The organism is Bacillus cereus group sp. MYBKT111-2 (genome assembly GCF_051915205.1).
Classification (GTDB): domain Bacteria; phylum Bacillota; class Bacilli; order Bacillales; family Bacillaceae_G; genus Bacillus_A; species Bacillus_A paranthracis.
In genome coordinates, this window is the sequence record NZ_JBQAEG010000003.1 from 57,672 (window position 1) to 173,014 (window position 115,343).

Below are 115,343 nucleotides of genomic sequence, written 5' to 3' on the forward strand. Positions count from 1 at the left end.
CCTATTTAATTGGCGATCTTTTCATTTTACCTAAATACGGAAATATGATTGCTACAATGGCAGATTTTGGCTTAACCTTCTTCGGAATTTGGCTTTTAACATCTTTATTTACTAATTTAGATACTACTCGTAATATTGGATTTTCTTCATTTATAGCCACATTAATTATTGGCGGAATAGAGATTTTCTTCCACATTTATATGAAGAGGTTAGTACTGCGTAACAACGATGAATTAAGAAATCACAATCATATTCACCATGATAAATACGCTATGGAAATGTCAGATGAATATATGGATTCTTCCACAATAAATAAATCCAAGCTTGAGGATACATCAAAAAAATAAAAAAGTGGCCAACGCCACTTTTTTATTTTTGTTTATTAAGCTTGATCTGAATTTCTTACATGTAACGGAGGTGGAACTACCCACCCTTTTTTCTTACTTAAACGTAGCAACGTTACACCTGCCTGCGCTTTTTTCATATGAAATTGTCCAAATAACATACCTACATCTTCTCGAAGGCATTTTCCCATTACTTGACTACATGTGACAAGTCCAGCTGCTAATCCTGTAGAAACAGCAGCAGCAATTTCTGCATCATTAATACGTGCTCCAGGAGGAATGTCTTCGATAGATGCAACTGGTCGTTCTGGAGGAGCAGGCGGTAAAGCAACCCCATTAACTTTTAAAAGCGCCTTTAATTCTTCTATTTCCGAATTCATATCATTTTCAATTAAGCCTTCTAAAAACTTCTTCAAATCTTCATCACCTGTATGATTCATAAACACTTGATGACTTGCAATCGCACCCTGTGCAGCAAGAAGATAACTCCAAATATCAAATACTTCTCCGTAATGTAACGGTTCATTTTGAGGATTTCCACTTAATATACCCATTTTTAAATTCCTCCCTTTCGAAAAGATAATAATAAATATTGATTTCAATATTAAAATCAAATTTTTAAGTATGCTTTTTCCTGCAAAAGCTTTTCTACTATGCATGGAAAACACCTTTCCAACACTGCGTGTTTATTGTTTAGGAAAGTAGTTTACAAATAAAATACCCAAAGATTATGAAAGAAGATTATCAATAATCTTTGAGTGAGAATTCATTTACTATAAGGGTTTGTTTTTTATACATATACAAAAGAAATTGATTTACATATCTACTATATTTTATGTCAATTCACTTAACGGTTAGTTCTACCACCAAGTTGTTGTTCAGCCATTGCTACTAAACGTTTTGTAATTTCACCACCAACAGATCCATTTGAACGAGCTGTTGTATCTGCACCAAGTTGCACACCAAACTCTTGTGCAATTTCATATTTCATTTGATCAAGAGCTTGTTCAGCGCCTCGAACTAATAATTCATTACGACTTCCACTGTTATTGTTTGCCATATCGTTTCACCTCCGATGTTTTTAATATGCTACGGATTATGAAAAAATAGTTATCCTTTTTATGGGAATTAGATCATGTATAAATATTGAGTTTCTTCTTAAAATAGGGCAAAAGACATAAGAGCTACTATAACGTACTTTCATAACGACAGTATGTATAGCTTTCTCTCTACTAATTTTTTTTGTCAAGAGATACTTATAAATTATGAAAAATGATTCCTAAGGAGATATGAGATGAAAGCCGTAACCTATCAAGGGCCAAACAAAGTACAGGTTAAACAAGTGGATGATGCAAAGTTAGAAAAAAAAGATGATATTATTGTAAAAATTACTTCAACTGCTATTTGCGGTTCTGATTTACATTTATATCAAGGCAACATGCCTTTACCTCCAGGGTACATTATTGGTCATGAACCAATGGGAATTGTTGAAGAAGTTGGTCCAGATGTTACGAAAGTAAAAAAAGGAGACCGTGTTGTGATCCCCTTTAACGTTGCTTGTGGACATTGTTTCTATTGCCAACATGAAATGGAAAGTCAATGTGATAACTCCAATCCTCATTATGATTCTGGTGGATACTTTGGTTACACAGAGAAATTTGGTAACCATCCAGGTGGACAAGCAGAATATTTAAAAGTTCCTTTTGGAAATTTCACTCCATTTGTTATACCGGAATCATGCGAACTTGAAGATGAATCCCTACTATTTTTATCAGATGTTTTACCAACAGCCTATTGGAGTGTAATAAACGCAGGTGTTAAGCGAGGTGATACTGTTATCGTCCTTGGTTGTGGACCTGTTGGATTAATGACACAAAAATTTGCTTGGATGCAAGGTGCTAAACGTGTAATTGCAGTGGATTACTTAGATTATCGGATGAATTATGCAAAAAAGATTAACAATGTTGAGGTATTTGAGTTTACAAAATTCCCAGATATGGGAGAACATTTAAAGGAAATTACACATGGGGGTGCCGATGTAGTTATTGATTGCGTGGGGATGGATGGAAAAAAATCGCCTTTAGAATTTCTGGAACAAAAATTAAAATTACAAGGCGGAACTCTCGGCCCTATTCAAATCGCTACGAAAGCCGTAAGAAAATATGGAACAGTTCAAATGACCGGCGTTTATGGTGGCAATTATAATGCATTTCCACTCGGGGCATTTTGGGTTAGAAATATTAACCTTAAAATGGGACAAGCACCTGTCATTCATTTTATGCCGGAACTATTTGAAAAAATAACAAATAAAGAATTTGATCCAAAAGAGATTATTACGCACAAAATCCCCCTTGAAGAAGCGAGCTACGGTTATCAAATTTTCAATAATCGTGAAGATAATTGTATAAAAGTCATTTTAAAGCCTTGAAAATATAATTCATTATTCTTAATGAAAAGATAAGATTACATTTCGTAATCTTATCTTTTTTATTAAAACACTAAGTATCTCCCCCATTTTCATCTCACATCGAAAATAGTTATTTTCAAAAACTTTGTATTTCGAGATAGTAATCAAATGCAGTTCCTACCAATAAAGATACAGCATTACTATAAATAGTACGCCTTTATTTCAGGGCCACCGTACTATTAATTTATATTAAAGAATAAATTTATGAAAATTAGACTCTCTTCGGCCACTATAGATAACTTAACAAAAAAAGCCGCTAATTCCTGAAGTACCCCCAAAATGAAAATTTCTTTTTCTACAGTTAGTTATTTGGAGAAGTTAGCTCTTTTTTCGTTTTGGGGGTGTTTCCTTTTCTTAAGTTGATGGGCATGGGATAAGGCCAGAAATCAGGCTTTTTCATTGCTCCATTAAAGCGCCATTTCCTTGAATCATTACAAATTCTATTTGCCGTTATTTATTGATGTTCTTTAAATCTCCCTTAACTTAAATATTAATATCTAAGATCTTTTATCAACATAGCAGAAGGGATTAATGGCTTATAAGCAATAGGTGAAGAAAGTGAAATTAATGTTGTAGAGTTACCAAATTTCATACTTTCGTTTTCAAATAGTTCCAATTCCTTTGTCGATTCTACTACTACTTTAATCAAGTAATTATATTCGCCACTTATACGATGACACTCTACCACTTGCGGCATATTCTCGCAATAATCCACAAAATTTAGGCATTGAGTAGTTCTAAATAAAATGAAAGCTACTGTTGACTTTCCGATTTTATCCTTTGCTACAATTGTCCTGTAATTAGATATGATACCTTGTTCCTCGAGTCTTTTTACTCTTTCTGTTACCGCAGGTTGTGACAAACCTACAAGCTTACCTATAGAAGTCATTGACAATCGTGCGTCTTTTTGCAAATGCATTAATATTTCTTGATCCACACTATCCATAACTAATCCCCCTTATAATGTATAAACACTTATTAAAAAATCTCTAAATAATAAAGTTAAAATCCCAATTTTATATAGTTTATCATCAAATTATTGATAACTACATTATAAAGAATGATTTTTAAAACCTAAATTATAAAACATAAATAAAATAGCATAAAATCATTTAATTTATAACTAAAATAAGAAATATTGCGATGGTTTTTTATGTAAAATAATATTTTATTGTTTTAAAATTAATTTATCTTATAAAAAACAAGAGGAGTGATATTTCATGTTAACAAGAGATAAGGATATTGCTGGTTTGAGTAAACGAGTTCATGAAGTTATAAACAAAGCAATCGAAAACAACAAAATCATAGGTACTGTCACCTTAATTTGCAAGGATGGCAACCTCATCTATAAAAATGTTGCAGGTTATGCTGATCGAGAAGAAAAAACAAAAATGGAGCTGGACTCGATATTTCGCCTTGCATCTGTTACAAAACCAATCGTTTCTGCAGCAGCTTTAGTTTTGGTCTCAAAAAAATAATTGGTTTGGATGATCCAATTACTAAGTGGCTTCCGGATTTTCAACCTAGGTTAATGAACGGTGATAAACCTTCTATTGATGTTATAGATAAACAAAAAATAGTTACACAATATCTAAGTTGTTCCCCTATTCCTAAAAGAATGGGTGATTTTCCACTAAAAAAGTCTGGCTTTGAGAAGTATAAATTATAGGCACCTTCCTAAAAAAGAGCTGCCTACTTATATTTTCTTTTATATATATTGAATTTATTTTATGAATCAAAGGATTTGTTGATTAAATAAAAACTAATATGATGAGGTGCTATTCATATGGATCAAAATGTAAGCTTATCCACCCAAAGAAGCGCTACCACTTCCCCTTTACCAGAACGCCTTCCGTGGAATGGTTTAATTGCTCTGGCGCTGGCTGGATTTATCTGTATACTAACAGAAACTATACCTGCTGGGTTATTAATAGAGATTGGTCATGGACTAGGAGTTACTGAATCTCTTGCTGGTCAACTTATTACTTCATATGCTCTTGGATCATTATTAGCTGCTATTCCTTTAACTACAGCAACTCAAGCATGGAGAAGGAAGCCTTTGTTACTTCTATGTATCGTCGGATTCCTTTTATTTAATACTATTACAGCTTTTTCTTTTAACTATACTTTAACGTTAATAGCTCGCTTCTTAGCTGGTGTAACTGCAGGTATTCTTTGGGGGATGACTGCTGGATATGCCCGTCTAATGGCACCAGAATCACTTAGAGGGAAGGCTATGGCCGTAGCTATGGCTGGGACCCCTCTTGCTCTTGCATTTGGAGTTCCTCTTGGAACATTTCTTGGGTCATTTTTGGGATGGCGCTCTGTCTTCGGAATCATATCACTTTTATCTTTAATATTAGTAATTTGGGTTCTATCGAAGGTTCCAGACTTTCCTGGACAATCTAAGGAAAAACGCATATCTCTATTGAAGGTTTTGGTCACTCCAGGGGTAAGATCAGTACTGTTTGTTGTATTAGCTTGGATACTTTCACATAACATACTTTATACTTATATTGCACCTTATCTTGACTATATTGGGCTAGCACCAAAGATTGACATGATATTACTTATATTTGGCATATCAGCATTAGTTGGTATTTGGATCATTGGAATATTAATTGACAGTAAGTTACGGTTGTTAGTTTTACTTAGTATTGCTGGATTCGGTATGGCATCTGTAATATTAGGCATTGGATTGAACCAAACTATTGTCATCTATTTTGCAGTTACATTATGGGGGCTTACATTCGGCGGGGCAGCAACACTTCTGCAAACTGCGATTGCAAATGCTGGTAGAGATAGTGTAGATATCGCCCAATCAATGCTCGTGACAACTTGGAACTTGGCAATTGGAGGCGGAAGTGTGGTTGGAGCATTCCTTTTGGAAACCGTTGGAGTTTATTCTTTTCCATGGGTAATGTTCTGCATATTGCTAGTTGCATATATTATTGTATGGAGAGCTAAAACATCTGGCTTTACACAAAAACAGAAATAGTACAATTGGATAGTTATTTGTATAGTGGAAAAGGATTTAAAGATTACAAGGAGGATTACTTATTTTTATGTGATTAAATGCTTTTCAACCCAAGGTTTTTGCTATGATACTTATGGTTATTGACCATTTGTATACTTATATTCCAGATATGCCTTTATGGATACATCATCCTGGACGCATAGTTGCACCTATTTTCTTCTAGCATGTTACTTTTGTAGCCTTTCTTTTATTATTTGTATATTTATCATCATAATTAGAGTTATATTATTTTGAAGGTGCCAAACCCTTATTGTCAAAACATAATTTATATAAATTGACCTTTTTTATCTTGGCCAAAGATGTAGTTTTAACTGTTTGGATCATCTGATTTTAATGTTCCATAGGGGCCAAATTTCCCGTTACTATTAATCGGTCACAGTAAGACGTTATTTCAAACCCAAAAAATAGATTACCTGTACACTAAAAAGTATAGGTAATCTATTTTTTGAGATTAATAAAAACCTAATTTATTTTTTGAATTCTTCCATCAATAATAGACTGAATTGGTTCTTTTGATTTTTTTATGTAATCTACTAATGCTTCAAAATCAGTTGGTCCTGTTTCAGCATCTTTACCGTTTTTAAAGGATACAAATCCATCTCCACCTGAAGCTAGAAATGCGTTCGCAACGACGCTATAAGTTTTTGAAGGGATAATTTCTTCTCCATTTGTTAGGCGCATACTTGTTACTTTTTCTCCATTAGGTTTGTTTGCATCCCAAGTGTATTGGATCCCTGAAATTTGAAGCATTCTTGTTATATCTTTTTGCCATTGTTGATTTAAAATATCACGAATATCTTGACCCGTTAAATTTACTTTTATTAATTGATTTCCGAATGGTTGAATACCATATATCTCTCCCCATGTAATATCACCAGCATCTAAGTCATTACGAATACCACCAGGATTCATAAGTGCAATTTGAGATTGCATTGTTGCACGCTGGGCATCAGCAACTAAATTTCCAAGAGTAGATTCACCAGCCGTATTTAGTTTGCGATCTAGTGGAGCAATAGACTTACCTACAACTTCATTGACAAGAGGTGCAATTTTTGCTTGATATTTCTCCATCTTCCTCTTTATTTTTTTATCAGGCTCCATGCCTTCATGGTAAGTTGTAACAATTTCTGCTTTTTTCTCAACAATATCTTGTGTTTTACGATCAATCTTTACATCAACATCAGCAAAAGCCATACCGTAAGAATTTGCTTGTACGACAAGTTTATTATTAACAGTTCCATTTACATAAGTGTGGCTATGCCCCCCAAAAATAACATCGACTTCTGGATCAGTCTCATTTGCTAATCGGACGATATCACCATTTGTTACGCCATTCCCATCTGTTGTCCCCCCGTTATGTGCAAGAACAACGATAGATTTAACGCCTAGTTTTTTTAATTGCTTTACGGATTTGTTAATAGCTTTAACTTCATCTGTAATTTCTACATTCTTTAGCATAGTAGGCATAACAAGGTTAGGCACATCCGTTGTTACGACTCCGATAAATCCAACAGGAACTCCTTGTACCTTTTTTATAGTGAATGGTGGTAAAAATAAACGACCAGTGGATTTATTATAGAAATTTGCGGCAACATATGGGAATTTTGCTCCTTTAAATTTCCCTGTTTTCTCATGGTATCCACCATAAATAAGGCGGTTCATTTCTTCAACACCTTCATCAAATTCATGATTTCCTATTGTTCCAACATCGAATTTCAAATCATTTAGAAATTCAATGGTAGGTTCGTCTTGTAATAATGCTGAAACAGGAGTACTTGCTCCAACAACATCGCCAGCATGTACTTTTAATGTATTCGGATTTTGTTTTTCACGATCGCGTAAATAAGCCCCTAAGTACTCGATTCCCCCTGCATCTTTATTGTTAATTTTTTTTACTGTGTCTAGTTGCCCATGAAAATCGTTAATCCCGAGCATTTGCACATCTATGTAGCGGTTTGATTCTGTACTTGCTTGGGCTGAAGGCACAGCGAATACACTAGTAAAAGTAACTGTACTTAATGCTAAAGCAACTAGAATGATTTTTTTCAACATAAAATTTCTCTCCCCTAATAATTAAAATCTTACATAATACGATGTTATTTTAATATATTAAGAGGATTATTTCTATAAAAATTCTACTAATTATAAAAATTAATAAGATTTTATCGTTTTCTGACAAAAACATTTCTTTGTTTTGAGGATTATTCAAAATATTATCTTGATAGTAATATAGCAATCCACCTAAGAGACAAAAAAACTCTAATCCATAAATTTTAGCCGTTAAGAAAAATATTCAACTCGAAACTAATAGAGATTTATCAACCTAACATTTCAATATCAATATTTAAAAATGAGCAAAAATTTCGTTATAGAAGATTTCGATTCTTTAAATTGATTACAGTGGTGCACTACGCCGCATTCAAAAAGGTGCTCCTGGATTTATCCAAGAGCATCTTTTATAAAGCTTTATTTTTTACTTGTTTATCAATTATCTTATGATATTTAATACCCCTCATATTTTTAAACAAAACTACTTAGTAATCGTATGAAAGGCTGCCCAACCATTTTTACGGCACCTCTAAGTATATCCTATTGTGCTTATGTCTAATTAATAAGGATCTGATTCATGGCTTTTCTTTACTGCATCTTTTGTTGCTTCGTTTGCAGCTAATGAACCTTGGCCATATTTTGATTTACTTACTTCGCGGCCTGGAAGTTTGTTTTCCGTTTTAGCTTCTTTCATTTTCTTTTCAATACCTTCTTTAACACGACGGCCATACTCTTCATCAGCTTGTGTGAAGTGTGCAATCATCGCATTCTGAATTCTTTTGTCACATACTGCAAGTGCTTCAGATAGATTTTTAACCAACTCATTTCGTTCCCACTCCTCAAAACTACGATACGTGTGACCTGCTTGACCATAATTATTAGGACGATCGATTGGTGCACTCATAGCAGCCGCATTGTAAGTTGGTTGGTGTGGATGGTGCTTTTCTTGTTTTGCATCTTTATAACCACCCAGCATAGATGGCTCATAGTTAATATGCGGATTTTCTCCAGACTCTTTCGGATTACGCATATCCATTTGACCACGATGTTGATTTGTACGAACAGGTGCTTTAGGTGCATTTACAGGTAATTGCAGATAGTTTGCACCAACGCGATAACGTTGCGTATCTGAATAAGAGAAAGTACGACCTTGTAGCATTTTATCGTCTGAGAAGTCCATGCCATCAACAAGTACTCCTGTACCAAAAGCAGCTTGTTCAATGTCTGAATGGTAATCAACTGGATTACGATCAAGAACCATACGTCCTACTGGTAACCAGGGGAACTGCTCCTCTGGCCAAAGCTTCGTATCATCAAGAGGATCAAAATCGAGTTCTGGATGATAATCATCCTCCATAATTTGTACAAATAGCTCCCACTCTGGATAATCTTTGCGCTCAATTGCTTCATATAAATCTTGTGTTGCATGACTAACATTCATTGCTTGAATACTGTTTGCATCTTCTTGTGTTAAATTTCGAATTCCCTGCTTCGGCTCCCAGTGATATTTCACCAATACCGCTTCGCCTTTTTCATTTACCCATTTATAAGTGTTTACACCAGATCCCTGCATATGGCGATATGTTGCTGGAATACCCCATGGAGAAAATAAAAATGTAATCATATGCGTTGCCTCCGGGGTACGAGAAACAAAATCAAACATCCGCTCAGGATTCGCCACATTCGAAACCGGATCAACCTTAAACGCATGAATCATATCTGGGAACTTCATCGCATCACGAATAAAGAAAATTTTTAAATTATTCCCTACTAAATCCCAGTTACCATCTTCCGTATACATTTTCACTGCAAAGCCTCGTGGATCCCTTGCTGTTTCTGATGAGTCCTTAGCTCCAGCTACTGTAGAAAAACGAACCATTAACGGTGTTTTTTTGCCAGCCCCCGAAAACACTTTCGCACGAGTATATTTTTCTACCGGCTCATCTCCAACTTTTCCATACGTTTCAAAATACCCAAATGCTCCAGCTCCTCGCGCATGTACTACACGTTCTGGAACCTCTTCTCGATCAAAATGAGAAATTTTTTCGATGAAATGATAATTTTCAAGTGTTGCTGGACCACGATTCCCAATTGTTCGGATATTTTGATTATCCTTCACAGGGTGCCCCTGTCGTGTTGTCAATGTCTCACGTTTCACGTCTTGTTCATCTAGAGAATTCATGTCCTGGTTTTCTTCCATAATTGAAAACCTCCTCAAAATTATTCACCTTTAGGTATTTCCATTTATTAGAAAAAATATGATAGAATTGCAAATTATTTATCATGTATCAATTAACAATGATATAGTTGTAATCAGTCCTTTAAGAATAATAGGAGTGCTTCATGTGTTAATTTCCCACTATATTCAAATGGTACAGTTGCATCTGAATCACCATGAATAACAAGGGTAGGTATATTAATCTTGGCTAAATCGCCTCTGAAGTCTGTTTTGCTGAAAGCAGCGATATCTCTATTGTAAAATCGAAATGATACTATCCCAATTAATAAATATTACTAACCATATATCTATCATATATTTTATAAACAAGATTAATTAGATTTAAAAAAAGATTTCTTTTTCTTTACTCGTAATAAGTCACCTGTCCATCCTTTCACTCTCATATACAAATACATACCACCTGTTGTAAAAATGATAAATAAGAGAGCGATTAAATAGCTATATTTCCATTCTAGTTCAGGCATATATTTAAAATTCATCCCCCACAATGCTCCTAAGGCCGTCAAAGGCGTACTTACAGCAGTTAATACAGTAAGAGCTTTCATAATCTCATTCCCACGATGTGAAGAAACAACTTCTTGTAAATGAATCATCGTGTCCAATTCTTCTTGGTACTCTTTAACAAGTTGTAATCCACGCTCTAATTTTACGTTTGTTTGCTTATAACAAAGAGTGTTTGTTAAGTTTTCTAACCAAGCTTCTTTCAGGCCTTGTAACACTTCTTGTATTAAGCGAAACACATGTGTGTTCATAAATAGTTCATGACGAATATGATAAATTCTTTCTAAAACTGCTATGTTATTATGATGATAAAAATCCCATAATACATTCCTAAAATTGTTTTCGAAATAGTCAACCTTTCGCAAGTAGTGAGATATAAACATTGATAAGATAGCACATAATCCTTCAGCGGAACTATTACAATTTTTTGCACTAAAAGAGGCCTTATGTATTAATTTCTGAAAGTCCCCTTCCTCTTTTTCCTGAACCGTTATGAGTATTCCATGAGCTACGAAATAATGAAGAAATTTTTGAATTTTGGCGTCCTTTTTATCTTGATCATATAAAAACGAACCATATACACAAGTTTGACTTGATGATAACGTATAAACATATAATCCATTTTCACAAGGAGAACTTATTTTCTTTACAAATTGAGAGAAATAAGATGTTACATCACGAGGAATTATAGAAGAAAGTTTTTCAAGCTCACTAGTTTTCACATGATACCAACTCCATTTCGGCATTTTTATGCATTCCATATTATTCTTCCTTTCTAAATAGTTTTATGTTTGATCGAATCATATCCGTAATATGAAATTTGTATGTAGGTATTCATGTCTTGGAGGAAAAGTTTTTAGATCAACTAAATTACAAAATAAAGTGAAACTTTAATCAGTGGGGGTTTTCTTCATCCCCCACTGATTATTAGCCCTCACCAATCGGACTTTTATGGGCAGCCCGACCCCCACCTAAATTCTTTGCTTTCGCAGAATTTTGAGGTGGGGGTCTTACTGCCCATTAAAGTGGGACAAATGGCATAGGAGGTCTTATTCTATTAAAAGGAAGACCCCCTATATATTAGCTATTTTTATTCTCAAATTTAAACATTTCCTCTATACAAGCACTTTTTATCTTTTCTTATAAAGCATTTTTTATATCTGGAAAAGAAGCTACATAATTTGGCACGTCTATTCAACGAACTCCATTTTGGTCGTTATTATAATTTAGATTCATATACAGATTGATTGGTGATGTCGTCAAATACTTGACTTCCAATCATGTAGTATCCATGAAGTGCAGCCTCTTTCGAAGCGTCTACCATACGGAAAGAAGAAATTTCACCTTGCATTTTTTCAATTCGTTTTTTGTGGAGATCTACTATTCCTCCTGTCCAAATAATAGTGTCATACTGGTCTAACTTAAATTGTTCTTGTAATACACGCATAACGTCTTGGAAGTGTGCATCCAACTCTTTTTGAATCAAAGTATAAACCTGACTTGTCTGAGGATCTTCTTCTCGACCTCCATATCCTTTTTCTAATATGTTTGGCATATCGTTAATATGCAATTGATTACTTTCACCCGCATGATTCTGCACGATATTCTTAATATTTTTCAAAGGCTTGCTACATCCTAGTTCCGTCTCATAATGATTTAAAATGACATTCTGTTTCATATCTGTCATTTCTAATGTACGAAATCCACCATCAATAATTAAGATACGATCTTGTTCCTGAATAATTCCCTCTTTTAAGAAATAGGCATGTAAAGCGACCGGTTGCTGAAGAATTAAAGCATTTTCCACCGTAATAGTAATAAATTTCCCATCAATTTGCACAGAAGTTTCTTTTTTTAGTGCACGTTGTAATTGCTCATGCTGACTACCAAAATAAGTGACAGGAAGCCCGGTAACAACTAAAGGTAACACGACATTTTCTTTATAATCCTTTGCAATACAACCAAATATTTGTTGTTTAAACCGTTCGCTTTCATAATAATTTTCTATTTCTTCGTCAAATGGAGGAAGCAATGAAGCGTCAGATTGATGCGCTTCATTTCCCATGTAGTATGCAAAGTCTAAATCTATAAAACTTACCTTTGTTAAATCTTCACTTTCATCATGATTAGGTACAGGGGCTAGTGTGGAAGCTTCACTCTTAATCGTCACCTCAGAATCTACATCCTGTCGATATGCCCGCTTAGTAAAACCAATTCCTACATCAATTGCATACAGAGATTTCATACCTTTTTCCTCACTTTCTCTTTTTAGAATTAAATCTAAGCACTCTCTTCTTTCATATATTTCTTTTCATTTTTCGTTTTTTCTCCGTCTATGTCCTTACTGTTTTGATTTATTTCGTTATCCTTTTCATCTGTTTTCTTTTTGTTCGTTTCGTTTTCTGTTAAGTCTTTAATGGTAGAAATGACAACTGGTGTGGCTGTAAGCAGTTGTGGTAATGTTTGTTTTGCAACATTAGCTGCAGTTACAGAGAATTGTTTACTTGTTTCGGTTACCTTCTCCAATGTTTCCTTTATGTTTCCTTCTTGCAATTTTTCTTTTACGCTTTTTCCTTTTGTTTGTATCGCTTTCCGATTTTCCTTTTTTAATAAGGAGACTATAACTCCAGTCGTAATCCCAATCATAGCGTATTTAAATATTGTATGTTTCATTTTTTCTCACCCTTCTCCACTTTTATTTTCTTCCATGCTACAAGCTAAAATAATTACCTTACCTATTGCAATCTATTAGAGAGAATGATAGTTTTGCGGTTGCCTATCACTCGCCGTTAGTGTTTCATCTGTTACTAGGAGTAAAATTCTCCCTTGATCTAGTTTTTCTTCATATAAGTTAGCTTCCTCCTTCGACAATCCCATTTCTTCCATTTGATTTCGGAGCTCGTCCCCTTTTTTGGAGAAAAAGTTGATAATACTTGTGCCCAATCCTTGTTCTTTTACTCCAATCGTATTTATGTTTGTATCATCCGCAATCTTTTTTGTTATATGTTTTTCATGTGTTAAGACGTAAATGTCATCTTGGTGAATCCCTTGCAATTCTAGCTCTTTTACTTTCATAACTACTTCCTGTTCATTATCATATTCATGAACCACCAGTTTTCTTTCATTCTTATGCATCGTATTTTTCCTCCTTTAGATTTTTTATTTAGTTGTTATGTAATATGTAATACACCTATTTTAAAGATGTTAAACCTAAATTTTCAAAAAATTTCACACGATAGATTATTAATGTTTTTGAATATTAAAGAGATGTCACGAGCACTTTCCTTTGATAGCAGTGTTACAAATAACGATTTGTGTAAAAGGCATGTCCCTTATTTTATAGAAAATTTCTATTTAGAAAAATAAAAAACACTCCTTTTCAAAGAGTGTTTTTAAAAAATATAACCTAATAGTAATGTTTCTATTTTAATCGCAGAAAGAAAGTCTTTATTAAAACATATGGTTGCTAATTTAATTGCAATCTTCCTTGCACCCAAGCAGCAATATCATTTATAACATACTCGGGGATATTAGCAGGACATAATATTCATCTGGTTTACTTATTTCCCCATCACCCTCTGTAAAAAAATGATTTAACTTTGGATATAGTCGATAATCAACGTTACCTCGTTCTTTTAGTTGTTCTTTCCAAAGAGGGATTTCGATTTTCGATTGAACTTGATAGTCTCGTTCTCCTTGAATAATAAAAAGCGGTATCTTTTGTTCTTTTGACATTTCCACTGCTTTCATTTTACGTATAGAATCCTTACTTCACAGGATTTTTTTGCTGTTTTCATTATATCCTTACTATACAAATGAAAATATACAAACTTTGTATAAAAAAATGATTTTATAGTATCTTTTTAATATCCATGTCCACCTTGCCAGCCACCGTGTCCGCCCGGCCAACCACTATGTCCGCCTTGCCAACCACCGTGTCCACCTTGCCAACCACCGTGTCCGCCCGGCCAACCACCATGCCCGCCTTGCCAACCACCGTGTCCGCCTTGCCAACCACCGTGTCCACCTTGCCAACCACCGTGCCCGCCTTGCCAACCACCGTGTCCACCTTGCCAACCACCGTGCCCGCCTTGCCAACCACCGTGCCCGCCTTGCCAACCGCCGTGTCCACCCGGCCAACCACCGTGTCCGCCTTGCCACCAGCCTGCATAGCCTTGTCTCTGTGAGTTCATTCCTTCGCATCCCTTCTTATTAAAAGTTCAAATACTGTAACTGGGTATTCTCTAAATATAATTATGTATCCCAAAAATAAATGTATCCGCAAACATCCCGATTCTTGGTAAAGTAATTATCTAATGAAAAAAACATTTTCGCGGGATAAAAAATAATACGATTTGCATGAAAGAATAACCATACACTGTTATCCCTCCTTTAAACACCTATTTAAGAAAAACTTAAGAAATTCACTTCTAAATTCATAAGAATTTTTTCCTATACTTAAAATAAGTAATTTAACAAGAGGAGAAACGATCATGAAAAAATTTGTAATTTGCATAATAGGAATAGGTCTTCCTATATACTTACTACCTTTCATATTACGCGGGGATTTAGACAGATTTAATCCGATTGCTGAAGAAAAAAATGTATATGCGGTTGCAAAAGGATATGGTGTTCCGGATTATCATCATAAAGGACGAGCTATGTACGCCCTAAAAGGTGTTGATGAGTTAAACAATGAAAAAGAATATAAAGTTGGAACGAACACCCCTAATGATTTTATTAGAAAAACTTTCTTAAAGATTCATGTAAAAGGAAAATATGTTTATTCTTACGATATTATTGCAGAAAAGGATATTCCGGAGAAAATAAGAGAGCAATTGAAGATAGTAAACAAATAAAAAATAAGCTGATTTTTAATCAGCTTATTTTTTTCATTCCTTTATCTTCTCCAGTCCAAAGAGTCGTCTTTGTTTCAGCATCAGCGATAAGATATTTTACTCGGAATTTTTTTTCTGTTTCTGTCCATGATGCTATTAAGTAAATTTGTCTATTCGGATTAATTTTAGGATTTTCTTGTGTACCCGCTGTCTTACTTATCCACGGTCCTATTTCGGATTTCATAGTCGATTGTAAATCTTTATATAGAACTGTTTTCTGTATATGATTTTCAGCGTCATGAAAAGGGACATAGAAAGAACGATACGTATGATTTTTAACCTTACTATAAAAAACTTTTGGATTTTCAAAGATTTTACTTGCATTGTTTTCTGTATAGGAAATCTCTTTTGAAGAATCCTCTGCATTTGCCATCCCTTGTACACTTAGTAAAAGAAAGCTACAAGTAAACAAAACCGCTATCATTTTTTTCATATTAAACTCCTTCCATTTTTTAATATTTATACCCAAATAAGGTTATTTCATGCGAATTGATCCATTCAAGATCTGGATATACATCAAAAATGCTAGCAATTACTAAAAAAAAGACTCTTACATAGTAAGAATCTTTTTTATATAATCTCCATCGATTTATTAAACTGATTATCATTGTTTCAATAGCCATTCTTCCATTACTTTCACTGTTTCATCTCGTTGTGCTTTTGACGTAATTAAACTCGCATTATCACCCTTTTGCTCACCATACATGCCAAAATGAGCATGGTTTCCGCCTTTTATCATGTGCATAGTTGTATTCTTTGACATAAACTTTTTATTGTCCTCTATTTTTTCTACAGTTGCTAACGCATCTACTTCTCCATAAATTGATAACATCGGGATCGATTTCGTAGAAAAGTCATCTGCAGGATACGAACCTAAGAAAATAATCCCGTCTACCTTTTCTTCATGTTGAAAGGCATACTTAGAAATCATAGCTCCGCCCATTGAATGCCCCGCAACATACCATTTTTGAACTTCCGGATACTTTTCAATTACACTATCTACCTCATTGATTCCAAGTATCGCTAAGTTTAATGGTAATTTAGGCATTACTACAAAATGTCCATCTTTCGCAAGAGCTTCTCCTAAATAACTATAAGCCTCGGCTTCTACTTTCGCTCCTTGATAAAAAATAACACCTATTTTCGCATCTTTCTCTCCAAAAACTATATAATCTTCATCTTTTTTATCATCCACTAACGACAAAGCCTCTTTCGTCGGTTTATAACTAAACTGAGACCAAACAAAAAAACTAATACTTCCTATAAGTAAAATACCAAGTAAAGAGTACAGCGTAATTTTTATCCATTTCTTCACACATATGGCCTCCCTAAGATGTATATATTCTATACTTTAGATTATCATTAATAAGCATAAAAACTCGAGCATTTTTATTATGCTCAAGTTTTTTATTTACGTTTTTAATTTATGCATTCAGCTACTTTATTAGCTGAAACTTTAACAACTGTTTCTTTTCCACCTGTTTTATCAATCATGAACCCCTGAACTTTAACATTAGAAGGCACTAATGGATGATGACGAATCATATCTATACTCTTCTCAATATTTTCACTAACATTTCCTTTTCCACTTAGCCATTCCTCAAGGCTACCACTTGAAAATTCAGGCATACAATTTTCAAAGAGATAGTCTAGTTCCTTGTTATTTTTTATAGAATCACGTTGAATTTGTAAATTAACTACATCTGTTTTTTTATCCTCTATTCCGACAACAAAAATTTCTTCCACATTTTCTTCATAAATAGCAATAATAATAGATCTCATTATATCTCCAAAAGGATGTACAATTACGGAATCGTAGCTGTGTATAGTCAACATGTTTTCTTGTTGAATGTTAGTTACTTGTTGGATAATAGGCTCTATTCCTTGTTCCATCTCTGTTAACAATAGAACCTTTTTATGCTTTGAACTCATATATAGCACTCCTTCTTCATGATTGTATTGATGAAACTTTTAAACTAGTAACAATAGTTGATATGCATTACATGATTGCTACCAGTTTTTCCAGCGTCCCTCTGGATCAACACTTGCAAGTCTGACCCATCCATTTTGAACTTTTTCTCGAAATGTGAAATCATTATTTAGCAAACGTTCTATATATTTAGTAGGCGCTTGAATTACAATGAGTAAACGAAGTGGTGAGTGATACGTTTCACTATCTGACTGCATAACGGATTGCCAAGGTAAGCCTGATAACAAATCACTTGCATTTCCTTGCATAACACCGAGACCTGCCGTAACGGTTTGTGTTGTTTTGTTTCCACTACCATAATAATGAGGAGCTACAGTTGAAGCGTAATATTGTAGATTGATCCACTGCGCTACTGTTCCTGGTCCCGCTATGATGCTAGCTAATATATCGCCATTTTCATCCTGTTTCCAATCATAATTATGAAGGAAATCCCTACCTTCTAAGTCACAATCCTGAGTCAATTCACGCTGCCCGATAATAAAAGATGCATTACGAGCTAATCCCCATTCCGGACGTATTTCACTCCAATCTTCTGCAAATCGATGTGCCTCTTTACTCGGATTTTTTATTTCCGTTTTAAAATGAGGTAATTTCATTAAACGCTCTTTATTTGCCTCTTGGCTCACATTTGGCATAATCGACTCAATACAATCAAATGCTTCTTGCGCAGTTTCCGAAAGTTTTGGGACGTAAATCCATTCCAATTCATCCACTGTTGTTTTATGTTCAGCTGCTGCAAAAATGGTGTCCTCAGGAATGTTAATGCCTTCAGCAGACAACGCCTCTCTTACTTCTGGAAGATTACATAAAGTAGCGAAAACTTTTGCATTAAACCCTCCCGCTGCTCCGCCACAAGCACCACACTCAAGCGCTGCGGCATAAGGATTGTTCGTACTTTGACTACTGTGTCCACACATTACAACTAACGGCGCAAATTTTTCTGTCAGTCCTACCATTTTTAAAGCTTGACGCACATAGTTCACTTTTTCTTCTTTCGTAAAACCGATAGGTATCTCACATTTTGTATCATGGACATGATTAAGTGAGAATGTTGTATTAGGTTTTTGTAACATATTTTTACGAAGGTTACGAATGAAGCCACCTACTCTTCTTGGCACAAAACTCCTTGTTATCATTTGTAAACCAAGTAAAGGGCCACTTACCTCAGGTAATAGCATACTTGTCAGTACATTTTTTTTCATCGTCTTAAACGTATAACTTACTGAGCTGTCTATCTTCTTACGTTGCTCATAAGATTTATATTCATTTTCATCCGCGAGTTCTTTTATTTGATGTTTCGGTTTTAATATAACTGGCAAAGAAGGATGGCTGTTATTACTGCCTAGTTCAGTAGTCGCAATTGGTAACCCAAAGAAACCAGCTATTCCAAACGTTTCAAACGGACCTAATTTTTCAAGGTGGCGGCGAAACGGTTCTGAACGTACATCAATACAAAATGCTAATTGAGCTACTACATGCTTTTTATCATTCGTTGCACGTTGTTTAGAAGCAATCTTCTCCCTTAATTGCTCTGCATGCGTCTGTTCCCAAGCTTCTAGCCAAAGTTTCTTGCGAGTATTTTCATCAAAGCGATAAGCGAATGCTAATAATTCACTTTGTTCAGTTGCAGACATTTGTAACCATTTCTCTACTGAAATATCCCCCCAATAGATCCAAGAAGCTATAAGTGGGACGATCGAAACTTTTTTCTCAACCTTTTGATTTTTCAAAGGTAAATACGGTTTTACAATGGCTAGCTCCATAGAAATTCGAACTGCTAAATATTCTATAACGAGTGCCTGTTCCTTAATTGATTGTTGGGAGCGCCATCGTATCATTCCTGCCCATCCAGGCAAAGAAAGTAAGTGCCCTTCAAGGTAAGCTTGCCTATTAGATTCAGAAATTCCTAGTTCAGATAATGCTTTTGTTAAAGCTCCCTGGGCATCCTGTGGCCAATCTTTTAAAACTTTACGTTCAGTTTTACTGAGCGCTGGATCAAATGTAATAAGGTGATGCCATGCACGATAAAAACCTTTCTCTCGGTTTGGCATTGTCCAACTTGCCCCTGAGTCATCAAGATATAATTTACACCATTTAATAATATGGTAATTAAGAACATCTGATAGGTTGTCACCCTTTTGATTCTCTATAAGTGAACTGATTGGTTGCATAGAAAAGTCTTCCATACTCCCTGTATTTATATAACTTATTTCTTCTGCTAATTTATTTAATTCTGGCGATGATAACAGACTAGAAGGTAATCTTTCTAACTTTAAAGCTTCTTGGCAAAAACGCTCTGCTGTCTCTCGCTTAATATGAAAAGATTGTGAATCAAGCCAACGAGACAAGCCTATTTGTAAAAATGATTCCTCAATCTCCCCTTTCACCTTTGCCGAATGAATCATGGAGGCACTAGGATATATATCTACATTACGAGCTTCTTTTAACCAATCTGCAACTTGTTCAAATGATTGTTTTTCAAGTCCCATCCAAGGGTGATGAGCTGCAAAGGTTGAGATAGGCCAAAGTGGTGCAATCACTCGGCTAGCAGATTCAACTAAATCATTCATATTCTTTTCTTGTATTTCAATTTTTGTATCTTTCTTTTTTAAAGTTTCTTTCGTTACGATTGACTGTATGCTCATCACTGATTACCTCCCTTTGATACATCATGTTTCAGATAGCTTGGATGACTTTCTACTGACTTTTGTCTCGCTTCACCTACTCGAACGAACCAAAGATACATTACAGCAAATATTGTAGAAGATTGATTACGAGTAACGAGAGTACTAATAACACTACCAAATAATAAGAGACTTATAACAAAAATAACTGCTGGAGCTGAAGGTTGAACATTTTGATACATGTCAGTATGCAACCATTTATAAAGAGAGTTATGAACGGTAAAGTAAATGAGAGAAAATCCACTCAAAACAATTAAGCCAGCAATTCTTCCCATTCTTCCCTCTCCAAAAACAACAAGCTGTTTCCATGAAACGTATAATGACCAACCTAAGATGAACGCACTAACGAATTGATACCCCTCTCCAGAAGTCATAAACCAGAAAGCAATTGCTATAAATAATCCGAAAACACGTCCGACTATCATCCATAAATTGGACATCTTTTCATTAGATTGCTTCACTCCCTCAAAACGTTGTACGGAAGAACCAGCTTGTAAAAACAGTGTGGCTTTAAATAAACCATGTAACATTAAATGTATAACAGCTGCTAAATACGCTCCTAATGCGCATTGAATCAGCATAAACCCCATTTGTGCAATAGTGGATCCTACTAGCTGACGTTTATAATCAACTTGGACTAAACTAATTCCTGTTCCTATTAAGACAGAAATACTAGAGAAAATGAGTAAAATGATTTGTGCAATATCATCATGAAAAAGAGGTGAAAATCTAGTTAACATGATACCACCAGCATTTACTAAACCCGCATGCATAATAGCCGAAACAGGCGTCGGAGCAACAGCTGATTCAATTAACCATCTTTGGAAAGGCCATTGTGCTGCTGGAATCATCACAGCTACTATAATCAATAAGTTAATTCCTGTTTTCTCCAATGTTCCAAATTGAGCTACATTTTCATTCGTTACAACTGATGTTAACTGCCACTGTCCAGTTATTTGAAACAGCCAAATGATAGCTGATAGCAAGGCAATCCAACTTATTGTAAATAAATAGCCTGAGATTTTTGTTGCTTCACTAACTACCTTCCACCCTTTATTTAGCCCGATGAGTAGAACCAATCCTATAAGAGTTGCTCCCCAACACATAATCATGAAGCGAAGATCATCACTTAACCATGCGACCGAAGATACACCTGTAGTAAATGTAAAAAGTGCAAAGTATTTTCGATATGAGCGATCTCCCATTAAGTAACGTACAGAGAAACGCTGAATGATTAAACCAATTGTAAGAACGAAGAAAGCCATGAACCAAGCTAAAGTATCTAAATGCCAAGGCCCCACAACTCTATCTCCATTGTGATTAACAAGTGCAAGTAAAGAAACTAATGAAGGCAAAGCAGCGATACCAATATGGATATGAACAAAACGTAAAGGCATCCGTGCATGTAAAAACAATAATCCACTTAGCCAAGAAGCACTAAGCGCGATAAAAAATAATGTTAACAGTGTTGATGAACTTAGCGAAATTAACATGTAAAATACTCCCTTCCAAACGAAAATAACCTATAAAAATTCCTTTTCATTACGATAGTTTTTTTAATTTCAATTTTTATTCACTCTTTTTCGTACATCGTTTTTTCCATAAAAAAAACCGACAACTTCCATAATTCAATGATTTTATATCATCATTGAATTATGGAGATTGTCGGTTTCACTTCAACTAACTTCAATAAAGTTTTTTGAAGAGCTCCCATTTTATAGAGGATAGTAATATATGTATTACTCCTATGAAAAATAACAGTATATCTCTGATCTCCTAGATTATGCAATCAATATATCAATTTATGTTATGCGCTATCTTTTCATTAAGAAACTTTTTCATTTAGTCAATATTACATATTAAAAAAATGCTAAAGCCTTAATTATAGCAAACAGTTAAAATAAGCATCTATTAATTTTTAAAACAATTATAAGATAAACCATATTAAGCAGTTTGTCAATTTATTTATCCGTTTTGCGAATCAAAATTCATTATACATAAATAATTTCAAGTTTTCTTGTTTTCTAATCATTACCTTGTTAATAAGATAAAATAAAGTACACAACTTGTAGATTTCTTAATTACCTCACTGCATTTTTAGTGTATCTTCCACTAACCCTAAGTTGTTTTTTATTTTAAAACTTTTCCTCAAGATTATGAAACAACTTAAAAATCATTACTCGCTCACCTGTACGCGAACTTATATCCGTATGAAAGCTTTTCACTTTTTCTCCAGTTAATTCGAGTATAATCTCTTTCAAATCGTCAATTCCAGATTCAACTAACTCCGAACGATTTTTCTTTATCGTTAGCATACCGTCTTTCGTTTCGCAAACAGTATATTCAGCCGGCGTTAAAATACCTTGTAAATTTACGATAATCATATCTCGTAATATATCTGTCTTAACGGATATAGACCCGCGTCCTAGGTAGTCCTTTTCCCAGTGCGTAATTGCTTTACTTATCTCTGACTCAATAGAGCCTTTTGAGTTTTTCATTTATGTATCCTCCTTCAATAAAATAAATTTACAATAACAATATAATAATCTGGATTGATTTTATTTTCAATTATTGAGAACAATTTATAGGAATCGTTGTAGGGTATCCTTTAGTATTAAAACAAATTTTTATATTGCGATATACGTTTTTTGATTATCCCCAACAAGATACTCTTACTATAAGGACTCTGTTGCATATATTTTTAAAAAGGACATTCCGGAGAAAATAAGAAAGCTCTTGTAACGTAATACATAAACGAAAAAGCCGATTTTCTTTATCGTATAGGAAATCGATCTTTGGCTTAATTATTGATTTAGTAATAAAAACACCTTTTTAAAATAACTATGTTTATACTATAGACGTTGATCTTTCTGAAAGTTTAAACAAAAATCCCCCTCATCATTGTATACCCTCTAATCATACCCTTTCTCTTTATAAAATTTAATGATTTCAGGAAGAACTTGTAATGATAGCCTTACTATTGAAATTCTACTATAATTTTGTAATTGGAATGAATTTGGATCAAATAAAGAACCAGAAGAAATACTATTATTTGGAGGTATCCCAATGAGCCTTTTAATTAGAGAGTTAGAAAAAAATGATTTAGACAATTTCCCGGAGATTGATGACAGTTTTATAGTGAATGCTCGGCTAATTCTTTCTCTTTCAAAAGTAAATAGACACATAGAATATACAGTAGAAGACGTTCCGCGTTATGAAAAAATTTATTTACAAAATGATAATGAAGAACTGACGTACAATGAATATATAAATAAACCGAATCAAGTAATTTACATAGCACTGTTACATAATCAAATCATTGGATTCATAGTATTGAAAAAGAATTGGAATCGCTATGCTTACGTAGAAGATATAACAGTAGATAAAAAATATCGTACACTCGGAGTTGGCAAACAGTTAATTGATCAAGCAAAGCAGTGGGCAAAAGAAGGCAATATGCCAGGTATTATGCTTGAAACGCAAAATAATAATGTCGCCGCATGTAAATTTTATGAAAAATGTGGATTTGTAATTGGTGGGTTTGATTTTCTTGTTTATAAAGGTTTGGATATGACAAATGATGAAGTTGCAATGTATTGGTATTTTCATTTCAAATGACACTGTTTTTAACATGAAGCAAAGTCAAAATAAAACCCCAAATCTCTCTAAATTAAAATTGAGAAACTGGGGGTTTTTATTTAAAACAAGTAACTTATTAGTAATCCTGCTGATAATAAAAAGCCGAAAATCGTATTTGTCATCGCTGTTGATTTCATGGCGATGCGCATATATCCGGGATCCTTTGCCCCTTTTTGGAAGCTTTGAATGGCAGAGATTGGTTTTCTCAAACCTAGGAACATAACTAATGCCCAAGGGCTTATATAACCCATTAATACAATTACCGCAATCCATAAATAAGCAATGAAAAAGGCTACAGCTAATGTTACTATTGCTTTTTCTCTCCCAAGGAGGATTACTAATGTCTTTCTTCCACCTTTCATATCTTCTTCGATATCTCGGATGTTATTTGACATGTTGATTGCACCGACTAAAATTCCAATTGGAATGGAAATTAATACACTTTCAGTCGTTATCGTATTCGTTTGAATAAAGAAAGCAATAAGTACAAAGCATGTCCCCATCAACAATCCAGAAACTAATTCTCCAAACGGAGTGTACGCAATTGGTAATGGACCACCTGTATATAAATAACCAACTGCCATCCCAATTAAACCAATGACGACTAACCACCAGCTACTATTCATACAAATATAAATTCCGATAAGTGCAGCTAGTACATACAATAAAAGTGCGACTGTTAACACATTTTTTGGTTTCAATCCGTGACGGACAATTCCGCCACCGATGCCAACAGAATCAGCGGTATCTAATCCACGTTTGAAATCATAGTACTCATTAAATAAGTTCGTCGCGATTTGCAATGCTAAACATGCAGCCATCATCGCAATAAATAAAAGCCAATCAATTTTGGCAACATAAAGTGATGCCACTGTCCCTAAAATTACAGGAGAAAACGTCGCCGTTAATGTATGCGGGCGCGTCATCTTCCATATTAATTTAGCGGAACTAATTTCTTTTTCTGTCCCCATAACTTAGTTCAATCTCCCTACATTTTAAGTATAAATTACTAGCAGTATCTTTCTATCTGTTTTCTGCCACGCATCCATTATAGCAAAAAATGAATTGGTGATAGAACTGTAATGCTCTTGCTTATCTCTCTTAGATTCAGTTTTTCAAAAGAAAATCCGTTGCTCAAATGCGAACAACGGACCTTTTTATATGAACCAATTTAAAACGTCCTCAGCAATCTCTTCTGGTCTATCCCAGTGCATTAAATGCTTATCTTCAAGTATAATCGATGCTATTTCATGTAAGTTAATGACTAGATTACACCTTCACGCCCCTCAAATTAATATAGTTTAATAATTGTATGATTCGTTTATCATATGTGTGATGTTTCAAAGTTCTATCCAGTCCATTTTTTGCTATACGTTTTCTTTCTTGTACATGTTCCAAATAATACTCCGCTTTTTGTATAAACTCCGATGCACTATTAAAAGTTTCTATTTCAACACCCGGTATGTAATGCTTTCCTACATCTGGGCGTATATCAGTTAATTGAAAAGAACCTACAGCATTAATTTCAAACGTCCTATTATTTACTGAATATGCTTGGATATTTGCAGCATTACAATTCAATTCCTGATCACTTGGTGAGCGATGTAAATTTATATTGATTTTAGTCGATACGTAAAATTGCAATGCATCCTCATACTTCGCAAGTGGCAATAGTTGTATTTTATCCTTTAGCCTTTCATAATTCTTTAAATTCTCCCAACCAAATCCTACAATTTTTATGTTTTTTTCTGCTAAATACTCTGAAATAGAATCAACAAAGGTAAGTCTATTTTCAAATGCTGTACCTATAAAACTAAGATCATACTTATATGTATCTTCTTTCTGAGAAGGTTTAAACACATCTTGATTTGCTGCTAACGGAAGATGGAACACATTGTTACACCCTAACCCTCTATAAAATTTGATACAATTTAAATCTTGCGTAAATATGTAATCATAATACGGCACAAGATGTTGTGTTACATCCGTATAATAAGGATCATCTGTCAGCCAAAGTCCAGTAGTAAACCCTGCCTTTTTTAAGAATGGCATAATATGATTAAATTCTTCACTTAAACCGCTTAATACCAAAATAAAATCTGGTTTCATTTTTAACGCGGTTTTTATAGCTTTTTCTGGACTCACCATACTTGTATCGCTGTTTACCTTTTGTAAACTATCCAAAATTGCTGCTTCGATCATTGGATAATAAAAAGGAATTCCCGATTGAATAAATAAAATTTTCTTAGGAGTATTGTCTTTCATGTCACTTCCTCCTATACATATTTTCTCATCCTCAAAAAAGCACTTTATATTCTGGGTTTGCTAAGGCCCTTTTTATGTAGGCTCTGCAATCTTTATTCATTTTCATAACATACTACTTTATATTTATAAGCATCGTTTATGTCCATTATGTGGAACTTTCCTTATTTTATAGGCTGATGGGATTTGGAGAGGTGTCATAAAGGGAATAAAGTTAAGTTATATTCAGCCAAATTATTAAACATAGAAAATGAACATATCTGGACGATTATCCATTCGTAAAAAATCATGTAATTTAACTGTAACTCCAAACGAAGTAGTAACTTCTTGCTTTCGTTCACTTGAAACGAATTCAACCGTAAATGGAGCTCCTTCTTCTATTGCTCTTTTCAATACTTCAAAAGGTGCAAAAGAGACGAGCTCTCCGAATCCATCAAACAAAACAATTTGTATTTTCATTTTTAGAACACCTCATACCCCTTTTGGCCTACCACAATATTCCCAATAATTCAGTTTAACCTATAAGAATTTCTTTCTATATTTAGCTGAATTATTTCCTCACTTTTCCTTTCATGATTTTCACATAATAAAGCAAAAAGACTTAGAAATGATGTACAAATTATTTATCATTCATTTCTAAGTCTTTTTATTACTACTGCTATTTGATTTTGAAATTGCCTATTATTAACCCACTCGTCACAAAGTTAAGTCGATTTACGCAAAAATCGTCCATATTCATGCACTTACAACATCTTTAATATAATTTTTATCTTTTTCCTCTCCTTCTGAATTTGTTCTCTCCTTTAAGTCTATACACCTCTTAATAATTTTGTGGTGAAACAAACTTTTCTGCAACATTTTGTTATGTCTCCAAATTATAAATACACAGGTACCAGTAATGCCAAGAAAAACTACATAAAAAACAGGTGTAACAACTTGGTTTAATGACATTTTATAGCTATCATTAATCAACTTGGATAGTTCTTTAATCGCTTGTTCTTTGTTTGCGTTACTATCAACAAATGTTTTTCCTATAAAAGTAATTAGCGACTGTACGTTCGAATTAAGCATTGTAACTAAAGCTACCACTATTCCTAATAAAACAGAACTCCAAATACTTAAAAATGTTTGTTTCAAACCGGTTTGCTTATTCATATCAACCTCTATATCTAGACTGTCTTCCAATAAAAACAATTCCTCTTTCGAATGAACTTGTGTTGTTTTTTCAATAAATTCTTCACATTGTTTAAATGTTATGTTTTTCACCACACATTTTTCACCAAAGTGTTCTTTTAATTTCCCGTCCATATAAGAAGTCGCATTTGTAAATTTGGGATGTTGTGTTACATGCATCCAATCACCCTTTCCTTTTATTTTTTAATTTATTTATAACAATAATAACATTTATTGTTATAAAATTGTTAATAACTTATATCTAACTCTCCTTCAAATTTCTTGATAAAAAAGAAAAAGCATCCATTCGAATGCTTTTTCAGGTGCAATTTACGTTTTAAAAACGAATAGTGAATGTACAATATTTAGATAACTAAATAATTAACGGTCCAACATTTTAGAGAAGGAACGCTCTAATTCTTCTTCAAGCTCATCTTCCGTATTAGCATTAGGAAACATCGAATACAATCCATCTTCTATTTCCTCAAAACATTTCTTACATTGACAACCCCATTCGTGGAACATATATATACACCTCCTAAAATTAGAATTGCCACTAATACTTATTTTAATTATCGTATTTTAAATTTAATTACTTTACATGATAAGAATAAAACTCTTTATATGCTTATTACCTTTCATATTACTTGAGGTATTATCCAAATTTAACCTATTCATCAAAACAAACATGACATTGCGGAGGGATATAGATTTTCGAATTATCATAATGAAGGCAGATTATATGCTCACTAAAAGGCATTGACACATCTGGAAATACGAAAGAATATGTAATAGAAACGAATACTCCTAGTGATCTCATACAAGAAATACTTGAGATTTTATATAAAAGGAATATATATACTCTTATGAAATTATTTCTGAAGAGTATATTCCAGGAGAAATAATAAAGTAATTGTACTGGAATATATAAACTGGGTTTGTAGCCATATAGAAATAATTCATCTTTTACACATAGATGACATTTGTTTGATAAAAATTAAACAGCTTTACAGTTCCTTACTCCATTAATATAAATACACTCGTTATCTTAATTTATTATTTTCATACCAGTATTTTTAACTGATTTTTCAAACAAAAAAACCTTTAATATTTTATAATTAAAACTAAGTAATCCCTTATTATAAGGTAGCACTAATATTGAAAAATGGAGGAGCTTTAATGAGTCAAGAGATCGAAATCATATACAATGAACATATTGCAGATGAAAAATTAAAGCAAGGTACTAAATACGAAAGACTTGCAGCTATAGTATTTAAGACTTTAAACGCTTCTGATGTTGTAGTTCATGATTTAACACTACGAGGTGATGGAAAGAAAACCCCTCACCAGATTGATGTTATGATCACACGTGCCAACGTATCAAAGAGAGTTTTAATTGAATGTAAAGACTACGATACAAAAGTAGGTATAAGTATAATAAGAGATTTTTTTGGGGCTATTTCACAAATTAAACCTGATGAAGCTTTTGTTGTTACCACCGAGGGGTACACTAAAGGAGCAAGGTCTTTCGCTGAAGAAGAAGGAATCAAATTAGCAATACTTAGAGGATTTAAAGATACTGATTGGGATGGACGAATACAAAAAATACATATAACAAATACTTTCATATTAATGGATACCCCACAGATTTCTTGGGTAGCAACTAATCAAGAAGAAATAGATAAATTTCATACTTTTGCTAATACAAATGAAATAAACTCTGTACAAGAGATTAGTACAATAGATACTTATTTTTATGACGAACAAGGCAATCAACAAGAGAATTTACAGTCAGTTCTAAAACCGGTACTCAATTCATTTCCACGAAATACAAATTCTCCAACCAGTGGTCGATATGAATTTGAATCCACTAAATATGTCAAATTAGCAGGAGTGCTTACAGAAGTTAAAGGGTTCGATTATGAGTTTACCATTCTCAAAATTGTTTCTAAAACTGTTGTTGATACAGGGCAAAAAATTGCGTTATTACTATTCAAGGTTATTGACGGAACTTTGGATAAAGTTATTTTCGACCAAGATTTAGATGCATGGACATTTAAAGATAATGGTGAAGTCATTCCAAAAGATTCTGTTTAAACTTGTTGTATGTCAGCCATTTTATGTAAGTCTATTCTCACTTTTCACTATCCTTTTACCATTCAGTAAAAGTAAATTACTCCCAGATAATAGGTAAATTATTACTGCTGGGTTATTTTTAGAATGAAATGACTTTAAAAAGAGACACAAACTTCTCCTCCGAAAAAATCCGTACTTTTAAAAGCACGGATTTTTGATTTTTTAGCCTGTAATGCTTGTATTCTAGTTTAATATATACTGAAAAGTGTTTTTGCAATGTGGACATTGAAATTGTGAATATTGTTGTAGTTCCACTTTATTTGCAACAACTGTATTTTTACAAATGGGACAAATTCCATTCACTTCATTTGGATTACCAAAAATCAATGCACTCTCTTCACCAAAACCTATGGAATTTCCCGTAACCTGAATATTTCCTTGCTGTGTAATTCCGTTCATTCCTACAGTACCTATAGAGTCCTTAAATTCTGTACCTTGCAAATAATTTGATGAATGATTTGTAGCACGTAAATGAGTACGTCTTGAATTAATTTCAACATTGTGCAAACGATTATGACTGTTATTATTCGCTGACACTGATGTAAATCCTGAATTAATAATTTGATTAATGATAGTTTGTGTACTCCAATTCTCAGTTTCAACAATAAATTCAGATGGCAGCTCTTGCTGTGCTTGTTCCATAATTAAATTAATTTTCTCATCTAAGGCTGATACAGTAGACACAGTCATAGCCATTAGTTGAATTTTCTCTATGTCGTCTTCAATTGTAGAAATACGTGTATTAGTTTGATAAATACACTCTCTCAAATCTGTAATTAAAAGTTTTAGATTGTGATTATTAACTAACTTATTAACTAATAATGCCGCTTGTTGATATCCAGGAACAGGAATTAATGTAGCTAAAAAAGTGTAAAAATCTAAATCCTCGTTTAGTTGTTGATTTGTAGATAATGTTTTAAAATATGATTTAATTTGAGTGATTTTTTCTTTGATCAATTTTTAGTCTCCTCTTTTTTAACTGTTACCAAGCAACAAATTTATAGTAAATTATTAAACTTATATTATTACTTTAGTTTAACAGCATAAAATCTAAAAATTCTCTACCATTTCTAACACTATAAATAAAAGAACCATTTATTTTTTATGATTAAAACACCATGTTTTCTTTATACAACTCTAATCATATTTCTTGCTTAATTAAAAAAGATTATCTTAACAATAAAAGTTTTATCTATATTGGAATCAATATAGATACCATATCTACTTGCTAAAGATACTCCCTAGATAATTCATTATTTATTTTCTTTTTTATATAATTTTGGATTTGGTGGTGTACTATTAAAACAAAATCTCCCTTTTACATCTTCTCCAGCAACCATAATAGGATTACCTTCTTCATCCTCAAGGAACCATATTCCTCCTACTACTTGTCCATTTTCAGGAACATAAAATTCTGCTTCTTTATATGAAAATTCTTTAAAAGAAAGTAATTTAAAGTTAATATTCCCTACTTCCAAGAGTTCATCTACAATTCTATTAGCATCTGTATATACAACTCTAAAGTTATCTTCATATGTAAGATAGCACCGTTCAATCTGTATTGCTTTTCCATCTTGAATTATCATAAAATCATCTGTACAAATAATTGTTATTTGGTACTTTTGCGTCTTAAAATCTTTATAAAAATTTAAAGCTGCTTTCCGTATTAATTTTGGTTGGTTTTTATCAAAAGAATGAGCTTTAGTCAAATTGAGGTCATTAGAAGCAAAAGACAGGTTTTGAATTTTACAATCAAAGGCGTTATTGTTATGATGCTCAATTATATACTTCTTAGCGTAAGCCGTTTCTATCGCTTCGTCACCATACCACAATTTCATTACAATTTGATGCAAATCTCTTCTTGCTCCAAAATGGCCCGAGCCAGTATAAATGTATGTTTTTTTATGATCTACAAACATTTTTTCATCCACATACCAATTAACTTTTGAAAGGTCTTTCCATATCGTAGGTGTATAATCCGTAAATCCCACTATTCCATATTCTTTATTAAAAAATTGAATTTGTTCATTATCATAACTTAGTTGAAGCTTTACACTCATTTATCCCTCTCCCCTAATATAACTACAATGATAGCTTTAAATTAATTGTCTCCTACACTTCAAATATCCATTCTCACCTTTTAATTATAGACTAACGGATACAGAAATTACATATTTAAACAACACATATTAAAATACAAAAAATCCATTTAGCTACCAAAAATAAAAAGATATATAACTAAAACTAAGAATCTTTGAATTTCTTAAGCAAATCGGTTTCATTCATTAAACAAAAAACACCATTCTCTCCTACGATTTCACAGAAAGAATAGCGTTTTTATTTTAGATTTGTTAACCTATCTTTATTTATAACTCAACCAAGCATCCGCCCAGTCCGCATGATCATTTCCATTACCGTTACCTGCATCATCAACGACTAATTTTAATTCTTTCTTGCCAGTAAGATCAACATCAACAAATTTTGCTGGCGTATTATAGTACATTGTACCGCTATTAAATACTTCTGCCCCATCAAGCAGTACTTTAAATACGACCGAACCGCCTTTACCACCAGGCTCCTGGTCGATTCCTACGTATGAATGAAATCGTTTGTAAGTTGCATTTGATATGTCGTACGTAATTTCTGACTTCGAATGCGTTCCGATTCCTTTTTTGTACGTAATCGGTCCTGTCGTTCCAAGTAATGAAAGTGGGTTTTTATCAGTGCTTTTATCTTTTTGAACCGTTGCCCATCCAGCAGTTGCTTTTACCCATGAAATGTCACTAAGATAGATGCCGCCGGAAGCAACTTGCACTTTCGTTGATGTTACCACCGCATTCCCCAATTTTACAGAAACTCCAACTTCTTTTACTCCTTTAAACTCGGATGGCGGAGTTATAACAAATGAATATGTCTCCTCTCCTCCTGCCGGTAATTGAAAGTCTGTCGCTAATGGCTGTGCATTCCAGCCTTCTGGTAATTGCAATTCAATTTTTCCAGGTGTCACTTTTTCCTTTATTTCATTTTGGACCTTTACCTTTAATGTAGTCGAACCACCTTCACTACTAATTGGATGTGGGTCAACATTTGCCGAAATTAGCTTTACTGCTGGCGTTACTTCTATTTGATTGGATTTACGAATCGTCCCGCTATCTGTAGTTACCTCCGCTTCAATGGAATACTTATTAGCAACTACATCAATAGGGACAGGTAAATCTGCCTCAATTGTTTTCGATTGCCCTGGTTCAACGCCTTCAAAAGCTACTTTAATTGGCTTCACATTCCAGCTCTCTGGAGCCTTTACAACCACTTCTCCAGATGAAGATTTCAACGTACCAAAGTTTGATAAGTTTGCCTTTACCTTAACTGTATTTCCTGCTGTTACACCGCTGGGAGATTCTAGATCGAAACTAAGCATAGACTCAATTTTATACTTTTTACCTGCTTCCGTTTTAAATGAAATCGTATCGCCATTCTTCGTAAATGGCACCGGTGTATTCGTCCCAACTTTTGTCACAGTAAACGGCGTATTGAACATTGGACTTTTTAACTTTACATCGTTTCCGTGATCAGAAGTCACCTGAATAACTGTAGGCGTGCCATTTTTCCAATCCGCATCAATCGTAAATGCACCGCGTGCTCTTAATCCTTTATAAGAACCGTCCTTCCAAACTTTCGGAAGTGCAGGCAATAGTTGAATAGAGTCGGTATGGCTTTGAATTAACATTTCAGCAATTCCTGATGTTGCGCCAAAATTCCCATCAATTTGAAACGGCGGATGCGTATCAAATAAGTTGCTGAGCGTACTTCCTGTCAGTTGACCTTGCAGGATTTTATACGCATGGTCACCATCTAACAAACGTGCCCATAGGTTAATTTTATTCGCTTTACTCCAGCCTGTTCCCTCGTCACCACGATGGTTTAAAGTAACTTTAGCTGCCTCTAGCCATTCTGGTGTATTGTGATTAATCATACTTCCTGGATATAGCGCAACTAACTGGGATATATGCCTATGCGTTTCACCAGGATCATCTATATCGTCCTTCCACTCTTGCACCTGACCATATCTACCAATTTGAATTGGCGGGAATAATTTATCCCTTTTCGCCTTTAACTCATCCCGAAATACATTATCAACCTGTAAAACTTCACTCGCTTCAATTACATTAGAGAACAATTCATATACTAACTGTTGGTCAAAGGCACATCCATTAGAAATGCCACCAAGCTCTGGAGACCAGCACGGAGAAACAACTAACTTCTTATTTTGATCTTCTACTAAAAACTTACTATGAAACACTGCCGCTTCTTTCAGTATCGGATAAATCTTTTCTTGTAAGTATTGTTTATCATCCGTAAACTTGTAATGCTCCCAAAGGTTTTGACCAATAAAGGCATTCGCACTAGGTGCCCATCCCCAGCCTAATCCCCATCCAGGCGCAGTAAATCCAAATGGATTATTCATCGTGTTAACGGTCCACCCGCCGCCTGTAACACCAAAATGTTTTTCTGCTGAAACCCTTCCCGGTTCTCTCAATGAATCAACATAATCCATTAATGGCTCAGCTGTTTCAGACAGATTTGTCACTTCTGCAGGCCAATAATTCATTTGGAGATTAATATTAAAATGATAATCACTTTCCCACGGTGGTGTGTTCGAATTATTCCATACTCCTTGTAAATTTGCAGGAAGCGTTCCTGGTCTTGAAGAAGAAATAAGCAAATATCTTCCATATTGGAAGAATAGTTCTTCTAAATACTTACTGTTTTCTTTACTGTAAGATGCTAGTAATTCATTTGTTGGAACGGATGGTTTTTCTCCTCCTAAATTTAAAGAAACACGATTAAATAAAGAGTAATAGTCTTTTATATGTGTATATTTTAAAACCTCATAACTCTTGTTAGAAATAGCAGACATAATTTTTTCAACCTTTTGATGTGGATCTTCCCCCTTATAATTCGGGTACTTATTTTCATAATCAGTAGCTGCAGTCATAATAATTGTTAAACTATCTGCATTTGCTACTTTAATTTTCCCATTCTCTGCTGTTAATGTACCGCCTTCATTTAGTACTTTAAATTCCGATTCATATTTCATTCCATTATTCGCTATTTGTCCTTTTATCGTGATTTTGTTATCTTTGGACGTTACTTGCCCTCCCTGTGCACTCGTTGGTCTAACATCTAATGAAAGCTGTTTCGATTCACTAGCAGTTAAACGCATGACCATAACGCGATCAGGGTAACTTGCAAAATATTCCCTATTATATTGAACACCTTTATAGTTATAGGACACCGTAGAAATTCCCTCATTTAAATTTAATTCCCTGCGATAATTGGAAAATGAAGACCCATCTGGCATATTAAAATCTAAGTATATGTCCCCGAAATTTTGATAGGAACCAAAGCCTTTTTGGAGACCTGTGAGAAATTGCGTAGATTCCCTTTCTGCTCCTGATTTATCACCTTTTGATAACTTTTCTCTAATGCTACCTAAGTGACTCGCTGCCCCATCACGATTCCCGTACGTATACTCACTTGTACTGCTTGGTCCGCCAGTCCAAAGCGTTTTTTCATTAAACTGAATACGTTCTTGTTGGACTCCACCAAAGACCATTCCACCCATATAGCCATTACCGATTGGCAATGCTTGTTTTTCCCAATCTTTTGCTGGCTCATTGTACCAAAGTGATAGTTTCTTTCCCTCTGGTTTTGGATTTTCAATCGTAATAGGTGCTGTTGCTTTTGCTTTACTAAACTCTCCAGTGCTTCCTAAAGAAAATAATAAAGTACTAAAAAGCAATCCCCCTGTTAATACGTTTCTCAGTTTCAAATTTCCATCCCCTTTTGAAAAGCGAATGTAAAATGTCCCCTTCTGCACATTGACTTCTTCTATTCTCTCCTTGAAATTCGCTATTCTTTTATATGGAAGTATAAGAGGCAAAAAACATTTTCCTCTTATACTTCTTTTGAAATACCTTTTCACAAACGTAATAGTTATCTAGTAAATGCTGCTGTTACACCACCATCAACTGTAATCATACATCCCGTTGTTTTATCTGCCTTTGAGGAGGCAAAGAAAGCAATTGATTCAGCAATGTCTCTCGAATAAATATTAACTAATAATGTTGTACGTTTACGGTAATGTTCCTCTAATTGATCAGGTTCGATACCATATGCTGCAGCACGTTCTTCGCGCCACTTTGAACCCCAAATAGCTGACCCTTGCAACACCGCATCGGGAAGAACTGAATTTACACGTATGCCATACTCACCGCCTTCAGCTGCAATACATCTCGCTAAATGCGTTTCGAGTGCTTTTACAGAACTGTATGCCGAAGCATTTTTTCCGGCATACACAGAATTTTTCGAGCCGACAAATACCATATTCCCGCCAATTCCTTGCTGTTTCATTTGCTTGAACGCTTCACGTGCCACTAAAAAGTAGCCTGTTCCAAGTACGTTCATATTTAAATTCCATTCTTGAAGTGTCGTTTCATCAAATGGACTAGACGTCGCAAGTCCTGCATTATTCACGATACTATCAACGCCTCCGTAAGTAAGAGCTGCCTGCTCAAATGCCGCCTTTACTTCTTCTTCTTTTGTTACATCCATTTTCACAGCAGTAGCACGACCTTCGCCGTACTTCTCGTTAATTTCAGCCGCAACTTTTTCTGCCCCTTCAAAATTCAAGTCAGCAAGCACGACATGCGCACCTTCTGAAACGAGGCAGCGTCCCGTTTCACTTCCAATTCCGCCAGCACCACCTGTAATAAACACAACTTTGCGAGAAAATTCCGCTTCAGCCGGTGCTAACGATAATTTATACAGCTCTAGCGGCCAGTACTCCACATTGTAAGATTCATTTTCATTTAAAGAAACGAAACGTCCGAGCGTTGTAGCACCTTTCATTACCGAAATTGCCCTATGATACAGCGCACCACTTACTTTTGACATTACCACATTTTTACCGGTATTCACCATACCGATACCAGGAATTAAAATAACGCGAGGTGCAGATTCAAACATTTTGTCTCCTTCGTATTTGTTACGTTCAAAGTAAGCTTTATACTCATCTTTAAAGTTTGTAACACCAGATTTAATACTCTCTATTAATCCGTCTACGTTTTTTGTTTGCGGATCCCAATCAATATAAAGAGGACTGCGCTTTGTATGAACTAAATGATCCGGACAAGCTGCTCCAACTTGCGAAAGCTCTCGTGCATCGTGGCTGTTTACAAATTGAAGTACTTCATCTGTATCATCATAGGATAATAACATTTTCTTCTCATCACTCACTGCCCCGCGAATAATCGGCATTACTTTTGCAAGAATGCTTCTACGCTCTTCTACTGAGAGTGTTTCGTATTTTTCACCTCCGAATACAGTATTTTCATTCACTCGTTCATTGATGTATTGTTCTGCCTCATTAATAACTGCAATTGTTCTTTCATAGCTTTCCTTCGCCGTATCTCCCCAAACGACTAGGCCATGTTTTTCCATTAACACGAGTTCAGCATTGGGATTATTTTTCACACCTTCTGCAATCATTTTAGATAACGTAAATCCAGGACGCACATACGGAACCCAAACGAAACGATTGCCGTAAATCTCCTCCGCAATTTGTCTTCCATTATGTGCGCAGCAAAGACTAATAATGGCATCTGGATGTGTATGATCCACATGTTTAAAAGGTAAAAAAGCATGTAATAATGTTTCGATAGATGCACGTGGATGCTTACTGTCAATCATACAATGAGCTAAATACTCTACCATTTCTTCATCTGACATTTCTTCGCGCTCCATTAATAGGCGAATGTCTTCCATTCTTAAACCCGTTAAATTTTGTGCTTTCATCGTTGCTAAATCGGATCCACTTCCCTTAACCCACATCACTTCTATATCTCGGCCGCGGAAATCTTTTTCAAAGGTCTTTACCGATGTGTTTCCGCCTCCCCAATTACATACAGCACGGTCTGTTCCAATTAAATTTGAACGATATACTAATTCGTCTACTCCTTGCGATAATTGTGATGCCTTTGTTTCATTCCATAAACTGTTAACCATCTTTTTACCCCCGTTGTTTTTTTATTGTTCTATTATTTCGGATACGAAAATAGTGTGTATCCGTATGTTCAAGAGTTTCCTATTACTTGCGATTTTTTTTAACACTACAATTGTTACACTTTCATTCCAATGCGAAAAAATATGCTCTATAGTAACCCCCCGACGTACGATCAGGGGGGAGTTTTCACTTACTGATATAATGGACCAAAGTTTTGGCAGGCACGGTAATCTGCAGCTTCTGGATCTTTTGTTCCGAACATCCCCCATGCACTCGGTCTGAAGATGTCCTCTTCTTTGACGTTATGCATATTCACAGGAATTCGGAGCATGGAAGCAAGAGTAATTAAATCACCGCCAATGTGGCCGTAGCTTATTACACAGTGATTAGCACCCCAATTATTCATTACTGTGTAAACATTTTGAAAGGCACCTTCTCCCGTTAAATTTGGCACAAACCAAGTTGTTGGCCAAGTTGGATCTGTTCTCCCATCCAATACGTCGTGAACCTCTTCTGGTATTTCAACCGTATAGCCTTCTGCAATTTGTAAAACAGGTCCTAATCCTTTCACAAGGTTGAGGCGAGCTGCTGTTACAGGCATATTTCCTTTTGTTAAGAAATCGCTCGAGAACCCGCCCCCGCGGAAATATCCTGTTGAAGCTGGTCGCCAGGAAGTAGCTGCCAAACATTTTTGCGCTTCTTCCTCTGTAATTTCCCAAAATGGTTTTATAGCAGGCTTTCCATCTTTCGTTTGTTGTCCTGTCCCGTCAAGTGCAGCTGAACCGGAGTTAATCATATGAATAAATCCATGTTCCGCCAATCCTTCAGGTTTATGCCCTGTCACGCGTTCTACTGCCTCTGGGCTCCAATACGTTCTTACATCTGCAAAAACTTGAGCTGTATTTGTTAATAAATGGCCAAATAGCATCGTAACTCCATTTAAACTATCATTTTCAGTAGCCATAATGTATGGCGGGCGAATTCCGTTCCAATCAAATGAGGAATTTAAAATCGTCTCCATAAAATCACCGTTCGGGAAATGATCCGTCCATTGACGCTGGCCTTGGAAACCTGCGGAAATCGCGTTATGCCCTAGCGCTTCTTCACCATAACCAAGTTCCTCTAGTTTCGGATTTCCAACCATGAGATCTCTTGCAATTAACGTCATTTTCACGCTAGTTTCCCAGTCTTTATTCTTTTGCTCCCTTGATCGTTGCATCTCTTCCGCATTATTATCTGGACCTTCTGGGCAATACTCCTTCACCCAGTTTAAAGCTCTTTCATATTCTTCCTTATCATAAATCTCTTCATCTATCCTTCTGACAAATTCGGTCATATCAATATATTCATTTCTCATTCCTAAATAATCTTGGAAAAACTCGGGGTTAACAGTACTACCGACAATCCCCATAGATACAGATCCCATCGAAAGATACGATTTTCCTTTTAAAGTAGCAACGACAAGACCAGACTTTGCAAATTGAAGTAATTTTCCCTGCACATCTTCAGGAATAGATGTATCACTTAAATCTTGCACATCTTTCCCGTATATGCCGAAAGCCGGAATACCCTTTTGATTGTGGGCAGCTAAGACAGCTGCAAGATACACTGCCCCTGGACGTTCTGTTCCATTAAATCCCCATACTGCTTTTGGAATGTCTGGATTCATATCCATCGTTTCAGAACCATAGCACCAGCATGGTGTAACAGTAATAGAAACACCAACTCCCTCTATCGCAAATTTTTCAGCCGCTTTGGCCGCTTCCGCCACACCGCCAATACATGTATCAGCGATGACACATTCTACTGCCTCGCCATTGTAATGACGTAAATTTTCAGTTAATAAATTTGCTACCGATTTTGCAAGATTCATCGTCATATCTTCAAGAGATTCACGTACACCATTTCTTCTGCCATCAATTGTTGGTCTAATCCCGATTTTTGGTAATGTATTGTAAAATCTATTATGAACTGTTTTCATTTTAAAGCTCCCTTCTTACTACATTGTTATCGATTATTTCAAGAAAACGGCCGTATGCTTCCTGCCATTCTAATTGATTTTGAGGTTGATAATGTTTAACAGGAAACGAGTTTTCAACAATGTCTCTACCTTCCTTTAAATCCTTTATTTTTCCTAGCGCGATCCATTGCGATAATGAATTTCCAATCGCACTCGCTTCAACTGGACCCGCTACAACAGGGCGGTTAGTCGCATTTGCGGTAAATTGACAAAAAAGATCATTCTGAATACCACCGCCGCCCATGTGGATGACTTCTATTGACTTATCAGTTAACACTTCCAGCTTCTCTAACACCCATCTGTACCTCAGTGAAAGACTCTCCAAAATACAGCGGAGGAAACTCCCTTCCGTTTCAGGCGGCTGTTGACCACTCTTTATACAGAAATCTCGGATTTGTTTTAGCATATTTTCCGGATTGAAGAAAGAAGGATTATCTGGATCTATGAAATGTGCAAATGGCTTTGTATTTCGAATCAACGTTTCTTCTTCTTCGTAAGTAAAAAGCTTGCCTTCTTTTGCCCAAGTCCCCCTACATTCTTGCATGAGCCATAACCCCATAATATTTTTAAGTAGTCGAAACTCGCCATCTGCCGTTCCTTCATTTGTAAAGCCCCATTCCAAAGCCTGTTCATTAATGACCGGATCCTTCACTTGAACTCCCATTAAGATCCATGTACCACAACTCATAAAAGCAGAATATTCCGACTTTATAGGTAATGCGGCAAGAGCACAGGCTGTATCATGTCCTGCACCAGCAATAACTTTAACAGGCTTCATGCCAAATTCGTTATGAATGGAAGAAAGTGTCGGACCGAGAGTTGTTCCTGGCATCACAATATTTCCCATGATTTCTTTAGGTAGCTTTAACTTAGTCATAAGGGCGGTATCCCAATTATGCTCATGAATGTGAAATAATGATGTCGTTGTACTAATCGTATATTCATTCGCCTTTTCGCCGGAAAATAAATAACTCAATAAGTTTGGTGTTAATAATAGAGTTTTTGCCTTTTCTATTAAATCTGGGTTATTCTTTTTTATCGTATAAAGCTGGCAGATCGTATTAATTGTTGCTGGCGTGACTCCCGTTCGAGAGAACAAAACATCCCTCGGAATGACTTCCGTGATTTCTTTTAAACTATCATTTGTATGCGGATCTCTATAAGAATAAGGATTGCTAAGCAATTCTCCTGTTGCAGAAAGAAGTCCGAAATCAACGCCCCACGTATCGATAGATAAACTTTCGATCGACTTATGACCGTTTTGAATACTTTTCCCTATTCCATTCTTCATTTCTTGGAAGATCCTTAAAATATCCCAATAGTAATGACCAGTTGCGTAAATAGGGCGATTGGAGAACCGGTGAACTTCTTCAAGATAAAGGCGTTTCCCATCAAATCCACTTACCATTAAACGCCCATTAGATGCACCTAAATCAAAAGCCCAAACTTTTTCCATTCCTTCACACCCCTCGGAAACACTTCAATTACTCCGCATCTTTTAATAGTTGTAATCTATATTTCTCAGAAGATAGATTTCTTAATTCGTGACATTCTTCCTCTGTCAAAATTCTTGGCACGCCCACCGTCGATGCAATCGTATATACTTTGGCCGCTTCTTCTAGAATTTGCATGAGAAAATATGCTTCTTTCATTGTTTTACCAACCGTAAGTACTCCATGATTCCTCATTACGACTACATCATTTTCTTCAATCACATTTGATACAGCGTTAGCCAATACTTCTGTAGTCGGAATCATATATTCAAGATAAGATACGCTTTTGATCATTGCTGGAAAATCTGGGAATAGACTCGGAATGGTATGACCAGTACATGATACACCTACCGAATAACTTGGATGAGCATGTAAAACAGCTGTTATATCAGGACGTTTACGAAAACATTCCAGATGCATTAATATTTCAGAAGATGGTTTTAAATCATCCAATATCTCACCAGTTTCAATATCGACACGTACCCACTCGTGGTCTTCTATCTCTTGCAAATCAAAACCGCTAGGAGAGATGTACATCATATTTCCGTCTCTCATACTTAAATTTCCACCTGCTCCTACTACAAGACCCGTTTGGACAATCTTATTTGCATATAATTTCAAATCATTTATTACACTCGACAATAGTATGCACCTCAGTTTCTCTCTTATTTGCACCGCTAGTTTCGATTTAGATTTTATTGATATAGAACTTCCTTAATTTTTGGATCATCAATGTTCTTTTTATCGTACCAATAGAAACCAGTGTCAATTGTTTTGGATACTTGTTTCCCATCTAGGTTCTCAACAGCTGCTTTAACAGTTTCGTAACCAATTCCAATTGGATTTTGCGTAATCGCACCTGCCATTACTCCGCCCTTAATCGCATCAATTTGTAGTTTTCCAGAGTCAAAGCCAACTACTACTACACTCTTTTTGTTCAATTCTTTAACAGCATTTACTACCCCTATCGCAGAACCTTCATTTGTACCGAAAATACCTTTTACATTTGGGTGCGCTTGCATAATTGCCTTAGCAGCGTCAGTCGATTTTAATTGATCGCCGCTACCATATTGAATATCGACAAGTTTGATGTTCGGATACTTTGATTTGATTGTATTTACAAAGCCATCTCGGCGTTCAACACCTGTTTTACTTGTCTGGTCGTGAGCAACTACTGCTACTTCTCCTTTTTCACCAATTAATCCAGCCATTTTCTCAGCTGCAAGAGCTGCCGCTGCCTTATTATCTGTTGCTGCTGTTGCAACAGGTATATCTCCCTCAACACCTGAGTCAAATGCGACAACAGGGATTTTTTTGTTTTTTGCTTGTTCTAATAAAGGAAGGGCTGCCTTAGAGTCTAATGCCGCAAACCCAATAGCATCTGGTTTTTTATCAAGTGTGCTACGGAGCATTTCAACTTGTTTATCCACCTGCGCTTCCGTTTCAGGACCTACAAATGTAATATTCACCTTATACTCATCTGCTGCTTGCTCAGCCCCTTTTTTAACTGCCTGCCAAAACTGATGCTGGAAACCTTTTGAAATAATCGCAACATAGCGCTTGCCGTCATCTTTTGCAGGAGCATCACTATCCTTACTTCCCGTGCTTGCATTATTTGAAGAACACGCTCCCATAAACATTGAGATTGCGAGAATTGATGATAAAACGATGCCCTTTTTTGCTTTTTTCATCCAAAACTCCCCCTATATATTGTTTTATTTAAAAACAGTATCGCAGTTAATTCTTTGCTTTTTTGTTTCGTAACACATCTGCGTAAACTGCCAATAAGATAACCGCTCCAACAACTACTGTTTGCCACTCTTGCGGTACGGAAAGGATTTGAAGACCATTTGTTAACACACTCATAATCAATGCACCGATAACCGTACCAAGAATTGTTCCTTTACCACCACTTAAAGAAGTTCCTCCGATAACGACTGCTGCAATTGCTTCTAGTTCATATCCCGCTCCTAAAGCTGGCTGGGCAGAATTTAGACGAGATGCCATTATGATCCCTGCAACACCAGTAAAAACACCTGCAAGCATGTAGATAATGATTTTCCACTTATCAACATTCACTCCTGAAAGCCTAGTTGCTTCTTCATTGCTTCCTAGTGCAAATGTATACCTTCCGATAATCGTTTTATTTAAAATTAAGCTTGCGAAAATAGCCATTCCAAAAAAGATGAAAACAGCATTCGGAATAGCAAAGCCAGGGATAATAGAACCCATCGCAATTTTGTTAAAGCTTGGTATAGAAGTGAAATAAATTGGAGTGGCTTTCGAAATAACAAGTGCCAATCCTTTCGCGATCATCATCATCGCTAACGTTGCAATAAATGGCGGAATCTTCAATTTTGCAATTGCAGCTCCAGAAATTAAACCTACTACGGCACCTATTAAAATACCCCCGAGTACAGCTACCCAAACTGGTAAACCTAAGTTGACAGCAAACACACCTGTCATAACCGAAGACAAGGTTAGTACGGTTCCACAGGATAAATCAATTCCACTTGTAACGATAATCATCGTTGCCCCTAAAGCAAGGATGCCTGTAACAGCTGTTGATAAAAAGATGCCTATAATATTATCAAATTGCAGAAAATTAGCTGAAGCAATTGAAAAAATGACAACAAGTACAATTAAACTTGCAAATGCTAGAAGCTGCTGAAGAGCATTTGTATTCATCCCTTTCCTCATCTTCCCTTCAACTGGAAGTTCGACTACCTTTTGTAATTCCATTCTTGTTCACTCCTTTATCATCCGTTAGTATCCATTACATAATACGTTTTGTTGCAAGAGTCATAATCGCTTCTTGCGATGCTTTTTCATCATTTTTCAATTCTCCTGTTATTTTGCCTTCACACATGACAATGACACGGTGACTGATTCTTAAAATTTCAGGAAGTTCCGAAGAAATCAGAATAATAGATTTTCCTTGCTGTGCTAAATCATGTAGTAACTTATAAATTTCGTCTTTTGCCCCAATATCAATCCCGCGAGTAGGCTCATCAAAGATTAAGATATCTGAATCTCTAGTCAACCACTTGCCTATAACAACTTTTTGCTGATTCCCTCCTGAAAGATTTTTCACTAATTGATTACCTGATGGTGTTTTTATTTTTAACCTCTTAATTAATTCCTCAGATTGTTGATCCACTTTCGATACATGCATCCAGCCGAAAGGTTTCACATAATCTTTCATCGATGCCATTGCAATATTTGTTTTTACATCCATCCCAACTAAAAGGCCAAACTGTTTTCGATCCTCAGATAAATATCCAATCCCATGTTGCACTGCATCGGAAGGATTTTTAATATTCTGTCTTTTTCCTTTAATAAAAATCTCCCCTGAATCTAGTGGGTCTGCCCCAAATATGGCACGGGCTACTTCTGTTCTTCCAGCTCCCATCAATCCAGCAAAGCCAACGATTTCCCCTTTATACAGTTCAAAACTTACATCCTTTATCGTGTTCCCTCTCTTTAAATTTTTTACTTCAAACACCTTTTCTCTCGATCTCTCTTTCATTTCTGGTTTTTGATTGTTATCAATTTTCCGTCCAACCATCATCGAGATAATTTGTTCAATCGTTGCATCCTTTGTATGCATCGTTCCTACATATGTACCGTCTCGCATAATCGATACACGGTCCGTAATTTTCTTTAGCTCTTCCATACGGTGAGAAATATAAACAATTCCTACACCGTCCTCCCGTAATTTCCGAATCATCACAAATAATGCATCGATTTCAGTATCCGTTAAAGCTGCTGTTGGCTCATCCATAATCAATACTTTTGAATCAAAGGATAGAGCCTTAGATATTTCTACCATTTGTTGTTTCGCAACTGTTAAATTGCCTACCAATTCTCTTGGGTCTAGATGAATGTTTAACCTTTCAAATAGTTTTTTTGCTCTGTTATTTAGTTCTTTTTCATCCAAAAAAAGATTAAATAGCCCTTTAGGTTCTCTTCCAATAAAAATATTTTGGGCAACTGTTAAATGCGGAGCTAAATTAAGTTCCTGATGGATTATACTGATTCCAAGTCTTTGTGCTGCTTTTGTATCGGGAACCTCGATTTCTCTTCCTTCGTATGCAATCGTTCCAGTATCCCTTTGATAAATCCCTGTTAAAATTTTCATTAATGTAGATTTTCCGGCTCCATTCTCTCCCAAAAGTGCGTGAACTTCGCCTTTTTTCAATTCAAACCGCACATTAGAAAGCGCTTGCACCCCAGGGAACGCTTTACTAATTCCATCCATTTTCAGTAGCAATTCACTCATCCTATCACCTACTACCCTATCAATTTTTTATTCAAATACTATATTAGTTTCATCATGCGTTAATCCGTAACCACGCCCTTTTTTAAAATCATATTGGCATAGAGAGCACTTTCACTCGTTGCAACAATTGCATACGCCTTCTTTGCCCTCTCATAAAATGCAAAGCGGTCAATCATCTCAAAACCATCAAAATGAGTATCATATTTTTTAATTGTTGCATCATACGTTTCCCAAATGGAGGGGGATACATGATCCCCCTTTACAACCTTCATTAACGAAACAGAATGATTACTATACGTATCGAGCGGAAAGAATTGCAAAATTGCCTGTAATACTTCAAGAACCCCATGACCTTCACATCGAATGAGCTTCATCCCGCAAGAGGCAGCAGGGAAATTGCCATCCGCTAAAACAATCTCATCCCCATGTCCCATTTCTAAAAGAACTTTCATTAAATCTGGACTAATTATTTTCGGTATTCCTTTTAGCATTTCTATCTCCTTTCTGACTTTCATCTTAATGAAAATACGTTTTAACAACCTATACTTTGTGCATCTATTAATAATTGAGGTTTAAATATTTCATTAAAAGGGCCTTCTTCATTATTTAAACGTTTTAGTAATATATCACCTACTCTTTCTCCCATTTCATATGGTTTGTGAGCTACAGATATAATCCCAGGTGATTGTAATAATTGCGCTGCTTCCACATCACCGAAAGAAGCGATCACTATGTCATCTGGTATTGAGTAGCCTCTCTTCGTTAATTCAAGAAGAGCACCAAATGCCATTTCATTGTTCAAGGTTAGAATAGCTGACGGTTTCTCAGTGAAATTAAGAAAATAATCGACTGCTTTCATTCCGCCCTCTCTAGTGAACGTGCTATTAAATGTATAGTTTTCATCTTCCTGAACCCCAAACTCTTCCAAAGCTTTTTGAAATCCTTCATAGCGCTCTTTACCTGTACTAACGTTTAACAATCCATTTACAAGACCAATCGATCGATGCCCTTGTTTTAAAAGATAGCTCGTTAATGTATAAGCACTTTCAAAATTACTTTCTACAACTGAATCTAATTTTGAATCTCCAATCTCAACAGTCCGATCAACTAAAACAATTGGTACACCAGCCTGATGAATACTTCTTACTCTTTCTTCACACCCTCCAGCAGTAGCAAGTACAATCGCATCTACCCGTTGTTCCACTAGTAGCTGCAACAATTTATCCTCTTTTTTAGGATTTTCATGACTACTACAGAAAATAAGGTTATAGCCCTTTTGCTGTACAATATCTTCAATCGCCTTTGAAATTGTCATGTAATAATGGTTTGTAATATCCGGAATCACAACACCAATCGTGTATGTTTTATCTTGCTTTAAACTTCTAGCAATCGCATTTGGTTGATAATTCAATTTTTTCACAGCTAAATGAACACGATCTTTAATGTCGTCACTTACAAATCCACTTTCGTTTAACACACGAGATACTGTAGCTGTAGACACATTCGCTTCCAATGCAACATCTTTAATTGTAGACTTAGCCATTTCATCACTCTTTCTAAATTTTCAAGAAATCGTTTACTTCAGTTTTGTTTAAACCCTTATTTCATCCATGTAAACGATTACTTAGTAGTTTACATGGATAATAATAATTTAATTTTCAGAATATTTCAAGGCTTTTTATAAACATTTTTTTCACAAAAATCCACCTATTCATCAGATAACCTGAAAAACGTGAATGGAGTCGTTTTTTTTCGTGATTAGATAGGCGTTTATTACACATTCCACTAATGTAATATCGTTCTATTTTGAAGTTTCATAGCACATAAAAAGAGCCTACTCATATGAGTTGGCTCTCCCCATTCCCTTGTACTCTATTTAACAATGAAAATCATTAATCTCCCTGATTAGTAATGAATCACTTTTACCATTTGTTGTACTAAATCCTTTTCCGTATGCTGAATTTCGTTTAGTTTATCGTTTAATTCAACATCATCAGTTTGCCACTTACCATTAGAAATTTGTAAAACTAATCCATCCTTTGTAACTAGTTTACTCCTTTCCGATAAGCGAACATTGCTACTTTGCAAATCACATAGTGCTGGAATACTCTCTATAACGACTTTATATATCGGGTTAATATGTTCTGCTCGCAAGCTCACACCACTTAATTTTTCTATTAATAGTTGCTCCTCATCCTCATAAGAAAATATCATTCTCTTCCCTGTTAATATAGTTGGGTATTTAACAAAATAATATTTCCAGTTTGTTGGATTCCATTTTTGTTCTTGAATTAAATTTCTCAATTTGTTCTCAACACTATCGTCTTCAATTGTTATTAATTTCTCTAGAAAATTTTCATAATGCACTTGTAAATTTGGATCGTAAGTCGTCCATATATATTCTTTTACTGCATCTCCCCCAAATATATACCGAGGTCCTAGATTTGTATAACCAATTTTATGCGCATAGTCTCCAATTGCTAGAAAAGCTCTTGAAACTAAAGATTGGTTTGTACTTAATAACTCTTGCATCACATCATACAATTTTTCAGGATATTTTTTAAAGATTGGTAGTACAACCATTAATGCACCTTTGAAGTATATATTATCCTCTAGCTTATATAACCACTCTTTCAAATCTGGTCTTTCAAGGATCAATTGAACTTTTTCTTGTTCATGTCTTAAACTAGCATCACTAATTTTTGAGAACATTTTTGGCGAAATATCTAAAAGCGATTCATACACTGTTTTTCCCGATTCCACTAAGTAATCAATGAAATCAAATATAGTAGGAATTGTATCATAGCGCATGTTTGACGTGAACTTTCCATCTTTTGCTTGTCTAATTCGATTGACTATATTCCGAACAATTCTTAATAATTCAATTGCATCATCTCTCTTATAAACTTTTGATTGGATGATCGCATATAAATAAATTCGTTCTGGCCATGTAAGGTTATCCTCTTCCACCAAAGCTTTAAAGTAATTTCTTTCATCTGTAAATAAATGAATTTGTTCGTGTATAGAAGAAAACTCGCTTTCAATCTGTTCTGCATCTTTCCATATCGTAAAGATGTCAAAGAGAAACGTAACACTTTCTTCCTCTTTATAAATGGTTTTCAATTCTTTAAAATTAGTATAATCTTTACTAAACGTATTAGGCGCAACTGTACCTATCCTTGAGATTTTGCTTGAAGAAATAAAATTAAATAATCTCAAAAATGGTTTATCTAATGTTTTCGAATCATCTAAATAAGGCCATAAGAAATCTGTCCATTCTTTATCTAATGTAAAAGAAAATTCTTTTGCCTTATCGTTATAACCTAGTACTTCTAATAGTTGTTCAAATTGCGCTCTAAAATTTTCAAAATCGCTTAAAGCTCGGCCGCGGGCATTCATTTTAATATATAATTCTTCACCTGATCCAATATTATTTAAATCTTTAAATGTGAAGAAAATTGGACATTCTTTTCCACATAATACTTCTAATAACCCATCCTCTACTTTATAAAACTCTTCATGAATTTTATCTAGCATTCGAAGCATACCTTCTACTGTAGGGTCAAACTTCCATTTATATTGATACCATTTTTGAGATTCAATCACTTTTGATAAAGGTTTATCATCATATTCAATTGAATTGCGAACTAAATAATATACAAAATCTTTAGCTGTTACCCTCGTTTCATAACTAAATTTTTCTAATATAGACTGCATATCACCACTTTCTTTCATATTCAAATACCAATGTAGCAAAAATAATGTGGTTAATCGTTGTTGACCATCTAGCGGCAGTAAACCCCTATTTCTTTCAATTGTTCCATATATAAAATCAAAATCTAAAGGTCTCCCTTCTAGTAAAGCTCCTTTCATATTTTCTATTAAATTTTCACGTACTAAAGTGGCTTTAGCATCCGTTCGTCCTTGCGCATAATCTCTCTGTATCATCGGAATTACTATTCCATATTTTTCAATTAATTGGGCAAATGTCATTATCAAAGCTGAACCACTCCTTTAGCTTGCAATATCAAATCACTGAATTCAGATTCAATTGCTCTTACATAAGCTTCACCATCTTCAAACGACCATAACTCATATTGCGTTACTTTATCGCTATAATACTTCATAAATGTATTACGAGTCGCTAAAGGAATATAAGCTCCTGATTTATCATAATCTATTAACCGTTTATATTTTACTGGATAGAAGTGATTGCTCAGACTACTATTTGTTCCTTGATCTAGTAATACTAAATTGTCTAAGCCATTGCTTTCACTTAAAAATTCACCTTTTGTTTCTTCCATTACCCTTTGAGAAATTCCATTAAATTTCTCTTCCGTCAACTCTTCTAATGAGACTGTTCTTAAATACTCTACGAGTGTTTTATAACGATCTAATCCTTCTAACAAGTTAATAGTTCCTTCTATCCAAACGCTCCACTGTTCCTTCGTATTTAATCCTTCTGTACTTTGAGCATGAATATGTTCTAAACTCCATTTACTTTCCAAGTAATATTCAAAAGGAAAATACGTATCGACATTCTTTTGCTTTAAAACAGTTAAAATGTTAAACAGTAATAACACTTTTCGGATTTCTGCTTTATCGTGATAATAATCAAGTTCCCTTAAATGAATAGATTCAATTTCTTTTGAAATCCTTTGTTTTAGTACGAGTTTAAAATGTTGTTTATCATCAATACTACTACTTCTATATAAATTAATATATTCAGTGATATTTTTATATTGAGTGAGATAACCTAACAAATGATAACATTCCCTATCTTCATACCATTCTTCAAGTAAAGCAAAATCCGCAATAATTTGGCGCCACACTGCTTGAATATCCTGTTCTTGTAATTTATAAAATGTATAATACGGATCTGGACTATGTGAACTTGCATGATTCGCCGCAATATCAAATAAAAATTCGATTCGATTTATGTAATTTTTCTTCTTGCCTAAAAATCTCCAAAAACGCTCATTTTGTAATCGATGCTCGATTTCATCCCATTGTGTTGAAATCATTGGTCTTTCATAAAAAGACGTTTTCAAAATTAAAGCAGCTTTTAATAACTCAGAATTCGTTAATTCAATCTTTCCACTATTTAATCGACTAAACACCTCACGTACTTCAACATCCTCTCCCACTTCATACCAAATTACTTTCACTTGTTCGCCTAGCATAATAGAAAATTTACTTTTAAAAGTACGCCCATTTTGGCGCTTTTGTTCAAACCATTCTTTTATAACTGTATAAGCCTCTTTAAAAAAGTGATAGTCAATATTTTTAATAGAAGTGTCTTCATTATAATTTTTAGCTATATTTTGAATAAACTCCGCACTATCTGGTCTTGTTGCATAAGTAATTGAAAAAGATTCTTCCTCTAAATATGCATGAATTAATGCAATTGTTGTTAAACGTTGTTGACCGTCTATTACTTCATAACCATCTTCATATTTTCGGATTACTAATGGCTGTAAACAATAAAACATATCTTCTTTTTGATTAAACTCCTTCATAAACTCTTCTAAATCATTTAATAAATTTTGAACTTGATTCTTCCCCCAGCGATAACCTCTTTGATACGAAGGAATAAAATACTGTTTATCTTCAACTAACTCATTGATGGACTTCAATTGAATATCTTCTATCATTACTTCACCTACCAACATAATTTTTCGAATCTTTCAAACAAGTAACTTTAAAATATATCTATCATTTTCATATGTGTTAAAATCACAAAATATCCCATATTTTCATTATACATTGAATAGAAAAAAAGATACTTTTTTATTTTGAAACGCCTAAATTAATTAGTATGTTCTTTCCTAAAAAACTCATAAAAAAGGAGTGGCTAAACCCACTCCTTTTAATGACCGATTCAAAAAATAATGAAACGACCTCAGCCCCATGGAAGATAGAACTAAAGCCGCTTAGGGTGTTTTTATTATTCCCCTTGTCTACTTGACGGGGGCGTGTTCACACTAGAAGATTGACTCTTTCCTTTATTTACTCCCCTGTTTCAGAAAATCGCTTTATACGTTCACCAATTTCATCACGAACACGTTGAAATTCGGACCACTCTTTTCCTGCTGGATCATCAAATCCCCAATGAACACGATGCACATCCGGCGGAGTAGATGGACAAACAGAATCCGCATGACTACAAAGCGTAACGACTAAATCAGCACGATTTAAAATATTTGCATCAATTATATCTGATGTTTGATTTGTTATGTCGATATTTACTTCGTTCATTGCTTTAATTGCGTTTGGATTTACTCCATGTGCTTCGATTCCTGCAGAATACACATTCCACTTATCTCCTAAATATTTCTTTCCCCATGCTTCTGCCATTTGGCTTCGGCATGAATTTCCTGTACATAAAAAGTAGATTGTCTTTTTGTTCTTCATGTTGTTTTCCACCTTTATTTTTAAATTTAGACTGATTGATCATTAAAATATTTACGTTTAAACCAAAAAGCAACGTTTACAAGTGCAATCATGACAGGTACTTCAACTAAAGGACCGATAACAGCTGCAAATGCTGCGCCCGAATGAATACCAAACACACCAACTGCTACAGCAATCGCTAACTCGAAATTATTGCTACCTGCTGTAAATGCTAATGTTGTAGTCACCGGATAGTTTGCACCAATCTTTCTTCCCATAAACAAAGAAACAAAAAACATTACAATAAAATAGATTAATAACGGAATCGCTATTCTTACAACATCTAATGGTACGCTAACAATCATTTCCCCTTTTAAGGAGAACATAACGATGATTGTAAATAGTAATGCGAGTAGTGTAAGTGGACTAATCTTAGGTATAAATACCTTTTCATACCACTGTCTCCCTTTTAGCTTAACTAGTACAAAGCGTGTCAACATACCTGCTATAAAAGGAATTCCTAAGTAGATACACACCGATTTTGCTACTTCTATCATTGTAATATCGACAATAGCACCTTCAATCCCCAACCATTCTGGAATTACTGTTACAAACACGTATGCATAAACGGAGAAAAATAACATTTGAAATACCGAGTTAAAAGCCACTAAACCTGCCGCATACTCTTTATCTCCATCAGCAAGGTCATTCCAAACAATTACCATTGCAATACAACGTGCTAACCCGATCATAATGAGTCCAACCATGTATTCTGGTTTATCAGGAAGAAAAATAATTGCTAAAACAAACATAAGTACCGGACCAATAATCCAGTTTTGTACTAAAGATAGCACTAACACTTTTACATCTTTAAATACTCGGCCCATTTCCTCGTAGCGAACCTTCGCCAATGGTGGATACATCATTACAATTAAACCAACAGCAAGCGGAATAGACGTCGTTCCAACCTGTAATGTATTCAGTCCGTCTACTACACTAGGGAACACAAACCCTAAACCAATCCCAACAGCCATCGCTAGAAAGATCCATAGTGTTAAATATCGGTCTAGAAAAGATAAACGTTTCATTTTATTTTCCATCTCCTATTAACAACAAGAATTTTTAGCCACTACGTTAGAAGTCGTACAACAAGATACCTCTTCTATTTTGTGAACATCACTATGTGCTTTTGTATAAAAGAATTCCCACTCGTTCCCATCAGGATCCGTTACCCAAAACTTATCTTGCACTGCATAGCAACAAGTCGTATCCATCTCATCACGCGCAAAGAAACCCTCTTTTTCTAATCTTTCTTTATGTAATACGATTTCTTCAGCTGTATCCACTTGGAAACCAAAATGATTTACCTGATTTCCCTTCACTTCATCTCGTACGTTCAGCGTGAAATTAAGTCCTGGCGTCTCTAATAAAAATTTTGCATAATCTGTTTTCACTTTAACGGGTGATACACCAAATACCTTTTCATAAAATTCAATAGACTTCTCTAAATTCGTAACGTTTATACCAACGTGAGCATATCTCATACCTTACTCCTCCTCTTTATATATCATTAATCAAATTTTTTTGATTAATAAATTAAAATTTTAACAGCAGCTACCTTTGCCTGTTTTTCTAAAGATACAGCACAATTCTTCTGATAATAAATTATTCACTTCCGCATCATTTAAATCATAATAACTCCACGTACCTTTTGTTTCTTTTACAATTAAACCTGCGTCTAATAAAATCTTTAAATGATAGGACAACTTAGATTGTGTCATTTCAAAAATCTCTGTTAAATCACATACACACGTCTGTCCCCGCTGACAAAGCTCATACATGATTTCTAGACGTTTCTGATCCGCCAACGCTTTAAACTTTTTCTCATATAACTGAAAATCTTGCGCCACTGTAGTTCACTTCCCTTCATCAACTTTTTTTGATGTTTATAGTATATACGTAGATGCGTTCTATATGCAACTTGTTAATCAAGTTTTTTTGATTTATCAAAAAAACTTCCTCGCATCATCACTTTGCTACAACTAAAAAAGACCATAGCCTTTTCAAAAATGAAAAACTATGGTTCTTTTTACAACTTAATAGTTACAACATTTCCGAGAAATGGAGTCTCTATAACTATTTTTAATTTGATCATTATAAAGTAGTGCCCCGTCACCCTCAATCTAAGAAAAACAAATACCCCAAAATGAGAAAAATCGATATAACTCTTGTTTTTGGTGCATATTCATAAAAAGCAGTCTAAATCCTTAAGTTGATGGTTGTGGGGCGGGACCCTAATAAGAACGGTATCTAATGAGTGGTGTTCGTTCCATTCCAAAGACCTCAGCCGACGATTAACTCAAGTACCGATTTCGGATAACCCCCATGTGATGAAGCTCGTGTCCTGCAATGCCGTACGCGAGGGCGCGCGCCGTAATGCTTAGGTTGTTGGCTGTGCCCTTGCGGATCCACGCCTCCGCTGGTAGCCCGCGCAGCAATGTAATCGTTGATTGCCGTACGGCCCGGTAGTCTTCGGCCAATTGCGCGGTTGTCCAGCTTCCGAAAGGAGGTATGAATAATTGCTGATCGAAACCGGTCAAAGGCGTCTGGTCCCCTCTTGCGAACCGGAGCAGGCGGTAGGTCATGACGCGTTCCGCGTCTGTAATGTGGCCCACAACTTCTTTCAGTGTCCATTTTCCTTCCGCATACCGATATGCGGCCTGGCTTTCGGTCAACGATGCCAGGAGTTCGGTCATTTGCTTTTCCTGAGCGAGCAAAATGTCGATGATGTTACCGTCTGGCACCAAACGGATATATTCGCCGGAGCTCCCAGCGTATTCTTCTTCTGACGGTCTTTGATTCATACGTAATCACCTCTTTATGTATATATAGAAAATTATAGCACTCGTCTATGTCTAATCAATTCGCGAAATGATAAAACTTCCCTTCTAATAATTGAGGATAAGCAACTATTTAGTCGGTCGCCACACTCTCCTGATTCGTTAGCACAATAAGCAATGCTAATCAATAATGCATAAAAATTAGAAGTTATACAATATTTCAAAGTTATGAATATATATTAGATTATTCCAAAACATACATAAATACATTTTGTCGAAACTATTAAAAAGGGAAATTTTCTCTAGCTGGAGAATTAATAATTGTTTTACCAATATGTAAACATCTCAATTTAAAACTAAAGGAGAACAAAATGGGAAAAATAATTGTATCGATGTACCTCTCACTAGATGGTGTCATGGAAGAACCAGCTTGGACTGCTCCATACTTCAATGAAGAAGTAGCAAAGTTTCAATCCAATTTACTGTTTGAAAGTGAAGCGCTTCTACTAGGGCGAGTAACCTATCAAGGTTTTGCAGCTGCCTGGCCTTCTATGACTGATGAAGAAGGTTTTGCTGATAAGATGAACAGCATTCCTAAATTTGTTGCTTCAACAACTTTAGAAAAAACCGAATGGAATGCAAATCTTATCAAGGATAATGTTATAGAAGAAATATCGAAACTGAAGGAACAGCCCGGTCAGAACCTTTTAATCTATGGCAGTGGTGATCTTACACAAACATTAATGCAACATGACCTCATTGATGAATATCACTTTATAGTCAATCCCGTTATCGTAGGAAGCGGAAAGCGTCTCTTTAAAGACCAGAGCAATACAAAAGCATTAAAACTTATAGAAACAAGAACGACCAGTTCAGGTGTCGTTATTCTTTCCTATCAGCCGGAGAAAAAAGAATAATTATTGATAAATGAAATAAACAAAAAAACTCATCAGAATAAATCCTGTTGAGTTTTTTCAAACAATGGACAAAACTTTTTTACATCCTGGCTCACTAGGATGTAACCATGAACCATTTCGCTCAACACGGTATTGTTAATTTTGATGCTGGGCAATTCTCTGTTGAATTGAAAAAAGTACCATATGATAACGAAAACTTTATAAATCAATACTTAAAGTTACAAATTCCAGATTATAAAACCATTTTAAAGATTTTTTATGGGAAGAACATATAATCTAATTAAACTAGTAGCTTTATTGTTATGTCATGGCTCAAAAAATCTTAAAAACTTCGATATTTCATTTTAATGTTTCACATTATTTTACATAAATGATATCAAATTTGATAGGGCAAGACAAGAATTCGTTCTTTTTTGAATCACTCACAAAAAACCAAGGTAAATCCAATCATTTTGTCGAGTTTTCCTTGGTTTTTAATTAATGAAAAATTTTATATCTCTACTGTTACTCATAAGAATTCAGGTCATTTTTTTCGTTTTGGGGTATTTGCTTTTCATAGCTTGATAGCGATGGTGTAGGACCCCAAACAGTACGATTTTATTTCAAAGACACAACGATCTTACTACACACTTTTTATTTATCCCACACTCTCATCTGCTAGTATTACTATTTTTTATTACTAATGTTGCCGTTTCACTCGGATGGCTAATAGGAAAATGATGGCCATATGGAACAAAATCAACCTTACCAAGATGCGATGGAGCAGAATAGGCTCTGTCATAATCCCCCCAAATCATGTGAAGATTATACTTTGTTACTTCATTGAAATCACCTTGATCGTTTTTCAGTAGTAAACTGTTAAGCTGAACCGTAGTATTTAAAATTCTAGGGGAAGTAAAACTTTTACTTATTTTTTCAATATAATGTTCAGGGATGCTCTCCGTACTTTCAAACAAACCATTACTTAATAAATAACGCCCTATCAAATTAGTAGTGGCCAATTTTAATGTCCATTTGTTCATAAATTGAGGAACATTTAGCGATTTAGCATTTTTTTTAACAACAGGTGGCTGAAGTAAAGTGATTGCATACTTCTTATCTATGTACTCTTGTACCAATGCTTCCAGAAGAATAAACGCACCGAATGAATGTCCAATTAGATGTGCACCATTCGTAGCTTTCTCCAATAACTTTTTCACTACATTCAAATAGATATCTAGAAGATTTTTCTCTCGTTTAAAAGGAGAACGTCCCAAACCTGGAAGATCCAAGATCCATACAGGTTGACCAGTTTTTTCATGAAGCTCTTGTGCTAAAGGAAATAAATCCTCTCCATCACTCAATAAACCATGTAATAAAATAAACGGTTGACCCTCTCCTTGTAATTGGTAAAGGGTATTGTTATCGCATAATGTTCGTTTAAATAAATGATTATGCTGGCCATTTTGATACATCATTCGATAATCCAGATCAGCTACTACGGCAGGGAAAAATTTCATTACACTCGTCTCCTTAAACCAATCTCCTCCCATAATTTTTTTCGCTGAAACATCTGAAAATTTTCGATTTGTAATAAAATTCAGTCCATCAGAAGGAATTTTTGTTATTTTACTTCCTCCACTATTCATAATTGCTTTCATAAATGGCATTGGAACAGAGATTTTTGGTGCCCTCATATTCATACTTTCCGACATAATACTTAATAATTCAGCAATGTTTTGATCGTGCTGTTTGTCTTCAACAAGTGTATATGTTTGAATAGTCGGTTGCTCCAATCTGAAAACCTGCACAATAAACTTCGCAAGCTCATCGTTTGAAATAAGTGGTAACCTATATCCCTTACCTCCAGGAATCACTGGCATGAGCCCTCTTCGCATACTCATCACAAGCAAACCTAATCCTGCTATCTGCTCTGTACTCCCTGTTTTACTACTACCGACTACAGTTGGCGGATTAATTACAGAAAGCGGATAACCTACTGTTGATGCCTGCTGACGGATATAAAGATCTGCTAAAAATTTTGTTCTCTCATATGGATTTTTTATTTTCAAATAATTGTTTCCTTCTTGAAACACATCAATTGCAATCTTGCTATTTTTATCATCAAAGGGACTCATATAACCTACAACATGAATAAATTGTTGCAAGCCCTTCAATTGATGAATACTTTTAGCTAATTCACTAATATGTTTGGCGCCATTTAAAAATATGGAAGCTGCTTCTTTACTTGTCGCTTGAATATCCATGGGGCCTCCTGCGTGAATAATCACATCCGTTTTCAATACCCTCTCCTTATCTTCAGCACTTAGACCTAAATCTATTTTCGTCAAATCACCTTCAATAAAGTGCATAACTTCCTTTTTTAAGATGCCTCTTTCTTGAAAAATGCGTATGGCTTTACTTTTCGACCTTACTAAAAGAAGAATTTTAACATCCTCTTTGGCTAATTCTTTCACTAATTGCTTTCCAATAAAGCCTGTTCCACCAGTTAAAAATACTGTTCTCATATAAAATCCCCCTTTAGTACTACTTAGTACTAATTTGATGTAAAAAAAAATGCTTCTTTTATCGAAGCAATTTTAAAAAATGATCTGCTGTTTTCGTGATTACAGTTGCATCTTTCAATGTTTCTGAAATAAATAACGCTCCTTCAAGATTTGTAATAAAAAGGGATGCAACCTCATCAATATGAATCGTATTTCTGAATTCTCCATTCTCTATCCCTTGTTTAAGTAATAGAGACATTTTCTTTTGTAATCCTGTAAAAAAAAGACCTATTTTTTCTTTTATTTGCGTGGCCTGTGTAGGACTTTGAATATAAAGAGTAATAAATGGACAGCTCCCCTTATACTCTCTCGATTGAACTCCTTGTGACAATTGCTTTAAAAACAGTTGGATACGATCTTCAACTAAAAATTGGTTCTGAGAAAGTACGTCATCAATTGCAGATTGATACATTTCAATCCAATAATCAACGACCCCTTCTAATAATACTTCCTTATTAGAAAAGTGATAATACACATTAGACTTTGAAACTTTGCTTACACGTACTAATTCATCCATACTTGTATAAGCAAACCCTTTTTCTAAAAATAATGTTGCAGCTACTTCAATCACACGTTTTTGATTCATTAATTTTACCTTTTTCATAATTAGAACTATATAGTACTATTTTAAATATTGCAAGTATTTATGTTAATTTTTAAAAAAGTTCCACTAACATTGATTTTACTGCAAAAAATCTTATTTTGAATAAAGTTGAACTGCCCCAAAACAAATAAATGAGCGACTTCTCAGAATAACTATCTGTAGAGAAAGAAAATTTTAATTTAGGAGATATGAAAGTATTAGCTTAATAGGTATGGAGTAGTACCTCTACAAACAAAACCCACCAGAAACATCTATATTCTGCCCCGTTACCCAGCGGCTATCAGAAGAAGCAAGAAATGCTACTGCATCTGCAATATCTTCAACTTGCCCGATTCGACCGAACACAGATGAATTAGTAGCAAAATTTCGTATTTCTGGATCATCTAGCAATTTCGCATTGATATCTGTCTTCGTATATCCAGGCATAATTGTATTCACAGTTATACCTCTTTCTCCAAGATGTTTAGCTAGAGGCAGTGTCATCGTATTTAATGCACCTTTACTTAAGCCGTATGCAATGGACCCTGTAAAACCAAGTCTTACTTCAGCTGATGAAATGTTAATAATGCGCCCTTCTGCTCGTAGTAACGGTAATGTTTGCTGAATTAAGAAGAACGGCGCCTTAATATTTACGGCCATAATTTCATCAAAAACTTCTTCTGTCGTATTTTCAATCGTCCCTTGTGTACCTATCCCTGCATTGTTTACTAAAATATCAATCTCTGAGGTACCAACTCTTATTTGTAATTCACTCTTTAATTGTTCTACTAGCTTTTTGACACCATCAATTGAATTGAGCTCGGCTTCAATTAAGAACGCTTTTCCTCCATTAGATTCAATCTCACTAATCGTTTCATCTGCAGCTGCCTTATTTCGGCCGTAGTGAATCGCAACTAATGCACCGTCGTTTGCCAATCTCATCGCAATGGCACGACCAATTCCGCGACTCGCCCCTGTTACTAACGCTACTTTTCTATCAAGATTCTTCATTTTTTCCATCCTTCCTAAATTTCTGTTTAATAAAACCTATACTTATATTTTTATTCAAACAGCAATATTTTTAAATATAGATTTATAGGTAATTTAACTTGTTCACTTATGATATTATAGTTATAGTTTGTGATTCACTTTAAAAAATAAAACAAGGAGGCTACACAATGCAAAATGCAGTAAAACTAGATGAAATCGACCATAAAATAATGAACTTGTTGTATGAAAATGCAAGAATTTCTGTTTCAGAAATAGGACGAATTATATCCATGACGCAACCTGCTGTAAAGGAGCGTATGAATAAACTTGAAGATCAAGGCGTTATAGCGGCTTACCGAACGAAATTTGAGCCTTCTAAAATTAATAAAAACATTCAAGCATTCATCATGTTTAAAACGAGCCAATGCTCTGATTTTATCCAATATTGTAATGCCGCTCCCGAAGTAACAGATTTATATCGAATTAGCGGGGAATTTAATTATATGATGAAGGTCATGAGCGATTCGATGGATTCTCTCGCTGCATTTTTAGACTCTTTAATGCAATTCGGCTTATCGTCTCCTTTAATTGTTTTAAAGAGTGAGTTTGAGGAGAAATTGTCGTTCTAATAAAGTGATAGGCACCAGCTTTCCAAAAAAGAAAAAGGAGTGGATCATCCACTCCTTTCAATCACCTATCCCTGATTTCTCTGCGCCTCTCTAAACTCCTCCTTCACCTTCTCTAACAACCCTTCTTCCGTAATTAATCGATACGCCGTATTTGCTAATGCTTTTGCGGATGTAATTAATGCTTTATCCCCTAATTCTGAACGTGCTGCTTCTCTAAATTCATTCGTATGTGCAATTAAATCATCTGGGCCGATTTTAATGTACGGATGAATGGTCGGTACGACTTGGCTAACGTTTCCTGCATCGGTTGAACCAATACCAAATCTTTCTTTACGATTTACGTCTTCCCCGAGTAATTCTAGTTCTTCAGCTACGACGTCGTTATATGTTTTTGTTACGAGTAGTTCATCGATTTCATTTTGGAATTGATGGATTTTTACTTTTGTGCCTGTTGCTAGTGCTGCCCCTTGTGCGATATTTTTTACTTTTTCTGTTACTTCCGCACATCTTTTTCTCGTTGCAGCACGGATAAAGAATCTTGCTGCGGCGTAGTCAGGAATAATGTTAGGTGCTTTTCCTCCTTCTGTAATCACGCCATGAATTTTCACGTCTGACGGAAGTTGTTGGCGAAGTGCGTTAATACTGTTGTACAGCTGAATCACCGCATCTAATGCGTTAATTCCTTCTTCAGGTGAAGCTGCAGCATGAGCTGTTTTTCCGTAAAAATGAAAATCAAGTGGATCGACTGCTAGTGAAGGACTCGTTGTTGCTGTTTTTCCGCTCGGATGAATCATAAGCGCTGCATCAATATTTTTAAATAAGCCTGCCTTTACATAACTCGATTTTGCGCTACCGTTCGGTCCTCCTTCTTCAGCTGGTGTTCCGAACACGACAACTTCCCCGCCAATTTCTTCAAGCGTTTCTGATAACGCGATTGCTGCTGCAACGCTAATGGTGCCAATTAAATTGTGACCACACGCATGACCAAGTCCTGGTAAAGCGTCATACTCAGCTAAAAATGCGATTGCTGGTCCTTGTTTTCCTGAACTTTTTCGCGCAATAAATCCCGTTTCATGTCCAGCTATATTGTGTTGCAACTGAAATCCTGCACTACCTAGTAATAAACTTAACGTTCTAGATGCATAAAACTCTTGATTACCGATCTCCGGATTCGCATGAATATCATGACTTGTTTCTATGTACTTTTCCTTATTTCTTTCGATACTCTCTTCAATTGTTTTTCTTTGTGACGCTACTCCTGTCGCTCCCATTTTTCTTCCTCCTTTTATTTTCACGTAAAAAAGCCTCTTTCTAAAAGATAGAAAGAGGCTTCTGTATATACAGTCAAAATGAGCTTCTTTCTTATCTTTCAAGTTACCTTGCTGGAATTGGCACAGTATTCATAACGAATCCGCTGCCGAGGTATCATAGGGCCAGTCCCTCCACCTCTCGTGATAAGAATTTTCATAAAATTATATTAAATTACATTCATTCTAAGTTCATTTCAAATAAAAGTCAAGGAATTCCTATCCGAATTTACCGAATATCTAAAAATCCTTTTAATACACCAATTGTCTCAGGTGCTTGCAGTCTTGCACATACGTACGGAAATTCCGTACTGCCTTCAAATATCATTTGAGATGTGAGCGGTGCGCCTGCCCAGAAGATTTCATCATCAATTACGATAAACGGGAAAGCTTTATTTTGTCTTTGTAACTTTACATTTTTCAGTGGAACTGGTCCGTCACTATACACTGTTATCTGTGCATTTGTACGCATTAACGCTTGCCATACTCGCTTATCCACTTGTTTTGTACTTGGAAGCGAAATAATAATTTTTCGTTTTGCTGCTAAAATATCTTTTAATAGCCCTTTCGTTTCCTCAAGATTCATTTCCATAAACCAGCGTAATCGTTTCGATATTTTTCGTTCCCACAATTGTCTTGATGTCGTGCGATCATACACATCTCCGTGACGTTCTATATGAGCTGTTAATTGTGATAACGCTTGTTTTCTTGAAAGATTTTTACGCATATAATGGCAATCTGATAATTGAATGAACTTTCCTCTCGCTCTTGTCACTGCTACATTGACGAGGCGATGGTTTTTATGGTCAAAGAATAATACGCCAGGTCGTTCTTGCGGATAACTATCTACTGTATCAAAAATCATCATATCTCTTTCAGATCCTTGGAACTTATGAACTGTCGCTGCTAAAACAGGTATGTTTTGGTATTTCGTTCTCTGTAACATTTCTCTAATACACGTTGATAAAAAGCGAGACTGCGCTCTGTAAGGCGTCACAACACCAATGGATTGCACACCGTCTAACAGTCCAATTAACATCATTTGCATTGCTACTAAACCAGACATAATGTTAAAACGAGATCCTGAAGCAGCATCTTTTAACGAAAAAGCTCCCATTTGGCTCGTATCAAATAAAACACTTGCTTCATTTGCGAACGGCTGCAATTGCGCAAGTTCTTTACGTTCTGAAACAGACGGATGGTCGTATACTCTATTTTTATAAATAAACGAGTTTGTAAACTTAGATATATCCGCATGCATACGTCTTTGTTCCTGCAGCATAAACAGGTTCGGATGTGCTTCTGATTTATTAACAGACTCCACAATCCCAGCATGGTAAAACATATCTTCGCCAAGCCATTTGCGAACGAGTTCATGGTTTGCCATCGCAATTGGAGGTAACTGTAAAAAGTCACCACAAACGACGATACGTTTTCCAAGTGAAGCAGCTAATGCAATTTGCGGAACATATGCCATACTCACTTCATCTACGACAACTAAATCAAATGTACGCTCATAAATAAGTGAATCAATAGCACATTTCGATAAAGTTGCGCCGATTACTTTCGCATTTTCAATGTATTCTTTTTCTACTTCTTTAATTTTCGCTTTTTGCTTTCGAAGGTCACTTTCAATCTCTTGTATACGCTTCTTATCAGCAGATGTCGCTTTATATGATAAAATCTTTTCACGAAGATCTTGTCGTGTCTCTTCTAAATAGAGTCTCTCCTCACCCCAAGACCCGTTCGTCGTTTCAACTAACTTCGACGCAAGTAACGTTTCATGATTTCGTATATGTTCGTGTTGACTATAACCGTAACGAACAATTTCACCAGGCGTCCATTTCTTTTTCTTTTCAATTTGCTTTGTTACTTCACTCATTAATACGTCCACTGCTGCGTTACTATGAGCTAACACAAGTACCGACTTTCCTTTTTGATAATGAGCCGAAATAATACGTGATAAATTGTAAGACTTCCCTGTTCCAGGTGGTCCCCATACGTACGTTGTCGGATTATAAAACGAGCGATACGCCAATTCATTTTTCGGATTTTTCATCTTCTCCATATGTTTCGGACTACTCGTCCCATCAATAAGACGTTTTATACGATTACGTTTCAGCTTATCTTTACGTGCTTCCTTTAACCTCTCTTGTAGTTGCTCTAAAAGCTGCCACGGTTCGCTGTATAAAACAGCTTCTCGTATTTCACCTTGTATATAATCATTTAATTTCAGTTCTATTTCTAATCCATGTACAGATAATACTTCCCCTGTCGCTTCCTCACCATCGAACTCAATTCGAATCGGTGAACCTTCAGGCAAGCTTACTTCCGAAATAAGCTGAAATACATATACTGTACTTTCATAATCTGTATATAAAAAACGACCGTTCATGATAGAAATTTTACTACCACCTATCGTTTTCCAATGTTTAATTTCATATGCTAATGCATAATGCCACTCTTTCATCGTTTCCGATAATAAAGGAGTTTGAGTAGGTGTATTCATCGTATAATCTCCTTCCTTCTCCCCAAACATACTTTCTCACTATACCATATAACACGCTAAAATTTGTAAGGTTTTTATCTTGCTTATTTTCTTAATTTTCAATAACATATTGTATATAATTTTCAGAAAGAAGGAATCTACATGCCAGTTAGAAGAATCGAACACGTTGGACTTATGGTTGCAAACCTAGAAACATCTATCGCATTTTATGAAGAAGTAGTTGGCTTACAACTCATTAAGAGAATGGGACACCCGAATCCAGACTTAAAACTCGCTTTTTTAGGTGTGGAAGAATCAAAAGAAACGATACTCGAATTAATTGAAGGCTACAACTCTTCCCTTCCGGCAGAAGGAAAAGTACATCACATTTGCTTTAAAGTGGATTCATTAGAGGATGAAATTGAAAGACTAAAGAAACATGCAGTAACCTTCTTACTAGGAGAAGAAATCGAAACATTACCGGATGGAACACGTTACATATTCTTCGCGGGTCCTGATAGAGAGTGGATTGAGTTTTTTGAGACGGAGAGATAATAGGTTGTTCTCTCTTCTCTCCTATTTCTTTTCTTAATGGGGTAGCGCCACATCGCTATCAAGCTAAGCTCATACAACATCAATCATAGTAGAGGTTGTTTCTTTTTTCTAAAGGCAACCGTGTAGGAAATGGAGACCCCCTATTTATCGATCAATATCAATGGTTAATTAAAAAGATGACTTCACTAATTATAAGTTTTTAATAAACTAGAAAAAAATAACAAAATATAATAATAATATGTTAAATAGCTCTTAATCTACTTGTAATGAATTATTTTAAATTTAGCCCTTATCGTATTACCTTATTGAATAACACTTCTAATAAATTAATCTGAAAGGTCGTTCTTAAGTTATAAAAACTAGTTTTCAGATTTTGTGTAAACAAAAGGAAATAAGATCCATTTTATGGACCCTTTTTCCTTTTGTTATTTTAACTTAGTGTAATCTATATTGTCCTGTTAACTGCTCTTCAGCCATTCGAACTAAGCGTTTTGTAATTTCTCCACCGACAGATCCATTTGCACGTGACGATGTATCAGGTCCTAGTGTGACTCCTAATTCACGGGCAATTTCATACTTCATTTGCTCAATAGCACTTGCTGCAGCTGAAATAAGAATTTGATTTGTATTACTTTCGTGTCTTTGAATATTCATAATTGCACCTCCACTATATTTGTATATAACCTGTGCTTAATTATGATATTTATACGTAAGTAAAATATTTTCTTCTATCGTTTGTTTATAAAAATCTATTCGTTTAATAATATTTTTCACGTCTCCAATACGTATATCACCATCATGATGATACTCAATAACAAACCCCATATCTGGTGAATATATCCACGTATCAAAAATAACAGCTGTAACATCATATATTACTTTTAAAACTTGATGTAAATTTGTTTTAATTACTGGTACTCTGGCATTATCCCAAATAATATATACGGTCTGAGAGTATGTTCCAAAAAAGTTCTGTAGATATAATTTTATTTCATCCTCATTATATAAACCACCATAGTTTTCAATGTTGGACCAATCTACTCTCCCCCCATTGTGTAATAGGAAATGCATTTTCAAAGTTTTTTACTATCATTTTCCCTTGAAGCAATTGACAGTAATGTAAGTTATATTACTCATCACAAAAAGTATTTTAGTAAGTTATATGAATATGACATTAACCTCTGGATCATTGCAATGCTTATATTTTGCATTTTTACTGCGCTTTCTGTTCTTATACTCAAGTTACCCGATTATAAGAAAAATAAAAGCACTCCTATAAAAAAATATAGTCAAACAAATCGGCAAAAAAAAGCAAAGAGAAGGCGGCGAAAATAATTATTTTTTATGTTAGGGTTTTTACGTTGGTACCCCTTAATGTAAAATTGAAATAAAGCCGTACCGTTTATAAAAAAGTTGAATCAAAATGTTATTATGTCAGTTTTCCTTCTTCCGCTAACTGGCAGTTTGATTTAATAAACGATGTTATAATTTAAATCAATTGGGGGATAGATTTGAAAAAGGAATTTATTGTTCTTTTATGCTTGTTAATTTTCAGCTTGTTAATAGCATATTATTTTTATCAAAAAAATCAAAATGAAGAATTCGTTAGATGGGGCGATAGTATACATACTGTTAACACTGAAATATTAAAAGAGAATGATATTGAATACAAAATTGAAAACGATAAAGTTTATATTCCAAAAAGCTCTCTTAGAAAAGCAACATTTTGTTGTTCCTAATAAAAATACAGAGTTAAGTTATAATTCTAGTGTTTGATTTAAAAAATGTTTTAGACTGTAGAAAAAAGTATTAACCTATTAAAAAATAGTTGTAGAAAGAAAAGGTGTTTTCTATATGTGAAAACACCTTTTCTTTCTGTAACCCCATTTATAGTATCCATTTTCCTAGTGGGAATTTTCCGAATGTGTAAGTTTGAAAACATCACGCTCTGGAATGTGTTTATATAGCATGTTTTCTTCTTTGACAAGAATATCATAGGAATGATAGTCGTGTTCAATCGACCCGCCAAAATCTCTAATGTCAATTATTCCGACGAGCATCTTATTTCCGAATTTAAATGAAACTTTTTCACCTAATTGGAACTTCATTGGTTGAAGATTTTTATCTTTTTCACAATACATGAGTTTCACTCCTAACATTTTTTAAGCCAAGGCACCAACAGCATTTAAAGAAAACACACTAAGCAAAAAATAAAATAAACTATCCATTTGGACTGCTCATTTACATAATTTCCGTTATAAAAACTTATAAAAAAAGATCGTTCTCTTTTTTATAAGTTTTTAATATCCTTTAACTTCTTTATCAGTAGGCAAAACAATCGCAGCTATTATATAAATTACTAATATTATTCCGCCAGTAAAAAAGAATGATAATGCAGTTACTATTCGAAGGATACTAACATCAATTCCAAATTTATCACTTAAGCCACCTAGTACACCTGATATTTGTTTATCTTGAGTGGATTTATATAATTTTTTCATTTAGTTCTCCCCTTTATTATAATAATTAAAATATATATGGATCTATGAAGGAATAAGTTAAACAAAAAGAATCATATAAACAATTAAAATGTTTGTTGTTTATATTCCTTTATGCATATAAATAATAAAATTGTTCCTGCTATATTAGACACAATGCTACTTCCTAATAGTACAGCCCAGACAATGTTCTTAACGTTCATTGTAAAAGTCAACATAAGAAAGCACATTCCAATTGAGATAAACAGGAAACCTAAATTTTTATCCATAATTTCACACCTTTATTTTCTATATATTACCATTTCAAAAGAAGGATATGTTGTGTCATTTTGATGAATAAGAATTTCATCATTAGTTAACATAACGTCCTATTATCAGTAGCAATGAAAAAAGGGATTCCTTATTCACAAAAGTAATCCCCTTTTTTATTTTCCATAAAGCTATTCATCTTTTTATGCATTCCTATTATGGCGCGGTTTTGGGTTTCGCATTTGTTACTGAATGAACCGAATAACTGTATAAAGTCTTGCATCCTCTTAGCTTTTTTTCCAAAAATGCTGGCGGTAACCCTTTTATATTAAAAATAAAAATAGATACTACTTGGTCCTCTCCCTGTCAAGTAGACAGTCATAAAAAGAGTATTATGCCACGGCCTCTTCCCGATATTCTATCAGGAAAAGGCCGTGAAGTTTTTCTTGGAACCTTTCTGTATTATAGAATTGAATGTATTCTTGAATTGTTTAATAAGCCATTTCATATGTTTTTGGGCGAACTAAATACAACTTCTCTGTTTTTAAATGTGAGAAGAATGATTCAATATATGCATTATCAAAACAGTTTCCACGTCTAGAATGACTACCCACAAATCCTAATCTTTCTAACTGCTTTGCGTAAGATTTTGATGTATATTGAAACCCTTGATCTGAATGTAAAAGTGGCTTAGTAGATAAGGATATTCTCTCTTCTAATCAAAGACGAACTGCTTCTCGCTTTAGTTCTTCTGTATATTTTTGAAATGATTGTCCCTTTCTTTCCATAAATAAATCCCCACCAGATAAAATAGTATTGAGTCCATCATATCAGATGGACTCTTTTTTTACTGTCTACGTATAGGGGATAATACCACTAGAGTGCCATTTATATGGACAGCTCATCGGCATTCTTCTCTGTTCTTCTACGATGTTTCAAATGCGCCAGTTTCTGCTTGAGAAGAAAAAACAGGAGCTGAGTGAATACAAAGCAATTTATATGATTAAAGATTACTTTCCGTCATTGTTTCAAGCGATAGCTGTTGGCACAGAAGAACTTTTAAAAATTCTGCATCGCCTTTATCAGCTGTACAAAAAGAACGCTCATAAATGTCATAGACATAAGAAAATGACCGTCTTTGAAATTCTAGGGATTGTGTATAAAACGACGGTGAATCATAGACAAACTGACTAGCGAAAAAATCGCGTTTTAATAGGCTTCTTTAGCATGCCTACTTTTTTTATCACTTTCTAGTTTTGAAACAAGGATCAAATCGTACCTAGTAATTTATCTAGTTAGCTTGATGGGCATGCGTCAGTACCCCGATTAAAAAATATAAATAATTACACAAAAACAGATAGATTTAGTTAATTTTACATTTTTTTCTTTTTTTTAAAAATTAAATAAAAAAAGGATGAAATTAGAATTTTTTTGTATAATTTTAGTAAATACAGAAAGTTTCATGTCTTATTTTAAGGAAAGGAGGACATTTCCCTTATGAATATTGATTTATTTCTACAAGTATTTCTAATGATATTGTTAATTTTAAGTGCTTTATCTAAATTTTTAACTATACAAGAATTTCAAGCAACAATTCACGGACTTGGGTTTGGACAATATCTTTCTAAATTTTTAGCTATCATAGTTCCTACAGGTGAATTCATAATTGCTTTATCCCTAGCTTTTAGCAGCTTAGTTTTTAGCGGATTAATTTCTTTAATATTACTACTCTTAATATTCCTTTTTGTTACAATATACGCACTATATACTAAGAAGAAAATTAAATGTAATTGTTTTGGTGGATTAACAAATGAGGAATTTGGTATGAATACTATAGTTCATATTTTGCTTTTTTTCCTTTTAGATACATATCTTCTCTTAAACGCACCCTCTAAAAACATCTTAGATTATCCTCTAAATGACTTAATTAACACTAGTTTCTCATCAATTGGCATAGTAATGCTATATGTTTTAGGATCAACCTTTTATGATTATAAAAAAGCTTTAAAAACTAATAAAATTTAGGGAGAGACTTAACTATGTTCATGCTTTCGTATTTCCTCCTTTGGGCTATAGTAATTTTGTTATCACTTATTCTAGTAACTATACTGCGTAGATCCAAACCTAAACCATTAGCTTTAGATTTGGATGATCTTGGTCTCTCTTATGGGACCACTGTACCTAATTTAAAATTACAAACGGTAACTAATAAGACAATTGAACTTTTGCATCCTAAAAGATCCGGAACTGTAGTAGTTGTATTATCAACTGACTGTGGTGCATGTACTAACGTTTATTCTGCATTAGAATCTTATATGTCTAAATACTCAGACATTCCGGTCATTACTTTAATCGAAGGAAATAAGCCTGACATTTTAGCTAAAATGTCCCACTTAAATATAGAGGTACCAACAATACAATTAACTCCTGAATATATAGATTTTTTTAAAGTTAGCTTATTTCCTTTTGCCTATTTTATTTCACCTAGTGGTGAAGTTACTGCTAAAGGTGGCGTTCCAGCTGGCTTAAAACATTTAGAACTTTTAACGCACATTGGTCGAACAAATATTAAGAAAAGAGTTTCATAAAAGAAAATTGATATCTTTAGCACTGTCTTTTATAAGTAGCCAATGAAAGGAGGTGAAGTACAAATGCTAGATCAAGATTGGTTATGTTATAAGTATTGTAAAAATCGTTGTTCAAATGGAAAATATGAAGAATATAGCCGTTGCCGATTAGTAAATGACCGTGGCGACATCCTTGATGACAAAACTACTTATTATGGATGTAAATGTTAATTAAAAAATTTTAACTTAACTTTCTATGAAAAACATAAAACATCTCTATTATGTTCTATCAAACTTTGTATAAAGGACCTAATTGAAAGGGAGTGTAGTAAATGTTAAATCAAGATTGGTTATGTTATAAGTATTGTAAAAGTCGTTGTTCAAATGGAAAATATGAAGAATATAGTCGTTGTCGCTTAGTAAACGACCGTGGTGATATTCTTGACGATAAAACTACTTATTATGGATGTAAGTGCTAGTACAAGATTTAGTCACTAAGCATCACTTCAATTAAAAGGATGGGGAATCCCCATCCTTTTAACTATTATTCAAAATGAGGTGTTTTAAATGAATGATTTACATAAAGCTTATATATATATTTGGAAAAACGAAAAAAATTGGTTGATATTTTCGATATTGAATAATATTATCCGAGGGATTTTCCCCGCACTAACGGTATGGATAACCGAAAGATTAATAAATTCTATTACATTGTTAATCCAAGAAAAGGCAGGAAATTATCTTATCCCTTTATTTTGGTTGTGTATTCAATTTATGTTAATGGTTTTGACATCTCTTACACAAAAAGGGCAGGAATATATGGATCGGAAGTCTGAGGAAAAATTAGAATTATCATTACAAGAAAATATTTTAAGAAAAACTACTTCTGTTCCTTTAAGTTATTTTGATATTCCCGAATTCTATAATAAACTAACTCGTACCAACAGTAATCTTGGAGGGAAATTTTTAAGTCCGCTACGAAACGTAATGTCCATTGTTAAAGATTTTATAACTATAAGTAGCCTTATTATTTATCTCTTTTCAATTCATTGGAGTTTAAGTGTGATAAGCTTATGTGCTGCGATTCCAATATTGTTAATTGAAGCAAAGCTTGGTAAACAACAATATCTATTGTTTCATGATCAGACACCACTTTCACGTGAAATTTACTATATTACCTTTATACTTAAGCAACGAAACTTTTCAAAAGAAATACGTATTTTTTCATTGGGAGATTATTTTATAAAAAAATGGGTAAATAGACGTACAAAAATATTAAAAGAATCTTTAAGTTTATTACGTAAAAGTCAAATATTCTCTGTTAGCTTAGATGCATTTTCAGCTTTATTTTATTTTTTAGCCTCATTTATAATTATATATCTCATTCAAAATAATTCACTTACAATTGGGCAATTTGTAGCAGTTGGAGGGGCTGTTCAAGGGGCTCAAACTGCTATAAATAATATCGCTAAAAGTATGGCTGAGCTGAAAAGGGAATCTTTGTACATTGGAGATTATTTTAGTTTTATGAATTACAATCACCCAAGTGTTTTAGATTATAAAGGGACAAACCCTTTCCCGAGTGTATTAAATACAGGAATTTCATTTGATAAAGTAAGCTTCAATTATATGAATAGTAGTAAACAAGTGTTAAAAGATATATCATTACAGATTTCTCCTGGTGAAAAAGTAGCAATAGTCGGTGAAAATGGTTCAGGTAAAACAACCTTTGTTAAATGTTTAATGGGGCTCTATCCAACCACGACAGGAGCAATATATTTTGATGACTTAAATATTAATGAAATTTCTAAAGAGGACTTGTTTAAACATATTACTGTACTATTCCAAGACTATATAAAATATTCTTATACAGCTAAAGATAATATATATTTTGGAAATGTATTAAAAGAAGAAAACCTTAACGACATAAAAGATGTTGCCCAAAAAGCCGATTCGCATGAATTTATTGAAAAATTAGATAAAGGATATAACACTTTTTTAGGAAAGGCTATAAGTGAGGGGGAAGATCTTTCAGGAGGACAATGGCAAAAGATTGCATTAGCACGTTCTCTCTACCGAGATAGTGAAATTTTTATTTTAGATGAACCAACTGCAGCCTTAGATCCTCGAGCGGAACTAGAAATATTCAAAAAATTCGAAGAAATAACTAAAAATAAAACAACAATATATATTTCTCATAGAATGGCTTCAGCCAAAATTGCAGACCGAATTATCGTTTTTAAACAAGGAGAGATTATTGAGACTGGGACCCATGATGAACTTATGAGCTTAGAAAAGGAATATTATCGATTATATACAATGCAATCTGATTGGTATAATTCAAAGAAAAATGAAAAATCATTGGTGTAGAAACATTCCTACATCAATGATTTTTCATTTTAACCGGATGTATTTCTATTAAATTCTTTATATTTAAAATGGATATCATCCTTAACAAAGTCATCTACATGTCCTTTTATTCCTTTGTATGTACGTGTATTAATTTTTCCAGCTTTCCATTGTTGATGTAACTGCTTTAATACTTCCTTTTTCAAAAAAACAATCAATTCTTTTTCATGAACCCCTTGTTCTAAGGCGATTTCACCTAATGACTTGCCATTCTGTATAGACTTACTATATTCTTCTTCAGGGATATTTAGGAACTTGTATAATTTTTTATAATTATGTTTATAGTGAAAAGTACTATTATCCTCATATGAAGTCATGCTACTTTTAGCTTCTACAAATGCTGTGGAAGAAAAACTTAAACCTAAAAATGCCAAGATTATAATAAAACTTCTTAACATTATATTACCCCTTCCTATTTTTTAGTTGTACTTATTATTTAATAAATCTTAACAATGTATGCAAAATCCTATTTTAAAAAATCCAACCCAATATTATTTCACATTTTATGATTAGGAATAGTTTGTATAATGAACATAGGTTCCCTTTTTATTCTATATAAAATGAAACTGTTTCATTTCCTTCCTATTCTTCGACTACATTTGACTCTAAATTTTCTACTTACTTATTCATACTAAAAATGGTTAAATTTAATTTTCAGTATAATTTTCTGAATAAATTTATTTTTTGGAAAATACTGTTGAATATTGGTAATATTTACTGTACATTTAACATATAATGGTAAGTTATAAAAAAAGAAATGGGGATGATTTTGTGAAAACGCTAAAGAGAAATGTTTTTATGCTATTTGCTTTTATCATTGGCTTCACTACAATTGGAGTTAATTCAGCAAGTGCTTATACAAGTAAGAAATTCCCTGTAAGACCAGATCGATATGGTCAATGGGATGGAGTAACTATCAGTAAGCATGTTGGTGGAGATATCGCAGTAAGAGTGTGGCAACAAGGCATTCATAATGGACAACAAGCAGAAACCGAGTGGACATTAACGAGCTGGGAAACTGGAAAAATATATAAACAGTATTTAAAATATGATTATGATGGTGCATTCACCTTTAAAAATCTCCCTTACGGTTCTTATTCACTAACTTGGAGATCTTTAACAAGTGCACCAACAGAAGGCTGGTTTTATGTAGCAATGCCAGGTGGATCGGTTTATAAATAAAAAAGAGGGTATGTATGTTGTTTAACATACATACCCTCTTTTTATAATTTCTGCATGGATTGAGCTATTGTAATTAATTCTTGTTTAGAAATTCTTGAACTAAATAACTCAATCATTGTTCCATCTTGTACCCACATTAAATGCCCGCCTTGTACGTCTTTAATTCTTTTCGTTGGTGTTAACCGATGAAACACACCATTCATATTGTTTATTTTCACTCTTTCTCCATGTTCCCCAAGTTGAATATCATTACCCGTTCCCGCCCTTTCAATAATTGCAACTTTTAATTGCGTTCCTTCTCTATTCAAGAAATGTAATTGTAATTTCTCCATATTTTTATGTACTTGTTCCGGATATTTTAATTCTATACTCCAATCTTTTGCTATCTCCTTAGGAATAAAACAATTAAAAGAAGTCTTTCCTTTTAATTCATTCAGGGAAAATCCTTTATTAACTATATCCACATTTTCAGCATAAACATTGCTATTAAACAGACTAGCTGTCATAAACAGAAACAGTACAGTCATTAGCTTGAAAACAATATTTTTCATATTTTATCTCCTACCACAACGAATTTTACTATTAGTATTAGATTCCATTAGAAACTTTATACTAATTAGAACCAATAACAAATTAACACCGTTAAAGATTGAAATTTAAAACTAAAATATTGTATTCACTCGAAGTTGACATAACGTCCTATTATCAGTAGCAATGAAAAAGGGGATTCCTTACTCACAAAAGTGATCCCCTTTTTTATTTTCCATAAAGCTATTCATCTTTTTATGCATTCCTATTATGGCGCGGTTTTAGGTTTCGCATTTGTTACTGAATGAACCGAATAACTGTATAAAATCTTGCATCCTCTTAGCCTTTTCCCAAAAAATGCTGACTGTAACCCTACTATGTTAAAAATAAAAATAGATACTACTCTTATTCTATCTTTACAGTTTCTTTCGATAAGTATTTAAAAGCTGTATCAAAATATTCCTTTTTCCCCCAAGTATCTGAATTCCCTATTACTACAAAGTATTTCTTTGCTCTGCTTGCTGCAACGTTTAATAGATTTGGAGTACTGGACGCCCAATCTAACGGTCCTGTTCGCTGATCATCTACTCCCAAAACTAAAATGACTAATGGAGCTTCCTTTCCTTGGAAAGTATGAACCGTTCCGATTTCTATTTTTTTGTTTTCTACTGCATTTTTGTTTATCTGCTTTAATTTTTGAACTACACTTACAAAAGGTGAAATAATGTAGCAATCTTTCCCTGGATTATTTTGCGTAAACTTATTAGCGATCTCAATCGCTTTTTTTCCTTGCTCAGGAATATAGTGGTTTCCTGAACCAGTAGTTCTTCCTCCAATATTAAACCATTGACTCATGTACATTGGATCCTCTACCATATCTTTGTTCTTAGTCGCATGTAACATCTTGTCTTGATATGTTGTTTTATTACATATCTCAAACATAGGGCTGTCACAACGTCTATGTACACGAAGCGGTGAGCTCAACCACTTTGTGTTATTTTTGGAGTCACTCATTGTTCCGCCAAATTTGTTATTAAGATCAGCAAATTCTTGTACACTTACTTCACTTCTAGTTAAATGATAGAAAAATGAGCTTTCACTCGTAATTCCAGCACTTTCATTTGCTATTAATTTGAGCTGATCATCACTCAACGTTACAACCGGAGGTATTTGTAATGGATCACCTACCACTACAACATTTCTGGAACGCCAAATGGCTCCAATTGCAGATTGTGGTGTAGCTTGACCTGCCTCATCAATAAACAGCCAACCAATATCTTCCGTTTTCAAATCCCTTAAAAATCTTGAAACAGAAGCAAATGTTGAAGAAATTATAGGTGTAAGTAGGAATATAGTATCAAACATCGCTTGGATGAAGTCTTCCCTTTGCTTTTCATTAATTTGAGAATCAAGATTCGTTTTTTCTTTCCCACCTAAAAAATAAGCCCTTGCTAAAGTTAAATTTTTTTCTATTTTGTCCTGGTTTTCAATTAAGAAAGTACAATATTCATCCATCATTGTTTTGAATAGCTTACTCCGAACACAATTAATTCGATCTTCTTTATTATCACCATCAATATTAACAAATTGTTTTTGTGATGATTGCCATTTTTCGTCATCTATATCATCAAAGTCATCGTTTACTTGCGCGGTTTTAATCATACTTGATATCTGTTTTTCTAAACTATCAAAGGAATACTCAGCACTAGCATGTATATTACACAGATCATTAAGCTCATCTGAAATATTTTGAAAATATTCTTTTATATTTGCTGATTTCCCCATTGCAGCTGATATTTTCCCCCAGCAACTTTCATTCTTGTTATATCCTAAATAAGTGTAATTGTTTTTTATTAATTCCTCATCTTTAGGCAAATCCATACTTATATTTTCAACAGCAGCATTATTATTTGATGTAACTAAAATACGATATTCTTTAAGTTTTGAATGAAAAGAATAATAATAATCCTCTTGTCCCTCAGAAAATTGTATTTTTGTAAATAAATTCTGTGTTTCCTTTAAAAACTTTACCTTTTCAAAAATAATATTGGCAAATACATCTTTTAATAATGTAGTTTTACCTGTACCTGGAGGACCGTTTACCGAAAAAATAAACCCCTCCTTTTCCTTTGAATTTGCAATAATAAGATTTAAAGCTACCTGCTGCATTAAACCTAGCGGAAAACCTGAAGGCCATCTGGTAATTGGAATATCTCGTAAAATCCTTTTTATTTCGTTAATACTTTCATTATTAAAAAAGTCTACTCTTTCACCTGAGTTTTTTAATGTTTCCCAGTTATCTAAGGCAAGATATGTTTTTAATGCTTTACCTATCTTTTCATATTTAATGTTATATTTTACTTCCTCCAAATCTTCAATATAAAAACTGTTTACTCCTACATATTCTTTGTATGTAAGTCGAATATTTTTCTCATAATCCTTATCACTAGAAAATCGAAATACTCCTTCTTTATCGAAGTGGCTATGTTTTATGTATGATTTTAATATACTTTGAATGTTCCGAGAAAGTTCTAACCAATTTTTATATCTAACATGTATAAACTTTATACTCTTAGCCAGTTCCACGTGTTCTTCTGACTCATTAAACTCTAAGTCATTACTAATTTTACTGTAATTTTCACTTTCAATTACCGACGTTATTGTACTTAATAAATCCAACTCTAAATCTTTTAAACTTTTTCCAGGGCGAAGAAAATATTTAATTATAGGACTAACTACCACACTAGATTCTAACGTTTTATCCTTTATTGGTTTTAGCATATGATCTAACTGAATATGAATAAGAAAACTATTAGGAAACCCTTGAAAATCAGTAAAACTAATTTTCTTATTAAATTCGTTAGAAAAGTATCTTAGCACTTCTTCTTTTGCAACAGGTAAATAGAATAAAGATGCTTTTGCATCCATTAAATACTTACCTTTTGCACTTTCCCCCCTTTTTTGTAGAAATATTTGCATATAATTTTGAGGTGAACCATTGGGTCTTATAAAATCAAAGTAATCAAGCTTAGGTTCTTTATGAAAATAATTTTTAAAGTTAAAAAGGCTTAATGATTCTTTATCACAATTCATAAAATTAAAATGTTCTAGTTCAATGAAATAATTCATTACTTTTGAGGATACTTCCTTATAATCACTATTTTTAATTTCTTTTTACTATTAAAAATTAAAGAAAAAATTTTCTTTAAACCACTCATTATTAATCTCCTTTGATAAAACAAGATATTATCTAAATTATACCAAATATCCTATTGAAATATAGTCTGATTAAATCAAAAAATTTCCAGTAAGGAGCCATCTTTATTTATCGTGATTTCTTAGGTTGATAGCGTTGGGGTAATACCTCTTTTTTGTGGATTTAAAATAACGGTTAACTGTTATAAAAAAGTTGCAATGCTTTTTCTCTTACAAAATAAAAGATTTGACTTTAAGATTAGACCCGATTTTGAGGTAGTAAAGAATAATCCAATCGTTGAGAATTTTATTTTAAGAGTAAAAATGCATTAATTAAAAATCCAATAAAAGAAAATCGAACTAGATAGCCTTTCTAGATTGATTTTCTTTTTTATATTCTCTAGGAATATTCCTCTTCACTGCAACTCATTGCTATTTGTATAAGAGAAAATGGGATTTGATAAGGACTGTGGGTTGTATGCAGTCCTTTTTCGTTACAATAAAAAAGGAAATAGAAAATATCAGGGTTATAAGGAAGTGAAAATGGTAGAATAATATGTTACGAAGTAATGGGTGGACTGTAATCGGAGTGTAGGGTATACAGGCAATCAAGACATGGGGAATCACGTTTGCGGTATCCTTCCCCAAATCACAATAACCAGTAGCTTAAGACTTTTAATATAATATTAAAAAGTGGATATTCTTAAACACATATCCACTTTCAACTACGTATATTTGTCACCTTAAACATACTTTTTTCCCTATTTATATACTTACCTTCGCTTCTCCAATATCCTGCTTTTTAATTAAATCTAAGTAAAAATGTGAGACAGTTGTGTTGTAATAAGGATAAATAAAAATAAATGATAGATTAAATGTAAACATTCCGATAAATGCGGCTAATAAAAACCATCCTATAAATGATAACCAAAGAACAAATAACTTTAGCTTTTGTCCTTTCATTATTCTTTTACTTTCTCTCAATGCTTCACTTGCTGTATAATCAGGATTCTCTACTAATATGTAATACGACATGGAATAAGAAAAATATTTAATAATACCTGGAACAATTAATAAGAGACTCCATAAAAATAGAAAAATAGCTTGCAGCAGCCCCAATTTCATTGATTTAAACACATTCTTCTTTTTAAATCCCGAAAATACATCGTCTAGTCTACCTTAGCATCTTCTTTTTTCCCTAAGTGTAAAGTAAAAACAGAATATCCATAATTGAAGATACCTTGTATGAGACTATAAATTAGAAAACAAACCCCACCTAAACCAATATAACTTAAAATAAGTACAGCAAGTGCTGTTGGATCTACTTGTGGTTCTCCACCAATTGAATAAATAAATAATGCATCCGGGCCAATTATCCCGATAAACAGTGCAAATATTAAATACATGAAAGTGGCTATTGCTGATGCACTTAAGGTCGGTACAAAATAGAATAAAGCTGATACTCCTATACCTACTCCCCATTTCCCATCTAACGAGTTAAGTGCTGCTTTCTTAAAATTTCTTGTCATTCTTGTATTCCCTCCTTTTTTCTTATTTTGCTTTACTAAAAACATAAAAGAACTTGTAGCAGGCCCCGCTACAAGTTCTTTTAGCCAAATACTTTAGCTCCTCGAAAAATTATTTATTCTACACAATCGGGGGTAATGCCTAAAATATGGTTTGTTAACATCATTATATAACATAATTATGAATTCTTGTTAAAAATTCTATATTTTCAGACAAATAATTCTCCACATTTTTACTTATTTTTTATTTTCATGTAGTCTTTTCTATTGGGGGTAGCACCACATTGCTATCAAGTTAAGAAAGGTAAATGCCCCCAGAGCGAAATTTTGTGCTAACTTGTAGCAAAAAACTCATTTTATTTTTTGCTTAGCGTTGTCTGTTTCCGAAATGCTGGTGGTACCCCTAATTGTCGTGATAAAAGGAGTGGATCCCCCACTCCTCTTCTATTATCATATGATTGTTTAACAACATGTCTTCATAGCTAGATTTAGCCTTAAACTTCAACATTTTTGCCTTTCAGTAAAAATTATCCCTCTCCTTTTACGCTTGCTCCGACTTTCAAAATTATTTCGTATACCCACGATTCAGTTCCGTTAACTTTTCATTGATGTTAAAAATTTTCACTCTAATATCTTTAACACCAGCTGCCTCAAGTCTGTTCTTGTGCATTTCCGCGTATTTTTCAGCATCTTGTTTTTCTTCAAATACATAGATGCCTCCAGCTTCTTTTGTTTCTTGATTCTCTGTCCATATTTTCCAATGGAATCCTTCTTCTTCGTTAATACTGTTTGCTAAATCCCAAAATCCTTTTTCCATTTCTTCACCAAAAGGACCTTCAAACGGAAAATCAACTTGTAATAAATATGCCATCTTTACTCACTCCTATTTTTAATATAAAATTCTTACCATTTCTTTTACTAATTATAATTTTTTTGATTCTAACGATGATACTGTTTACATTCGTATTGCTATTATTCCACCACTAATTTGAAAATCATACTATTTATAAAATACCCACAAAACGGTAGCAATTTGAACGCAAACAGTTTTAAGTTATGTTTAAAAAATATGATACAAACTTATCCCTACACTAAGGATGAACAAAACAAGCGCAGGTATTGCTTTCTTAAAGGGATCTCTCGCTAGTACAATAAGAGTTAATGCAGCTGCAAGCATCGTACCGCCTAACAACAATCCTGCTAATAAAGCTACTGTTGGAATCCAAATTCCTATTAACATTCCAATCGCTCCTACAATCTCAAAAGCTCCGGTTAAGAAATTAAAAAACGAAGGTAAACCAAATCGCTTGAACTCATCTGCCATTTTCCCAGATATAATTTTCGTACCTGTCATTAAAAAGAAAACAAACAACACTACTTTTACAATATTGATGAAAATTAAAATAGTAATCACACCTTTCTTATTATTTGATGAAAACTCGGTATTGTTCAGGTAGTAATCACTACCTTTACCCTATTTCCTGAGATTGACCATAGGGAAATTGCTTCAATTTTAAAGGGATAAAAATTACATGCTATAGCATATATAATACAAAAATTTGACTGGTACTAGGTAAAAAAGTGATCCTGAATCAGATATCATACAAAATAAAGCTATCTTCCCATTCCTCTAAACGAAACTACATGTTATAGCACACATAAAACAAAGTTTGTTCCTTATAAATAGCATAGCATCAATAAGGAACAAGTATTAATAGCGTGTATCATACAATTTGTTTAATAATGATTGTAATACTTTAATCTCTTCTTCGCTCAAATTACTCGTAACGAAATGGTGAGCGTCTGTCACTACAGGCAAGATTGTTTTCTTTAACTCGTCACCTTTTTCAGTTAAAAAAAGGTTATGTGAACGTCGATCTTGCTCATTCAAATCCTTCTTTACAATCCCTTTTCTCTCCATTGACTGTATCATTCTTACGACAGTAGTTTGATCTTTATCAATTGCTTCTGCTAACTCTTTTTGAGTAGTGGCCCTTTGGCTACAAAGAACACTAATAATCCCCCACTGCTCTGGCGTAACTCCAAAAGGCTTTAATTTCTTCGTAAAATAATTCGTCATTTTCACATCAGTACGATGAACAAGATAGCCTATTAAATCATGTAAGTTCATATATCACCTCTATAAATTAATATATAAAAGAGTATAGCATACCAGTCAATTATTCACAGTGAATGTATTCATTTTATTAATTATATGCTATAGCATATATATTATAGTAGGTCATTTTAATTGTCAAATGAATTACCTATTTCTCTACAGTATCAGTCCAACTTACTAAAAAAAACAAAATCCCGCATTCAATGAAAATACGGGATTTTTATAAATGAGTTATTCACTTATTCGAAAGAAGGTCATTCGTTACATATTACTTATTTAATTAAGAAACATTCATATACCAGCCCAAACATCTTTTCCATATCGCCCTTCATCTTGCAAACGATCCAACCAATTCCTTGCTTCTTGTTCACTGACTTCATGAATTTCTTGATAGGCTTGACAAAGGGTGTCTTCTACGTCAGGAGCCATTTTACTTCCATCACCACATATATAAAGATGGGCCCCATTATCTAATAACGAAATTAAATGGATTCTATCTTCTTTTATTACATGCTGTACATATGTTTTAGGGTGTCCTTCTAAGCGAGAAAAAGCTGTGTGTAAAGAGATTAATCCCTCTCTTTCATCATTCTCTAGTTCTGTACGATAAAGATAATCCTTTTCAGGATGACGACAACCAAAGTATAGATGTGCTTCTCCTACCTTCATACCTTTTTGCTTTTGAACACGACGCGCTTGTAAGAATCCACGGAATGGTGCAATTCCAGTGCCTGGTCCAACCATGATAATTGGTGTTTCTGGATTTTCAGGTAATTGAAAGTTTGATTGTGGCGTTCGAATAAAACAGATAATCTCATCTTTATTATGACGCTGAGCTAAATAATTAGAAGCGACTCCTTCATATGTCCCTTCCCCGCTCCATGCAGGCGCATTTACAACACCAACCGTAATGCTTAGACGATCCTGGGCAACGAGTGGAGAACTTGAGATAGAATAGTAACGCGGTTTGAGCGCCGGAAGAAGTTCTAAAAATCGTTCAAATCGGATTTCACAAGCCTCATACTTTTCAAGAAGATCTAACATTGAAATACGTTTCTTTAATATTTGTTCTTGATAAACTCCCTCTTCCAATAATGATTCCAATTCCTTTTTATGAGGAGGGCATACTGTGAATGTCACCATTTCTCGTATTTGTGCTCGAGTGGCTGCTTCTTGCACTTCGACACTATAACTAAGAAGGTCAAATAACCGAACAGGACTGTCTAAAGGTATGTGATTTACACTGCGCCCACTTGCGCTTAATATGACTTGATCCTTCCCGTTTAATCCAAAGCGTTTTAAAATTCGGTTGACATTTTTCTCACTATTAATTGGTAGTACCCCAAGGTGGTCTCCTTCTTTATATGTAGCCCCTTCTGGCAAGGATATTTCAATATGTCGCGTGCTTCTTTCACTGCTAGATGATTGAAGTTCACGATTTTCTAGTATAGATGCATAAACTGCTTCATATGTTCGCGCAAGAGGAGATCCTCCAAGACGGCTGACAAATTGCAGGCTCAAAGTACTGCGTTCTTTCTCCATGTTTTTGTTAAGTTCCAATCCAAATGCCTTCATCGCATCAGACCACATACTTTGTTTCCATTGCTCGAGCTGTTCCTCGAAATCACCACTTGCATCTGCTTCTCCGCGTTTAGAAAATCTTGTTGCTCCTTTTTGAGCCATTTGCTCATCAATGTATCTTGGAATTCGCTGATAAGTACTAGCCCAATTATGATCTCCACAACCAAAAACTGCGTATTGAACACCTTTTAGCTCATCTGGTTTCAATTCCTCCAACCATTGCACAAACTGTCCTGCATTACTTGGCGGTTTTCCATTATAAGAAGAAGTTACAATAAGAACCGCTCCTTCTTTTGGCAAACTTCCAATTCGATCGTTAAGAGCTGCCACTTCCGTTTGAACACCTTCTAAACTAGCCGTATCTGCTAGTTCTCTTGCAATACCTTCTGCTACCCCTGTATCCGAACCATACAGAACAAGCAGTGAAAGATTATCGGCTCCAATAATGGAAGGAGTCTTCTGAACTTGCTGCTTGGTTTCATCGTTTTTCAGTTTCTCCTCTGTAGGCGCAAGAACAGTAGTATGGCTAATAGTTTCATTTCGAGGTACAATCCTAATCTTAAAATCACCAGGCTTTAGCGTTAATGTTTGTTTTACGTCCAGCTGATAGTCTTCATAATCGATGAATTCAAAATGTTGAAGAAGCATTCCCATTACGAGTGTCGCTTCATGAAGTGCAAACTGCATACCGATACATGCTCGCTGACCATTTCCAAATGGTTTATAAGCATGATGAGGAACCTTATCCAGCTCTTCAAATCGTTCAGGTTGGAATTCTTCCACATTGTCTCCCCACGCGTCTTTATCCCTATGTAGCTGCGGAATAAGGACAGAAATACGATCCTCGCCTTTCTTAATTGGATATTTCCCACCAATTACTGTATCTTCTTTTGCATAGAGACTGAATGCTGGAGCAGTCGGCCATAAACGTAGTGATTCATTTAAAATCATCCGTATATACTTAAGCTTCATAACTTGTTGGTATGTTGGAGTGGGATCTGTCAAAACACGGTCTACTTCTTCATAGGCTTTTTTCAATTTATCCGGATTCTTTAATAAAAAATAGATTGCAAAAGATAACAATCCACTTGTTGTTTCATGTCCAGCTATTAAAAAAGTGATAATTTGAAAACGAATATTTTCATCGTCTAATTTTTCACCCGTTTCCGGATCCTTCACATGTAACATACGGGAAAGTAAATCATTTTCTTCCTGATTTCCACTACTTTTACGTTCAGCAATAATATTATCTACTAAAGAAAACATAGATTGAATATCATGCTGAAATTGACGTTTCGTTCTCCACATAAGTTTGTCTTCTATATCCAGTCTCTGCAATTGGTGCATCGCCTCATCTAGCGCACGGGTCATGCTAGTGATAAAAGGATGAGAGGTCTCACGATAAAAGCTATTAAATCGGTAATTAAAACCACATAGACCAATTGTATCTAATGTAAGGCGAGTCATATCCCCTGGGACATCTACATTTTCATTCGGATTCAGTCTTGCCCATTTTTGAACGAGTTGCACGGCAATATCGACCATCATAGCATGATAATCTTTCATTGCCCGTTGACTGAATGTAGGCATCAAAATATTATGAGCTTTTTTCCAGTTAGGCTCGTCAGTCTCGCTTGTAAATAGTCCGTCTCCAGCAAAAGCACGAACCTTTGCTAAAGCACCCTCTATACTTTTATCAAATCTTGTTTCATCACAAACTTCCGCTACCAGTTCATGTCCAGAAACGACAATGATGGTATCACTCAAAGTTTGAATTTGAAAAATAGGACCATACTCTTCTGCCAGCTTAATAAACGATAGAGTCGGTTTATCTTTATCGATTAATGGGAGATTCCCTAGCGGTCCATATGTTTTCGGCTGAGGAATGGCAGATACTTTTTTATCCATTACAAACACCCTTTCAAAAAATACTAAAATATCCCATTCAATAAAAAGAAGATAGCAATGAATCGCCTGGGATAAAGATATGTAATTGATTACCTTATTTTATCTTTTCCATAACTATTCACGATTATGATATTGCTTATAAGGTTGGTAATCTAAACCGTCTATTGACATTAGATTTATACCTTGCAGAAAAAATAATATATTACAATGAGGCGTATTATTATAATGTTTATTAGAAATTGAGAGCTAAAGGTTGTAGTATTAGGAAAACCAGTAGTTTCTCATGTCAATTCAAACAAATACGATAAGCAAGTATACTCTGTTGCTAATGAAAAAGGATTTGATATTCATATCAAATCCTTTTTCATTCTGTGTAATTATTTCACTTTTTCTTTCATCTCTTTTCCCCTTTTAGTAGAAATCATCATCTCGATTTTTATTTTGCTCTATCGATTTAACCTCTCGACAGCTTCCGCGCTTGTATCTACACGTTTAACGAAAAAAACTAATAGTAGTGCAACAACATTCATGCCAAGCGCTACATAGAATGAATGCTGAATTCCGGATAACAAAGCCTTCTGCGTTACCATTGCCTTCGTAGCTTCTGTGAAGGTTGTTGGATCTACATGAGCCATTAAACTTTCAGCTTTTGTTTTTGTTACAGAATTCATAATCGTAACAAGAATAGCAGTACCAATTGAACCGGACACTTGTTGAGCTGTATTATTAACAGCTGTACCGTGCGGATTTAAGCGAGTTGGCAATTGATTAAGGCCATTTGTCATAAGTGGCATCATCACCATCGCCATCCCAAACATCCGCAGCGTATAAATAAGGATAATATGTGTGTGACTAGAATCGATTTGCAGATTTGCCAACATATAAGTTGAAACAGCTGTAATGGAAAGTCCTACTATACCAAGAAGCCGAGGGCCATACTTATCAAATAGTTTACCTGTAATGGGTGACATAACTCCCATTATTACCGCACCTGGAAGCATCATTAGCCCAGAGCTCAGCGGCGAAATACCACGGACATTTTGTACATAAGCCGGTGTTAAAATCATCCCTGAAAACATAGCCACCGCATTAACAATTGCAATTACAGACGCAAGTGCAAACATTGGGTACTTATAAACACGTAAATCCAATAACGGTTCATTCATTTTTAATTGACGAATAATGAATGCAATTAGGGCAATAGCGCCTATGATTAAGGTTATTACGACAACTTTATTTGTCCAACCATCGGAGCTTGCAGAACTAAATCCATATAACAAACCGCCAAAACCGACAGAAGATAATAGTAATGAGAGATAATCAAGTTTTGCATTTTTGTTTTGTCTCATGACATTCTCAGATTTCCAAATCCCTAACAGTAAGCTAATGATTGCTAGCGGTAAAATCATTTCAAAAAGCAAACGCCAGTCATAATACTCTACAATATAACCTGATAGTGTCGGTCCAATTGCTGGAGCTGTAATCATAACTAACCCAAAAATCCCCATTGCTGTTCCCCTTTTTTCTCTCGGAAAGCTTACTAGCATAATATTCATTAACAAAGGTCCCATCACTGAAGAACCTGCTGCTTGAACCATCCGACCAGTAAGTAATAAACCGAAGTTCGGTGCTACAGCCGCTAAAGCCGTACCAAGAGTAAAAATCACCATAGATGTAATAAATAAGCTCCTATTGGAGAAGCGTGTTATTAAAAATGCTGATGCCGGAATTAATATACCACTTACAAGCATATACCCTGTAGAAAGCCACTGGATCGTTGAATAATCTTTAATATCTAAATCCTTCATTATTGATGGCAAGGCCACATTCAAAAGCGAGTTATTTAGAAATGAAACAAATGCCCCAATAAAAAGGATTACAAGCATTACATATGGTGGTTTTCTTTTATGTAACGTTTCACTCATAGATTGATTTGCTCCTTCATTATCAATTCCATTGATTAATTTAACTCGTTTGCATATTTGCACGAGAATTTATTACCCTTGCAGTATTTTGCCAAACTCTTCGAATGGATATTCTCTTTTTAGCAATTCTACTTACCCAGCTTAAAATTTTGAATGAATATGTAAACACGTTTGTTAACCGAAATTACATTAGGCTAAAATAAACAAAAAGAGCTAATGAAAATACCCTTCTAAAATAAAGCGAAACTTTAATCCATGTTTTTTTACTGACAGCCCACACACCCATTCCTTTAAATACAGGCTTGGAAATCTAGTTATGTAACCATCCATAAAAAGAAATATTACATAGGCTAAGTCTAACATTACATTTTTAAAGTAAGGGGAATAAGCTTATGCACCAATATTGGTATGTGAATTCAAAGGAAAACGAGGAACAATATAATAACCAAAATTCAATGTCATCATTATATTCACAGCCCCAAATAAATAAAGCTGACGAAATGAGTGGTTTGAAGATTTGTGAGGATTGGAGTTGTCGCTTCTATCCAATTGGTTCGGATTCACCAGCCAATTATATGACTTTCACTCCCGATCCTCCTCCCTTCTCTTTTGGTCAGCCAATCCATTATGCAGGGATGATGCCCCAAGGACATCCTGCTAATTGGACTCCATTACCAAGCCATGCAGGTTTTAATTATCAAAAACCTCCCATCCCCTGGGCTCAACCATTCAATCATACAGGGATGTTTGCACAAGGACATCTTGCCGCTTTACTATCACCGCCAGCTAAAGCTTTTAAATTCAGTAACAATAACGGGGGTATTTTCGGAAACTCTCCAGGATGGGGAGGACAGGTAAGCCCCATGGGATGGGGCAATAACGGAGGTTACGGTCAGCCAGGAATGCTTGGAAACTTACTTACAGTAGGAAAAGGCACTATGAATGGAATTGGAATGCTTAGTAGTCTAATGGGTATGGGGAAGTTCTTTTTTTAGTGGATTAGAACGAGAGGATAGGTCCATAGCCCAGACTTAAAAACCAGTTCCTTTTCTCCATTGATTTCATCTTCTTATACATGCTTCTAATACTCCCTACAAGTTCGTTTCCTCATCTTTCAAATTATAAAAACATCTATTATCTTGTATCTAATAACTTTATAGAGGTGTGGTAGCACCAACAAAACGCAAAAACCCGGTTCCTTTACGAAAGAACCGAGTTTTTTAATTTTAATTCATTTGAAAAGTAGTCAAATCTTTTTTTCATTATTTAACACTTTGAACACGGCCAATTTGTCCATCTTGTAATCGAACTTTAATGCCGTATGTATGTGTTTCACTATGTGTCAAAATGTCTTTCACAACGCCACTTACAGTTTTACTATAATCATTATCCAATTGAATAACTACATGTGAACCAACTGAAATTTGTGATCTTGTTGGTTTCCCACCTGTTGCTTGTGTCGGTTTTTCTTGTTTTTGTGTTCTCTCCTGTTGTGTAGATTGCTGTTGCTGAGCTTTCTTCTCTTCTTGCTTGCGTTTTTCTTCAGCTACTCTTTGTTGCTCTTCTTGCTTACGTTTTTCTTCTTCTACTTTTTGTTGCTCTTCTTGTTTACGTTTTTCTTCTTCTGCTTTTTGTTGCTCTTCTTGTTTACGTTTTTCTTCTTCTGCTTTTTGTTGCTCTTCTTGTTTACGTTTTTCTTCTTCTACTCTTTGCTGCTCTTCTTGTTTACGTTTTTCTTCTTCTGCTTTTTGTTGCTCTTCTTGTTTACGTTTTTCTTCTTCTACTTTTTTGTCTTCATCCACTTTTTGCTCATTTGGCGCGCCCTTTAACTTTTCTTCATTACCTTTACAAGCACTTAAAGCAATTACACATAAACTCATAAGTGCAAATAATAACAATTTCTTTGACATTTAAAAATCCTCCTATATACACATTACAAATCAATAACTTTCATAGCATAACAAAAATAAAATCCTTTCTTTGTCAAAATTTGTCGTATATATTTATTTTCTACTAAACACTGATACTACAATAAAAATGGAGATTATTATGTCGATTCTTGCAAAAAATACGTTCGTCTGCTAGTCAAGTAAACCTAATTCATAAAAATCTTCATCTTATGTATGAAAGAACTTGAAGCAAAAAATGGAAAGAGGCTGTCTCAAGTATTTAGTGAAACCATTGAAAAAGCATTAATAATCCGAGATATTTTAATTAGCATAATCTATTACTTACGAATAATAGGAAAGGATCTTCCATCGAAAGATCCTTTCCTATTGCTCATCTAACTTAATAAATAGGTTAATTGCATAACGCTCTTCTAACTTTCCTTGCGAAGCTTAGTGGATCATCAACGTCTTCAATATTAACGTAAATCAACATACCTTCCCCGTGGATTAATTATTAACCCATAAGCTTGCCATAAATGCTGTTGGTTTGTAATAAAGTTTGATCAAAAGCATGCTACAAAAATTGATTTTTCGATAAAAAAACCAAATATTTTGAAAGAAAACTCGATCAAAATGCTTGGTTTTTTTGTTGTTAGTGAATCATTTTTCTACCTGTGTTTGCTCAACAATCGCGCCCAATTGCGATATTATTAAATTGTTACCCTTTTTTCCTTTTCGGCCAAATAAAATTGCTTATGGCAATCAAAAGATCGATACCTAACACAAGTGTCCATACTTTTAGAAAGCCGGCCAACACTTCTGTTCGAGAAGAATCGTTAATTAAATAGATTAAGACAAATAAAATTCCGGCACCTATTAGAAAAGCAAGCACATGTTGTCCCCAGCTTTTAAAGTAGTGTTTTGCATAATCAATGCCAAATCTTTTAACTGGTTTCGCTCCTTGTTTCATCACATAATATTGAAAGCGTATATCAGCCCACTCAATCATACTCCTACCGAATGCAATTGAGATTCCAATATAAACAGCAGCTATTGCATGCACTTGGGTAGCAGTCGCACCACGATACAAGTCGACACCCGTAACAACTAATAAAATTAAATCAATAACAGGTGTTAAAGCTAGGAAAAACAATCCTAATTTATTTTTCTTAAGGATATATCGTGTGAGCAGACCTAAAGTTATAACAACCCAAAACCCTATTTCACAAGCAACGATCAACCACGCAATTACATTCACCCCAACACCCCCTTGTACAACGCAATTACTCGCTTTTCCTTAACAGTACCACAATATGGCCCTTTAGTGGAGTAACTTTATTGCATAGGATGGTTAATTATTTTGCGTAGTTTTAGTACTTTCAGGGAATTCATAAGATGTAGAGATTGAGCCACTTAAATGAATGGCAGAAGGATAATTTTATTATTTATATTACAATACCTTAAGAGCTATGGAACAAATTCTTCAACTAAGCAGCTAATAGAAGCCTGGAGATTTTCCACAATCAGTAGCTCGTCGCTATCAAACTAAAATTTCATTTTAGGGAAGAATGTATTTCTTTACATGATAGCAATGGGATTTCTCCAGTATTTCGAACAAAAACCACACTAAGCACATTTTCATACAAAAAAGCCAATTTTTGTCCTACTAAGGATAAACCGGCTCATTGTAATTGATCTTGAAGGACTCGTTATATAAACTCGTCATTTTCACCAAAAAACATGGCTCTAGCTAATACATTTTTATCCGATTTTTGGTTAATAGAGACATGTGATTTAAATTATCCTTTGTTATATAGACCAGTCATTTGCCACATTTCTTTTTACATATATTTTTTTAAAAGAAGGTTTCCATTCTGAGAAATCCTCATAAACAAACGTTATGTTGTTACATATTTCCTCTGCAACTTCATACATATGTTTTATATCATTAGCCGTAAATAATATAGCCCCTTTGCGTTGCGTGCTATCTATAATAGTTGGTATGGTATCGCCCTCTTTTACTACTAGATCAATTAATACGACCTCGGATATGTTAGTTAACCCTTTATACTTGATTTCTTTTAAGCAACCTGGTTTTGGAATCAAGCTTAAAGACATAGCTTGACATTTTGAAGGTACACATCTAAATTCATCTATAGTCTCAGTATTTAGCGCATCATAATAGTATCCAAATTGAGATATGCCAGTTGTTAGTTCCACCATCTTCCAGATGTTGCCCCCACCTATTCTAACTTGAGACTCTATAATTATTGGCTTATTTTGTTTGTCTAACTTTATTTCTGTATGAGTAATGCCATTTTCCATTTGCATGTCGTTCAAAAACATCATTACTTTCTCCATAATTAATTGTTTTTGAGATTCATCTATAGGTGCCGGCATAATCGTATAGTTTATTAGAAATGTATCTTCTTTACATACTTCAGCTGATATAGCAAGTATAGAATGTTTTTTGTTATAAGAAACGGTTTCAACCGTATAAACTATATCACCTGCAATATACTCTTCCACTAAAACAGGTAGTTGAATACCATTTTCTTCAATAAATACCCCTACGTCATCTCCCGAGTCTAGCTTACATACTCCTTTACCCCCTGCCCCAATCGGCGGCTTTATTATAACACTATCTTTTTTATTCAAAAATTCATTAATGTCTTCAGTATTATTACAAACTGTCGAATCTATCGAAAAGTCTTTACCTGCTAGAATTTCACGCATCATGTCTTTATTACGAGTTATCATATTAGCATTGTAAGAAGGTCCTTTAACATTAAAAATCTTTGCAATTATACAAGCCGTATCTAATGCGGTTTCGTTGAAAGATACAACCACATCAAAAGGTTTCTCTTTAAATAATTCTTCAGCATAGTATATAGATAAGGGTATGTTTGTTGTATCTATTTCTTTTTTATAGAAACATTTTTCTAAGATAAATCCATCAAAATATATGTGTCTAGCGTAAGATCCTATATAGGAAACAGTGTACCCACTGTCTAATGCATCTTGTATAGGCTTTGTCCATCCCCCTATAAATAAAATATGTGGTTTATTTTCTATGTCAGTTCCTTTTAATACCTTATGCATCAATATCAGCTCCCCTAAAATGAACTCGTATATTCAATGTCAGTTCCTTTTAATATGCCTCGTCTTAACAACGCCACTAAACACAATGTTGTTCCAAATCCCCCTATAAATAATGTAATTTGAAGCCCGAATATAGAAATTAAAAGTGCACTAGCAAAACTTCCCAATGCCCAAGCTCCCCAATTAAGCGTGCGCTGTACAGCATTTACTCGGCCCAGCATGTGATTTGGTGAGGCAAGTTGTCGTATAGTTGCGGCGTAAGGGCCAAATACACCTTCTCCCATACCATGTATAATACTTGCGGCTACTATACCGTAAATTGTTCCCATATATCCCATTATCGGTATAAAAGCCAAACCGGTAACTGATACAGTAGCGCTATAAATAAGCATTTTTGTATTATTAATTTGTTGACTTTTTTTCATGAGAACCGTATTACCTATTAAAAATCCGACCGCTGCTGAACCTACAACAAACCCTATTTCAATTTCAGATAGACCCATTACCTTATAAAGGAATATTACTAAAATACTATTTAGTATGTATTTAAAAAAACCGTAAACAGCACCACATGTCACAATTGGCTCTAATACAGGGTGTTTTTTGAAATATATCAGACCTTCATATATGTTTTGGTATATGGATTTTATATTTACGTCTTTTAAAGAACCCTCTGTATGCGGTTTAAACTTTGAAATAAATAATACAAACATAAAACAAACAAAATACGTTACTGCGTCAACAGTGAATGAACCTGTTAATCCAACTAGAGTAATGACGATTCCAGCTAGCATAGGACCAATTACTATAGAAAGAGACTCTGAAAGTGCTAGTTGAGCATTTCCTTTTTTTAAGTTGTCTTTATCTGTTACTATTTCCGGTAAGAAAGAAGGAATAGCGATGTTGTAAAATGTGGTGAATATTCCATTTAAAAACATGACAACTACCAATAAGGGGAACGTTATAATATTTGTTACAGTCAGTATGAATACTGATAAAAACAATACTCCTTGACATATACTACAAATTAGCAAAATATTTTTCCTATGAAAAATGTCTATTAAAGCACCGGCTACTAACCCAAAAATTAGATAAGGGACGAATATAACCCCACGAAGTATAGCAGCATTTGCTTCACTTGTTTGTAACACCTCTAATGCAAAAAGCGGCAAAGCTACTATTGTAAACTGAGTACCTAATAAACTTATAGACTGTCCTAACCAAAGCTTGTGAAAATTAAAATGATTGCTACCTTTCATAATATCCCCCCGTCAAATCCAGCTTTATAAATTATCAAGTTTGCGATATAAGTCAAAGCAGGCGAAACCTACCTTTCAACTAATGTCTGTACCACATAAAAATTCGAAACCTAATATAAAAACGATTTTAGTTTCAAATGATGACTAGATGTTTAAAAATCTTCTAGCTAATGAAAAGCTCATCTTCCGAAAGATACTTCCACATTCGTTTATAAACCAAATGGTATACTGATGGAATTCACTTGTAAGAATCTGATTGTGAATTAGTTTGTTTCGAATTCATTTTCCAATCGTATGTCACTTTGAATCACCTCCAGCATCAGTATAACCTTGAAGGCACGCTATTGTACGCATTTTGGAATGTAATAGCAAGATAACGAAGCTACGATGACGAAATGAATGGATTTAACCTTGTCATTGGAGGACATATTCACATGACAATTGATTAAAATAGATCATTCACTATAAAATAAATTTTTAGATAAACCAAAATAACATGCAAAAAAAACCCTTCAAAATTTGAAGGGGTTTTTTAATATATAGAAATTAGCTTAAAGCAAAGATAACAACTCTTGAAGGGGGCATTTTTTTCTTATTCATGTTTATTGAGGAGCCTTTGTTTGAAGCAACTTTAACCCCATCCCAATAAAAATCAGTCCTGTTACTTTATTTAGAATCATTCCTACCTTTTGATTTCCTCTTAATTTTTTGGTGACATAGGAAGAGGAATAAGCAACAAATAAACACCACAATAGTCCAGTTACTGTAAAAGTAATTCCTAAAATGATAAAAGGTATAGGACCTGAAGCCTTTGTATCTATAAACTGCGGCAGAAACGCAATAAAGAATAAAGAGACTTTTGGATTCGTAAGACTTGTTAAGAGCCCTTGTAAATATATCTTTCTTTTGATTTACAACCGATAAAACTGATGGGGTGTACCATTCGTATCACGGAGCCAAAACTTACTATTGAATAAATAAAACCCCAGAAATCCAAAGGTCTCTGGGGCTTCCTTATATATTTAGCTCTTTTTGCTTTTTGTTTTGTTTATGTCTATACAGTAATTTTCGACTTATGAGAGAAATCAGTAATAAGATCAATATTAGTACGAAAAGTTGCATAAATGACAAATCAAAATATTTAGCACCTGTAACGATTAACAGTGTAGAAATTGTGCCTTTTACAACGAAAAAAATAATAACCCATAATCCGCCTTTTTTCCAGTTCATTTTATATTACCGATACGATAAACTTAACTAAATCTATACAATTCAATCAAATTTACACAAGTTAGTGCTTCATCGTGTTCTCGCAACCCCGAGGGGACGAGGGGTATAACACTCCACACGAGGCAGTATCGTTACCTCCTATTATCAAGCATTTATTTTACCCATCTTGATAAATTTATCGCAGCATTTACATCCCGATCGTGATGGCTATTACATAAAGCACAACACCACTCACGTATTTTTAAACTCCACTGTCCTTCTGGTTGAACTAAATGGTCGTATTGAACTCCGCAACATGAGCAAATCTTGCTTGAGGCGAACCATTTATCAGCTTTTACATACGCAATGCCGTACTTCTCGCACTTGTATGACAAACATTGAAAGAAGAAGTTTAATTTTTGAAATGAAAATGCTTTCGATAGCTTTTTGTTTTTTAACAGGTTTGAGATAGATAAGTCTTCGACAACAATCCTCATTGGTTTGGTTTTCACCAATTTAGCTGTTGCTTGATGGATATGGTTATTTCGGATATTCGTAATTTTCCTAGATAACCGCAGGTGCTCCGCTTTCGCTTTTTCATATCCGGCAGATTGAATTTTTACACCTTTTTTAAATCGCCTAGACATATCTCTTTGTGCTGACTTTTTCCTTTTCAAAAGCTTTTTAACCTTGGCATCTTTGTTTATATTTCGTTCTTTCATACCATTAGAAGCCACAAACAGCTCTTTTAAACCAACATCCACACCAATCGACTCATTCGTTAGTTCTTGGGATTCAAAATCTTCTTGGAACCCCACACTAATCCACCAGTGACGACCATCAAATGTAACTCTTGGATTGGATGGTTTTTTATTTCTTGGTAGTTGTTGGCTTGTTTTCACTTCTCCAATAGACTGAATATGAACGACTTTCTTTCCTATAACCAGTCTTTCATAATTGGCATAAAATCCTTGGATTACATCTTTTTTGGATTTATAAGAAGTGTGATACCCATTTTTGTACTTTTTGAACGAATGTTTTCTCGCCGTATCAAAATCTTTTGAAGCCTGTTTGGGAACTTGTGCATTAATGTCTTTTAACCACTCATATCTCTTTCGCTTCTTGATCTTTGTAAATCGTTTCTGTAAAGCTAACTGTGAAACAGATTTTCCAAATAGCTTATAGTATCTATCACTCATTCTTTTACAATAGTTATAAGCAAATCTTGCAGCGCCAGCATGGTTTCTCAGCACTTTTTCTTGTTCAGGCGTTGGAATTAGTCTAACTTTCTTCGCCAATATCATCAGAATATAACTCCTTTAATGAAAGATTTGTTCTTCTGAATCGTAGCGTGTTCCACCAGCATTCTCCCGAGACTACTCGTATGCAAACCTGTTAATTCTGATACTTGACTAACTCGTAAAAATTTCATTATTATTCTTACCTCATTGAACCTACCATAGCGCATACGTTCGGTATATTCAATGAGATTTGATAGATTTAATTAAATGTATCTCGTTCAACTAAGGGCGCAATTCCTTAGCCAGTTCTCTTATGAACTTCTCATGTTTTCACATGAGCGCAGACTATATGTTTATCTCTTTAGAGATAGAGGATTTTTCCATCACCATAGGCTTGTGATGTACTCTCGTCAGTTATACGAGATAGTCGTTGAACGTTCATCTTATCACTTTTGACTTAGATGATTCGAGGCGGAAGACCCATTGTTCTAGTGTTTAAGCTTTAACCTTGCACCATCTGATTGATTTTTTCTGCTTTCGCGACATTCACGCTCGCTATTTCTAGCCACGTTGTAGTTCAATCAGCTTTAGGGATTGCCCGCAGTTAACCCTCACTACTAGCCAATCACTTGACTAGCAGGGCTTACTGATATATTTAATTAACTTTCGTTATAATTTGTTAAATAAATCGTAACAGTTAGTTACCCTTTCCTATGTTTAAATTCTTAAAAAATTTAGTAATAGTTCTTGAATGTGATACCTTAATAGAAATCTATTATATGAATATAAGAAATAGACTTTTTCACGAAAATCATGTCCAATTACATACGACGACTCCATCATAAATGAAAATGATATTCAGTGTCAATTTTATTGACTATTTGAAAACCTGTTTCTTCATCTTAATCTCTTTCTATTTTGTTTCTTATACGCAATAAACTCTTGTATTCAAACAAAAACACCTCCATTGCATTTGCACACTTTGTATGCGAATGCAAGAGGTGTTTTTTCATGTACCATCAGGTGCTTTATTTATTCGTTTAAGTTCTTAATACGTAGCTATTTTCTAGTACACGATAACTGGATCATACGTATTCAAACTATCATACACAGTTTTTGCAACGTTAGGAAGAAGGTTTACACAACCGCCTGATCCTCCTGTTAAATAAGCATTACTTCCCCAGTCTTTTCGCCAGCCGGCATCGTGGAATCCTTGACCGCTATTTGTGAATGGAACCCAGTAATCTACTTTAACTGCATAATCAGCTTTCCCTACTGCGCTGCCTCTTAGCGTATATGGTGTACGTTTGTATAGAACGTACCACACACCTGGTGATGTATCTTCACCCGTGCTATGTTTACCCGTTACTACATTTGTTGTAACGACTAGTTTGCCATCTTTATAAATCCAAATTTGTTGGTCTGCAATGGATACTTCTGCATATGTGTCTCCTATGCCATTATTCGATGTTGTTTTATAACCGATCCCTTCTTTCTCCCAACCATTCCCGTGAATGTTAGAAGCAGAAAGTGATTTTTCGCCTTTCTCAAAGGCTTGCCCAACTTGTTTTGTCTCTTTTTCCACATCTAGTGCCCAGCCGTATCCTTGTCCTTTTACTGATATAACCGAACCAGAATGTGTTTTAAAAGCGAAGTCTTTATGTAATGTAGATTTAGCCTTATTAATTTCAGCAACCTTATTCTTAATATCGCTCGCATCGATTGTCACTTTCATATCCTTTGACATAGAGGCATTTTGAATTAAATCTTTCGCTTTTAACGAATACACTTCATCCTGCACTTTATAATCAACAGACTGCGTAAGAAGATTTTGTAATGCTTTCTCTTCTTTTTTAATAATTGGATCGTCTTCTTTAATAGGTTGTATGTATGCAGACTTTAGATGAATTTCGCTTTTATGCTTCTGCTTATCGTAATCTTTTAGTAAACTCGTAACGTCGTACTGTTTTCCATCAACGCTCTTCGAAATAACAATTTTTCCTTGTTCAAGCTTTGCCATAGCATCTTGAGGTGCCTTTAATTTTTCATTCATAGACACGAGCTTTTCTTCTACAAGTTTTTTCATCGTTTCACTACGATACTGCTCTGCCTTTTTTGGTAGCAATGAATAATCTTTTTCCTTTGAAGAAGGGAAAAATGTCCACTGGCTTTTTAATAGTTTCTTAACTTGCGGCAAATCTTTTTCCGTCAGTTCCGTTTTTGTCTCTTTTTCATCTAAAATTTGTTGTTGATCAATATAAACTTTGTTTGCTAGTCCAGATGTTTTTAATTTCTGTATTGCCTCATCAGCGCTCATACCACCGACTTTTGTATCATTAATCGTAACATTAGAATTGAAGTGAGTTGCCTGATAATAACTCATTCCCCCAAGGAGAAGTGCAAGTACACCGCCACCTGCTGCGATAAGCTTCCAATTTGTAAAACGTTTTTTTGATCTTACCCGTTTTTTCTCAACTTCTTCAACAGATTCATTTACTGTATTGTTGTTCATCAATCTTTCCCCCGTATACATTAACGTCAATTGATTTTAAACCAAAACCATTGAATAGTGTACCTTATTTTTCCTGAAATTTCATTGTTTTTAACTAGGTTTTATCTCATTTAATCTATTAAAGTTAGATTTTTTAATAGAAAGATATATAAAGATAGTAAATAACGCGAAAAAGGACCACATCAATCGAGTTATTATGGGACCCACCGCATTTTGAAGGATGATACTCTATAAACATTTTAACCTAGTAAAGTAATTTTTAGAAGGTCCAAGTTAGAGACAGGCAGCATAGAATATCTCTTATTTATGAAAAATATCCACAAAAAATGACCTACATGTAGACTCTTTTTTGTGAATATTTTAATGCCGCATATTTTATTAATTTAAATGCGAACCATGCTTCCTGCTTGTCACCAGGTTTCACAACCTCTAATCTGCCTAACTAATTTCACCTTATGATATCTTTATCATCAACAATTTCAAGTTTCTTGAAAACTATTATATATGTTTATACCACGCTTTATTGATACGCTTAATCTTTACAGGTGTTGAATTTTTAGACTCATCCTTTGTTGTAACCCTATTATTAGAACATCCTGCAATAGTGAGACAGCATGTAGCCAATAAAACTAATACTATTAATTTCTTCAAATAGCCACTCCTATATAAGGGAAATATTATATTAAGAAAACTAAACATAACATCGAATCTTTATAAAAACAATATATTTCCTAGTTTTATTATCCGTTGGCAGATTAAAGCACACCTTAAGGAGCATGAATCCAATGTCTAATTTCCATTTTATCCGATTCTCAATGTTTATTCCAACATAAAAAGATAGCTATTATTGTTGAAAACTAATTATCTCTCAAAATGAAAAATATGAACTGAATCCCTATAATCCAATATAGTTTACTCAGCTAACTTTTCCCCTGTAACAATCCGAAACAAAATAGCTGCATTTTTTTCTTCTAATTGAGCGTACCGATTACCACCCGAGATGATTTCCACTGTATCCTTATTAGGGCTTATCCAAATTTGATACAACACAGCTTTCGCCTCTATTTTCGGATTTTTAAATTGAAAAATAAAATGATAATCAGCTGGACGAGACATTTCCACTTTTTTATTTTCAAAAATAGTATCCTTTAATATTTTCTTTACTTGCATCACTTCATTATTATCTGTCACTACCTTAAAATCTTCATATTCATTATCACCAATATCTTTTTGCACTTCAATTCTTTGCTCTTCATTTCCTAGTATATTTGAACAGCCAGTTACTATTAATATACAGATAATAATAAAAACTAAAGACACATTTCTATCCTTCATATTCATCTACCTCATTTCATAACAATCCAGATTATTGTAAAATAAAGGTAATTAATTTATGGTTAAAAATATAAATAATATAAGGAAAGGAGTATGATCCATGCAGTTAAAAACATACACTTGGAAAAGCTATACGTTTCTCTTTGCAAGTATATTCGTTACTATTAATCTCTTTCTTTTCACACCTATTTTAGACCGAGTTGGAGTAGAATATATCGTGCCTTTCGCCTACTTCATATTAGCTTCCGCTGTTATAGCAATTCTATTAGCGGTCATCTCTTTTTGTAGCCGAGCTGAGAAAAAAATTTTAGCCATCATCGGGTTATGTTTTACTCTATTTAATACAGCAATTATTTTATTCTTCCTTTGGTTCGGTTACCATTTCACTTAAGTGAAATATAAATAAACTCCAAAAGCTACAAATAAAATTAATAAAATAAAAATACCGAGTATCGTGTATATCATCCATTTTAAGTTTGAACTCATATACTCCCCCCTTCTGGCCTCCTAATAATTCCAGTATATAACAAAAAGCATTGGATACCCAATGCTTTTTCATACTTACGCGAATAAAGATGTATTCGCATATAAAGCTGGTGAACCACCTGAATGTACGAATAAAATGTTGTCTTCTTTATTAAATGTACCTTTTCTAATTAAGTCGATTAATCCCGCTACTGCTTTACCCGTATACACTGGATCCAGTAAAATACCTTCTGTTTTTGCTAACAGCTGCACTGCATCCACCATTTCTGGCGTTGGTAACGCGTAACCTGGTCCTACATATTCATCAAAACATGTAACAGCTTCGCGCGGGATAAAGTTTGGAATACCAACGTGAGCTGAAGTTTCATCTACAAGTTTTGCTACTTTCTCTTCTTGCTCTGCTTTTCCTCTACTTACGTTAATTCCGATTACTGGGATGTTACTTTGTGTTCCAGCAAAACCTGTAATTAACCCAGCGTGCATGCCGCCGCTACCGCTTACGCAAATGACTGAACTGAAATCAATTCCTTGATCGAATGATTGCGCCATAATTTCTTGCGCACAAGCAACGTATCCCATTGCGCCAGTAGGATTTGATCCACCAACTGGAATGACATATGGTGTATTCCCTTTTTCACTTACTTCTTTCGCAACCTTATGCATCTCTTCCATAAGATCTGCTCCGTTTCGTACAACAATGACATTTTCAGCACCTAGTAAATGATATAAGAAATAGTTTCCATTAAAGTCTCGCTTCTCTTCTGGCTCAAGCCCTTCTTCTAATACAAGAATACATTTCATTTTCTCTTTCACCGCAGCTGCCAGTGTTAGGCGGCAATGATTTGACTGAATACCACCAGCTGTAATTAACGTATCTGCACCCTTCGCCTGTGCATCCGCAACTAGAAATTCTAACTTTCTCGTCTTATTACCACCAGCTGTTAAACCAAGTAAATCATCTCGTTTAAAATAAATAGTCGGTCCACCAAGTGCTTCAGAAAAATTGTTTAATTTTTCAATTGGTGTATATGATTCTGTATATTTTTTTCTCGGGAATTTAGCTAAATTCATGAATAACGCTCCTTTGTACTTCTTTCACAATGTATGTAACGTTACTATTATTGCATGTAAAAATGATGAAGTCATCTTTCTGGGGGAAAAATGTGTTGGAATTCGGTTTTGGCGAATGGAATTGTAACTTCAATACGGTACATGAAATTTATATCAGCGATTCTTAACTTATATCGGCGATTTTCAAATTATATCGACCGATTCTTAATTTATATCAGCGATTTTTCAAATATATCGACTTATCGACAAAAAACAACAAAATAAAAAGAGCCCACACATTCAAATGCGGGCTCCCTCCAATCACTTATTTGCCGAAAAACGAAGTAGCTGTGTTAATCCTGGTTCTAAATTCATTTCGCCTTTATGGCGTACGTATACAACCTTGTTCCCCTCAAATTTCGGAGGATTCCCTGGATTATACGTCAGCCACTCGTTCGTTCCTTCTACAGAGTACTCCATATACTCCGTTGCACCGACAACTACGTTTTTACTATCATCTGCCGTTACATTTGGTGCCATTTGTGCAATTTTCGAATCACTAATTAATAATTTCTTTATTTCCTTATCACGTTTGTAATCATAAGCTGTCACCATTACATCGCTACCATATGCTTTCACTTGCAACCCTTGTTTAAATGAATAACCATCAGGAGCAGTCTTCTCTCCTCCATTTGGTCCAGCTGACATCCAGCCCGTTTCAATCCCGCCCGTATTTACAACAGTAAATCCTTTTTTATCTCCGCCTGCAATTTTCTTTTTACCAGCCCAGTCCGGTAAGTTTAAATCCCAGTGCGTGTGACTCGTAAAGAAAACAACTTGTGGATAGTCTTTTAATATATCATACAACTTATCGACATTTAAATAATCTTGTAAGTACGGTGATTGTCTTGATCCAGACACCGTATCAGGTAAAACGTGATGAGAAAAAATGAAAATCGGCTTGTTTTTATCTTTTTGGCTGTACTCTTCTAAATTTTGTTTTAACCAACCTAATTGTTCATCACTCATATATACTTCATCCCACATTTTTGAATCGTGGTATTTCATATATTTTTCCGTTCCTAAAAATAGAAGCGGATAACCGTCTAATTCTTTTTTATGATATACCTTTTCTTGTCCGCTAAATTTCAGATAGCGGTTAAATAAAGTTTCCTCAGTTACACCATTTGGCCATGTACTTTGAGATAACTTCCCATCAGCTGTCCATTTACCAGCATAAAACTCATGATTCCCAACAGTTGACCATACATTCTCGGGATGCTTATTTTTGTTTAATACACGCTTCACATCATCATATTGGGACTGTTGTCCAGTTGGCGTTATATCCCCATTCATAATAAGCGCTCTAGAAAGTGGCGTTACTTTATTCATATCTTTTAATACGTGATCAAAATCTCCTAAATCACCTTGAATGTCACTAATAACATTAAAAGTTGTAGCTGATTTTCGAACTTGCTCTTTCCCTTCCGCATGTGCTGAAAATGTCGGTAATAATGCCGCCATAACTGCTAACGAAGCAACTGTCTTTTTCATACAAATTCTCCCCCTAATAATAGAATGTACAAACTGACATGTTTTGCTTTCTCTTAGGTGCTTGTCCAATTCACATTATAAAGAGGGATTGTAAAGATAGATGGAGTAAAAATTTAAGTGTTTTTTAAGAGATTTTGTCTTTTTTACACGCCCCATTCAACAATTAACACTAATTTTTCTATTAACCTACTAATATTAACTGAATGTAAATTTATACGATAAATCACTTCGTTTAATCTGTTGTGTTTTAATTTTCTTTACACAATTTCAATAAGGTACTTTACCATTTTAAATTCTCTTCATTAATCCTCAATTTCTATTCCAGCTTGTTTTAATGGTTCTAATACTTTCGGGTAACACATTGAAATATACTCCACTGTTTTTAAATTTTTTAGATTTTGAAATCCTTCAACAGATATAACATCAAATAAACTGTCTTCACCGTCCCAATCAGGCTTTAAAATATGATAAATTTCATTCCCGCCATCAAAGCAAAGGGATTCAATCTTTTCCAAATCACTTGTTTCCAAAATTAACTCTTCTAAAAAATCTCTGATTTCAACAATTGGTCCAGCTCCTGCATACCATTCGAAATTATTCGTATACTTATCTATTAAGTCTTTCAATTCCTTTTGAAATAGTGGCTCTTTATCTAATAAAGCTTCAATTATCACTAATTTAAAGTTAAAATCCTGAAACATTTCACTCTTTCCCATTTTAACTTCCTCCTATATTGCCCCTGTCCTAGGATTTTAATCTCCTTTACACAACTTCCAAAAAGCACTTTACCTTTTTAAATTCTTTTCATTTAATCCTAACAGCTCTGGTAAAATAAAACCCCCATCTTTTCTAATCAGTACATCATCAAACCAAATTTCACCACCGCCGTACTCTGGCCTTTGAATGTTTACTAAATCCCAATGTATCGCTGATGTATTCCCATTATCTGCACCTTGCAACGAATCTCCAATCGCTAGATGAAAACTACCATATATTTTTTCATCAAATAACGTATTATTCATCGGATGTAGTATGTAAGGGTTAAAAGCTAGCGCGAACTCTCCAACATATCTTGCTCCCTCATCCGTATCAAGAATGCGATTCATTCGCTCTGTATCATTTGCATATGCCTCTATTATTTTCCCATGTTTAACATGTAACTTTATATTTTGAAACGCATAACCTTGTTGAATGGAAGCTGTGTTAAATGTTATTACTCCATTTACAGAATCTTTAACAGGTGCTGTATATATTTCGCCATCCGGGATATTATCCGTACCATCCCCCTTTAAAACGCCTATTCCTTCAATGGAAAACTCCAAATCTGTTCCTTCTCCAATTATCCTCACTCGTTTTGTCTTTTCCATTAATTCTTTTAATGGCTCCATCGCTTTCGACATATTGTTGTAATCTAGCGTACATACATCATAATAGAATTTTTCATAAGCCTCCGTGCTCATATTTGCTTCTTGTGCAGAAGCTGCATTCGGAATGCGAGTTGTCACCCACCTCGTTTTATACACCGCTTCACTATGATCTTTTCCAAATATCTTTTGATATAACTTCATTTTTTCTGCTGGTACATCTGCTAATTCATATGCATTTCTGGGACTACGGAGATTAATATACACTTGCATTTTACTTAGTCGATAACATTCCCAATCTGCTAATAACTTAAATTGTTCTTCAGATCCTGATAAAATCAATTGCCTCGTAACAGAAACGTCACGCATTGATACATGTGCATATCCACCTGCTTTTTCCACTGACTTTATAATTTCACGAACTACTATAGGATCTATTTCCGTAACACTTTGAATTAACACTTGGTCACCAGGCTGTACTTTCGTAGAATGGTTGACTAGTATATCTGCTAATTTAGATAATTCTTGTTTCATTATACTCCTCATCCTTCCCTTTCAAAAACTTAGTAAAATAAATCATTCAAGATAGAATATATAAATTCCATAACGTAGATATCGCAGCTACACTCAAATAAAAAGTTCTTGGTAACAACCAAATGCCGTAAAAAATCATAAAAGTTTTTCTCCTAATAACTGCTAGAAAAGAAGGGAGTAAGGGCATGAAAAATACAGTAATATATACTTCCTTATCGGGCATTTTTCTGCTATACGGGTTGAAATATAGAAAAACAATTGAAAGGATTAAAATGATTATAGCAACGACTAATCCTTTATAAATACTTATATAATTTTCATAATTCCTGAATTTTTTTTATTTCGATATCCATTTCCCTATAGAAATTGACCGTTGTTATATCATATATATCAAAATGATTATATTTCCTATACCCATTCTCAACACTTTGCTTTGGCTTGACCAAATCTTTTTCCTCATAAAACTTCAAAGTATCTCTAGATACATCTAAAAATTTTGCAACTTGTCCAATTGTGTACATTCTGTTCTCCTTTAGCACCACTACTTAATTTGTTACATTCATACTTCATATTCTTTAAATTATCGAATTTCCCTTCCTATTAATGTTTCCCACTTGTTCTCCCATAAAAAAGACACAGAGATTCCTCTCCATGCCTAATAATCCTCTACCTCTTTACCGCATGCACATAATGCACCGTCTCAAAAGCTTCTAAGTAATCGTTTCTTCCTTCAAAATAGAATGTATTTATGTCCTCTGGTGATAAATGCTCATAAATGAGTAAGCCCGCCTTCTCTAATAGTGCTTCCATTTCGGTATAAGAAAAACATGATTTCATCGGTTCTCCGCCTATTGTAGCCATTTTCACCATATTTTCCACTCGATTGGACAGTCCCTTTTCTGTAAATAAGTTTTCATCTGGATAATCGAAAACGATAGAGCTCCCTTCTGGAACCATCGCAAATAGACATTCTATTAAACTAGAAAGTTCCTCTTTCGTTAAATAGTACGTTACACCTAATAGACTAAAGAACGTCTTTTTATTTTCAAATCCTTCATTCCGTAACTGTTCATAGGAAAATCCTTTCGTGAAATCCATCGAAATAAAATGAAGATTATTTGGAACTTCAAGTTCTGCTTCTTTTATTCTCTCCTTCTTAAACCCTTGTGTAGAAGGATGATCCACTTCAAATATTTCTATATTACTCTCTAATTCTCGGTGTCTAAAACTAAATGTATCCAATCCCGCACCGAGTATAACGTATTGTTTCGCTCCCAGCGTAATCTCGTGTAGTAATACTCTTTCACAATATGCCGCACGCGCTAAAGGTGTTGGTGATAATTGAACTTGTGTAATCCATTTTAATATTTCTTGTGGATTATCTTGAAACTGCTTTGCAATGTCTGTATTGAAAAAATGTATTCCTTGAACCATGTTCATTTCAATGTCGTTACGTTCTTTTTGAGAAATGAACTCTTTAGCTACATAATCATCAAAGATTTTCGGATTATCAAATTCACTATGATATGCCCTTCCGAAAGCTGATACTAACGACGTTATACTTGCTTCACCTTTTTTCACGCACATACACTCCTTCATTTTCACAACAAAAATAGGGTTCCCCTGGCCAGGAGAACCCTATTATACACTTTATTTTTATATTGGTAAATTATAGCATAAATAAGTTTTTTTGTCAAGTTTCTAACTCGTTCTTCCCCAACAATTTACATATGTTCTTGCAAGAAGTTTCCACTCCGCACCGAATATTCTAGACTATAATAATATAACTGGAGGAAATTATACTGAGATTAATCATTATTTCATTTTCTCTTATCTTTTTGAAATGATGTATTTGAAAAAATGATTTTCATATTTTAAATAAAATTTCAATCTGCCAACTTAATTGATTTACAATTTCTCAGTAACATTAATACCTTTTAATATTCCTGGCAATGGAAGAATCAGATTTGTTGCCGCATCTTAATGTTAATTCAAGGCAAGAGAACTCATCTCAAAAACCACAAAAACAAAAATAGATTTGCTTAAAAGCAGATCCATTTCTACCTATTATTTAAAAATATCTAACTTACATAATATATTTTTCAAATTAATAGCATCCCATGGTAAAAACTCTGCAATCGTTAATCCGACTACATCATTTTCTTCAAAAATGCCTTTTAATATATTCAATAATGCTTTTGGAGTCATCTTTCCTGATTCTGAAGGGAAATCTGTTACACCAGGCTCTGAGAAATATAAAGATCTAAATAACTCAGGATCTAAAACATCTAAATCAAGATGAATAGCTATTTTAGTAAAATTATTTTCTTTAATCCACTTTTGTATTTCTTCAAGTTTTAAAAGCTTTTTATCTTGAACAGTATAGTTTAGATTTAAATTTTTTAATAATTTAACTTCTAAATCAAGTGGCTTTTGCAATCCAACATATAAAAATTGACCTGAATTAAAAGGAAATTCAACACTTTTTGATAATTCTGGATCTCCTGCTCCTAATAAATTCCCTAAAACCATCGCATGCTCGTGATAAAATTCTTTTGGAGTTGAAACATCAGGGTGAGAATCGATCCAAATAACTCCGAGATCACTTCCATATTTCCCATGAAGATAATCAAAAGGTGCTTGAGATACTAAACAATTCCCACCAAAAGTAATAATTTTATCTGGTAACTCTTCTTTCAATACGTTCGCCGCCCTACTCACATTTTGTTTAACACAGGATTGGGCAATCACACCATTTTCTTTTTTTAATTCTTCATTTTTTGGTTCCATAACATCTAATTTTATAACTTTTTGGTTAGCATTTTTAGGCGCCAACCATGACAATAATTCCGCACCAAAATAATATTCTCGCTTATTCCCCCCTTGCCAATCAGGAGCTATTAACCTTATTATTTTACTCATAAACGCCAAACCTCCATTTATAATAATTCTCAAAGCATAAATATGAATATCCTGTACAAGATATCTTATAGCTGTATAATAAAGTCTATAGTTACTATAGAGTCAAGGCTAATTAAAAATATAAATATTGCATGAAGGAGTAAGTTATAATGACATATTTATCGATAGGTGACATGTCAAAGCTAAATAATATATCAATTCAAACTCTTCGTTATTATGATAAACTAGACCTTTTCAAACCGGAATATGTTAATCCCGAAAATCATTATCGTTATTATAGTATTAGACAAATCTTTTATTTAGATATTATCAAATACTTAAAACACATCGGTACACCACTTGACGACATTCGCCGCATGATTGCACTACCCCCTGAATCGATGTATGAGTTCCTTCAAAGGCAAGAACTGATTATAGAAAAACAAATCAAAAAACTAGAAAACATTCAACAATTGCTAAATCATCATAAAAGCCAGCTTCATGAGCAAATACTTCTAAACAATCAGGAACTTGGAATCGTCTACACGCGTAAAATAGATGAACGCTCTATATTAAAACTAGATTGCCAAGATATAGTGACTCCACTAGATCAACCCGATATGTATTTTAGAGAACTCGCAGATACACTAGAAAAGGAAGGATCCGTAGTTGATCTTCAATATGGTTGCATATATCCGCTAAAGGATTACGAATCAACGGAAAATATTCATTACAGCAGCCTTTATACTAGTATTTCTAAAACAGATTTAAATCCCTCAGGTGTTTATGTCGATTCCATACCTAAAGGGACATATATGTGTATCGCTTTTAAATGGTCAAGAGCCGATTATTATGACCATTTCAATAAATTAAAAAAAGCCTACTATTCATCAGGCTTCCCGATAGAAAATAATGTATACGAAGTGTCTCTTCCAAATAATTATGCTTCTTCAAATGATGAAGACTTTATAACTGAGCTCCAAATACAAATCGGTTAATCAACATAGAAACAGCTTACACATCATAAAAAACTGCACTGTTCCAAAGGTGATTTTTCATATTCTTTTGGAATAATGCAGTTTTTCGTTTATACAAATCAATTATCCAAAAATAATAATTTTTTGCGAATTTATCATTTTTATCGTTTAAGGGATACAACAAAATCTTATCTTGTTAGCAATTACATCAAAAATTTATTAGCACACATTATGAAAATTACAGCCTACTATCACTCCGACACTTTATATATTCTCTAGCAGGAAAATTGTCGATTCACACAGAATATTCCAGATTATAACAATACACATGGAGGCCAATATGAAACGATTCGTCATTATTACAGTAGGAAAAACACACAGCGGAAAAACTACATTCGCAAAAGCTTTAGAAAAAGAGTTACCCCACTCTTTCGTTATGGATCAAGATAACCAAGCAGAATTTATTAACGCGCATTATGAAAAATTACAACCAGCTGAAGGCCCTAATACATTTAAGCACGGTCTTTCGAAATTCATTGTTGATTATGCGAAAGGACATACAAATTTACACCTTATTATTAGTAACTCCAATCGCAGTAAAAACGGAAGGTTATATTTACTAAACGAATTATTTCCACAAAATGAATATGTACGTATACTCGTTCATTTTGACATTCCAGATGTTGTACTTAATGAAAGAGTGACTCAAAGCACACGAAGTACCAATATTTTTAGAGGTGGTTATTCTAGTTTCAAACAAGTACTAGATCGACAACAGGCTGAATCACTACATGAAGATGTGGTGGATCCTATAGAAAACGAAGCTGACTATTTGTTTGTAATTCGTAATAGCAAAGATGTAAACTCTACTATAGAAGAAATTGTTCATCTAGCTAAAGTATTGTCCCCTACCCCAAAATAAGATAATTTTAAAATTACATAATCATAGATTATTATGCAAATACTTCCTCTGGGCGCCGCACATGGTATATAATAATAAAATAATCTACTTATATATGCTCAATTTTACACAAAACAGTTCATGCATATGAAAGAAAAGAGGTACAAAAATATGAAAACAAAACAAACAATCGCTGCGTCTACACTAGCTTTAGCGATGATGGCTGGCGCAAACTCTGCTCATGCGGAAGTAAATGATGCTACTCCTCAGCAAAGTACGGGAGATCGATTAGCTGAAATTAAGCAACATAAACAAGAGTTCGATGCGAAATTGCAGCAACACAAAGAAAACGTGGATCAAACATTGAATGAACTTAACAAAGTTAAGGAAAATGTTGATACGAAGGTGAATGAACTACACGAGCGTAAACAAGTTGCCGATGAAAAAATTAACGAAATTAAGCAACGTAAAGAAGAGTTCGATGCAAAACTTCAGCAAGATAAACAAATCGCCGAAGATAAAATCGCTGAAATAAAAGAGCATAAAAAACAAGTAGAAGATAAAGTTGCTGAAGTGAAAGAACATAAGCAAAATATCGATAATAAGGTTAATGAGATTAAAGAACATAAACAAACTGTCGATGAAAAAGTGAATGAAATGAAGCAACATAAAGAGAACATCGATCAAAAGGTTAATGAACTTAAGGAAGTTAAAAAACAAGTCGATGAAAAGTTAGCTGAGTTAAAGAAAGCGAAACAAACTGCTGAGGACAAACTTGCTGAACTAAAAGAAAATAAGCCGAACGCTGGTAACACGTTAGAGGAACTTAAGAAAATTAAAGGCAATTTAGATAGTCTTTCCGCTAACTTAGAACTAGCTAAACAAGATGTAAAAAACAAACTAGCTGCATTACAAGAAGCTAGACAAGATTTAATCAATAAAATTAACGAGATTAAGCAATCGAAACAAACTGTTTCAGACGATTTATCAAAGAAAAAACAAGACTTAGATATTAAAATCAACGACTTTAAACATACTGAGAAAAAAATTGAGGACAAATTAGCTGAGTTACATACAACGAAGCAAAATGTAGATAACAAGATCAATGAAGTATCTCAATCGAAACAAACAGAAACAAAGACTGGTACTACAAATGCAAACAATAATGCTAGAGAACTCCCTAACGCTGGTAGTGAGCAATCAAATAATATGGCTTTAGGTATGTTATCTGTTTTAGGCGGCGTTTTATTAATTGCGCGCAATAAAATTAAAACGTTATTCTCAAAATAAAGCCATTATACTTATTAGAAATAATTATACAAAGGCCAACCGCATGTACGGTTGGCCCTTTTTCTTTATATTAATTGTCCATCTCTAAGCGTCAATATACGATCACATACATCAAGCATTCTTTCATCATGTGTAATCATAATAGCTGCTTTTTGGCTTTCTTTCACTTCGCGTTTCATCATTTCAACAACTTCACGTGCGCGTTTTGAGTCTAAGCTTGCCGTTGGCTCATCCGCTAATATTAAATCTGGGTTATTCATGAACGCACGAGCAATTGCTACCCTTTGTTTTTCCCCACCAGATAGTTGATTTGGATAATGATTTTTTCTTTCTCCTAATCCAAATGCCGCTAATAAATGATCCGCACGCTTTTCTGATTCTTGTTTGTTTTCTTTTTTAAGCTTTGCAATGTAAAGCAATTGTTCTTTCACATTTAAATATGGAACAAGATTTGCGAACTGGAAAATGAAACCGATTTTTTTCAAACGAATGTCTGTCATTTCCTTTTCTGATAACTTCGTAATATTTTGCTCACGAATGTAAATATCCCCTTTTGATGGTGATAATAATGCACCCGCGATTGATAATAACGTACTTTTCCCTGATCCAGAAGGACCGACGATTCCGATAAACTCTCCAGCTTTCACATCAAGCGACATCGGATGAAGGGCTGTTACTTCCGTATTCCCTTCTCCGTACACTTTACTTACTTTGTCTAATTTCAATAATGAAGTCATTACATCCCGCCTCCAATTGCTTCTAATGCATCAACTTTTAATACTTGATATAACGAAATAAGTGTTCCTAAAATACTAATGACAATAAAGATTGCTGCATATTGTGCAATCATCGGTGTTGTTAATAAGAACGGCATACCTGCTGGTAAAATTTGTTCTAACCCTTGTACAAGAACAATACTAATTACCATCGCAACGACTGATAAGAATAACGCCTGCACGACTAAGCTATTTGCTAAATACGAGTTCTTTGTACCAATCGCTTTTAATACGCCTAATTGCTGTGTTTTTTGCAATGTAATGACGTAGAAGAATACACCAATTAGTAACGCTGCGATAACAAGTAAGAACGCAATGATCATCGTTAATGTTCCTTGCTCTTCTTTAAATCCTGGAATACTTTGTAATACTTCTTTTTTGTCGATAACATGTGCATTTTTAATTTCTTTATCTGTATTCAGTGCAATTGCACTATAATCTTTTTGGTTTGGTTGTGAAATAGCACCCCATACGTCTTCATTTACATAAACGACTGGTGTATGGCTAAACATTTGATCTTTCGTAAATCCAACGATTGTAAATTCTTTCTTTGAAACAGGATCGATAATTGTATCCCCAATATCGATTCCTTTTTCTTTAATTGATTCGTCAGCAACCATTTCATTGTTTGCTGTACCTAATTTCTCACCTTTTACAATGTTCGGTTCCAAAAATGTATCGCGTTCACTTGAGAAAATAGCGATATCAACCTTTTTTGAACTATCTTTCTTTTCATATGTTGAAACTTTCACGCGAAACGGAACGGCCTCTTTCTCGCCTACTTGATTGACTACGTTATCTACATCGTCTTTCTTAATTTGTGAACGAAGTAATTTATTTTCCGCATCATCCGCTAAAACGAACTTATTTGCCTCCATATTTTGAATCGATGAAGCATTATCATATGATAATCCATTTGCTAATCCTGAAATAACGAGGACTAAAAATGATAATAAAACCATGATAAGTCCGATTAATCCATATCTTAATTTTGATTGTTTCAATTCACGCAGAGCTAAAAACATTTCGCTCGCTCCTTCCTCTTTCTTTCTATGCACTTATCATAAAAAAGAAATATGAACGGAATATGAACAGAAGATTACAGAGGAAAGATTAAATTTTCAGAAAGTATTGAAAATAAATAGAATCCTTGATACAATTCAGTCAAATAATATTGACCGAGTAATTTTATTCAAGGAGTTGATCATGTTGAAGCCCGTATTAACACTCACTACTTATAGCCAATTAAAAGCATTAAGCGATCCACTACGTGCCGAAATGATGATACGTCTATGCGAACGTCCTTATACAGGACAATTACTATCTGAGAAATTCGGCATTTCAAGGGCGAAAATTCATTATCATTTAAAAGAATTAGAAAAGAATAGTCTTATAGAGCTTGTTTATACAGAAGAAAAGAATGGCATCATTCAAAAGTTTTATCAATCTGTCGCGAAAGGCTTCACCCCTGCCGCGGACCTATTACCTCATTTAGAAATAGTAAGCGAATCAGGTCGCCAAATCTTTTTACAAATGATAGAAAGAACGAAAAGCCAAATTCTCGCTGCACCAGAAGAAGCTTTTACATTACGAAAAGAAAGCGAAGATCCTGCTGATTGGAATTACGTTTCATCTTGCTGGGAGTTTGATGCTACGCCAGAACAATTTCAAGTGTGGGTAAAAAAGTTTTATGAATTAATGTCTGAATTAAACGAAATCACAAAAGGTGCAGATAAAGATCCGAATAGTAAACCTTATTATATTTCTACTACTGCACTTCAAATCGCAGAGAGAACAATGCAGCAATTTATTAAAGAAGAAGAAAAATCGTAATACGATTTTTTTTACATAAACGGTCAAATTTATTTTACCGAATAAATTTATTATAAAGGAGTAGATAAAGTGGACATATTAAAAAACCGGAATTTCCTCTTATTATTTTTAGGGAGAATTTTTACAAACATAGGAGATAGCTTATATTACGTAGCAGCAATGTGGCTCGTATATAAGCTAAGTGGTAATCCTTTTTATTCTGGATTGGCTGGTTTCCTTACGTTACTACCTTCTGCATTACAATTTCTTACCGGCCCATTCGTTGATAGATGGCAAATTAAAAACACCCTCGTCATCACACAAGTTTTGCAATGCATTCTTATATTAATCATTCCTATTACACACTACTTCGACCTATTAACAGTCCAACTACTACTCATCATCATGCCCATCGTAGCCTTTATCGAACAATTCGCCTATCCTGCACAGTCAAAAGCTTTACCACTTCTACTGCATAAAACACAATTATTAAAAGGAAACTCACTCTTCTCATTTGCGTATCAAGGCATCGATTTAATTTGTACGACTCTTTCTGGAATATTAGTAGCACTACTTGGCGCAATCTCTTTATATGTAATTGACTCTTTCACATTCGCGATTACTGCCCTTTTGTTCTTTTCATTGAAAATGCCACAGCAAACTGCAGCAAACACATCACTTTCAACTAAACAATATTTCTCTGATTTAAAAGAAGGTTTTTCAATCGTCTTTCGTTCATTAATGAGCGTATTCTTAATCGGTTCAGTTGTTGCCAATTTTTCTATCGGTATGACGATGGCCATACTCCCTTCTTTCGCTGATTCTTTAGGAGGCGTGAAATCATACGGCTTCTTCTTAGCTGCTATTTCAGCAGGTAGTCTGATTGGTGCTTTATTCAGTTCATGGGTTGGCAAACGTAACGTTGGCCGTGTCTCTATTATTGGCTTTGCGACTGGCGCTACCTTTTGGTTTCTCTCTACAATCGTACCGTTTCAATGGCTATCTATTCTCTTATTCGGCCTAGCTTGGATTCCAATTGGTGCAACCAACATATTATTTGCGACAATTAGCCAAATTGTAATTCCAAACCAATATATTGGCCGCATCAATTCAGTTATGCGAAGTATGGGCACAATTGCTATGCCGTTCGGTTCTTTAATTGGCGGATATGCTGCAAATGTATTTAGTAGCCAACTCATTTTCGCACTCGCTAGCATCGGGATTTTATTTATTTCTCTCGTATGGCTACTCCATCCGAAATTACGAGCATTGCCGAAAGCTGATGAAATTACAGCGGATACTTTTGGTGTTCGGTTTAAGGAAGAGCGCGGGAAAGGTGCGGCTTTATAGCAGGAATGAGAGTACGTGAAATTTATATCGGCGATTTTTCAAATATATCAGCGCAACTCGAATTATATCGGCGATTTTCACAATATATCGGCGCAACTCAGATTATATCAGCGATTTTTCGATTATATCGACTTAACGACAAAAAGAAGAGGCCGTTCCCAAACAGCCTCTTCCCTCTATTTTGGAAGCTCCACCCGAACAGTCGTCCCTTCCCCTTTCGTGCTATAAACTGAAACAGTTCCGTTATGCAGTTCAACAATCTTCTGCACAATCGACAATCCTAAACCGCTACCTTCTACATTTCTTGCTCTTGCTGTATCCACCTTATAAAAACGATCAAAAATACGATCCATTTCTTCTTGCTCCATACCGATTCCGTTATCGGATATAGAAATTATAATGCTAGACTCTAACTCTTCGACAAAAAACTCAATGGTCCCGCCGTCGTTTGAAAATTTAATGCTATTCGTAAAGATATTACTCCATACTTGATGAAGTAAGTTTTCATCACCTTTTATAGTGATATCTGGCACATCAAATTCAACGGCGATATCTTTCTCACGCCATTTCCATTCGAGCATAAAAATGACGTCTTTAATTTGCTTCTGCAAATTGAATTCTTTTATTTGTAAAACTTTCTCTTCTTTATCTAATGACGCTAGCGTAAGTAACTGTTTACATAAACTAGACATTCGCTTACTTTCGCCCTCAATAATTTGTAAGTAATGGTTTCTTTCTTCCACGCTCATCTTTTCTGTTTGTAATGTCTTCGAAAATCCTTGTATGGAAGAAAGCGGTGACTGGAATTCATGTGAAACGTTCGAAACGAATTCTTGTCTCATTTCATCGAGTTCTTTAATACTTTTCGTCATCTTTTGGAAGCTTGTAGATAACGTTCCTATTTCATCTTTTCGTTTTACATCTAATTCAATTTCATATTCTCCACTCGCAATTTTTTGCGTAGCATTCGTAAATTTACGAATGGGACGAACGATGTAACCTGCTGCAATCGCTATAAAGATAATACTTAATAGTACGATAAACCCAAGTAATACCGCTAAGAAAATTCGCATCTCGCCAAATTGGTTTTGAATGTCAGGACGAATAAATAATGCGTACTGTTTATCACCGTGCTTTACCGGTACACCGACACTATTTATTAATTCATTATCGAAAAAACCAGTAATAAATAGACGAGTCGGATATGTAGAAACACCATTAAACGTTTCCCCTTGCAATACTTTATGAACGGTATCATCACTAATAGACGTCTTACGAAACGCATTGCCGATACGCTTTCCATTCTTTTGATCATCGACAATATAAATTTCATACCCTAGCTTCGCAATAGATTGTAAGTACGCCTCTTGATTTTCTTCGCTTTGCTTTTCATATAACGATTTAACTTCTTCCGCATACTTTAAAATCTTTTCACTATTATACGGTTTTAACTTCACTTGATAATATACGTTCGTTAATAAAAAGCCGATAATACTACTGAGTAGCATAATACCGACCGTCATAAAAACAAATCTAGAGTATAATGATTTCATTTTATTTCAGCTCCAACTTATACCCGAGTCCGCG

Annotated in this window: 97 protein-coding genes, 13 pseudogenes and 1 riboswitch (2 of these 111 cut by a window edge); of the genes and pseudogenes, 28 read left to right on the plus strand and 82 right to left on the minus strand. The window is 34.4% G+C overall.

Annotated elements, in window-relative coordinates; genetic code table 11:
- Positions 1–347, plus strand: partial view of a YndM family protein gene (locus ACTFNE_RS09085; RefSeq protein ID WP_046199426.1) — the 3' portion only. Its footprint begins 130 nt before the window's first position; the window shows 347 of its 477 coding nt (coding positions 131–477); the start codon falls outside the window, past its left edge; it ends in the stop codon at positions 345–347.
- 35 nt (positions 348–382) lie between these two features.
- On the opposite strand, the gene ACTFNE_RS09090 is transcribed toward ACTFNE_RS09085, so the two are convergent.
- Positions 383–898, minus strand: a complete 516-nt coding sequence (locus ACTFNE_RS09090) for a DUF3231 family protein (RefSeq protein WP_000512120.1) — start codon at positions 896–898, stop codon at positions 383–385.
- 293 nt (positions 899–1,191) lie between these two features.
- A complete protein-coding gene (gene sasP, locus ACTFNE_RS09095; RefSeq protein WP_000002842.1) occupies positions 1,192–1,404 on the minus strand; it encodes a small acid-soluble spore protein, SasP family in 213 nt (70 codons plus the stop codon).
- A gap of 234 nt (positions 1,405–1,638) precedes the next feature.
- Here sasP and ACTFNE_RS09100 point away from each other — a divergent pair, with 234 nt between their 5' ends.
- Complete coding sequence (locus ACTFNE_RS09100) at positions 1,639–2,772, plus strand: zinc-dependent alcohol dehydrogenase (RefSeq protein ID WP_270705912.1); 1,134 nt, start codon at positions 1,639–1,641, stop codon at positions 2,770–2,772.
- A gap of 529 nt (positions 2,773–3,301) precedes the next feature.
- Here the strand turns inward: ACTFNE_RS09100 and ACTFNE_RS09105 are convergent.
- The gene (locus tag ACTFNE_RS09105) at positions 3,302–3,757 is read right to left on the minus strand and encodes an Lrp/AsnC family transcriptional regulator (protein WP_046199424.1); all 456 of its coding nucleotides are present in this window, start codon (positions 3,755–3,757) and stop codon (positions 3,302–3,304) included.
- Between the two features lie 274 nt (positions 3,758–4,031).
- Here ACTFNE_RS09105 and ACTFNE_RS09110 point away from each other — a divergent pair, with 274 nt between their 5' ends.
- From ACTFNE_RS09110 to ACTFNE_RS09120, 3 genes and pseudogenes are all read left to right on the plus strand, one after another.
- The gene (locus ACTFNE_RS09110; protein ID WP_270706123.1) at positions 4,032–4,289 is read left to right on the plus strand and encodes a serine hydrolase; all 258 of its coding nucleotides are present in this window, start codon (positions 4,032–4,034) and stop codon (positions 4,287–4,289) included.
- A gap of 308 nt (positions 4,290–4,597) precedes the next feature.
- Positions 4,598–5,809: an MFS transporter gene (locus ACTFNE_RS09115; RefSeq protein WP_270706122.1), complete on the plus strand. Its 1,212-nt coding sequence runs from the start codon at positions 4,598–4,600 to the stop codon at positions 5,807–5,809.
- Positions 5,810–5,912: 103 nt separating this feature from the next.
- Positions 5,913–6,008: pseudogene (locus ACTFNE_RS09120) on the plus strand (TraX family protein); the annotation flags it as partial.
- Between the two features lie 302 nt (positions 6,009–6,310).
- Here ACTFNE_RS09120 and ACTFNE_RS09125 read toward each other — a convergent pair.
- The 7 genes and pseudogenes from ACTFNE_RS09125 to ACTFNE_RS09155 form a co-directional block, all read right to left on the minus strand.
- Positions 6,311–7,900, minus strand: coding sequence for a bifunctional metallophosphatase/5'-nucleotidase (locus ACTFNE_RS09125; protein ID WP_270706120.1), 1,590 nt, complete (start codon positions 7,898–7,900; stop codon positions 6,311–6,313).
- A 556-nt stretch (positions 7,901–8,456) separates the two neighbouring features.
- Positions 8,457–10,097, minus strand: a complete 1,641-nt coding sequence (locus tag ACTFNE_RS09130) for a catalase (protein WP_270706119.1) — start codon at positions 10,095–10,097, stop codon at positions 8,457–8,459.
- Between the two features lie 113 nt (positions 10,098–10,210).
- Positions 10,211–10,384, minus strand: a pseudogene (locus ACTFNE_RS09135) (alpha/beta fold hydrolase); the annotation flags it as partial.
- Between the two features lie 63 nt (positions 10,385–10,447).
- Entirely contained in the window at positions 10,448–11,398 is a 951-nt protein-coding gene (locus ACTFNE_RS09140; RefSeq protein WP_046199414.1) for a magnesium transporter CorA family protein, read from the minus strand.
- Between the two features lie 458 nt (positions 11,399–11,856).
- Positions 11,857–12,882: a ParM/StbA family protein gene (locus ACTFNE_RS09145; protein ID WP_270706118.1), complete on the minus strand. Its 1,026-nt coding sequence runs from the start codon at positions 12,880–12,882 to the stop codon at positions 11,857–11,859.
- Positions 12,883–12,917: 35 nt separating this feature from the next.
- The gene (locus ACTFNE_RS09150) at positions 12,918–13,310 is read right to left on the minus strand and encodes a hypothetical protein (protein WP_000683204.1); all 393 of its coding nucleotides are present in this window, start codon (positions 13,308–13,310) and stop codon (positions 12,918–12,920) included.
- Between the two features lie 75 nt (positions 13,311–13,385).
- Positions 13,386–13,772: a general stress protein gene (locus ACTFNE_RS09155; RefSeq protein WP_046199412.1), complete on the minus strand. Its 387-nt coding sequence runs from the start codon at positions 13,770–13,772 to the stop codon at positions 13,386–13,388.
- Between the two features lie 132 nt (positions 13,773–13,904).
- Between ACTFNE_RS09155 and ACTFNE_RS09160 the strand changes: the two genes are divergently transcribed.
- Entirely contained in the window at positions 13,905–14,003 is a 99-nt protein-coding gene (locus tag ACTFNE_RS09160; RefSeq protein ID WP_080445125.1) for an acyl dehydratase, read from the plus strand.
- Between the two features lie 100 nt (positions 14,004–14,103).
- Here ACTFNE_RS09160 and ACTFNE_RS09165 read toward each other — a convergent pair.
- Both ACTFNE_RS09165 and ACTFNE_RS09170 read right to left on the minus strand, forming a co-directional pair.
- A pseudogene (locus ACTFNE_RS09165) lies at positions 14,104–14,402 on the minus strand (alpha/beta hydrolase); the annotation flags it as partial.
- A gap of 98 nt (positions 14,403–14,500) precedes the next feature.
- The gene (locus ACTFNE_RS09170) at positions 14,501–14,830 is read right to left on the minus strand and encodes a hypothetical protein (protein ID WP_270706117.1); all 330 of its coding nucleotides are present in this window, start codon (positions 14,828–14,830) and stop codon (positions 14,501–14,503) included.
- Positions 14,831–15,130: 300 nt separating this feature from the next.
- Here ACTFNE_RS09170 and ACTFNE_RS09175 point away from each other — a divergent pair, with 300 nt between their 5' ends.
- Positions 15,131–15,496, plus strand: coding sequence for a YxeA family protein (locus ACTFNE_RS09175; protein ID WP_046199409.1), 366 nt, complete (start codon positions 15,131–15,133; stop codon positions 15,494–15,496).
- 19 nt (positions 15,497–15,515) lie between these two features.
- Here ACTFNE_RS09175 and ACTFNE_RS09180 read toward each other — a convergent pair whose 3' ends face one another.
- The 6 genes from ACTFNE_RS09180 to ACTFNE_RS09205 form a co-directional block, all read right to left on the minus strand.
- A complete protein-coding gene (locus ACTFNE_RS09180) occupies positions 15,516–15,968 on the minus strand; it encodes a hypothetical protein (protein ID WP_046199408.1) in 453 nt (150 codons plus the stop codon).
- A 171-nt stretch (positions 15,969–16,139) separates the two neighbouring features.
- Positions 16,140–16,850, minus strand: coding sequence for an alpha/beta hydrolase (locus tag ACTFNE_RS09185; protein ID WP_270706116.1), 711 nt, complete (start codon positions 16,848–16,850; stop codon positions 16,140–16,142).
- A gap of 104 nt (positions 16,851–16,954) precedes the next feature.
- Positions 16,955–17,467, minus strand: a complete 513-nt coding sequence (locus ACTFNE_RS09190; RefSeq protein WP_046199406.1) for a carbonic anhydrase — start codon at positions 17,465–17,467, stop codon at positions 16,955–16,957.
- Positions 17,468–17,545: 78 nt separating this feature from the next.
- On the minus strand, positions 17,546–20,170 hold the full coding sequence (locus tag ACTFNE_RS09195) for a DUF2309 domain-containing protein (protein ID WP_270706115.1): 2,625 nt from the start codon (positions 20,168–20,170) through the stop codon (positions 17,546–17,548).
- Positions 20,170–21,702 carry an NADH dehydrogenase subunit 5 gene (locus ACTFNE_RS09200; protein WP_048556950.1) on the minus strand — a complete coding sequence of 511 codons (1,533 nt, stop codon included), beginning with the start codon at positions 21,700–21,702 and terminating at the stop codon, positions 20,170–20,172. Before ACTFNE_RS09200 ends, ACTFNE_RS09195 begins: the two co-directional genes overlap by 1 nt.
- Positions 21,703–22,344: 642 nt before the next feature.
- Positions 22,345–22,707, minus strand: coding sequence for a DUF2294 domain-containing protein (locus ACTFNE_RS09205; RefSeq protein ID WP_000798158.1), 363 nt, complete (start codon positions 22,705–22,707; stop codon positions 22,345–22,347).
- Positions 22,708–23,275: 568 nt separating this feature from the next.
- Between ACTFNE_RS09205 and satA the strand changes: the two genes are divergently transcribed.
- Positions 23,276–23,827: a streptothricin N-acetyltransferase SatA gene (satA, locus tag ACTFNE_RS09210; RefSeq protein ID WP_270706114.1), complete on the plus strand. Its 552-nt coding sequence runs from the start codon at positions 23,276–23,278 to the stop codon at positions 23,825–23,827.
- Between the two features lie 80 nt (positions 23,828–23,907).
- On the opposite strand, the gene menA is transcribed toward satA, so the two are convergent.
- The 5 genes and pseudogenes from menA to ACTFNE_RS09235 form a co-directional block, all read right to left on the minus strand.
- Positions 23,908–24,819 carry a 1,4-dihydroxy-2-naphthoate polyprenyltransferase gene (menA, locus tag ACTFNE_RS09215; RefSeq protein WP_270706113.1) on the minus strand — a complete coding sequence of 304 codons (912 nt, stop codon included), beginning with the start codon at positions 24,817–24,819 and terminating at the stop codon, positions 23,908–23,910.
- Between the two features lie 298 nt (positions 24,820–25,117).
- Positions 25,118–26,113 (minus strand): CgeB family protein, encoded by a 996-nt coding sequence (locus ACTFNE_RS09220; RefSeq protein ID WP_270706112.1) that lies wholly within the window; start codon positions 26,111–26,113, stop codon positions 25,118–25,120.
- Positions 26,114–26,359: 246 nt separating this feature from the next.
- A pseudogene (locus tag ACTFNE_RS09225) lies at positions 26,360–26,569 on the minus strand (DJ-1/PfpI family protein); the annotation flags it as partial.
- A gap of 276 nt (positions 26,570–26,845) precedes the next feature.
- On the minus strand, positions 26,846–27,463 hold the full coding sequence (locus ACTFNE_RS09230) for a hypothetical protein (RefSeq protein WP_258404246.1): 618 nt from the start codon (positions 27,461–27,463) through the stop codon (positions 26,846–26,848).
- 201 nt (positions 27,464–27,664) lie between these two features.
- Positions 27,665–27,808: a hypothetical protein gene (locus ACTFNE_RS09235; protein WP_270706111.1), complete on the minus strand. Its 144-nt coding sequence runs from the start codon at positions 27,806–27,808 to the stop codon at positions 27,665–27,667.
- 654 nt (positions 27,809–28,462) lie between these two features.
- Here ACTFNE_RS09235 and ACTFNE_RS09240 point away from each other — a divergent pair.
- On the plus strand, positions 28,463–29,380 hold the full coding sequence (locus tag ACTFNE_RS09240) for a restriction endonuclease (protein WP_270706110.1): 918 nt from the start codon (positions 28,463–28,465) through the stop codon (positions 29,378–29,380).
- Positions 29,381–29,602: 222 nt separating this feature from the next.
- Here ACTFNE_RS09240 and ACTFNE_RS09245 read toward each other — a convergent pair whose 3' ends face one another.
- The 19 genes from ACTFNE_RS09245 to ACTFNE_RS09335 form a co-directional block, all read right to left on the minus strand.
- Positions 29,603–30,376, minus strand: a complete 774-nt coding sequence (locus tag ACTFNE_RS09245) for a hypothetical protein (RefSeq protein WP_061182537.1) — start codon at positions 30,374–30,376, stop codon at positions 29,603–29,605.
- Between the two features lie 296 nt (positions 30,377–30,672).
- A complete protein-coding gene (locus tag ACTFNE_RS09250; RefSeq protein WP_113759987.1) occupies positions 30,673–31,479 on the minus strand; it encodes a hypothetical protein in 807 nt (268 codons plus the stop codon).
- 302 nt (positions 31,480–31,781) lie between these two features.
- A complete protein-coding gene (locus ACTFNE_RS09255) occupies positions 31,782–35,252 on the minus strand; it encodes a glycosyl hydrolase family 95 catalytic domain-containing protein (protein ID WP_270706109.1) in 3,471 nt (1,156 codons plus the stop codon).
- A gap of 164 nt (positions 35,253–35,416) precedes the next feature.
- Positions 35,417–37,486 carry a bifunctional aldolase/short-chain dehydrogenase gene (locus ACTFNE_RS09260; protein WP_270706108.1) on the minus strand — a complete coding sequence of 690 codons (2,070 nt, stop codon included), beginning with the start codon at positions 37,484–37,486 and terminating at the stop codon, positions 35,417–35,419.
- Positions 37,487–37,674: 188 nt separating this feature from the next.
- Positions 37,675–39,465 (minus strand): L-fucose isomerase, encoded by a 1,791-nt coding sequence (locus ACTFNE_RS09265; protein ID WP_270706107.1) that lies wholly within the window; start codon positions 39,463–39,465, stop codon positions 37,675–37,677.
- A gap of 1 nt (position 39,466) precedes the next feature.
- Positions 39,467–40,960 carry a rhamnulokinase gene (locus tag ACTFNE_RS09270; protein WP_270706106.1) on the minus strand — a complete coding sequence of 498 codons (1,494 nt, stop codon included), beginning with the start codon at positions 40,958–40,960 and terminating at the stop codon, positions 39,467–39,469.
- 28 nt (positions 40,961–40,988) lie between these two features.
- Positions 40,989–41,639: a class II aldolase/adducin family protein gene (locus ACTFNE_RS09275; protein WP_270706105.1), complete on the minus strand. Its 651-nt coding sequence runs from the start codon at positions 41,637–41,639 to the stop codon at positions 40,989–40,991.
- A 53-nt stretch (positions 41,640–41,692) separates the two neighbouring features.
- Positions 41,693–42,688: an ABC transporter substrate-binding protein gene (locus ACTFNE_RS09280; protein ID WP_000709392.1), complete on the minus strand. Its 996-nt coding sequence runs from the start codon at positions 42,686–42,688 to the stop codon at positions 41,693–41,695.
- A 46-nt stretch (positions 42,689–42,734) separates the two neighbouring features.
- Entirely contained in the window at positions 42,735–43,739 is a 1,005-nt protein-coding gene (locus ACTFNE_RS09285; protein ID WP_270706104.1) for an ABC transporter permease, read from the minus strand.
- Positions 43,740–43,773: 34 nt separating this feature from the next.
- A complete protein-coding gene (locus tag ACTFNE_RS09290) occupies positions 43,774–45,279 on the minus strand; it encodes a sugar ABC transporter ATP-binding protein (protein WP_046199557.1) in 1,506 nt (501 codons plus the stop codon).
- A 59-nt stretch (positions 45,280–45,338) separates the two neighbouring features.
- Positions 45,339–45,770: an L-fucose mutarotase gene (fucU, locus tag ACTFNE_RS09295; RefSeq protein WP_270706103.1), complete on the minus strand. Its 432-nt coding sequence runs from the start codon at positions 45,768–45,770 to the stop codon at positions 45,339–45,341.
- Between the two features lie 41 nt (positions 45,771–45,811).
- Positions 45,812–46,822, minus strand: coding sequence for a LacI family DNA-binding transcriptional regulator (locus ACTFNE_RS09300; protein WP_046199558.1), 1,011 nt, complete (start codon positions 46,820–46,822; stop codon positions 45,812–45,814).
- Between the two features lie 362 nt (positions 46,823–47,184).
- On the minus strand, positions 47,185–49,272 hold the full coding sequence (locus ACTFNE_RS09305) for a DUF262 domain-containing protein (RefSeq protein WP_270706124.1): 2,088 nt from the start codon (positions 49,270–49,272) through the stop codon (positions 47,185–47,187).
- A 2-nt stretch (positions 49,273–49,274) separates the two neighbouring features.
- Positions 49,275–50,933 (minus strand): DUF262 domain-containing protein, encoded by a 1,659-nt coding sequence (locus ACTFNE_RS09310; protein WP_270706102.1) that lies wholly within the window; start codon positions 50,931–50,933, stop codon positions 49,275–49,277.
- 355 nt (positions 50,934–51,288) lie between these two features.
- Positions 51,289–51,693, minus strand: a complete 405-nt coding sequence (arsC, locus tag ACTFNE_RS09315) for an arsenate reductase (thioredoxin) (RefSeq protein ID WP_270706101.1) — start codon at positions 51,691–51,693, stop codon at positions 51,289–51,291.
- 26 nt (positions 51,694–51,719) lie between these two features.
- The gene (arsB, locus tag ACTFNE_RS09320; protein ID WP_270706100.1) at positions 51,720–52,760 is read right to left on the minus strand and encodes an ACR3 family arsenite efflux transporter; all 1,041 of its coding nucleotides are present in this window, start codon (positions 52,758–52,760) and stop codon (positions 51,720–51,722) included.
- Positions 52,761–52,778: 18 nt separating this feature from the next.
- Positions 52,779–53,216: an ArsI/CadI family heavy metal resistance metalloenzyme gene (locus tag ACTFNE_RS09325; RefSeq protein ID WP_046199561.1), complete on the minus strand. Its 438-nt coding sequence runs from the start codon at positions 53,214–53,216 to the stop codon at positions 52,779–52,781.
- 60 nt (positions 53,217–53,276) lie between these two features.
- Positions 53,277–53,582, minus strand: coding sequence for an arsenical resistance operon transcriptional regulator ArsR (gene arsR / locus ACTFNE_RS09330; protein WP_000046014.1), 306 nt, complete (start codon positions 53,580–53,582; stop codon positions 53,277–53,279).
- A gap of 444 nt (positions 53,583–54,026) precedes the next feature.
- Complete coding sequence (locus tag ACTFNE_RS09335; RefSeq protein WP_046199562.1) at positions 54,027–54,536, minus strand: DinB family protein; 510 nt, start codon at positions 54,534–54,536, stop codon at positions 54,027–54,029.
- 347 nt (positions 54,537–54,883) lie between these two features.
- On the opposite strand from ACTFNE_RS09335, the gene ACTFNE_RS09340 reads away from it, so the two are divergent.
- Positions 54,884–55,429 (plus strand): dihydrofolate reductase family protein, encoded by a 546-nt coding sequence (locus tag ACTFNE_RS09340; RefSeq protein WP_046199563.1) that lies wholly within the window; start codon positions 54,884–54,886, stop codon positions 55,427–55,429.
- A gap of 107 nt (positions 55,430–55,536) precedes the next feature.
- Positions 55,537–55,704, plus strand: a complete 168-nt coding sequence (locus ACTFNE_RS09345; RefSeq protein ID WP_001015238.1) for a hypothetical protein — start codon at positions 55,537–55,539, stop codon at positions 55,702–55,704.
- A gap of 375 nt (positions 55,705–56,079) precedes the next feature.
- Here ACTFNE_RS09345 and ACTFNE_RS09350 read toward each other — a convergent pair whose 3' ends face one another.
- The 3 genes from ACTFNE_RS09350 to ACTFNE_RS09360 all read right to left on the minus strand — a co-directional run bounded on the left by ACTFNE_RS09350 (position 56,080) and on the right by ACTFNE_RS09360 (position 59,569).
- Complete coding sequence (locus ACTFNE_RS09350; RefSeq protein ID WP_046199564.1) at positions 56,080–57,936, minus strand: alpha/beta fold hydrolase; 1,857 nt, start codon at positions 57,934–57,936, stop codon at positions 56,080–56,082.
- Positions 57,937–57,994: 58 nt separating this feature from the next.
- Positions 57,995–58,561: a TetR/AcrR family transcriptional regulator gene (locus ACTFNE_RS09355; protein ID WP_046199565.1), complete on the minus strand. Its 567-nt coding sequence runs from the start codon at positions 58,559–58,561 to the stop codon at positions 57,995–57,997.
- Between the two features lie 243 nt (positions 58,562–58,804).
- The gene (locus ACTFNE_RS09360) at positions 58,805–59,569 is read right to left on the minus strand and encodes an SDR family oxidoreductase (RefSeq protein ID WP_046199566.1); all 765 of its coding nucleotides are present in this window, start codon (positions 59,567–59,569) and stop codon (positions 58,805–58,807) included.
- Between the two features lie 167 nt (positions 59,570–59,736).
- Here ACTFNE_RS09360 and ACTFNE_RS09365 point away from each other — a divergent pair, with 167 nt between their 5' ends.
- Positions 59,737–60,177 (plus strand): Lrp/AsnC family transcriptional regulator, encoded by a 441-nt coding sequence (locus ACTFNE_RS09365; protein ID WP_001178573.1) that lies wholly within the window; start codon positions 59,737–59,739, stop codon positions 60,175–60,177.
- Positions 60,178–60,242: 65 nt separating this feature from the next.
- Here the strand turns inward: ACTFNE_RS09365 and ACTFNE_RS09370 are convergent, their stop codons facing one another.
- Positions 60,243–61,448 carry a M20 family metallopeptidase gene (locus ACTFNE_RS09370; RefSeq protein ID WP_000501354.1) on the minus strand — a complete coding sequence of 402 codons (1,206 nt, stop codon included), beginning with the start codon at positions 61,446–61,448 and terminating at the stop codon, positions 60,243–60,245.
- Between the two features lie 88 nt (positions 61,449–61,536).
- A riboswitch (SAM riboswitch) is annotated at positions 61,537–61,638 on the minus strand.
- 75 nt (positions 61,639–61,713) lie between these two features.
- Positions 61,714–64,023 (minus strand): AAA domain-containing protein, encoded by a 2,310-nt coding sequence (locus ACTFNE_RS09375; protein WP_046199567.1) that lies wholly within the window; start codon positions 64,021–64,023, stop codon positions 61,714–61,716.
- A gap of 111 nt (positions 64,024–64,134) precedes the next feature.
- Between ACTFNE_RS09375 and ACTFNE_RS09380 the strand changes: the two genes are divergently transcribed.
- Positions 64,135–64,527: a VOC family protein gene (locus tag ACTFNE_RS09380; protein ID WP_046199568.1), complete on the plus strand. Its 393-nt coding sequence runs from the start codon at positions 64,135–64,137 to the stop codon at positions 64,525–64,527.
- A gap of 435 nt (positions 64,528–64,962) precedes the next feature.
- On the opposite strand, the gene ACTFNE_RS09385 is transcribed toward ACTFNE_RS09380, so the two are convergent.
- Both ACTFNE_RS09385 and ACTFNE_RS09390 read right to left on the minus strand, forming a co-directional pair.
- Positions 64,963–65,181: an alpha/beta-type small acid-soluble spore protein gene (locus ACTFNE_RS09385; protein WP_001025759.1), complete on the minus strand. Its 219-nt coding sequence runs from the start codon at positions 65,179–65,181 to the stop codon at positions 64,963–64,965.
- Between the two features lie 102 nt (positions 65,182–65,283).
- Positions 65,284–65,629, minus strand: a pseudogene (locus tag ACTFNE_RS09390) (CDI toxin immunity protein); the annotation flags it as partial.
- On the opposite strand from ACTFNE_RS09390, the pseudogene ACTFNE_RS09395 reads away from it, so the two are divergent.
- Together ACTFNE_RS09395 and ACTFNE_RS09400 are read left to right on the plus strand one after the other, a co-directional pair.
- Positions 65,623–65,862, plus strand: a pseudogene (locus tag ACTFNE_RS09395) (hypothetical protein); the annotation flags it as partial. The pseudogenes ACTFNE_RS09390 and ACTFNE_RS09395 sit on opposite strands and share 7 nt — an antisense overlap.
- Positions 65,863–66,038: 176 nt before the next feature.
- Positions 66,039–66,266 (plus strand): hypothetical protein, encoded by a 228-nt coding sequence (locus ACTFNE_RS09400; RefSeq protein WP_046199569.1) that lies wholly within the window; start codon positions 66,039–66,041, stop codon positions 66,264–66,266.
- Between the two features lie 165 nt (positions 66,267–66,431).
- Here the strand turns inward: ACTFNE_RS09400 and ACTFNE_RS09405 are convergent, their stop codons facing one another.
- The 3 genes and pseudogenes from ACTFNE_RS09405 to ACTFNE_RS09415 all read right to left on the minus strand — a co-directional run.
- Positions 66,432–66,668 carry a hypothetical protein gene (locus tag ACTFNE_RS09405; protein ID WP_046199570.1) on the minus strand — a complete coding sequence of 79 codons (237 nt, stop codon included), beginning with the start codon at positions 66,666–66,668 and terminating at the stop codon, positions 66,432–66,434.
- A gap of 159 nt (positions 66,669–66,827) precedes the next feature.
- Positions 66,828–67,028 carry a PspC domain-containing protein gene (locus ACTFNE_RS09410; protein WP_046199571.1) on the minus strand — a complete coding sequence of 67 codons (201 nt, stop codon included), beginning with the start codon at positions 67,026–67,028 and terminating at the stop codon, positions 66,828–66,830.
- Between the two features lie 638 nt (positions 67,029–67,666).
- Positions 67,667–67,978: pseudogene (locus tag ACTFNE_RS09415) on the minus strand (transposase); the annotation flags it as partial.
- A 172-nt stretch (positions 67,979–68,150) separates the two neighbouring features.
- On the opposite strand from ACTFNE_RS09415, the pseudogene ACTFNE_RS09420 reads away from it, so the two are divergent.
- From ACTFNE_RS09420 to ACTFNE_RS09440, 5 genes and pseudogenes are all read left to right on the plus strand, one after another.
- Positions 68,151–68,468: pseudogene (locus ACTFNE_RS09420) on the plus strand (IS4 family transposase); the annotation flags it as partial.
- Between the two features lie 303 nt (positions 68,469–68,771).
- A complete protein-coding gene (locus ACTFNE_RS09425) occupies positions 68,772–69,299 on the plus strand; it encodes a MauE/DoxX family redox-associated membrane protein (protein ID WP_046199573.1) in 528 nt (175 codons plus the stop codon).
- Positions 69,300–69,313: 14 nt separating this feature from the next.
- Entirely contained in the window at positions 69,314–69,862 is a 549-nt protein-coding gene (locus ACTFNE_RS09430) for a TlpA family protein disulfide reductase (protein WP_046199574.1), read from the plus strand.
- A 42-nt stretch (positions 69,863–69,904) separates the two neighbouring features.
- On the plus strand, positions 69,905–70,072 hold the full coding sequence (locus tag ACTFNE_RS09435; protein WP_270706099.1) for a hypothetical protein: 168 nt from the start codon (positions 69,905–69,907) through the stop codon (positions 70,070–70,072).
- 336 nt (positions 70,073–70,408) lie between these two features.
- Complete coding sequence (locus ACTFNE_RS09440) at positions 70,409–72,211, plus strand: ABC transporter ATP-binding protein (RefSeq protein ID WP_046199575.1); 1,803 nt, start codon at positions 70,409–70,411, stop codon at positions 72,209–72,211.
- Between the two features lie 29 nt (positions 72,212–72,240).
- On the opposite strand, the gene ACTFNE_RS09445 is transcribed toward ACTFNE_RS09440, so the two are convergent.
- Complete coding sequence (locus ACTFNE_RS09445) at positions 72,241–72,624, minus strand: hypothetical protein (RefSeq protein ID WP_254796429.1); 384 nt, start codon at positions 72,622–72,624, stop codon at positions 72,241–72,243.
- A gap of 397 nt (positions 72,625–73,021) precedes the next feature.
- Between ACTFNE_RS09445 and ACTFNE_RS09450 the strand changes: the two genes are divergently transcribed.
- A complete protein-coding gene (locus tag ACTFNE_RS09450) occupies positions 73,022–73,432 on the plus strand; it encodes a hypothetical protein (RefSeq protein WP_046199577.1) in 411 nt (136 codons plus the stop codon).
- A gap of 41 nt (positions 73,433–73,473) precedes the next feature.
- Here the strand turns inward: ACTFNE_RS09450 and ACTFNE_RS09455 are convergent, their stop codons facing one another.
- The 8 genes and pseudogenes from ACTFNE_RS09455 to ACTFNE_RS09490 all read right to left on the minus strand — a co-directional run bounded on the left by ACTFNE_RS09455 (position 73,474) and on the right by ACTFNE_RS09490 (position 86,214).
- Positions 73,474–73,983 (minus strand): DUF4367 domain-containing protein, encoded by a 510-nt coding sequence (locus tag ACTFNE_RS09455; protein WP_046199578.1) that lies wholly within the window; start codon positions 73,981–73,983, stop codon positions 73,474–73,476.
- Between the two features lie 382 nt (positions 73,984–74,365).
- Positions 74,366–77,178, minus strand: a pseudogene (locus ACTFNE_RS09460) (AAA domain-containing protein).
- Positions 77,179–77,920: 742 nt separating this feature from the next.
- Positions 77,921–78,684: pseudogene (locus ACTFNE_RS09465) on the minus strand (DUF975 family protein).
- 562 nt (positions 78,685–79,246) lie between these two features.
- A complete protein-coding gene (locus ACTFNE_RS09470; protein ID WP_000323770.1) occupies positions 79,247–79,552 on the minus strand; it encodes a monooxygenase in 306 nt (101 codons plus the stop codon).
- A gap of 189 nt (positions 79,553–79,741) precedes the next feature.
- Positions 79,742–80,092: a DoxX family protein gene (locus tag ACTFNE_RS09475; RefSeq protein ID WP_046199621.1), complete on the minus strand. Its 351-nt coding sequence runs from the start codon at positions 80,090–80,092 to the stop codon at positions 79,742–79,744.
- Positions 80,093–80,392: 300 nt separating this feature from the next.
- Entirely contained in the window at positions 80,393–80,812 is a 420-nt protein-coding gene (locus ACTFNE_RS09480) for a MarR family winged helix-turn-helix transcriptional regulator (RefSeq protein ID WP_001048555.1), read from the minus strand.
- Positions 80,813–81,091: 279 nt separating this feature from the next.
- A complete protein-coding gene (gene cypD / locus ACTFNE_RS09485) occupies positions 81,092–84,289 on the minus strand; it encodes a bifunctional P-450/NADPH--P450 reductase (protein WP_270706097.1) in 3,198 nt (1,065 codons plus the stop codon).
- Between the two features lie 446 nt (positions 84,290–84,735).
- Positions 84,736–86,214 carry a DHA2 family efflux MFS transporter permease subunit gene (locus tag ACTFNE_RS09490; RefSeq protein WP_086708326.1) on the minus strand — a complete coding sequence of 493 codons (1,479 nt, stop codon included), beginning with the start codon at positions 86,212–86,214 and terminating at the stop codon, positions 84,736–84,738.
- A 392-nt stretch (positions 86,215–86,606) separates the two neighbouring features.
- On the opposite strand from ACTFNE_RS09490, the gene ACTFNE_RS09495 reads away from it, so the two are divergent.
- A complete protein-coding gene (locus ACTFNE_RS09495; protein WP_270706096.1) occupies positions 86,607–87,209 on the plus strand; it encodes a hypothetical protein in 603 nt (200 codons plus the stop codon).
- Positions 87,210–87,476: 267 nt separating this feature from the next.
- Here the strand turns inward: ACTFNE_RS09495 and ACTFNE_RS09500 are convergent, their stop codons facing one another.
- From ACTFNE_RS09500 to ACTFNE_RS09545, 10 genes and pseudogenes are all read right to left on the minus strand, one after another.
- Complete coding sequence (locus tag ACTFNE_RS09500; RefSeq protein WP_439997978.1) at positions 87,477–88,124, minus strand: YwbE family protein; 648 nt, start codon at positions 88,122–88,124, stop codon at positions 87,477–87,479.
- Between the two features lie 391 nt (positions 88,125–88,515).
- Positions 88,516–88,593: pseudogene (locus ACTFNE_RS09505) on the minus strand (DUF1259 domain-containing protein); the annotation flags it as partial.
- A 228-nt stretch (positions 88,594–88,821) separates the two neighbouring features.
- Entirely contained in the window at positions 88,822–89,361 is a 540-nt protein-coding gene (locus ACTFNE_RS09510; RefSeq protein WP_074533225.1) for a hypothetical protein, read from the minus strand.
- A gap of 551 nt (positions 89,362–89,912) precedes the next feature.
- Complete coding sequence (locus ACTFNE_RS09515) at positions 89,913–91,205, minus strand: ATP-grasp domain-containing protein (protein ID WP_270705974.1); 1,293 nt, start codon at positions 91,203–91,205, stop codon at positions 89,913–89,915.
- 14 nt (positions 91,206–91,219) lie between these two features.
- Entirely contained in the window at positions 91,220–92,464 is a 1,245-nt protein-coding gene (locus ACTFNE_RS09520) for an MFS transporter (RefSeq protein WP_000678801.1), read from the minus strand.
- Positions 92,465–93,066: 602 nt separating this feature from the next.
- Positions 93,067–93,369, minus strand: a pseudogene (locus ACTFNE_RS09525) (LysE family translocator); the annotation flags it as partial.
- Between the two features lie 109 nt (positions 93,370–93,478).
- Complete coding sequence (locus tag ACTFNE_RS09530; protein WP_001104100.1) at positions 93,479–93,694, minus strand: hypothetical protein; 216 nt, start codon at positions 93,692–93,694, stop codon at positions 93,479–93,481.
- Positions 93,695–93,846: 152 nt separating this feature from the next.
- Complete coding sequence (locus ACTFNE_RS09535) at positions 93,847–94,977, minus strand: RNA-guided endonuclease InsQ/TnpB family protein (protein ID WP_270705973.1); 1,131 nt, start codon at positions 94,975–94,977, stop codon at positions 93,847–93,849.
- A gap of 1,003 nt (positions 94,978–95,980) precedes the next feature.
- Positions 95,981–97,426 (minus strand): L,D-transpeptidase family protein, encoded by a 1,446-nt coding sequence (locus ACTFNE_RS09540; protein ID WP_270705972.1) that lies wholly within the window; start codon positions 97,424–97,426, stop codon positions 95,981–95,983.
- A gap of 912 nt (positions 97,427–98,338) precedes the next feature.
- Entirely contained in the window at positions 98,339–98,761 is a 423-nt protein-coding gene (locus tag ACTFNE_RS09545) for a hypothetical protein (protein ID WP_000654992.1), read from the minus strand.
- Positions 98,762–98,861: 100 nt separating this feature from the next.
- Here ACTFNE_RS09545 and ACTFNE_RS09550 point away from each other — a divergent pair, with 100 nt between their 5' ends.
- Positions 98,862–99,152 (plus strand): hypothetical protein, encoded by a 291-nt coding sequence (locus tag ACTFNE_RS09550; protein WP_001176307.1) that lies wholly within the window; start codon positions 98,862–98,864, stop codon positions 99,150–99,152.
- A gap of 170 nt (positions 99,153–99,322) precedes the next feature.
- On the opposite strand, the gene ACTFNE_RS09555 is transcribed toward ACTFNE_RS09550, so the two are convergent.
- The 7 genes and pseudogenes from ACTFNE_RS09555 to ACTFNE_RS09585 all read right to left on the minus strand — a co-directional run bounded on the left by ACTFNE_RS09555 (position 99,323) and on the right by ACTFNE_RS09585 (position 106,671).
- Positions 99,323–100,318 carry a D-cysteine desulfhydrase gene (locus ACTFNE_RS09555; RefSeq protein ID WP_270705971.1) on the minus strand — a complete coding sequence of 332 codons (996 nt, stop codon included), beginning with the start codon at positions 100,316–100,318 and terminating at the stop codon, positions 99,323–99,325.
- Between the two features lie 300 nt (positions 100,319–100,618).
- Positions 100,619–101,851, minus strand: coding sequence for a DUF4073 domain-containing protein (locus ACTFNE_RS09560; protein WP_270705970.1), 1,233 nt, complete (start codon positions 101,849–101,851; stop codon positions 100,619–100,621).
- A 302-nt stretch (positions 101,852–102,153) separates the two neighbouring features.
- Positions 102,154–102,567 (minus strand): DUF6892 domain-containing protein, encoded by a 414-nt coding sequence (locus ACTFNE_RS09565; RefSeq protein ID WP_048556829.1) that lies wholly within the window; start codon positions 102,565–102,567, stop codon positions 102,154–102,156.
- A 69-nt stretch (positions 102,568–102,636) separates the two neighbouring features.
- On the minus strand, positions 102,637–103,749 hold the full coding sequence (locus ACTFNE_RS09570; RefSeq protein WP_270705969.1) for an aminopeptidase: 1,113 nt from the start codon (positions 103,747–103,749) through the stop codon (positions 102,637–102,639).
- 320 nt (positions 103,750–104,069) lie between these two features.
- A pseudogene (locus tag ACTFNE_RS09575) lies at positions 104,070–104,270 on the minus strand (MerR family transcriptional regulator); the annotation flags it as partial.
- Between the two features lie 145 nt (positions 104,271–104,415).
- Entirely contained in the window at positions 104,416–105,336 is a 921-nt protein-coding gene (locus tag ACTFNE_RS09580) for a class I SAM-dependent methyltransferase (protein ID WP_270705968.1), read from the minus strand.
- Positions 105,337–105,816: 480 nt separating this feature from the next.
- Positions 105,817–106,671, minus strand: coding sequence for an arginase family protein (locus tag ACTFNE_RS09585; RefSeq protein ID WP_270705967.1), 855 nt, complete (start codon positions 106,669–106,671; stop codon positions 105,817–105,819).
- 149 nt (positions 106,672–106,820) lie between these two features.
- Between ACTFNE_RS09585 and ACTFNE_RS09590 the strand changes: the two genes are divergently transcribed.
- From ACTFNE_RS09590 to ACTFNE_RS09600, 3 genes are all read left to right on the plus strand, one after another.
- Entirely contained in the window at positions 106,821–107,648 is an 828-nt protein-coding gene (locus ACTFNE_RS09590; protein ID WP_270705966.1) for a MerR family transcriptional regulator, read from the plus strand.
- A gap of 319 nt (positions 107,649–107,967) precedes the next feature.
- Positions 107,968–108,549, plus strand: a complete 582-nt coding sequence (locus tag ACTFNE_RS09595) for an AAA family ATPase (protein ID WP_270705965.1) — start codon at positions 107,968–107,970, stop codon at positions 108,547–108,549.
- Positions 108,550–108,699: 150 nt separating this feature from the next.
- Positions 108,700–109,818, plus strand: a complete 1,119-nt coding sequence (locus ACTFNE_RS09600) for an LPXTG cell wall anchor domain-containing protein (RefSeq protein ID WP_046198461.1) — start codon at positions 108,700–108,702, stop codon at positions 109,816–109,818.
- A gap of 65 nt (positions 109,819–109,883) precedes the next feature.
- Here ACTFNE_RS09600 and ACTFNE_RS09605 read toward each other — a convergent pair whose 3' ends face one another.
- Positions 109,884–110,555, minus strand: coding sequence for an ABC transporter ATP-binding protein (locus ACTFNE_RS09605; RefSeq protein ID WP_016512575.1), 672 nt, complete (start codon positions 110,553–110,555; stop codon positions 109,884–109,886).
- Entirely contained in the window at positions 110,555–111,619 is a 1,065-nt protein-coding gene (locus tag ACTFNE_RS09610) for an ABC transporter permease (protein WP_042514844.1), read from the minus strand. The genes ACTFNE_RS09605 and ACTFNE_RS09610 overlap by 1 nt, the downstream gene beginning before the upstream one ends.
- A gap of 184 nt (positions 111,620–111,803) precedes the next feature.
- On the opposite strand from ACTFNE_RS09610, the gene ACTFNE_RS09615 reads away from it, so the two are divergent.
- Positions 111,804–112,427: an ArsR/SmtB family transcription factor gene (locus ACTFNE_RS09615; RefSeq protein ID WP_046198479.1), complete on the plus strand. Its 624-nt coding sequence runs from the start codon at positions 111,804–111,806 to the stop codon at positions 112,425–112,427.
- A 69-nt stretch (positions 112,428–112,496) separates the two neighbouring features.
- Entirely contained in the window at positions 112,497–113,756 is a 1,260-nt protein-coding gene (locus tag ACTFNE_RS09620) for an MFS transporter (RefSeq protein ID WP_270705964.1), read from the plus strand.
- Between the two features lie 176 nt (positions 113,757–113,932).
- Here the strand turns inward: ACTFNE_RS09620 and ACTFNE_RS09625 are convergent, their stop codons facing one another.
- On the minus strand, positions 113,933–115,309 hold the full coding sequence (locus ACTFNE_RS09625; protein WP_048556822.1) for a sensor histidine kinase: 1,377 nt from the start codon (positions 115,307–115,309) through the stop codon (positions 113,933–113,935).
- A 1-nt stretch (position 115,310) separates the two neighbouring features.
- Positions 115,311–115,343 carry the 3' end of a response regulator transcription factor gene (locus ACTFNE_RS09630; RefSeq protein ID WP_000781974.1) on the minus strand. Its footprint extends 645 nt past the window's final position, so only the last 33 of its 678 coding nucleotides appear in the window; its start codon lies beyond the right edge, outside the window; its stop codon occupies positions 115,311–115,313.

What these genes read in the sequence shown, in the direction of transcription:
- ACTFNE_RS09550 (WP_001176307.1), top strand. Translation starts at nt 98,862, where the DNA reads ATGCAGTTAAAAACATACACTTGGAAAAGCTATACGTTTCTCTTTGCA.
- ACTFNE_RS09110 (WP_270706123.1), top strand. Translation starts at nt 4,032, where the DNA reads ATGTTAACAAGAGATAAGGATATTGCTGGTTTGAGTAAACGAGTTCAT.
- ACTFNE_RS09180 (WP_046199408.1), bottom strand. Translation starts at nt 15,968, where the DNA reads ATGAAAAAAATGATAGCGGTTTTGTTTACTTGTAGCTTTCTTTTACTA.
- ACTFNE_RS09605 (WP_016512575.1), bottom strand. Translation starts at nt 110,555, where the DNA reads ATGACTTCATTATTGAAATTAGACAAAGTAAGTAAAGTGTACGGAGAA.
- ACTFNE_RS09355 (WP_046199565.1), bottom strand. Translation starts at nt 58,561, where the DNA reads ATGAATCAAAAACGTGTGATTGAAGTAGCTGCAACATTATTTTTAGAA.
- ACTFNE_RS09115 (WP_270706122.1), top strand. Translation starts at nt 4,598, where the DNA reads ATGGATCAAAATGTAAGCTTATCCACCCAAAGAAGCGCTACCACTTCC.
- ACTFNE_RS09190 (WP_046199406.1), bottom strand. Translation starts at nt 17,467, where the DNA reads ATGAGTTCAAAGCATAAAAAGGTTCTATTGTTAACAGAGATGGAACAA.
- ACTFNE_RS09125 (WP_270706120.1), bottom strand. Translation starts at nt 7,900, where the DNA reads ATGTTGAAAAAAATCATTCTAGTTGCTTTAGCATTAAGTACAGTTACT.
- ACTFNE_RS09480 (WP_001048555.1), bottom strand. Translation starts at nt 80,812, where the DNA reads ATGAACTTACATGATTTAATAGGCTATCTTGTTCATCGTACTGATGTG.
- ACTFNE_RS09230 (WP_258404246.1), bottom strand. Translation starts at nt 27,463, where the DNA reads ATGCATGTAACACAACATCCCAAATTTACAAATGCGACTTCTTATATG.
- ACTFNE_RS09580 (WP_270705968.1), bottom strand. Translation starts at nt 105,336, where the DNA reads ATGTGCGTGAAAAAAGGTGAAGCAAGTATAACGTCGTTAGTATCAGCT.
- ACTFNE_RS09565 (WP_048556829.1), bottom strand. Translation starts at nt 102,567, where the DNA reads ATGGGAAAGAGTGAAATGTTTCAGGATTTTAACTTTAAATTAGTGATA.
- ACTFNE_RS09270 (WP_270706106.1), bottom strand. Translation starts at nt 40,960, where the DNA reads ATGGAAAAAGTTTGGGCTTTTGATTTAGGTGCATCTAATGGGCGTTTA.
- ACTFNE_RS09490 (WP_086708326.1), bottom strand. Translation starts at nt 86,214, where the DNA reads ATGAGTGAAACGTTACATAAAAGAAAACCACCATATGTAATGCTTGTA.
- ACTFNE_RS09335 (WP_046199562.1), bottom strand. Translation starts at nt 54,536, where the DNA reads ATGAATCAAAGACCGTCAGAAGAAGAATACGCTGGGAGCTCCGGCGAA.
- ACTFNE_RS09340 (WP_046199563.1), top strand. Translation starts at nt 54,884, where the DNA reads ATGGGAAAAATAATTGTATCGATGTACCTCTCACTAGATGGTGTCATG.
- ACTFNE_RS09555 (WP_270705971.1), bottom strand. Translation starts at nt 100,318, where the DNA reads ATGAATTTAGCTAAATTCCCGAGAAAAAAATATACAGAATCATATACA.
- ACTFNE_RS09440 (WP_046199575.1), top strand. Translation starts at nt 70,409, where the DNA reads ATGAATGATTTACATAAAGCTTATATATATATTTGGAAAAACGAAAAA.
- ACTFNE_RS09370 (WP_000501354.1), bottom strand. Translation starts at nt 61,448, where the DNA reads ATGGGAGCGACAGGAGTAGCGTCACAAAGAAAAACAATTGAAGAGAGT.
- ACTFNE_RS09205 (WP_000798158.1), bottom strand. Translation starts at nt 22,707, where the DNA reads ATGAAAAACTCAAAAGGCTCTATTGAGTCAGAGATAAGTAAAGCAATT.
- ACTFNE_RS09150 (WP_000683204.1), bottom strand. Translation starts at nt 13,310, where the DNA reads ATGAAACATACAATATTTAAATACGCTATGATTGGGATTACGACTGGA.
- ACTFNE_RS09200 (WP_048556950.1), bottom strand. Translation starts at nt 21,702, where the DNA reads ATGTTAATTTCGCTAAGTTCATCAACACTGTTAACATTATTTTTTATC.
- ACTFNE_RS09430 (WP_046199574.1), top strand. Translation starts at nt 69,314, where the DNA reads ATGTTCATGCTTTCGTATTTCCTCCTTTGGGCTATAGTAATTTTGTTA.
- ACTFNE_RS09235 (WP_270706111.1), bottom strand. Translation starts at nt 27,808, where the DNA reads ATGTTCCACGAATGGGGTTGTCAATGTAAGAAATGTTTTGAGGAAATA.
- ACTFNE_RS09325 (WP_046199561.1), bottom strand. Translation starts at nt 53,216, where the DNA reads ATGAGATATGCTCACGTTGGTATAAACGTTACGAATTTAGAGAAGTCT.
- ACTFNE_RS09385 (WP_001025759.1), bottom strand. Translation starts at nt 65,181, where the DNA reads ATGAATATTCAAAGACACGAAAGTAATACAAATCAAATTCTTATTTCA.
- ACTFNE_RS09175 (WP_046199409.1), top strand. Translation starts at nt 15,131, where the DNA reads ATGAAAAAATTTGTAATTTGCATAATAGGAATAGGTCTTCCTATATAC.
- ACTFNE_RS09145 (WP_270706118.1), bottom strand. Translation starts at nt 12,882, where the DNA reads ATGAAATCTCTGTATGCAATTGATGTAGGAATTGGTTTTACTAAGCGG.
- menA (WP_270706113.1), bottom strand. Translation starts at nt 24,819, where the DNA reads ATGGGGACAGAAAAAGAAATTAGTTCCGCTAAATTAATATGGAAGATG.
- ACTFNE_RS09140 (WP_046199414.1), bottom strand. Translation starts at nt 11,398, where the DNA reads ATGGAATGCATAAAAATGCCGAAATGGAGTTGGTATCATGTGAAAACT.
- ACTFNE_RS09345 (WP_001015238.1), top strand. Translation starts at nt 55,537, where the DNA reads ATGAACCATTTCGCTCAACACGGTATTGTTAATTTTGATGCTGGGCAA.
- ACTFNE_RS09260 (WP_270706108.1), bottom strand. Translation starts at nt 37,486, where the DNA reads ATGGTTAACAGTTTATGGAATGAAACAAAGGCATCACAATTATCGCAA.
- ACTFNE_RS09570 (WP_270705969.1), bottom strand. Translation starts at nt 103,749, where the DNA reads ATGAAACAAGAATTATCTAAATTAGCAGATATACTAGTCAACCATTCT.
- ACTFNE_RS09265 (WP_270706107.1), bottom strand. Translation starts at nt 39,465, where the DNA reads ATGAAAACAGTTCATAATAGATTTTACAATACATTACCAAAAATCGGG.
- ACTFNE_RS09310 (WP_270706102.1), bottom strand. Translation starts at nt 50,933, where the DNA reads ATGATAGAAGATATTCAATTGAAGTCCATCAATGAGTTAGTTGAAGAT.
- ACTFNE_RS09130 (WP_270706119.1), bottom strand. Translation starts at nt 10,097, where the DNA reads ATGGAAGAAAACCAGGACATGAATTCTCTAGATGAACAAGACGTGAAA.
- ACTFNE_RS09530 (WP_001104100.1), bottom strand. Translation starts at nt 93,694, where the DNA reads ATGAACTGGAAAAAAGGCGGATTATGGGTTATTATTTTTTTCGTTGTA.
- ACTFNE_RS09100 (WP_270705912.1), top strand. Translation starts at nt 1,639, where the DNA reads ATGAAAGCCGTAACCTATCAAGGGCCAAACAAAGTACAGGTTAAACAA.
- ACTFNE_RS09410 (WP_046199571.1), bottom strand. Translation starts at nt 67,028, where the DNA reads ATGAAAAAATTATATAAATCCACTCAAGATAAACAAATATCAGGTGTA.
- ACTFNE_RS09500 (WP_439997978.1), bottom strand. Translation starts at nt 88,124, where the DNA reads ATGTCAAAGAAATTGTTATTATTTGCACTTATGAGTTTATGTGTAATT.
- ACTFNE_RS09600 (WP_046198461.1), top strand. Translation starts at nt 108,700, where the DNA reads ATGAAAACAAAACAAACAATCGCTGCGTCTACACTAGCTTTAGCGATG.
- ACTFNE_RS09455 (WP_046199578.1), bottom strand. Translation starts at nt 73,983, where the DNA reads ATGAAAAATATTGTTTTCAAGCTAATGACTGTACTGTTTCTGTTTATG.
- cypD (WP_270706097.1), bottom strand. Translation starts at nt 84,289, where the DNA reads ATGGATAAAAAAGTATCTGCCATTCCTCAGCCGAAAACATATGGACCG.
- ACTFNE_RS09160 (WP_080445125.1), top strand. Translation starts at nt 13,905, where the DNA reads ATGTCACGAGCACTTTCCTTTGATAGCAGTGTTACAAATAACGATTTG.
- ACTFNE_RS09535 (WP_270705973.1), bottom strand. Translation starts at nt 94,977, where the DNA reads ATGATATTGGCGAAGAAAGTTAGACTAATTCCAACGCCTGAACAAGAA.
- ACTFNE_RS09540 (WP_270705972.1), bottom strand. Translation starts at nt 97,426, where the DNA reads ATGAACAACAATACAGTAAATGAATCTGTTGAAGAAGTTGAGAAAAAA.
- ACTFNE_RS09105 (WP_046199424.1), bottom strand. Translation starts at nt 3,757, where the DNA reads ATGGATAGTGTGGATCAAGAAATATTAATGCATTTGCAAAAAGACGCA.
- sasP (WP_000002842.1), bottom strand. Translation starts at nt 1,404, where the DNA reads ATGGCAAACAATAACAGTGGAAGTCGTAATGAATTATTAGTTCGAGGC.
- satA (WP_270706114.1), top strand. Translation starts at nt 23,276, where the DNA reads ATGAGCCTTTTAATTAGAGAGTTAGAAAAAAATGATTTAGACAATTTC.
- ACTFNE_RS09545 (WP_000654992.1), bottom strand. Translation starts at nt 98,761, where the DNA reads ATGAAGGATAGAAATGTGTCTTTAGTTTTTATTATTATCTGTATATTA.
- fucU (WP_270706103.1), bottom strand. Translation starts at nt 45,770, where the DNA reads ATGCTAAAAGGAATACCGAAAATAATTAGTCCAGATTTAATGAAAGTT.
- ACTFNE_RS09285 (WP_270706104.1), bottom strand. Translation starts at nt 43,739, where the DNA reads ATGGAATTACAAAAGGTAGTCGAACTTCCAGTTGAAGGGAAGATGAGG.
- ACTFNE_RS09515 (WP_270705974.1), bottom strand. Translation starts at nt 91,205, where the DNA reads ATGCATAAGGTATTAAAAGGAACTGACATAGAAAATAAACCACATATT.
- ACTFNE_RS09280 (WP_000709392.1), bottom strand. Translation starts at nt 42,688, where the DNA reads ATGAAAAAAGCAAAAAAGGGCATCGTTTTATCATCAATTCTCGCAATC.
- ACTFNE_RS09380 (WP_046199568.1), top strand. Translation starts at nt 64,135, where the DNA reads ATGCCAGTTAGAAGAATCGAACACGTTGGACTTATGGTTGCAAACCTA.
- ACTFNE_RS09590 (WP_270705966.1), top strand. Translation starts at nt 106,821, where the DNA reads ATGACATATTTATCGATAGGTGACATGTCAAAGCTAAATAATATATCA.
- ACTFNE_RS09155 (WP_046199412.1), bottom strand. Translation starts at nt 13,772, where the DNA reads ATGCATAAGAATGAAAGAAAACTGGTGGTTCATGAATATGATAATGAA.
- ACTFNE_RS09195 (WP_270706115.1), bottom strand. Translation starts at nt 20,170, where the DNA reads ATGAGCATACAGTCAATCGTAACGAAAGAAACTTTAAAAAAGAAAGAT.
- ACTFNE_RS09360 (WP_046199566.1), bottom strand. Translation starts at nt 59,569, where the DNA reads ATGAAGAATCTTGATAGAAAAGTAGCGTTAGTAACAGGGGCGAGTCGC.
- ACTFNE_RS09250 (WP_113759987.1), bottom strand. Translation starts at nt 31,479, where the DNA reads ATGAGTGTAAAGCTTCAACTAAGTTATGATAATGAACAAATTCAATTT.
- ACTFNE_RS09625 (WP_048556822.1), bottom strand. Translation starts at nt 115,309, where the DNA reads ATGAAATCATTATACTCTAGATTTGTTTTTATGACGGTCGGTATTATG.
- ACTFNE_RS09305 (WP_270706124.1), bottom strand. Translation starts at nt 49,272, where the DNA reads ATGACATTTGCCCAATTAATTGAAAAATATGGAATAGTAATTCCGATG.
- ACTFNE_RS09595 (WP_270705965.1), top strand. Translation starts at nt 107,968, where the DNA reads ATGAAACGATTCGTCATTATTACAGTAGGAAAAACACACAGCGGAAAA.
- ACTFNE_RS09300 (WP_046199558.1), bottom strand. Translation starts at nt 46,822, where the DNA reads ATGGCTAAGTCTACAATTAAAGATGTTGCATTGGAAGCGAATGTGTCT.
- ACTFNE_RS09350 (WP_046199564.1), bottom strand. Translation starts at nt 57,936, where the DNA reads ATGAGAACAGTATTTTTAACTGGTGGAACAGGCTTTATTGGAAAGCAA.
- ACTFNE_RS09435 (WP_270706099.1), top strand. Translation starts at nt 69,905, where the DNA reads ATGAAAGGAGGTGAAGTACAAATGCTAGATCAAGATTGGTTATGTTAT.
- ACTFNE_RS09375 (WP_046199567.1), bottom strand. Translation starts at nt 64,023, where the DNA reads ATGTTTGGGGAGAAGGAAGGAGATTATACGATGAATACACCTACTCAA.
- ACTFNE_RS09090 (WP_000512120.1), bottom strand. Translation starts at nt 898, where the DNA reads ATGGGTATATTAAGTGGAAATCCTCAAAATGAACCGTTACATTACGGA.
- ACTFNE_RS09470 (WP_000323770.1), bottom strand. Translation starts at nt 79,552, where the DNA reads ATGGCATATTTATTACAAGTTGATTTTCCGTTTGAAGGTCCTTTTGGT.
- ACTFNE_RS09610 (WP_042514844.1), bottom strand. Translation starts at nt 111,619, where the DNA reads ATGTTTTTAGCTCTGCGTGAATTGAAACAATCAAAATTAAGATATGGA.
- ACTFNE_RS09560 (WP_270705970.1), bottom strand. Translation starts at nt 101,851, where the DNA reads ATGAAAAAGACAGTTGCTTCGTTAGCAGTTATGGCGGCATTATTACCG.
- ACTFNE_RS09425 (WP_046199573.1), top strand. Translation starts at nt 68,772, where the DNA reads ATGAATATTGATTTATTTCTACAAGTATTTCTAATGATATTGTTAATT.
- arsB (WP_270706100.1), bottom strand. Translation starts at nt 52,760, where the DNA reads ATGAAACGTTTATCTTTTCTAGACCGATATTTAACACTATGGATCTTT.
- ACTFNE_RS09290 (WP_046199557.1), bottom strand. Translation starts at nt 45,279, where the DNA reads ATGAGTGAATTGCTACTGAAAATGGATGGAATTAGTAAAGCGTTCCCT.
- ACTFNE_RS09520 (WP_000678801.1), bottom strand. Translation starts at nt 92,464, where the DNA reads ATGAAAGGTAGCAATCATTTTAATTTTCACAAGCTTTGGTTAGGACAG.
- ACTFNE_RS09170 (WP_270706117.1), bottom strand. Translation starts at nt 14,830, where the DNA reads ATGAACTCACAGAGACAAGGCTATGCAGGCTGGTGGCAAGGCGGACAC.
- ACTFNE_RS09585 (WP_270705967.1), bottom strand. Translation starts at nt 106,671, where the DNA reads ATGAGTAAAATAATAAGGTTAATAGCTCCTGATTGGCAAGGGGGGAAT.
- ACTFNE_RS09365 (WP_001178573.1), top strand. Translation starts at nt 59,737, where the DNA reads ATGCAAAATGCAGTAAAACTAGATGAAATCGACCATAAAATAATGAAC.
- ACTFNE_RS09220 (WP_270706112.1), bottom strand. Translation starts at nt 26,113, where the DNA reads ATGAAAGACAATACTCCTAAGAAAATTTTATTTATTCAATCGGGAATT.
- ACTFNE_RS09405 (WP_046199570.1), bottom strand. Translation starts at nt 66,668, where the DNA reads ATGTATTGTGAAAAAGATAAAAATCTTCAACCAATGAAGTTCCAATTA.
- arsC (WP_270706101.1), bottom strand. Translation starts at nt 51,693, where the DNA reads ATGAAGAACAAAAAGACAATCTACTTTTTATGTACAGGAAATTCATGC.
- ACTFNE_RS09495 (WP_270706096.1), top strand. Translation starts at nt 86,607, where the DNA reads ATGCACCAATATTGGTATGTGAATTCAAAGGAAAACGAGGAACAATAT.
- ACTFNE_RS09240 (WP_270706110.1), top strand. Translation starts at nt 28,463, where the DNA reads ATGAGTCAAGAGATCGAAATCATATACAATGAACATATTGCAGATGAA.